Genomic DNA, 86,003 nt, shown 5'->3' with positions numbered 1-86,003 from the left:
TCGAACATACCGAACTGCCCCAATCCGGCTTCGGCGCGAAAGCCCGAGACGATCAGGTTAGGCGGTGTGCCGACCAGTGTGGTCATGCCGCCGAGGATCGTGCCAAAGGCCAGGGGCATCAGCATCTGCCCAGGTGTCAGGTCCAGCCGCCCTGCGAGCCGGATCGCGATCGGCATGAGAAGCGCCAGCGCTCCGACGTTGTTCATGAAGCCAGAAAGAACAGCCGAAAGAGCTACGAGCGCCGTCATGCTGGTCAGACGCTTCGCCTCGGAGGGTAGAATTGCCCCCGCCAGCCAGTCTACCGCCCCGGTATTCTGTAAACCCTGACTTAGTATGAGCACGCAGGCCACCGTAATCACGGCGGGATGACCAAACCCCGCAAACGCCGCATCCGCCGGAACCAATCCGGTCAAGACGCAGGCCATCAGCGAGGCCAAGGCAACCAGGTCGTGGCGAAACCTCCCCCACAAGAACAACGAAAGGGTTCCGCCGAGAATCGCGAACAAGGTGATTTGTGGCGCTGTCATCATGGCCTCCTTGCCTCAAAATTAGCGAAGAAGGCGTCCAAGATACACGGGGTCATTCACGTCTTTAGTGCAATCGCGACACAGCGTTTGCCGCGCATTCGGTCCTCGGCGCAGCGACCATGCGGGATTGATGCCCAATTGCTGAAATAGAACGCAGTTCTGCTCACTCTCGCGAACAGAACTTTCGAGTAAGTATAATAACTGGTCGCGGCGGGTTTCGGGTGTCGTTCCCCATGCTAAATTCGGTCCGAGCTGTGATCTTAGACAGGCTTTAAGACATGTGTCACGTTTTCCAGGAAAGGGCGGCTGAGTGTTTTAGCAAGCGTTCTCCGCACTAAGACCGCGAATGCTTCAGGCTCCTCTGCGGCTGACAAACTGAAGTTCGTCACCTCGGCACAGTGCGAAATTGCTCCGCGGCCACGAAGAGGCGGGGATCACGGGGGGCAGGGCTTGCAAAGATTTCCTCAAAGAGCGCATTCGCACGTCATATTCGCGAGGCTGATCTTCCAACGCGGCAAATCGTAGAGCGAGTTCACGCTCGATGCTTTCGCAAGACAGATGGCCGTAAGTCCGGCTCACCGTCTCCGTGTTCGCGTGGCCGAGTTGACGCGCGACGATGGCAAGCGGCGCGCCGGCCTGCACAAGCTGACTGGCATAGGTGTGTCGCAATCCGTGGAACACGAATGCATGCGGCAGCCCGGCCTTCTCGACAGCTGCTTTGAAGAGATGCTTGTGACGGGTTTTCCAGATCTGGCCTGCGCCAGTGCGAAAGACGATGTCATCGTCTGCTTTCCCGGCGCATTTGGCCAAGAAAAAGCGCATCCCTTCCTCGGGCAGATACACATAGCGTGGTCGCCAGCCCTTGGGGGAGGAGACGTAAATACCAAAGATGTCTTTGCCGACATCGCACACGCGAAGCGCTGAAAGCTCGGACACGCGACAGCCCGTATAAAGGGCCGCGCGCACCAAGTCCGCGAGATCCGGGCGGCATGCGGCGATCAGCTCGCGACACTGTGCGCGGGTAAGGAAGATCTGGCGAGGCACTTCCAAATTCGGGACGCGGTGGATGCAGCGCCAAGACCGTTCCGAGTTGGTATGCCCGTTCTCCCAGGCCATCTGAGTCGCTATTCGCACTATCCCCAGCAGTGTATTCAGTGTTGCTTTCCTGCGGCGCAACGCATCGGGGTCGAGGCTCTCAATCTTTACCCTTACCTGGAGCGCCTGTTTCCCGCGCTTGGGTGGCGTCTCAAGGACGGCACGACAGAAATTGGTGATGGTCTTTCCGGTGAGGTCATCGAGCAGAACTGATCCGAGGCGCGGTAGAATATGGAAGTTGATCAGTGCGACAAGCGTCTCAAAGGTCGTCTTCGTGGCAGCAATGCGCTTCCATTCCACATAGTCGATCAGGGCGTCGCCCACAGTGAAACCAGTGTCACTCTTCGAATATCGCAGATGCTGTGTGGTTCCCACCGGATAGCTCGCGGAGGCGATGCCCCGCAATTCCTGCTCGGCGAACCAGACACGCGCGAGCGTGATGGCTTCCTCATAGGAAAGGCCCTGTGAGTTTTCCGAAACTGCGGGTCCGAGCCGCTGCTGCTTATAGCGGCCATCCTTCTTGCGGATCCGAGCGACCCAATGAAGGGGCTTAGCTGGCTTCTTCTCGAGCCCAACGTGACGGCAATACTCGAGAATGTTCCAATAGGGATGCGCTCTTTCAGGTAGAGCTTTTATCGTCTTGAGGGTGTCGAGCTTCGGCGCGTGATCCATCGGATGCTTCCTCCTGGCCAAGATTGAGGAAGTATCTTCGTGCCCTGTCCGTTAAGCCATATCGCTCGACATAGTCGAGTAGAAGGGTTTCTGCCGTATCAGCTTGGGCCGGGTCTTTCATTGCATTCTCCTATCAACTGCAGGTGTGGGCACGCTAACAAGTTGAAAGTAAATGGGCCGTAAACACAACGAAGCCCCTGCTGTGGCTACTCGACGAATGCCGACTTATCCAAATGACCTGCTCCCCATCGAGCCCGCACACACAGGTTGGCTCTGTTCAGCGTATGGCCGTCTTTCGACCGTAGATGATACTTCTACGGGGTTAGCCCCGTCGAGGCTCCTATGGTTGCGGTGGTGGTTGTAGTCGTCATTCCAAGCCGCAATCAGGCTTCGGGTATGACCGCAGACGTCGCAGCGCTTTTGACCACGAGAGCGTCGATCGCGGCGTTGGCCGTCTTATCGATCAGGGGGACGCCTCAGGTCCTCTATTCCGGATATACAGATCTTGGACTCTGGGAAAGCTGCCATAAATGGGCCACAAGTAGCGACGAGAGTTATCCGATGGGGACAGGAGGCGAAAATTGGATGAGCTGCGCGTAATCGAGGATCGCTTGAAGCGTCTGGATCACGTCTCCGATTGGACGTTTGCGTTAGGCTTGCATATTCGCTTGGCCAATCCGACCCTTAGCTATCTCACCTACCCAAAAGAGTGGGTGGATTACTACACCGAAAAACAGCTTGTTTTTGTAGACCCGGCTGTCCGATGGGCGATCTCCAATCAGGGCATTTGTGATTGGGCGGATATTTCCGACGGTGACGCGAGTGACGTATTCGGCGCCGCCTCGCGCTTCGGATTACGCTTCGGAAAAGTCATTGCGCTCGGAGATCTGGACCGCTCTTTCGGTTTCTTTGCCCATCCCTCGCGTCCGATTACGCAGGAGGAGATCGAGCAGGCTCAAACGCTGATGCAAGAGCTTCACGATCTGACCCGCGATGCGCTGGACATGTCCGAAGAGGAGCTCGAGGCATTGCGCGAGATTCCTGTGAGGTCGTAAAGCGCAGTTGCTGCGGGGCTGGGCCCCAGAACTCCCAAGCCGTCCCCTTTCTCACGGACCCGCCAAAGCTAATCTCGGTGGCCGTGACGGGATTTTCGCCGAACCATAGAAAGCTTGTCGTCGACGAGGTGCGAGAGGGCGCATGGTGCCAACGCTTGCAAGCCTCGTTCTCCTGCGCGGCCTCCTTTGAAAATGCTGCTCTGTCCCAGAAAGCATCGGACGATACATCTTCTCGAGACGGCACGGCCGATGTCGCTGCCTTCACATGAAATTCGCACAGATATCGAGCGAGATGACTGCGTGTCTAAATTTCGCCTTAAGGTTGTGTTAATTTTAGGGTGAGGGAGCAGATTTATGCTTCTCATCGATTTTCGAATTTTTCTTAGGATATTAAAATGGCCTGGAAGTTTTCCAAAAGCATCGCTGAAGAGGCGAGATTTCCTGATGCCTCTCCCCGAGGTCAAAGCGACAGCGTCTCAGCGAACAGGAACTCGCGTTGCGTGGCTGGGCGCCTTCTCCCGAAGCGCTGCATCGTCTACTGTGGTGAACCCGGTGCAATCAGAGATGAACTCGCCCAAATCTGCGAACATGAGGGCGCAAGGCTGCTTTCTTCTTCGGAAGGGGCACTGCCAGGCGCGTGGCTCGCGCTTCACACTGAAGAGATCGACATCCTGATGGTCGATGGTGATTACCTGGGGGAGATCGAAGACACGATCGACTACTGCATGCGCGTGAGGCGTGCATGTCCCTCACTCCCAGTGATACTGGTCTCCAGCGAAATGCGGGCGGATGACCTCACCTGCGAGCGAATGCAAGCCTGCGATGCAACCCTCAAGGCACCCGTCTCTCAGGTTCGGCTTGAAAAAGCGGTCATAGCCGCCCGTCAGAACAATGCGTTTTTCCTGTCACGCCTTCATCCTCGGATCACGCAGTATGTCCACGGGGTCTAGGCAGGACTGTGGAACCGCGCGGCTGCCTCTGCCCGCGATATCTTCAGTTGATCCGAGAGGTTTCGCCGAGTTTGGAGCCCAATAACCATGGGCGGACGTCAGAGTCGGCCGATGGTCATTGTTCTTCCGGGACGCGACGGCTCAGCGCCTTTTCTCGCTTCGCGCGACCTGCGTTGCGATGTCAGAACGAGATATGCATCGACGCTCTCACTTGTTGGCTATGTGCGGAGGCGAGGTCCGAGGTGAACTGATAGCCCAGCTCGAAGTCCATGTTCTGATCGACCGTGCCGCGCAGCGACAGCCCGAGGGTCATGGCATCTTGCGATTGCATGTCCCCGGCGAAGGAGTAATCCATCGTTCCGAGATCGGCGTAACCGAGCGTTTGCGTGAAGCCACCGTTGAACGCATGCCGGTATTCCAGCTGGGCGCCGGGTGTCAGGGTGCCCCAGTCGCGACGCATGTCATATTCGGCCGTGATCCCGATGACGCTCGAAGCTGTCGTGTTTTCGAGCTTTCCGTAGTCTAGCGCCCAAACCGACGAGCCGGTTTCCGAGTAGCTGTCCAGCGACAGTTTCACCACGTCGAGGCGGCCATAGCTCGACGTGCTCCATCGTCCCAATTGCCCGAGTTGCGATAGGCCGAGCGAGCCGAAGAGCATATGGCCGCCGCGCTCGCCCGAAAGCATCACGCCGCCGTCGGTCGAGTAACGGTGTTCCCGGAAGTCCAGCTTGCCATAACCGCCTGTCGCATCGAGGAAGAGATCGGGCTTCATCTGCCATGTGGCGTAGAGCGAGACGGTTTTCGCCCGCGAGCGCGACTTGCTTCCATCCGGCCCGAAGGTCGTCCGGTTATACCCGAACCCAAGCGCGGCCCCCGCGGCCATGTCGCTGCCGAAGACCCGGTCGACCCCGAGCGTGATCCCCTGCGTCGAGAGCTTGTTGGTATAGCCGCCATCGACCTGATCCCTGCCGAAATCGAGCGTGCCTGTCGCCCAGATACGGTAGGGCAGATCAGAGCCGTTCTGAGCGGGCTGCAAAGCGCGGGAAACGAGATCGATGACCTGCTCCGGCTCCGAGGAGGTCTCCGAATTGGTGGCGGCCGGATCGAGCAGGTAGTTCGTGCTCGGCGTGGTCGCCCCTTGGGCTGCCGACGCCTCCGGCGCACCGCCTGTCCCCGCAAAGGCTTGGGATGTCGTTCCCCAACCGGTGCGGCTTCCGCCCGAGCGCAGCATGCCATGAAGCGTGTCGAGACGCCGATGGGTGTTGTCGATCTGGGTTTGCGCGAAGCGGTGCGATGTCGAAACCTGCGAGACGATCATGCTTCTCACGGTCGGATCGAGCTCAGGGGCAGGGCGGCCGTTGACGGCCAAGGACTGTGCCGCCGAGCTCGCGGGCGCATTGGCGGCATCCCCGGAGTAATCCGCGGTGATCGAATGCGAACCCGTCGAGAGCGTGCGCGTGGTATAGCTCGCCGTCGAGCCGGATAGCGCGACCGTCGCAATCGCGGTGCCACCGTCGCGGAAGATGATGTTGCCGGTCGGCGAGGCACCGCTCGTCACACTCGCCGTCATCGTGACCGGAACGCCTTGCAGCGCGCTGCTCGACGAAAGGGTCAGCGATACTCCGGTCGCGGCTTTCGAGACGGTAAAGCCCGCGTAGCTTTGCTGATCGGTATTCCCCGCGCCATCCTTCACCTGCACCGTGAAATCATAGGACCCGGCGGTTGTCGGCGTTCCGCTCAGGACACCACCACTGCTCAGGCTGATATTGGACGGAAGGGTGCCCGAGGCGATCGAGAACGTGTAAGGCGCGTTGCCGCTCGTAGCCGTGATCGTCTGATTGTATGGCGTGCCGACCATTGCGCCGGGCAGGCTCGTGGTGGAGATCACCGGCGAGGCGGCCGTCACGTTGAACGCGTAGTTTTGCGTTCCGGTATAGGGCCCCGTCCCGGTCGAGCTGTCAGTGGCGGTGACGGAGAAATTGAAGCTTCCATAGCCCGTCGGCGTTCCGGAAAGCACGCCGCCTGACGAGAGGGTCATGCCAGTGGGCAAGGTGCCGGAGACGGAATAGGAATAAGAGCCCGTGCCGCCACTCGCGGTGATCGTCTGGCTGTATGCCGTATTCTGCGCCGCATCGGGCAAGGTCGTCGGCGCTACGGAGATCGTCGGTTGGTTTACGGTCAGCGTGTAGGTTTTCGTGGCGCTCGCCGGCGACCCTGTGCCGGTGCTGCTATCGGTTGCCTTCACTGTGAAGGAGAAAGTGCCGCCCGCAGTCGGTGTGCCCTTGAGGGTACCGGAGGTCGTGAGGTTCACCCCTGCAGGTAGGGAGCCCGATTGAACTGTAAACGTGTAGGGTGCGATGCCGCCACCGGCCTTGACCACCTGACTATAGGGGCTCCCCACCGTCGCATTGGTAAGAGAGGCTGGCGAGGCAATGCCTATCGTCGCTGAGGCGATCGTCAGGGTGAAGGACTTCGTCACCTTGAAGGGCCCGTTCCCGGTGCTGGAATCGGTGCCTGCGACAGTTAACTGGAAAGTGCCGCTGACCGTGGGTGTGCCGGAAATCGTGATGGATGTGCTGTTGAAGGCTGTGACGCTAAGACCAGCGGGGATGCCGAGGATCGAATAGCCGATATAGGGGGCCGTGCCACCCGAGAAGGTGAAGGTCTGGCTGTAGCTCTGTCCGACGGTTGCGCTTAACGACCCGCTGGCGGCGATGCTCAGGGTGGGATTGCTCACGGTGATCGAGGCGGTCGCCGCGTTCGAAGTTCCGGTGGAATTGGTGCCGGTATAGGAAAAACTGTCCGCCCCGGCATAGCCGGCGGTGGGCGTGTAGCTGATCGAGGTGCCGCTGACACTGGTCGTCCCGTGGGATGGCTGCGAGGTCACCGCAACCGATGTCGGGGTGCCGCCGCCGGAAAAGTCGAGGGGGATGCTGTTGGCGCTGCTGCCATAGGCAACCGTCTTCGAGACCGCGCCGGCCACCGGGGCTGCGGGCCCCGAGCCGGTGTAGGCCACGGTGATAATGCCGCCGTTATAGGTTGCCGTATCGAGCCCATTGACCGTGACGATCGGGATGATCTCCAAATTCGACGTGTCGCTCGACGTCGTTACATAGCGCGCCGTGCAGGTGACCGTTGCGTTCGTCTGGTTCGTGCCTGCCGGGCAAATTGTCTGAACCGAGCCGGCGGGAAACGCCTGAAAGGTGATCGAAGCGGAATTGTAGGCGTAAGAGTCCGTGTTGAAGGTGACGCTCAGATCGATGGTCTGGCCCGCGCCGGAGAAGGTCGTCGGAGATGCGGTCGGCGTGCCCACGAAGGTGACGGCGGCGGCGGCCTGCCCGAAGAAGATCAACGCCGTTGCGATCCCGAGGGCGCGCAGCCCCGTGCGCATTTTTTGGTCCAAGCGGCTGGCTGGATTGTCGCTCTGAGTGGATTTGGAGGTTGCCGTAGCGGCAGGTTCACGACATGCGACAAGACGCGCGAACAGGCGCGCAAGCTTGTTGAAAGCTTCCATTTGAAATTGTCCCCGTTTGGCCCCCACAGGCCTGAATTTATTGATTTTCGGCGCGTTGACGTAACGTGCGTCTCATCCCTGTTTTCAATCAGGTGGATAAGTTCGTGGCTGTCAAATCACTAACGTTATTATCACCGATACGTGATACGGGCATTTCTCGCCAAGGCGGTATCTTCCCGGTCGGATCGCAGGGTTTCGCTGCGGTTAGCCCGGATGGCCCGATATCCTCTTTCTCGGTGACAAAACTCGCTTCAGTCGCTGGCCTGTTTATGCTCGCGGAAGATCGTGAAAACGCCGCTCGCGATGATGATCGCCGCGCCCACGACCGTTATCGCATCGGGGCTCTCACGCCAGATGAGCCAGCCAAAGAGCGTCGCCCAGAGCAAACCGGTGTAGTCCAGAGGCGCCACGACGACCGCAGGCGCGAAACGGAAGGCCTGCGTGATCATCGTCATCCCGGCGGTGCCGAATATCGCGAGCCCCGCGAAAAGCCAGAGATCCTCGGACCGCACCGGCACCCAGACGAATGGCACGATCAGCGCACTCAGCAGCGCGCCTGCGCCCGTCAGGTAGACAAGCAAAGTCCACACGCTCTCGCGGCTGTCCACCCAACGGGCGCTGAGCATCAGCAGGGCATAGACAAGTGCCGTCGCGACTGGCAGCAGCGACACCAGCTGAAACGTCGCGCCGCCCGGGCGGATGATCACGAGAACCCCGAGAAACCCGACCAGCACGGCGAGCCAGCGCCGCCAACCGACCTCTTCCCCGAGGAAAGAGGCTGAAATCACGGTGATGAAGAAGGGGGCGACGAAGATAAGCGCGGTCGCCTCTGCCAGACCGAGATGGATGAAGCTGGTGAAGAACATCATTGCGGCCCCAACCCAGAGCGCACCGCGCAGCAAATGCGCAAGCGGCCGGTGCGACCGCAAGGCTTTGGGGCCACCGAAGAGCAGCGCGATCACGATGGTGGCCGGCAGGGCGATCACGTTGCGCAGGAATAGGATCTGCAGGGGGGAATAGCCGGCGGTCAGTGCTTTCGCGAAGGCGTCATTGGCGCTCAGACAGGCCACGCCCACGCACATCAGGAAGATGCCCTGCGTGTAAGGTCTCGGCGCGTTGGAAACCGCAGAGCTCATCGTTGCCTCCCTGATTGGACCAGCCCTACGAGGAGGGGTCAAACGAGCCAGACCTACACTGTCGGAGGGAGCGCGGAAAGCGCGACATGGTTCTTTGGAGTTCGCCTGCGAGATTAGTCGCCCCTTTCTCAGAGCTTCAGCTTGTATCCGACATGGGTCGGTTCAAATCCGAGACGGTCATAGAAGCGATGCGCGTCCGGACGGGCCTTGTCCGTGGTGAGCTGAACCAGCGAACACCCGCGCGCCCGGCATTCGCTGATCGCCCGGGCAAACATCGCTTCCCCAAGCTTGCCGCCCCGATAATCGCGCGCGATCCGCACCGCCTCGATCTGTCCGCGCCAGGCGCCCTGTCTGGCGAGGCCGGGCAGGAAGCTGAGCTGCAATGTTCCGCCGACCGCTCCCTTGCGCTCGGCAACGACCAGCAGCTGATTGGGGTCGCTTTCGATTGCGGAAAAGGCCGCGTGGTAGGCCTTTGGCAGCGGGTCGCGCAAATCCTCGCGCGTGGCCCCCAGCGGATCGTCAGCGAGCATTTCGACGATCTCGAACAGATCGGTCTCGCGAGCCGGGCGAATGGTCAGCGGTGTATCGATCATGGTCTTGCCCTCCTTCAAGCGCGGCAGATCCGAGCGCGACCGTCCCCACCCGAACCCTGTCACACCTGTCCGGCCACCGTGACGGTCGCGCCGAGGTAGCTGATCGAGGCGGCCAGTGCGGCCACCCAGCGCAGATGGTTCCAGCGGGTCCAGTCGCGCGTGTAACTGGCCCAATAGGCATGTGCGTCGGGGCTTCGGTGCTCCATGCGGTCAAGGCGCTGATTCATTGGCACGTTCTTGCGGGCGGTGACCGCCACGACACCGACGATGTAGAACCCGGCGGCAGCGGCGAGCCAGAGCGCCACGTCAGGCCCCGTAAGGAATATCCCGACGACGGCGAGCAGGATCGAGACGAAGGCCAGCCCGAGCAGGAGCGTGGCGAATAGCGACCGATAGACCTCACGGTTTATCATCTGCATCGCTTCGATCCCGGCTGCGGGTTCGGCCCGTCCAAGCGCGCGCATCACGAAATCGGAGAAGGAGAGAAACACACCTGCGACGAGGCCTGTGGCAAGCGTTGCGGCGACGAGGCTGATTTCGAAGAGTTGTTGTATCATCGGGGTGTCTCCTTTTGGAGCGTTCGGTTGGAGGTGCCGGCGGCGCTGTGAATGTGGCAGCGAGCGATGAAAATCAGCCTTTTGGATGCCCTGCACGGCAGACTTTCCCGGTCATATCGATCACGCCCGGAAGGGCCCCACCGCCGCGGCAGGTTCAGCGCGCGGGCTGCGCCGCCGAGAGGCCGGGTGCCCGCTGCCAAAGGCGGCGGCGGAACGCGGCGAGGCAGAGCGCGGCGAGGATCAGTTCCACGACGAGGGCACCGATCACGTTGCCCGAGGGCATCCCGTCCGCGACCAGCCCGACCAGCCGTCCGACCGGAAAGGCGATGAAGACCGTCAGGGCCGCCGCGATCGCGATGGGCAGGGCTGCCTGCCGCCAGATGCCGAGCAGCATCAGAAGACCGAACCCCGCGAGCCCGGCGCCGGGCGCGCGCAGTTCGCTCAGCAGGTTGGCGTCGTCGCCCAACGTGATGCCGTAGCTGGCGTAGAAGGCGTGCGGCACGAACAGGATGGACGCGCCGATGGTGAACGCGGTGAGGCCGGAGAGGCCGAGCGCGATCTTCTCGAACAGGGTGGGGCTCATGTCATTTTCCTTTCGTGGGGCGGTATCAGGCAGCGCTTGTCCAGGCGCCGGTTCGGGCGGCGGCCCGGGCGAAATCTGCAAAGTCGCGGGGCGCACGGCCGAGCGCGCGCATAACGCCGTCCGCGGTGTGGGCGTTGCGCCCGTCCAGCGTTTCGCGCGCGATGGCCGTGAAGACGTCGGCGACGAAGGTGCCGCCAGCCTGCGCGACGGCCTCGTGGAATGCCTCGAAGCTGAACGGGATGTGCCGGATCTCGCGCCCGGTGGCCCGCGAAAGCTCGCCCGCCATGTCGGCAAATGTCATCAGCCGCGGTCCCGTCACCTCGTCGAGTTCGCCCTTATGGCCGTCTTCGGTCAGCGCGGCGACGACGACTTCGGCAATGTCGTCGATGTCGATGATGGGCTCGGCGACATTGCCGCCGGGCATCGGAAGAACGCCGGAGAGGACCGGGTCGCGAAGGTAGCCCTCGGAGAAGTTCTGCGCGAACCAGGCGGCCCGGACGATCGTGAAGTCGATGCCGGACTTGCGCACCACCTCTTCGCCCAGCCGGGCGTGGTGTTCGCCGCGACCGGAGAGCAACGCGAGGTGTTCGACGCCAACGTCGCGGGCCGTCTCACAGAGGGACTCGAGCTTTTCCACCGCTCCGGGGAAAGCAAGGTCAGGAAAGTAGGTGACGTAGGCTGCGCGCGCTCCGCGCAGGGCTGGCGCCCAGGTCTCCGGCGCGTCCCAGTCGAAGGGCGTTGCAGAGCTGCGCGAGCCGCGGCGCACGGGAAGGCCCCGCGCTTCGAGGCGGTTGGCGACACGGCGGCCGGTCTTGCCGGTGGCGCCGATGACGAGAATCTCCCGGTCTTGCATGGGCTGTCTCCCTGGCTTCGGTTTCGATAACCAAGGGATATGCGCAGGGAGGCAGCGCGGTCTTGACCGGTGAGGCCATCCTTTTGACCGCCGTCGCCAACGCGCCCGTCAGCGGTGGGTCATATCCTTGCGGTAGCTCGCCGGCGTCGTGCCGACCCAGCGCTTGAACGCGCGGGTAAAGGCGCTCTGCTCGGAGAACCCGGTGAGGAACGCGATTTCAGCCAGGGAATGGCTCTCGTCGCGCAACAGCCCCTCGGCGAGGTCGCGGCGGGTTTCTTCGGTGAGCCTCTGAAAGTTCACCCCGTGCTCGGAGAGGCGCCGGTGAAACGACCGCGCACTCAGCCCGAGACTACCAGCGATCTCGGACATTTTGGGTGCGCCCTCGCTGAGGGCTTGGGCAATTGCGGTTTTCGCCTGCAAGACGAGCGCGGGCTCTTGCGTGATCTCGGCCATTTCCGCGTCGAGATGCTTTGTTAGATATTTCGAAATACCCTCGTCGCCGAGAATATTGGGCCGGGCCAGCGTCTCGTTGTCATAGAGGATCGCGTCGAGATCGGCCCCGAAGCGCACCGGACAGCCGAACCAGTCCTCGTGTGCGGTAATCGAGCGCGGGGCGGGATGCCGGACAAGCACTTCCACGGGCGCGAGGGGCACTGGTGAGACCTGCCTTGCGATGGACACGGCGCTCGCAAGGGTCGCCTCGTTCGACAGCCGCATCCCGAGGCGCCGCTCGCCTTCACGGTGCAGGATGAAGAGGGTGCCCCCGGCCTCCGGCCGCAGCTCGTATTCGACGACGCTGGTCCAGAGGCGCGCATAGCGTTCGACCCGCGCGTAGGACGCCCCGAGCGTCGTTGCGGCCTTGAAGGCCAGTCCAAGCGCACCGTATTCATCAAGCCGCATCGAGGCGCCCGTGCGCAGCGGAAGATCCGTCACGTCGATCTGATCGGCGATTTTCTCGAGCATGTCGTAGTAACGCTCGGCGGAAACCATCCGCCCGGCGTTCCAGGGATCGTCAGGAGCAATCCCGACGCTGCCCAGCATCGCGGCAGCGTCAACGCCACCGCCCGCTGCGGCAACGATCTTGCGTGCGAAGAGAGACGTCACATACCCCATGCCCCGTATCCTACGGTGCGCGTGGTGAGCCGCCAAGCTCACGTTGGCCCCGAGCGCGCGGCGGGCAGGGTGGCCTCTTTTCGCCGGCCCTTCCATCCAACAAGAGCGTGCAAGGTCCCGGCCCAATCCGGACCTTCGTTGCTGAAGCTGATGTCGCGATGCGGCTTCGCCTGAGCCCACATTCTCGCCTTTGGCTTTGAGGCTCGAATTCATGCAGCGTAAGACGACCCACCTTGGAGAGATGTGAGCGTCTTATATCGCTACATCGAGCCGCAGCTGGTCGATGTCCTTCTTGGGAGGATTTCCGAACAGCCGGGAGTATTCCCGGCTGAACTGCGAGGGGCTTTCATAGCCAACCTGGAAGGCCGCGCTGGCTGCATCGAGATGGTCGTTGAGCATCAATTGGCGCGCCTCGTTCAGACGGAGCCATTTCTGGTATTTGAGCGGGCTCATCGTGGTGAGCTCGCGGAAATGCTGGTGAAAGGTCGAACTGCTCATCTGCGCGCGGGCCGCAAGGTCGTCCACCCGGAGGGGCTCGGCATAGTTGAGCTTCATCCAGTTGAGCAGGGCGAGAATGCGTTGGTTCGGGCTGCCGGCGGCGACGAAGGACCACAGACGGTCGCCCTGATCGCTGCGCAGGAGCCGGAAGTGGATTTCCTGCCGGATCAGTGGCGCAAGAACGGGGAGGGCCTCGGGGTCGTCCAGAAGCGCCACGAGCCGCTCCAGCGGGGCGAGAAGGTCAGAGGTCATGGTGCCCACCGCGACACTGCTGCGCTCCTTTGCGTGAGAGGGCGGTGGCGTCACGTTGCGCGCGACCATCTCGGCCAGCATCCGCTGATCGAGCTTCAGGACCAGCCCGAGGCAGGGCCGTTCTTCGCTCGCCTCGATGATCTGCGTCTGCCCGGGGATTTCCAGCGAAGTGATCAGAAAGCCGGACGGGTCGTATCGATGCGGTGCGCCGCCCACGAACATCTGTTTGGCCCCTTGCGCCACGACCAGAAGCGCGGGTTCGACCAGGCAGACATCCGGCTCGGTCGGGCGCGTGCGCCGGAAGAAGCTCAGATCGGGGAGAGGGGTCGAGACATCTTCCGAACCCTCGGCCCATTTCGCGATCATCGCGGCGAGGGCGTCGTGCGAGTGTCCATATCGGATGGTCTGCTCATTCATCGGCATCATGCCCCGTCTGCAGCTCGGAGCCGCCCGCAGGCGGCTCCGAGCATTTTATCACAGGTTCTCGGTGAAGAAGCTGGTGAATTTGTCGAAGGGGATCTTGTCGACCTGATCGTAGAGATCGGTGTGGTTCGCATCTTCGACGATGAACAGCTCTTTCGGTTCGGCCGCGGCGGCGTAAGCCGTCTCGCTAAAATAGAGCGAATGCGCCTTGTCGCCGTGAACGAACAGGCTCGGACGCGGCGAAATCTCGTCGATATAGGTCAGGAGCGGCATGTTCATGAACGACAGGGGCGTCGTCAGCGTCCAGGACGCGTTCGAGTTGACCGACCGGGGGTGGAAGCCGCGCTCTTCGGACTTGTAGTAGCCGGCGTATTCCACGACGAATTGCGGCTCGCCGCCCTGAAGTTCGAGCGAGACCGGGCCATAGGCCGGAGCGCCGTTTTCCGCGTCGACCCAGCGCTGCTGACCGAGCGCCTCGAGAGTTTCCGCGCGCTGCTCGGGCGTGTTGCTGTCGAAGTAGCCTTTGGCCATCATCCGGCTGATGTCATACATCGTGGTGACCGCCACGGCCTTGACCCGCTTGTCCACCGCGGCTGCGTTCAGGCCCATACCGCCGAAGCCGCAAATCCCGAGGATGCCGATGCGCTCGCGATCGACCGACTCCAGCAGACCGAGATAGTCGACGGCGGCGCTGAAATCCTCGGTGTTGATGTCGGGCGAGGCGACATTGCGCGGGCTGCCGCCGCTTTCCCCGGTGAAGGACGGGTCGAATGCCAGGGTCACGAAGCCACGCTCGGCGAGCGTCTGCGCGTGGAAGCCGGAGGATTGCTCTTTCACGGCGCCGAACGGGCCACTGATCGCGATTGCGGCGAAGGGGCCGTCGCCCTTGGGAGCGTAGAGATCGCCCGCCAGCGTGATGCCGTAGCGGTTGGTGAAGGTGACCTTGCTGTGGTCGACCTTGTCGCTTTTCGGGAAGGTTTTGTCCCAGTCTTGCGTGAGTTCCATCATGTGTCCTTTCGAGATCGACGCGCCAATCTGCTTGGCGGCGTTGCACTCGAAATAAGTCCCGAAGGCCGGAGACAGGTATATCATTCCGGGGGTATTCTTGCCTGATCCTCCGAAAACGCACTTTCTTTCGCCTCTCTGGTTGCGAGGTGTCGTTTCAGGATGCCGATCCCATCGGAACGGCGCTATCGCGCTTTCTGCCCAAGGCACTCTCGACCCGAAAACTCCCGCTGCGAATGGTCCAGAGTCCTCAGGCACAGCACGGGTTTCATCGGTCTCAGCTCGTTTCCCGAATTTACAAATCGAAGTTTTCAAGAAACTGCCCTAAATACGCCAAAAGCATCGGCGAAGAGTTGCAAGATGTGGTCAGGAGGCGAGACATGGATAATCTGCGTAAGATCGAGGACCTATTGCAACGTCTGAACCGGGTCTGCGATTGGACATTCGCGTTGGGCCTGCATGTTCGCTTTGCTAGTCCGACCCTTAGCTATCTCACCTACCCAAAAGAGTGGGTCGATTACTACACTGAAAAAGAGCTCGTTTTTGTGGATCCGACCGTCCGCTGGGCGATCTCCAATCAGGGCATTTGTGACTGGGAAGATCTCGCCGACGGTGACCAGAGTGACGTGTTCGGCGCCGCCGCGCGTTTCGGATTGCGCTTCGGAAAAGTCATTGCGCTTGGGGAGTTGGATCGCTCGCTCGGTTTCTTTGCCCATGCGTCTCGTCCGATCACGCAGGAGGAGATCGAGCAGGCTCAAACATTGATGCAGGAGCTTCACGATGTGACCCGCGATGCGCTGGACATGTCCGAGGAGGAGCTTGAGAAAGTGCGTCAAATTATCGTGCCAGCGTAGCTGGTCGTTTGAAGGCCGGGCGCACTACGGTCGGGGCGCGTCGCCCGTCTCGAGCCCGGCGCGGCTATCGTTCTCGTCTCGGTCTGGGCGGGGCAGCGTGCGAACCGTCCGCGCGTTGCCAATAGCTTCCGTGCCCGACCTCTCGTCGGCTTTCACCCCGGCATATCGGCTGACGATCCTCGCAGAGACTGCGTTCCCCCTCAGGTTGCTGCTCCGGCGGCGGTGAGGCTGACGGCGCGCAAGTGCTGGCAGGGTGAAAGATCCGCGAAGGGAAAGCGATACCTCAACCGGAAATGGGGTCGGGCGCGACTGCGTTCTCGACAGGGCCGCTCCCTTCGCTCGCAATTGCTTCACGCAAAGGGGAACGGGCGCGACTTCAATGTCGATGCGGAACACGTATCTTTATAAGTGGTCTGGGGGCAGGCGAGCGACCGTCAAATCGAAGTCACCGGGCCGGGAGCCCGCAAGGAATATCAGGAGGTCCCCAATGACGAGCAGGAAGTTTACTAGCGCACTCTCAGGCACCGTTCTCGCTGTGCTGCTCAGTTCGACCGCGGCATCGGCAGGCTTTTTCTCGAGCTTTTCGCAGCCTCGCCAAATCCCCGCGAACGCTCAATTTCAGGATGGCACTTGGACCGGGTCTCCGGTCCGCCAGTATTACGGCTATGTGCAGGTGCAAGCCCATGTGAAAAATGGGAAAATCGCCTCCATCGACATCCTGAGATCGCCGACGGATCGCAGGACGAGCCGCTATATCAACAGCAAGGCGCTGCCGATGCTCGAGCGCGAGATCGTCATGGCGCAGAATACCAACGTCTCTTACATTTCCGGCGCAACGCTCACCAGCCAGGCGTTCCTGAATTCGGCAAATGATGCGCTGCTGAAATCGCTGAAATAGTCCGGCCATGACCGTCGAGACGCGGATCATCATGGGAATGCCGATCACGCTCGACATCCCGAATTCCGAGGGCGCAGACATTCACGAAAGGGTGTTCGACGTCTTCAATGACGCGGATAAACGCTTCAGCCCCTTCCGCCCTGACAGCGAAGTTTCGCGCTTCAATTCGGGCGAGATCGATGAGCCCGCACTCAGTTCCCAGATGCGCGACGTCCTGAAGATCGCGCATGACATGCAAGAGATCACGGACGGGTATTTCGACATTAGGTGCGAGGATGGAACCATCGATCCCTCCGGTGTCGTGAAAGGATGGGCGATCCTCGGCGCGGCCCGACTGCTCGAGAGAGACGGGTTCGGGAATTTCTGCATCGATGCGGGCGGAGACATTCAAGTCGGCGGGCGCGATGCGCGCGACCGCGAGTGGTCGATCGGTATTCGCAATCCCTTCGATCCGCGCCAGATCGTCAAGGCGATCGCGCCAAGGGGGCAGGGCGTGGCGACGTCGGGCAACTATGTCCGTGGCGATCATATCTATGACCCGCATGACCGAACCAGCCGCATCGAAGGCCCCGTCAGCATCACCGTGATCGGGCATGACGTTCTCGTCGCGGACCTACACGCCACGGCGGCCTTCGCGATGGGCGACAAGGGCATCTACTACATCGAAACCCTCGATGGCGTCGAAGCCTACCAAATCCACCAGGATGGAACGGCCGTGCAAACGACCGGTTTCAAGGAGTTTGTCTTCTCATGATGAAACTGATCAGGCGTTCGCTGAATGGCGTCACGATGTATCGATTGATGGTCTATTACCTCGGGATCCTGTTTCTGGGCGGGATCGCGGTCGGCATGATGGGTGCGGCCTTCCTCGACCCTGTCGGGCTTGTCGTGTCGCTCGTGCTGTCTGTCGCGAGCGCCTGGGTGACAAACCGGCTTTTCAGCTTTTTTCTGAAGCTGCCGACGAACGCGGAATCCGTTCATATCACGGCCTTGATCCTCGCGCTCATCATGCCGCCGGCGGATTTCGCCGATCCGATGACACTGGCTGCGATCGTGCTCGCATCGGTCGCCGCAATCGCGTCGAAATTCATCCTGACGATCGGGCATAAGCATATCTTCAACCCGGTGGCGATCGGTGCGGTCGTCGCGGGGCTAGCGCTCAACACCCCGGCCTTGTGGTGGGTCGGGGGCACGCCGCAGCTGTTGCCTCTGGTGATCCTCGGAGGGCTGCTCGTCGCCTACAAGATCGAACGCCTTGGCATGATCGCGGTCTACATCCTGTCCAACCTTGCCGCCGTTCTGCTGACGACGCCGCCGGACATGATGGGAATGGCGCTGCAACAGACGCTCCTCTACTCGCCGCTGTTCTTCGCGGGTTTCGCGATGCTGACAGAGCCGCTGACGGCTGCGCATGGTCGCTGGTCGCGGCATGTCTACGCCGCCATTGTCGGGGTTCTGTCTTCCTCGAATATCCATATCGGGACGATGTACTTCTCCCCCGAAATGGCCTTCCTCGTGGCGAATATCTACGCATGGGCCGCCAGCCCCAAGGGTCGGTTCAAGATGAAGCTGGTCGGTGTCGAAGAGATCGCCGCGAATTGCTACGAATTCGTCTTTCAGTCGGATCGCGCCCTGAAATTCCGGGCGGGTCAGTATCTCGATTGGACGCTGGGGCTGTCGGGGTCGGACAAGCGCGGCAACCGCCGGCCCTTCACCATCGCCTCCGCGCCCGGGGCCTCGGCCGTGCGGGTTGGCGTCAAGTTCAACCCTCATGGCAGCGCGTTCAAGCGGGGGCTTTTGCGGATGCAGGAAGGCGACACGATTTACGGCTCGCAAATCGCGGGCACATTCGTCCTGCCACGGCAGCGCGAGAAGAAGCTTCTGTTCATCGCAGGCGGGATCGGCATTACCCCGTTTCGCAGCATGATCGCCGACCTCCTCGAACGCGGTGAGAAACGCGATATCGTTCTGGTCTATGCGAACAGGTCAGCCGACGAGATCGCCTATCGAGAGCTGCTGACGCGCGCGCGCAACGAGTTGGGGATGAAGGTGGTCTACGCGGTGTCCGGAGAACCCGGCTCCGCCATATATGACGATGTGACGCTGGTGCAGGGCCGGATGGACGAGACGAACTTGCGCGAATGCGTTCCCGATCTGGACGAACGGCGCGTCTATGTTTCCGGTGCGAGCACCATGGTTTCCGGGTTTCTGAAGATGCTGCGTAAATGTGGGGTCCGTCGCAGATGGATTCACACCGACGCCTTTGCCGGGCTGTGACGGCGGCGGCCTCGTTCTGGAGTGTATGCCGCGCGGTCTTGAAACCCTCGATGAGAGCGGGATGAGCCGGCGGATGCCGGATCTTCTGGTGCAGGCCGGAAGGTCACGGGGACGAGCCTGCGCCCCGGTCCATCAGCCCCATGTCGATGGCTCAAGCTGGAAGAGTATCGACAGCTGTTCATAGACCGCAGGTTCGGCGTGTTTCAGCTCTGCCGGTCGCTCGAAGAAGGCCTCGACCAGAACCGCGAAGAACTCCTCCGGCCCCTCGGCGCCATAGGCGTCGATCACGGTGTGCCGCCCGTGTCTGACGTGCTGAACATGACGCTCGTAGGCCTCGGCGAATGGCATTGCCCAGCCCGCGAAGCTCTGCTCTTTGCTCAGCACCGGAATGCCGTCCGTGTGACCTGAAAGATCGTCGAGTTGGTGGGCGAACTCATGCAGGACGACGTTGTGGCCGTCATGATCGTTGGAGGCGCCCCACCGGGTGTGCTTCCAAGACAGAACGACCGGGCCGCGCGCCCAGCTCTCCCCGGTCCGGATGGTTTCGCGTTCCGTCAGAACATAGCCGCTGCGCTGAGCTTGTCTGGACTTGAAGGCCCCGGGATAGATCAGGATGGTGCGAAGGTGATCGTACCAGCTGTCTGAATTCACGACGAGAAGACAGGCTTGGGCGGCGATGGAGAGCCGCATTTCCTCGGTCACTTCCAAGCCATTGCAGCCAAGGAATTCGACCTGATCCAGAAACAGGCTGATCTTGCCGTCGAGCCGCGCTTGCAGGTCGCCCGGCAGTCTTCGGATCAGCGGAACCTGCTGCTTCACGATGCGACGCTGACGCTCCGGCAGCGCGGTCGTCAGCAGTTGGGCTCGCTTGTGCCGCTTGAGCCAGACGAACGCTCCAAAGGCGCCTGCGACAATGACCATGAGGATCAAGAATATCGGCATTACCGCTGTCCAATCTGGGCTGGTGTATCTGATGGCGTAGATAGTCGCTGAGAACAATGCAACCGGCGCTCTCGTTGCGTCTCTTCATCAGGACGCTGGGCGCCAGAGCTTTCGCGACGGGCAGTGGACGCCCGCTTTTCTGAAACGCCACTGCTTTAATCCGGCAGAGATGTCGCAGCGGACTTGTTGTGCTTGGCGACCGTGCCTAACTGTCCAACAGGTATGAGGCAGAGACCTCATGCGATGGAGATTTTATGCAAGAGCCCCGGGCATAAGCCCGTTCCCGATCAAGTGATACGGGAACGCCAGAACCAAAAGAACACTCACGCGCAACGCTGAGTGCCTCTGTTTCTGCACTCTCATAAAATCGAGACCAATCCCTTGAATATCTCAAAGCACGAACAGCGTGTTTTGCATGAACTCGCCCTTGGCGGAGCAATCCACCATGAAAGAGGCGAGGGCGGCAAGATACGCGCCATCACCTGTTACACGCGCGACGGTTACGTCCTTTCGGACTGCACGCTCGACGTGTTTATGCGCCTGAGAAAACGGCGCTTCATCCGCTCGCAGAACGGCCAGCCTTATCGCGTATCGCGGCAAGGCATCAAAGCCGTGCGCGCACAGCTCAATCAACGATGACAAACCGGAGGAGCATGATCATGCGAACTTCAATCCCCTATGGCGGTCGACGTGCCCATGAAAGGGATCAGGGCGCTCTACGGGCGCATCGGCGACTGGCTCGGCTGATTGTCGGTCGGGCTTGTCGGGCCGTTCGGCTTGGGTGCCGTGATCTTTGGGCGTCGCGCGCGAATCGACTAGGATTTGCATGAAGAGGGGGAGAGACCGATGGGCTTGCGACAGAAGAGAAAAGAACTGGTCGGACTGGTCGGCGCAATCGGCGTGGTGATCGCGATTGCCGGATTTGTCGGCGGCTACCTGAGCCCCGGCGCCACCATCGTCTGGACCTTGGGGGTCTGGATCATCGGCACGATGCTGGTCCGTGTGTTCACCGATCCCCCCGGACCCGGCAAACGAAAGCCATGACCTATCACCGCTACGGCGGGGCCGAGCAGCTGCGGCTTGCGGACCTGCCGGTGCCCGAGCCGGGCAAGGGCCAGCTTCGGCTCCGGGTAAGTGCCTGCGCGGTGAACCTGTCGGATTGGGAATATCTCACGGGTGCGCCGTTCTACGCGCGAATGGTCGGCGGGTATTGGCGGCCGAAGCAACCGGTGCTGGGCTCGGATGTCGTGGGGATCGTCGACAAGCTCGGTCCCGACACCCCCGGCTTCGCGATCGGCGACCGGGTCATGGGGGACGTCGTCATGACCCGAGGCGGCTTCGCCGAATATGTCTGCGTGCCCTCTGAACTGATGGTGAAGGTGCCCGAGAGCCTGTCCGACGCGGTCGCCGCCTGTCTGCCACAGGCGGGCGGCATCGCCGTCGCCGGAACCGAAAATGTCACGGCAGGGGACAGGCTGCTGATCAACGGGGCCGGGGGCGGTTCGGGCACGATGGCGCTGCAACTGGCGAAGCAGGCGGGGGCCTTCGTGAGCGCTGTCGACAATGGCGGCAAGGTCGACTGGCTGCGCGCGCTCGGTGCCGACGAGGTGATCGACTATCGCGCGCAGGACTTCGCCGAGACCGGGGCCACCTGGGATCGCATCCTCGACATGGTGGCGACGCGCGGGCCACGCCGTATCGCGAAGGCGCTCGCGCCGGGCGGCATCTACCGGGCGGTCGGCGGCGAGGTGCGCGTGCTCTTGTCGCTCCTGCTCGGTGGGGCGATCTACCGGTGGCGGCGCAAATCGATCGGAATGCTGATGGTGCCCTCGGGGCGCGAACTGACCGCACGCGTGGCGGCGCTGGCAGAGGCGGGGCGGATCGCGCCGCATCTCGAGGCGGAGCTGCCGCTGGTCGAGCTGCCGGAGGCACTGGCGCGCACCGGTCATGGCGAGGTCAGGGGCAAGATCGTGATCCGCCCATCCTGATCCTAGGGGATGTCGATCCTCACGATCCCGGTCTTCTGCCCGGTCTCGACATAGCGGAAGGCCTCGACGATCTCATCCAGCCGATAGCGCCGGTCGAAGACGCCCCGGAAGCGCCCCTCGGCCATCAGCCCGGCGAGGCGTCGCACGAAGCCGGGGGCATTCTCGGGAAAGGGGAGCCGCACGCGCTTGCTGCCGGTAAGCGCGCACCAGCCGGAGAGGAACAGGTGCGACCAGCCGGGGCCCAGATCGGTCGCCGTAAATATGCCTTCGGGTGTCAGTAGCGGGCGGCAGGCGCGCCACGAGGTCTTGCCCACCGCGTCCATGACGAGGTCGAAGCGCTCGCCGATCGCGGTGAAATCCTCGGTCTCGTAATTCACCACCCTGTCGGCCCCCAGGCTCTGGGCCAATTCGAGGTGACGGGTTCCGACGACCGCCGTGACATGCGCTCCGCGCACCTTGGCAAGTTGAACCGCCGCCGAGCCGATGGCGCCGGAGGCACCGTAGATCAGGCAGCGGGCGCTCTCGGACAGGAGGCTGGTGGTCGCGTCGGCATACCAGGCGCCTTCGCCCACCACTGCCTCGTCGAAGGCGAGATCGCCCGGGATCCGCGCCAGCGGTCCATCGGCGGGCAGGCAGAGATATTGGGCATGGGCGCCGAACCGCTCGGGCGACAGGCCGAAGACCCGCTCCCCGGGCCGGAATGCGCTCACGCCATCGCCCAGGGCCTCGACCACGCCGGCGAAATCCATCCCGAGCGTGGGCATCTTCGGCCGCAAGAGCCCCGTCATCGCCCGCGCGAAGAAGGGATGGCCGCGCAGCGTGGCCGTGTCGGTCCGGCTCACGGTTCCGGCATGCACGCGCACCCGGATTTCACCCGGTGCGGGCGCCGGGATGGGGACCTCGTCCAGCCAAAGCGTGTCAGGCGCCCCATAGCGGTCGCAAAGCACTGCAGTCATCGTTTCCGCTTCGGTCATTTTTCCAGACTATCAGCCGAACGAGGTCCGGCAAGTGACGCTGAACAAGACGGGTTTCGGAACGTGACGGATTTCGGCGCGCGGCTCTTCAGGACGTCGCCGCACTCAGCGGCAGCTGCAAGCTGACCTCGAGGCCGGAGTCGCGACCGCTCGGCGGCGATGTCAGCGAGAGCGGGCTTCCGATCCGCTCCGCGATGACGGCGACGATGGCGAGGCCCAATCCGCTGCCGTCATTCGTGCTGCCGGCGCGCTCGAACCGCGCGGTCAGGCGCGCGAGCGTCTCCTGCGGAATGACCGGTCCGGCATTCGTAACGGTGAAAACGCCTTTCGCAGTCAGGCGCACCGTGACCGGTTCGTCCTGCGCCCCATGCTTCAGCGCGTTCTCGATCAGGTTTCGGCACAGGATACCGAAAGCGTCGGGATCGAGATCCGAGATGACAGGCGTCTCCGGCAGCTCCAGAGCGATACGCCCGGGATCGAAGCCGCGCGCGAGGTCTTCGACGATCAAGCGGGCGGCGACGCGCAGGTCCGAGCTGCGCTCCAGCCGCAAAGGCCCGCCTTCCGCGCGGGCGAGTTGCAGCAGACGTTCCGAGAGCCGCGTGAGCCTTTTCAGCGTCGCCTCGATATCGGTGGCGCGTGTCTTCGCGACCGGGTCGGTGGTTTCCGCGCTCAGCCGCTGTGTCTGCGCGATGGCGCCCGCAAGGGGCGTGCGCAATTCATGCGCGGCGTTGGAGGCGAAGCTTCGCTCGGCCTCGAACCCTTCGCGCAACCGCCCGAGAAGATTGTTGAGCGTGGCGGCGACCGGAGAAATTTCGGTCTGCAGATCGTCGGTCGGAATGGGGGTGAGATCGCGGGCGTTGCGCGCCTCTAGACTGGTGCGGAACCGCCGCATCGGCCCGAGATTGGTCCGCACCGCCAGCACGACCGCCGCAAAGGCGAGCGGGATCACGATCAGCAGAGGCAGACCAAGGCCAAGCTCCACCTCTCGCGCGACCTTCGCACGATGCGCGAGCGGTTCCGCGACGGTGATCCGGATCGTGTCCTGAAGGGCGGCATCGCTATAGAGCCGGTGGGTGGCCGTCTGGCTGAATCCCCGGCCGTCATAGGCGGGGAAGACGGACGGATCGGCCGCATGGGACTGCAGAAGAATGTGCCCCTCCGCGTCCCGCACGATATAGGTGAAGAATTCCTCGTGGTTACGCAGCCTTGCAAGGCGCTGTGTCGTGTTGTTGCCGTCGCGGTTCACGATGTCCATGACCGCGAGGGGCAGGATCCTCTGCGCCGTTTCCTGAAGCGTGGAGTCGAAGACCTCGCTCATCTCCTTGCGCACGATCAGCGCGGTGACGGTCGCCGCAGCAATCCACATCAGCGCCAGAACGACCCCGAGCGAAAGCCCCAGACGGGCCTGAAGGCTTCGCGGCAATCTCATGCCTTGCCCAGCCTGTACCCGAGGCCGCGTTCGGTCTCGATCACATGGGCACCGAGTTTCTTGCGCAGGCGGCTGACATGGACCTCGATCGTGTTGCTCTCCACCTCCGCATCGAAGGCGTAGAGCTTCTCTTCGAGCTGGGCTTTGGACAGCAATTGGCCGGGACGGGAGAGGAACGCCTCGAACAGGGCCCATTCGCGCGCCGTCAGCTGCACGGGCTTGCCGTCGCGCAGGATGCTGCGCGCGGCGAGGTCGATCTCGAGCCCGGCATGGCTCACGATGGGGTTCGGATTGCCGCTGTAGCGCCGCGCGACCGACCCGATGCGGGCAGAGAGTTCGGCGAGGTCGAAGGGCTTCACCAGATAGTCGTCGGCGCCCGCGTTCAGCCCCTCGATCCGGTCCGAGACCTGATCGAGCGCTGTCATGATGATCACAGGGGTCACATCGCCCCGGCTGCGCAGCGACTTCAGAAAGCCGATGCCGCGGCCATCGGGAAGCATGAGATCGAGCAGGACAAGATCATAGCCGGTGCTGCGGACCGACGCGCCCGCCTCGTCGAGACGCGTGACCCAGTCCACCGAGTGGCCATCGCTCGCGATCTGATCGCGCACCGCGGTGCCCAGAATAGTGTCGTCCTCGATCAGCAGGATGCGCATGTTGGTCCCATCTCTTATCCGTTGCCCAGTCTTTACCTGCCCGGCTGACACCAAGCTGACGTTGGGCGCGATGCGGCTTCAGGTTCCCGTCAGATTGATCGCCCATGAAAGGTGCAGAGTTGGCCGCGAACAGGAGTTTGGCCCATGAAGAAGACAGTGACAATTCTCGCCTTTCTCGCGGTACTTCCGGCTGGAATGGCTCTGGCCGATGACGACTGTTTCGTGCCGATGGCGGATTGGCAGCCGCGCGATGCCGTGGCCCAACTCGCCGAAGAGAACGGCTGGACGGTGCGCCGCATCAAGATCGATGACGGCTGCTACGAGATCGACGGCACCGACGCGCAGGGCCGCCAGCTCGAAGTGACGGTTCATCCTTCGACGCTCCAGATTCTTAAGGTCGAATATGAGGGCGACGAACATGGTCGGTCCCGCGAAGATCGTGAAGGAGACACACATGACTGACGCAGCATTTCACGACACGACGAATTCCGGCGGTAGCTCCGGGGGCAGGGTGCGGGTCTGGGATCCGCTGGTGCGGATTTTCCACTGGGGCCTCGTCGCGGCTTTCGCCACGGCTTGGTTCACGGCCGACGAATTGCAGCCGGTGCATGAGATCGCAGGCTATACCGTCGCCGGGCTGGTCGCGTTCCGGCTGGTCTGGGGGCTCGTGGGCGGGCGCTATGCCCGGTTCACCCAGTTCCTCAGAGGGCCCGGGCAGACGCTGTCCTATCTTGGCGACATGCTGCGCGGCAAAGAGCGTCGCTATCTCGGCCACAACCCTGCGGGGGCTTTGATGATCGTGGCGCTGCTGATCTCGCTGTCGGGCACCGCCTTTACCGGCTGGCTGATGGCGGAACCCACGCGCGTGGCGATGCTTCCCGCGCTGCCGCAGATCGTGACACCGGCCTTCGCGGACGAGGATGGCGAATACGGTGAATATGGCGAGGGCGGAGAAGGCGAAGGCAACGAGGCGCTGGAAGAGCTGCACGAGGTTCTCGCTAATCTGGTCCTGCTGCTTGTGGCGCTGCATGTCGCAGGTGTGGTTCTGGCCTCCTTCCGCCATCGCGAAAACCTCGCGCGGTCGATGCTGACCGGCGACAAGCGTGGGCCTGAGCACGGCGATATCGCCTGACCGTTCCCGATCACATCGCCAAGGCCGTTTGTCCCGCGGCCTCACCTGGCCCCGCCCTCACAAGGCGGGGCCTTTTTCCTGACGCGAAGCTGAAGCGGAAACTCTCCGCCCGTCAGGAAGCGCTCAGGTCCGCTGCCCAGATTGTCGCTAGCAGATGAAAAAGGAGACCCTGCCATGCGAAAGATCCTGACCGCACTTCCCCTCATCGCCCTGCTGCCTGCGGGGATGGCTCTGGCCGACGACGACTATGAAAAATCTTCGCGCGGCGAAGGAATGTCCCGCGACGCGGTGATGCAGATCGCGCGCGAGAACGGCTGGACTGTCCACGAAATCGAGATGGAAGACGGCCGATATGAGATCGAGGGCCGCGACCGCGACGGGCGGAAAATCGAAGCCAAGCTCGATCCGGCGACGCTGCGCCTCATCACGTCGGACTATGACGACGATGACGAGGACGACGATGATGACGACTACGGCGCATCGGCGCGCAACCCGGCCCCCGCCGGCACGGTAGCCCCGCCGAAAAACGGCCTCTTCGGTGACGGCGCTCCGCCCAAGGTTCAGGTGAACTGAGCCGCCGCCGCATTCCTCCCCAAAACAAGGATTCCCGAAATGAAGTCTCTACTTGCAACATTGGCGCTGAGCACGGCTCTGACCATTCCCGCGCTCGCATCCGCACAGCCCGTCACGCTCAAGACCACGCTGAACAACTATGGCGGCGACGGCGCTTATCTCGCGCTCTATGTCACCGACCCGTCGGGCGCCTATGCGGGCAGCCTCTGGATGGCGGGCGGCAAGTCCAAATATTACGAGCATCTCAGCGACTGGTATCGCGCGACCGGGGGCGACCCGGCGCAGATCAACGGTATCACCGGCGCAAGCGTCGGCGCGGGCCGGACGCTCGAGATCACGCTCGATCTTGCGGATGCGCTCTTCGATGCCGGCTACACGCTGCATATCGACGCCGCGGTCGAGGACATGCGCGACAGCCCCAACGAGGTCGCCGTGCCGCTGACGACCGAGGGCGCGGGCACGCCGGTTCCGGGGCGTCGCTACGTCGCCGATTTCACCTACGACATGTGAGGTGACAGGCCATGATCCGCGCGTTTCATCGCTGGCCGGGGCTGATCGCCCTGGCGCTTGTCACGGTGCTGGCGCTCAGCGGCGCGGTGCTCGCGGTCTTTCCGGTTGCGGAGCGGATCGCAGCACCGCAGGCGGGGGCGGAGCTCAGCGTCGCGACCCTCGCCGAGCGCATCCAGACGATCTATCCGGGTCTCGAACAGATCCGGCGCGCACCCTCGGGGCAGATCACGGCCTATTGGTTCGAAGCCGGACAGCCCGGCGCGGCGGTGATCGATCCCACCACGGGCCGAGGCGTCGCATCGGCTGATCCGAATGCCTTTCAGCGTTGGCTGACCAACCTTCACCGCTCCCTCTTCCTCGGCGATCCCGGCCGCGTCGCGAGCGCGCTCGGCTCCGTCGCGATGCTGGTGCTCTCGGTCTCCGGCATCCTGCTCGTGGCGCGGCGGGTTGGCGGCTGGCGGAACTGGTTCTCGCGTTTGCGCGGGCCGCTCGCCGGACGGCTCCACGTCGAGATCGCGCGCGTCGCGGTGGTCGGCCTGCTTCTCTCCTCCGCCACGTCTTTGTGGATGACAGCCTCGACCTTCGAGCTGATCCCCGATGGTGGGCCTTCGCTCGGCATCCCCGCCGAGGTGAGCGGTCAAACAGACACGCCACTTGCCGGTCTTGCGATGCTGGGCGACACGCCGGTCACGGAACTGCGGAGCCTGAGCTTCCCCTATGACGGCGATGCCACCGATGTTTTCACCCTGAAGACCGATCGCGGCACCGGCTATCTCGATCAGGGCACCGGCGCGGTGCTCGCCTGGGCGGACCTGACCGCATGGCAACGCATCTCGGAAACCATCTACATGCTGCATACGGGGCAGGGCGCCGCGCTGCTTGGCGCGGTGCTGGGTCTCATGGCGCTGGGCGTGCCGGTGATGGGTCTCACTGGCCTGACGATCTGGCTGGCGGGGCGCCGCGGACGCCCGCGCATCCGGGCCAACCAACCAGCCGCGCGCGCGGAGACGATCCTCCTTGTCGGCAGCGAAAGCGGCAGCACCTGGGGTTTTGCCGCGACCCTGCACGACGCGCTCCGGGCTGCGGGCCAGAGTGTTCACATCGCGCCGATGTCGTCCTTCGCGCCCGAGCGCTACGCCCGGGCCGATCGGATCATCGTGCTCGCGGCCACTTATGGCGACGGGGCGGAGCCCAGTTCCGCGAAAGGCTTCCAGACGAAACTCGACGCCTGCTCCGATGTGCTGGATATCCCGATTGCCGTGCTCGGTTTCGGGGACCGGAGTTTCCCTGCCTATTGCGCCTACGCCCAGACGATTGCCGACACCGTGGACGCGAAGGGGTGGCCGGTTCTTCTGCCCTATGACACGATCGACCGGCAGTCGCCGCAGGCCTTCGCGCGCTGGGGGCAGGCGCTGGGTGCGGTGCTCGGGATCGCGCTCGAACTGCACCACCAACCGACGCCCCCTGCCACGACCGAACTCACGCTCCAGTCGCGGCGCGATTACGGGGCGGACGTGCAGGCGCCGACGTCGATCCTGCGCTTTTCGCTGCCGCGCGCCACGTTTTGGCAGCGGCTGACGGGGGCGGGTTTCACGCGGTTTGCCGCAGGAGACCTGATCGGAATCTTGCCCGAAGGGTCGCCGACGCCGCGCCTCTATTCGCTCGCGTCGTCACGCCGCGACGGGTTTCTGGAGATCGTCGTCAAGAAGCACCCCGGCGGGTTGTGTTCGGGTCAGCTGACGGCGCTCGAACCCGGCGAGAGCGTCCGCGCCTTCGTCCGACGCAACCCCGCCTTCCGGCCGGACCGTTCGCGCGCGCCGCTGATCCTGATCGGCGCGGGCACGGGGATCGGCCCTCTGGTGGGTTTCGTGCGCGAAAACGAGCAACGGCGCCCGATCCACCTCTTCTTCGGGATGCGCGATCCGCAAAGCGATTTCCTCTATGCGCAGGAGATGGGCGACTGGAAGGACGAGGGCCGTCTGTCGCGGCTCGTGACCTCGGTCTCGCGCGGTCAGCGACCGCGCTATGTTCAGGATGCGATGCGCGCCGATGCCCCCGAACTTGTCCGGCTCGTGCAAAGCGGCGCGCGGATCATGGTGTGCGGCGGGCGGGACATGGCGGCGGGTGTCGCCGATGCCCTGCATGACATCCTCGCGGCTTCGGGCCTTAGTGCGACGAAACTGAAAATGGAGGGCCGTTATGTCGAAGACATCTTCTGATCTGCTGCGCCACGCCTTGCACGGTCCAACGATGGGCACCCGCTGGACCGCCCTGTTCTTCGCACCGCCCGAGCGCGATCCCGCGCCGATCCAAGCCGCGCTTCAGGCCGCGGTTGCGGAGGTGGATGCGCAGATGTCCACTTGGAAACCCGACAGCGACCTGATGCGGCTCAATGCGGCTGCGGAAGGCGAATGGTTGAAGGTGCCCGGGCGTTTGGCCGAAGTGCTTCGTCTCGGGCTCGAGATCGGCAAAGCCTCGGGCGGCGCGTTCGATATCGGGCTCGGAGATGCGGTCACGGCTTGGGGCTTCGGTCCCGACGATGCGACACCCGAGGCGATCCGCGCCGCGATGAGCGTGCCGCGGGAGCCCGCATATCAATGGCTCGAGCTCGACCATGACCGGGTACGCAAGAGCGGACCCGTGGTGCTGGACCTGAACGGGATCGCGAAAGGCTACGGCGTGGACCGCCTTGCCGAGACGCTGGCCGCGCAGGGGATCGAGGCCGGTCTCGTCGGGATCGACGGCGAAATGCGGGCCATGGGGCTCAGGCCCGATGGCAGCCCGTGGACGATCGCGGTCGAGAGCCCCGATCCGCTGCGTCGCACCCCGCATTCGATCCTCGCGCTCGAGAATGCGTCCGTCGCGACCTCCGGCGATTATCGGCACTGGATCGACCTCGGCGCGCGCAGGCTCTCGCACACGATGGATCGCGCGCGCGGCGCGCCCTTGCTGGCATCGCCCGCCTCCGTGACGGTGGTCGCGCGCAGTTGCGCCGAGGCGGACGGCTGGGCCACGGCGCTCATGGTGCTTGGCCCGGAGAAGGGATTGGAGGTTGCGAGGAAACGCGGCCTCGACGCCCTGTTCCTGATGCGCGAGGACGACGGGAGCGTGAAGAGCCTTGGAACGGGCGATCTATTTCCCGAGAGCGTCGCGGCGGCGGTCTAGGCCACATCGCTTCGGCGTCGGCGCACCTATTCTCGAATGATCTCCGCGCCAGCGGCCCCGGCCGGATCGATCTGGCTGGCGGCGTTGAAGAACAGTTCGATCAACTCGTTCCGTTCGTCCTTCAGGGCGAACACGACCTCGTCCACCGTCGACCGGATGTCGCGGATCAACAGCCTGCGCACCGTATCGGTGCGGTAAGTCCCGAAGCGCCACATGAAGCCGACGCCGATCCCCAAGGCCACCGCCTCATAGACGGCGTCGCGGGTGTCGGCGATCAGCTGCGGCTCGGGGGACAGGCCGGTCGCACGGAAGGCGCGGTCCACGACCTTCTGGGTCGAGGAGCCTTGCGAGCGGAAGATCAGCGGCAGCCGCGCCAGTTCTTCGAGGCTGACCTCGTCGCGCAAACCGGTCGGGCTGTCGGCGGAGACGATGCCCACCACCTCCTGCGACAGCACGCGCGCGGTGCGGAACCGGCGATCGTTCGGCAGATCGGGCAGCACCGCGACATCCACCTCGCGCCGCAGCAGGGCCGCGAGAATGTCCTGATGCGAGCCGCTTTCCACCGAGACCGTCAGCGAGGGGTGCTGGCGCAGCAGCTGGTGGACGATCGCGATGCCCGGCATCGAATTGCCCAGACCGACGCGTAGCCTGCGCCTGCCGGTCGGGCCCCGGCGCTCGAGGATGCGCAGCGCGTCATGCTCGGCCTCGCGCATCCGGGCGCCGATGTCGCAAAGCTGCTCGCACAGGGGCGTGGCACAAAGGGTCCCGTTGAGCTTGTCGAACAGCCGCACGCCGAAGGCGCTCTCGAGATCGCGAATCTGCTGCGCGACTGCGGAATGCGACACCCCCAATCGGCGCGCTGCGGCCGAAAAAGAGCCCTCCTCGGCGACCGCAGTCACCGAGCGCAGGCGGGAAAGCGACAGGGCGCTCGCCAAAGATCCAACCGAAGCTTTCATCATCCGACGGCTTAGCTTGCAGATGTAACATCCACGTCACAGAAACTCGTCAAACCGTGAGCAGTCCGGGGCGACGCCCCATCACCGCATGAACAGACGCGCATCGCGCGAACGGGGCCGAGGCCCTGAACGGAGAGGATTTGCCCATGACCCAGCCTGTCGGATTGTCCGAGTTCCTGTCAGGGCCGCTCCCCGAACGTGCTGCGGTTCTGGCCGATCTCGATGGCTGTCTGATCGCTGGGGACCGCGTTCTGCCCGGCGTGCCCGAGTTGATCGAGCGCTGCGGCGAGCGGCTTTGGGTCGTCTCGAACAATTCCACCGACACTGCCGAGCACCTCTCGGCCCGGCTCGGCCTAATGGGGATCGCGGTAGCTGCCGAGCGCATGGTGCTGGCGGGGGAGGAAACGCTCCGCAATCTGCAGCGCCGTCGCCCCGGCGCGCGGGTTGCACTTTTCGCCGCGCCGCCGCTTGTCACGCTGGCGCGCAAGCTGGGGCTGGTGCCCGACCGGGCGCAGCCCGAGCTGGTGCTTCTGGCGCGCGACACCGGTTTCAGCTTCGCCGACCTCACGGAACTCACCGCGATGGCCGCGCGGGGCCTGCCCGTGCTGCTGAGCAATCCTGACACGTTCCATCCCGGCCCTGACGGCACGCCCCGACCCGAGACCGGCGCCCTGTGGGCCGCGGCGCGCGCCGCAGTGCCCGCCGCCACCGCGTCGAGCCTCGCCAAGCCCGCCCCCGATCTGGTCCACGCCGCGCTGTCCCGCGCCGGGGTCGCGCCGGGCGCGGCTGTCTTCCTTGGCGACACGCCCGAAACAGATGGCCGCGCCGCCGCCGCCGCCGGGGTCGAGTTCGTCCTGCTCGCCCGGCCGGGTGGCGTGACCCTCGCCCAGGAGATCGTGACATGCTGAGCTACACCCTGCGCACCCTCGTCCGGATGGCGCTGACCTTCTTCGTCATCGTCACTCTGGTGTTCTTCGCCACGCGCCTGTCGGGGAACGCCATCGATTTCCTCGCGGGCGAGGGCATGACCCAAGAGGACCGCGAGATCCTGATCCGCTATTACGAGCTCGACCGATCGCTCTGGGACCAGTATTTCGCCTTCCTGCGCGCCTTCCTCGACGGGAATTTCGGCCTGTCCTTTATCGAGCGCCGACCGGTCATCCAGATCGTGGCGGAGCGGTTGTGGCCCTCGGCGCAGCTCCTCCTGTCGGCGATTGGGCTCACGCTCGTCGTGTCGCTCCCGCTGGGCATGATCGCCGCGATCTGGCGCAAGCACTGGCTGGGCAGCGCGGCGATGGTCGTGGCCTTCCTCGGCTATGCGGTGCCGAACTTCATCCTCGCCGTGGTGATGGTCTTGGTCTTCGCCTACTGGCTGAACTGGCTGCCGGTGGTGGGCAATGGAACGCCGCTGCATTTCATCATGCCGACGCTGGCGATGTCGGGAGTTCTGATCGCGGCGCTCACGCGCTTTACCCGCAACGCCATGCTCGACGTGCTGGGGCAGGACTTCATGCGCACCGCCCGCGCCAAGGGCCTGCCCGAGCGTGCGGTGATCGTGCGCCACGGATTGCGCAACGCCTCGATCACGCTGCTGTCGGTGATCGGTCTTCAGATCGCGGGGCTCGCCGCCTCCGGATCGGTGGTGGTGGAATCGATCTTCGCCTGGCCCGGCATCGGCGACCTGCTCGTCTCCTCGGCGATCCGGCGCGACTACCCGGTGCTCCAGTTCGGGGTCATCACCGTCGCCATCGCCGTCATCCTCATCAACGCCGCCATCGACCTTGCCTACGCATGGGCCGATCCGCGCCTGCGCCATCAACTCAAAGGGTGATCCGATGACCATGGCCCTCAACACTCCCGCGCCTTCGGCCCTGCACCGCCTTTGGACCGGCACCAACGTGATCCAGAAAGTCGCCTTCGCGGTCGGGCTGGCCCTCTTGCTCATGGCTTTCCTCGGCCCGCTGATCGCGCCGCATGATCCCAATGCGCAGAGCCTGCTCTCGCGGCTGCGCCCGCCGATCGGCTTCGACCGGGCGAAGATCGCCTATCCGCTGGGCACGGACGAGCTGGGCCGCGATGTTCTCTCGCGTAGCCTGCACGGATTGCGCCTGACCCTGATGCTGGCGATCCTCGGCGCGCTGCTCGGGCTTCTCGTCGGCGGGCTGCTCGGTCTGCTGGCAGGCGTGGTCGGCGGACGCACCGATGCCGCGATCATGTCGGCGGTCGATACCCAGATCGCGGTGCCCTTCACGCTGATCGCGCTGTTCACGCTGGCGATCTTCGGCAGCTCGCTTCAGGTGATGGTCATCGTCCTCGGCCTCGCCGGCTGGGAGCAATATGCCCGGATCGTGCGCGGCGACGTGCGCCGCCTGATGCATCTGCCCTTCATCGAGGCCGCCCGTGCCGCAGGCGCCAGTCCGCGGCGCATCGCCTTCACCCACCTGCTGCCCAATATCGTCTCGCCGCTGGTGGTCCAGTTCACGCTGTCGCTGTCGAATATCGTGCTGCTCGAAAGCACGCTGTCCTTCCTCGGCCTCGGCGTGCAGCCGCCCACCGCGACGCTTGGTTCGATGGTCGGCATCGGTCGCGACTACATGCCGACCGCCCCCTGGATCGTCATCGTCCCCGCCGCGCTGATCGTGTTGCTGACCTTCGCCGTCCAGGTGGTCGGTGACTGGTTACGCGACAGCGTCGACGTGCGCCTGCGCGCACGCTGACACCCCGCAACAAGAACAGAAGGCCGCAAGTGCCCGTCGTCAAACCCTGCAATGGAGATACCAATGCTCAGACTGCTCGTTTCCACCGCTCTTGCCGCCGGCATCGCTGCCGCTGGCGTCACGGGGGCTCAGGCCCGCGAACTGAAAGTCGGCGCTGCCAACGTCGCCAAATATCTCGATCCCGGCCGCGACCACTCGAATGTCGGCTCGCAGTTCTACTACAACACCTTCGACACGCTGATCGACAAGGATCACGAGAAGATCGGCGGCGAATGGCGCCCCGGTCTGGCGACCGAATGGAACCTCGTTTCGCCCAAGGTCATGGAGTTCAAGCTCCGTCAGGGCGTGACCTTCCAGAACGGCGAAGCGATGACCGCCGATGACGTGGTCTTCTCGCTCAACCGCATGTATCAGGCCACCTTCCCGCCCTACATGGTGCGTTCGAAGGACCGTCTCAACAACTTCGAGAAGGCCGAGAAGGTCGACGATTACACCGTCCGCATCACGGTGAAGCGCGAAGAGCCGCTTTGGGAAACGCTCGTGGACCTGCAGCAGGTCATGATCATCCCCGAAGACTACACCAAGGGCCTGACCGGCGATCCGAACGTGGCCGAAGACAGCGATTACGAAGCCTTTTCGATGGCTCCGGTCGGCACCGGCCCCTATGCGATCAGCGAGTTCAGCCCCGGCGAGCGCGTGGTCTATACCCGCTTCGACAATTTCTGGGGCGACAAGGCGCCGCTGGAAAAGGTCTCCGTGATCCATATCCCGGAAACCGCCTCGCGCATTACCGCGCTCAAGACCGGCGATGTGGATATGATCACCAATGTCGCGCCCGACCAGCTGTCGCTGATCGAGGCCGACCCGAGCATCAAGGCCGCGGGCAGCGTCACGCCGCTGTTCCACGTCATGATCATGAACACCAACCATCCCAAGCTGCGCGATCCGCGCATCCGTCAGGCGCTCAGCCTCGCGATCGACCGCGACGCGCTGAACGAGGCGCTCTGGCTCGGCAAGGCCGTCGTTCCCTCGACCCACACGATGAAGGAATACGGCGATCTCTACATGCCGGAGCTGAAGACCTTCGAATACAATCCCGAGAAGGCCCGCGAACTGCTGAAGGAAGCTGGCTATGACGGGTTCGAGATCACCTATGACACCGACCCGGTCTATTACACCAACGGCCTTCTGGCCGCGCAGGCCATCGTCGAGATGTGGGCGCAGGTCGGCATCAAGGGCAAGGTGAACGTCGCCGAGAAATGGACCGGCAACAGCAAGGACATGATGACCCGAAACTGGTCGAACCCGATGTATTTCGCGGACCCCTTCGGCTCGTTCGGCGTCATGTGGGCCCCGGATGCGGCCTCGGAATCGGAAGGCCGTTTCACCACCGACGAAGCCTATCGCAAGACCTGGGACAAGTTCCGCTTCTCCAAGGATGTCGCGGATCGTCGCGCCGCCTATGCCGAGCTGATGGATCGCATCAAGCAGGACCCGCCGGTGCTGCCGCTCTATCGCCCCTATGAGAGCTGGGCGATGCGCAAGGATATCGCCTGGGCGCCGAAGCCCGGCCACATCCCCTATGTGCTCGACTTCCGCGCCGGGGCGATCTCCTTCGCCTCCAACTAACGCTCCCCGCCCGTCGCCGCTTATGCGCGGCGGCGGGCACCTTCCCCCAACTCTTTGGAAAGTTTCAGCATGTCCACCCGTATCGCCATCGTCACTGATATCCACCATGGCAAGCCCTCGACCGCGAAGCGCGGCGACATGGCGCTGCCCCTGATGGAAGACTTCGCCCGTTACGTTCGCGACGGCGGCGCCGATCTGGTGCTCGATCTCGGGGACCGGATCTCGGATGAGAACCGCGACACCGACCTGCGTCTGGAAGCCGAAGTGGCCGAGGCGTTCCGCGCCGTCGAGGCCCCGATCCTGCATCTCAACGGCAACCATGACCGCGATCATCTGGAGGTCTCGGATAACGAAGGGATCCTCGGCCAGACGCTCGATCACGGGGTCGTCGATATCGGCGGCTGGCGCATCGTCCTGTGGCGCGCCGATACGCGTATCCGCCGGATGCCCGACTATTCCGGCTTCGTGCTGACCGAGCCCGATGTGGTCTGGCTCTCGCGCACCATGCAGGCGAGCGACCGTCCGACGCTCGTGGTCAGCCACGTGCCGATCTCGGGCCATTCGCAGCTGGGCAACTACTATTTCGAGAACAACCCGGCCAGTTCGACCTATCCGATGGCCGAGCGCGCCCGTGCCGCCCTGTCTCGCGCGAAGGTGCCGGTCGTCTGTCTTGCCGGTCACGTGCATTGGAACACCGTCACCACGGTCGACGGCATCACCCATCTGACCCAGCAATCGCTGACCGAGAGCTTCACCACCGAGGGCGAGCCCGCCGGCGCGATGGGGATGATCGAACTGGGCGACAGTTTCCGCTGGGAGGTCGTGGGCGACGATCCCTTCTCCTTCGAGACCACCCCCCGCCATCGCCGCTGGACGCCCCCGCTGCCGTCCTTCGCAGACCACCCCGAGGCACGCGTCCGCCGCGCTGCCGCAGCCGCGAGTTGATCCATGAGCCGCGCACCGCTTCTGTCAGTCCAGAACCTGAGCCTCGCTTTCGGCTCCCACACCGCGCTGTCGGGGCTCAGCTTCGACATCGCACGCGGCGAGACCGTCGCGCTGGTGGGGGAGTCCGGCTCGGGCAAATCCGCCACCGCGCTGGCGCTGATGCGCCTGATCGAACGCGAGGGCGGGCGCCTGACTGGTGGGCGCATCGATCTGGATGGCGACACGCCGGTCGAGATCACGGCGCTCGAGGAACGCGAGATGCAGCAGGTGCGCGGCAACCGGATCTCTATGATCTTTCAGGAGCCGATGACCGCGCTCAACCCGGTTATGCCGCTTGGCGAACAGGTGGCAGAAGTCTTGCGCCTGCATCAGGGGCTGGACCGCAAGGCAGCGCTGGCGGCGGCCCGCGCCGCGTTCGAGCGGGTCAATATCCCCGAACCCGATCGGCGGCTGGTGCAATATCCGCACGAGCTGTCGGGCGGTCTGCGGCAGCGCGTCATGATCGCGATGGCGCTGGCCTGCCAGCCTGATCTGCTGATCGCCGATGAACCGACAACCGCGCTCGATGTGACGACGCAGGCGGAAATCCTGTCGCTGATCAAAGAGTTGCAGGAAGAAAGCGGAATGGCCGTGCTGTTCATCACCCATGACATGGGGGTGGTGGCCGAGATCGCCGACCGCGTCGTCGTGCTGTGTCGCGGCGAACAGGTCGAAACCGGTCCGGTCGGGCAGATCTTCGCCGCTCCGCAGGCCGAATATACCCGCAACCTGATGGCTGCGACGCCGATGCTGGGCGCGGGGGCTCCGAAACGACCGCTCAGCGCCGATGCGCCGCTCCTCGAAGTCGACCGGCTGTCGGTTCGTTTCCCGGTGCGCCGCGCCGCTCCGGGACGGCCTGCGCTCGATTATCACGCGGTCAACGAGGTCTCGCTGACCCTCGGGCGTGGAGAAACGCTCGGGCTGGTGGGGGAATCCGGCTGCGGCAAATCCACCTTGGCGCGGACCTTGCTCGGGCTCGAGGCAGCGTCTGGCGGGCGGGTCCGGCTGAGCGGGCAGACCCTGACCGGCCTGACAGCGCAAGAGCTGCGCCCGCTGCGCGGAAAGATGCAGATGGTCTTTCAGGACCCCTATGCCAGCCTCAACCCGCGGCTCCCGGTCTACGATCTGATCACCGAGCCTGCCCATATCCGCAGCCCGATGACGCGCGCGGAGCGGCGGGCGATGGCGGGCGAGCTGCTGGAGCGGGTCGGGCTGGAAGCCGCCGCGATGGACCGTTACCCGCACCAGTTCTCCGGCGGGCAGCGCCAGCGGCTTTGCATCTGCCGCGCGCTCTCGGTCAAACCGGCGATCATCGTCGCGGATGAGGCGGTTTCGGCCCTCGACGTATCGGTCGCGCGCCAGATCACCGATCTGATCGCCAAGCTGCAGCGGGAGGAGGGCGTCTCGTTCCTCTTCATCTCCCACGATATCGCGGTCGTCGAACGCGTCAGCCACCGCATCGCCGTGATGTGGGCGGGGCAGGTCGTCGAAACCGGGCCGACCGACACCGTGCTGAAGAACCCGCTGCATCCCTATACCCGACGGCTCCTGTCGGCGGTGCCGCATCCGGACCCGCAGCGCAGACCGCTCCAGCGCGAGCGCGCATCCGACCTGAAAACGCCGAAGCTTCTGCTGCCGCGCGCCACAGACCCCGAGCGCATCGCGCTGCGTGAAGTCGGGGAGGGGCATTTCGTGGCCATCCGCGACACGGTCGAGCTGATGGCCTACCAGTCGATGGCAAGCGCCGCGCCAGAAGCGGTTCGCGAAGCGGAGCGCGAAGGCGTCGGGAGCATGGTTTTCTAGCCGTCTCGGAGTCGTCGGCGCTGGGCTACCCAGATCGCCGCTGCTGCAACTGACCCGCCACCGAACTTTCGTCCAGCGCCTTCAGGAAGAGCGAGAAGAGCTGCGCCTGAGACGAGATCGACAGCTTCCGGTAGGCGTTCTTGCGATGGACCTTCACCGTCTCGTCGCTGATCTCGAGATTTGCGCCGATCGCCGTGGTCGAATAGCCACGCAGCACCATCGCAATCACCTCGGTCTCGCGCGGGGTCAGAACGCCACCGGCAATCCGGTCGAGCAGGACCTGCAGAGGGGGCAGGGCGGTCTCCGCCGCATCGTCGCGCGCCTCGCGCGCTGCCGTGACGCCCCAATGGCCGCGCATCAGGGCTTCGATGACTGGGCCCACCTCGGCGAGACGCGCCCGCTCGCGCGCGCTGAAAACCGGCTGGCCGCGTTCCCGGGCGAAGCTGATCACTGCGACCCGCTCCGGTCCAATCGCGGCGAAGATGCCGATCTCGTCGCGAATGCCGGTGCGGCTGTAATGCTTGGCGTAATATTCCGACTGGAAGAACTTGTCCGGCGCCATCTGTCGAAGACCGGCCATCCCCGAGCGCCGCCGTTCGGTCTCGGCGTAGAACGGGTCGAGCAGATACGGACCGGTGCAGTAATCCCAAATCACGATCCGCGCCGCATCCGGCGGCAGGTTGTGGTAGAGCGATTGCGGCGTCGCGTTGCCCTCATAGGCAAAGACCATGCAAATCTTGTAGGGAAACAGCGTCTCCGTCGCCCGGTCGAGCGTTCGGGCGAATTCTTCGGTCCCCATCGCAGTGATCGCATCTGCGACGCGCTCATTCCATCCTGACATCGTTCCCGGTCTCGCTTGTAATCCGCGGCGCCCGTTGCGGGGAACGCGGCATACCCCTCGGGGGGTATTGGTAGGCTCAGCCAAGGCTCTAAGCTGAACCCGATCAGGAAAAAATGGAATGCTGCGGAATGCAAGCTGATACCCCCCATCATGTCGATATGCACGAAATGCTCGATCGGATCGGCGCGCAATATGTGCATATCGGGATTTTCGATCAGGACGGGATGTTCCGCGTCAAACGGGTCGCGCGCGAAAAGGCGGAGAAACTGGCCAAGGGCGGCTACCCGTTCTGCGATGTGCTCTACAATTGGGATAGCGCCGAGGAGACCTACGGGAGCGGCGACTATACCGACGTGCCAGCGCAGCTTTTCCCCGAGACGGTGCGCGCCTGGCCCTTTGAGGGCGATCAGGCGATCTGCATCGCTGATTACGCGATGCCCTTCGGAGAGCGGTCGGGACGAAATCAGTTAATCCGCCAACTCGAGAAGGCTCGCGATATGGGTTTCTCGGTCCATTCGGCTTTCGAGTTCGAGTTCAACCTGCTCGACGAGGACGCGGCGAGCCTGCGCGAAGGCGGGTTTGCCGAGCCCAAACATTACGCACTGGGCAACAAGACCTACTCGCTCGAGACGCTGGCGAATGAGCACGGTCTGCTCGATGGGCTCGTGGCGATGATGGAGAGCCTCGGGATCGGTCTCGACGCTCTGCATACCGAACTTGGCCCCGGCTGTCTCGAAGTGCCGCTGACCCATGCGCCCGGGGTCAAGGCCGCCGACGATGCCGCCTTGTTCAAGAACTTCGCGAAGACATACTTCCGGCGCCACGGGCTCACCGCCTGCTTCATGTCGAAGTTGAATGAGAACCTCTCGGGGCAGTCCGGGCACCTGCATGTCTCGCTGCGCAACCTAACCGACAACAGCCCCGCCTTCGTCGATCCCGGCGATGCGGATGGGCTGAGCCAGACCGCCCGGCATTTCATCGCAGGATTGGTCGCTTTGATGCCGGAGATGCTCGCGCTGTGCAGCCAGACGGTGAATGCCTATCGCCGGATGGTTCCGGGGATGTGGGCGCCCACGGCGGCCTCCTGGGCGATCCAGAACCGCACGGTCGCGGCGCGGGTGATGAATGACAGCCCCGATGCGACCCGCGTGGAGTTCCGTGTGCCATCGGCAGATACGAACCCGCATCTGGCCTTGGCCATGTGCCTCGGAGCCGGGTTGTGGGGGATCGAGAACGAGCTCGATCCGGGCCCGCCTGCCTCCGGTGATCAGTATCTTCTGGACCCGTCGCCCGACACCCGTTTCCCGAGCGATCTCGGCATGGCCGCCGAGCGGCTGAACGAAAGCAAAGTCGCTCGGGCGATTTTCGGCGACGTGTTCATCGACAGTTTCGTGCGTGCGCGGCGCCACGAATACGCTTCTTTCCTTCGCCATGTGAGCACTTGGGAACGGGAAAGATACCTAGAGGTCGTCTGAAACAAGAAAACAAAGCTGGCCTTGATCCAACCAACCGGGAGTAAAGAGAGATGACAAAGTCCAAGGGAATACCGATGTTTTCACCCAACCGCCGCACGTTCCTGCAAGGCATGGGCGCGGCAGGGCTCGCGGGGGCAGGGTTGATGCCGCGAAAGGCACATGCCGCCACCTCCATGAAGTTCATGTGCTGGGAGGGTTATGACAGCCCCGAGATCATCAAGCCCTTCGAGGAGGCGAACGACGTTTCGATTTCGATCGACCTCATCACCGACAGCCCCGGCGGGTTCGCCAAGCTCGCAGCCGGCGCATGGCGCGATTTCGACGTCGTGGCCACCGACAGCCCGTGGGTGCAGCGCATGGGCCCGGCCGATATCGGGGAATTCCTCGACGATGCCGAGTTCGCCGATGTCTACGAGAGCTTCTATCCCCAATTCCGCGCCCCCTTCGCGCCGCTGGATTTCGACGGGAAGACCACCGGCCTGCCGACGCGCTGGGGCTGGGTCGGGCCGACCGTCAACACCAAATATGACAAGCTCGAGAACTGGAGCAGCTACGCGCCTTGTTTCGATCCGGCCTACAAGGACAAGATCTGTGTGCTCGACTGGGGCGACTGGCCGATCATGCCGATGGCGCTCTACGCCGGAATCGATCCCTACAAGGAGCTCGACGACGCCGAGCTCAACGAGATCCGCCTCGTGCTGCGCGCGCTCTTCAAGAACACGCGGGCGATCGTCGGTGACCTCTCGGTCGCACAGAAGGGTTTGATGGACGGCTCGTTCAGAACCCTGATCGGGGGCGGCACCTACTGCACCTCGGCGCTGCGCAAGGACGGTCAGAAAGAGATCATGTCGATCGTGCCCGAGCCCAAGGACGGCTTGAACCAGGGCATCATCTGGATGGAAGCGGGCGGGATCGTGAAAGACCCGGTCGACGACGCCAAGGCCAAGGCGCTCCTGCGCGACCTGACCTCGCCGGAAGTGGCCGTCAAGCTCGCCTGGACCGAAGCGACCTGCAACCTCGTGCCCTCGCAGGAAGCCGAAGCTCTGTTCACCGACGAGCAGAAGGACGTGCTGCAGATGGATTACATGTGGGAGGCCTGGGACAAATCCCACTTCCACAGCGTGGCGCCGAATATCGACCAGATGCTTGAGATCTGGTCTCAGGAACTGGCTGCTGCGCGTTGATCTCCCGATTTGCATGGGCGGTTTCGCCGCCCTTGCTCCCTTTCTGAGACAGGAAGTCCCCCTTGGTTTCTCCCATCATCAAAGCCACCGGAATCGACAAATACTACGGCACCTATCGCGCGCTGACCGATATCTCACTGGAAGTCGCCAATGGGGAGTTTCTGGCCCTCGTCGGGCCTTCGGGCTGCGGCAAGACCACGTTGCTCAAGATCCTGGCCGGTTTCGAGGACCTGTCGGCGGGCAGCCTCGTGATCGACGGGGAGGATATGACAGAGATTCCCGCCTCGGCCCGGCCGACGCGGATGGTGTTCCAGAAGCTCGCGCTCTTCCCGCACAAGACCGTCGCGCAGAATATCGGCTTCCCGCTGCATCTGGCCAAGCGCCCAAAGCCCGAGATCGACGCGGCCGTGCGCCGGATGCTGGAGCTGATGCATCTCAAGGAGAGCTACCTCAACCGCTACCCGCACGAGCTGTCGGGCGGGGAACAACAGCGCGTGGCGCTCGCGCGGTCGATGGTGTCGCAGCCGCCGGTGCTGCTGCTGGACGAACCTATGAGCGCGCTCGATGCGAAGCTGAAGAAATCCCTGCAGGCCGAACTCAAGCACCTGCATCGCCATGTCGGGACGAGCTTCGTCCATGTCACGCATGACCTCGAAGAGGCAATGATGCTCGCCGACCGGATTTGCGTCATGCGCGCGGGGAAGATCGTGCAACTGGGCGAGCCGTCCGAGATTTATTACCGCCCCGCGAATGCCTTCGTGGCCGGGTTCATCGGGGATACCAACCTGCTGCCCGCCAAGGTCACGCGAGAGGGCGATGCGTTCCGGTTCGCCTGCGACGTTCTCGATTGCGCAAACCCGATCATTGCTGCCGATCAGGTCGCGCCCGGTGTCGCGGCGGGGGCCGATGCGGCGCTGATGATCCGTCCGGAAATGCTGCGCCTGCTTGCGCCGGGCGAAAGCGCCGACTGCACCATCACCGGGACGGTGAACGAGTATTTCATCCGGGGCGCATCGATCCAATATCGGATCGCGGCGGCCGGAACCGAGATCGTGATGGATATCCCCGGCACCTCCACCTTGCCGGCGAAGCAGGGCGATCCGGTTAAGCTCGGCCTCGCGCTGGGCGAACTGTTCGCCGTGGAGGCGTAAGCGATGGCCGAGATACAGAAATCCTGGCGGGACGGGGCATTGCGCCTGTCGACCTTGCCGCTCCTGCTGCTGATGGGGCTGTTCTTCGTGATCCCGCTGATCATGACGGCGCTCCTGAGTTTTCAGGGCACGCAATATTACCGGCTCGTCTGGACTTGGGATCTGAAGGTCTGGACCGACGTGTTCAGCCAAGTCCATTACTGGACGATCATGTGGCGCACATTGATGATGGCGCTGGTCTGCACGGTGCTTTGCACCATCCTCGCGATCCCGATCGCCTATGGCATGCTGCATCGCCTGTCGCGCTGGTCCGACCATATCACGCTGCTGATGGTCTTCGCCTTTCTCACCGACGCGGTCCTGAAGACCTTCGGTTGGGTGCTGTTTCTCGACCGCTCCGGCGTGTTGAACGGCACGCTCGAGGCGATCGGGTTCCCGCCGGCCGCGGTGAACGTGCTCTTCACGCCGAACGCGACGATGATCGGCATGGTCTACAACCTGCTGCCCTACACGATCTTCACCATCGCGCTCTCCATGGCGCGGATCGACGGAGATCTGGTGCTCGCGGCACGTGACGCGGGCGCGTCCCGGCTGCGCGCCTTCATCGAGGTGACCTTGCCGCTTGCCAAGCCCGGTATCTGGGCCGGGGCGGTTCTGGTGTTCGTCCTCAGCCTCGGCGTGTTTCTCGAGCCGAAGGTGATGGGGGGCGGGACGTCCCCGCTCGCGGCGGAACTGATCCGCCAGAGCTTCGAGACCCGCGTGAACTGGCCCCTGGGAGCGGCGCTGACGCTCGTGCTGATCGTGATCGGGGCGGCGGCTTTGACGGTGGCTGGAGCGGTCGCGCTCTGGCAGGCGCGGAGGGGGACGAATGACTGATCGCATGGAAAAGCGAATTGCGGATGTCCTGCTTTACGGCTCCGTGTTCGCCGCGCTGATTTTCTTCTACATCCCGATTGCTACGCTGGTGCTGTTCTCCTTCACCAAGAGCCGCTTCCTGTCCTGGCCGATCCCCGAATTCTCGACCCGCTGGTATGGCGAGTTGCTGGCGGATCGCGATTTCTGGTCCGCGCTTGGCAATTCGGCGCTTCTCGCGGTGCTCGCGACGGTCTTCGCGACGCTTCTTGGCATCGGGGGCGCCTTCGCCTGGAGCCGCTACAAGTTCCGCTTCCAATGGGGTTTCCGCATCCTGACCTTCGCGCCGCTCCTGTTCCCGCAGCTTCTGCTGGGCGTTGTGATGCTCTTGTGGTTCTCGGTGCTGGCCGGCTGGCTGAACATGTCGCCCGGGCTTTGGTCTGCGGTGATCGGGCATGTCATCTACATCACGCCGTTCTGCATCGTGATCATCTCGGTGCAGATGCAGGGCTATGACAACACGCTCGACTATGCCGCCGAGGATGCAGGGGCGACCCGCTGGCAGATCCTGCGGGAGATCACGCTTCCCCTGATCTGGCCGGGGATCTTCTCGGCTGCGATCTTCGCCTTCCTGCTGTCTTGGGGGAATTTCTACATAACCTACAGCCTCTCGGGCTCGACACGGACGCTGCCGACCTTCGTCTTCTCGGGGATCGCCGTGGGCTCGTCCCCGATCTACCCGGCCCTCGCCACGCTGACCTTCATCCCCGCCTTGGTATTGATCTTCGCCGTCGACAGGTTGCGCAAACGCGCCGCCCGTCGCCGCCTGAGCGCGATTGCCGAGAGCTGATCACTTCGACAGGACCTTCCCATGAGTGAATTCGATTTTGCGAGCCTCCACGCGCGCTGGAGCTTCCCGACGCAAGTCTGGTTCGGAGCCTGGCGCCTGTCCGATCTTCCCGCAGGCTTGGCAGAGATCGGTGCGAAGGCACCGCTGCTGATCACCGACAGGGGCCTCGCCACCTCTTCGATCGCCGCGCAGGCGCTGGAGATCTTGAAAGCTACCGGCATGGAGCCCGGGTTTTTCCACGATGTGCAGCCGAACCCCACCGTGGAAAATGTCATGGCGGGACGGGAGGTCTTGCGCAAAGGCGGCCATGATTGCGTCATCGCGCTTGGTGGGGGCTCCGCAATGGATGCTGCAAAGGCGGTCGCGATGATGGCGGGGCAGTCGCGCCCCCTGATGGATTTCGAGGATGTCGGCGACAACTTCCGGCGCGTTCAGACCGAGGGAATGGTGCCGGTCATCGCGATCCCGACAACGGCAGGGACGGGCTCCGAATTCGGCAGATCGTCGGTGATCACCGATACCCAGACCCATCGCAAGGTCATCATCTTCCACCCCGAGATGCTGCCGGAGCTGGTGATCCTCGATCCTGAGCTGACCGTTGGCCTGCCGCCCACTCTGACGGCCGCAACCGGTATGGATGCGCTTTCGCATGCGCTGGAGGCACTCTGCGCGCCGGGCTGGCACCCGATGGCCGATGGCTTGGCCCTGACGGCGCTGAAGATGATCGACGGAGCCCTCGCGACGGCCTATTGGGAGCCTGAAAATCTGGAGGCGCGCTCGAACATGATCGTCGCCTCCGCGATGGCCTGCACGGCCCTGCAAAAGGGGCTCGGGGCGGTGCATGCTTTGGCGCATCCGTTGGGCGCGCGTTACGATGCGCATCACGGGATGCTCAATGCGGTGCTGATGCCCCATGTGCTCCGCTTCAACCTGCCTGCCGTGAGAGAGCAGATGGCGACCCTCGCGCATGAATTGCGCCTTGAGGGCGACGATCCCGGCGCGGCGGTTCTTGCGTGGTTGGAGGCGTTGCAGGCGCGCATCGACATGCCCTCGACGCTGAGCGAAATGGGCGTGAAGGTGAATGACAGTGATATTCCCGCTCTGGTCGCCGATGCGTTGCGTGATCCGTGCGCCGGAGGCAATCCGATCCGCTTGGACGCGGAAGGGGTCGAGCAGATCTTGCGGGCCGCCCGCTGACTGCCGGGCTGCGGCGCATGCGATCCTCAAGGCATCGGGGAGCGGCCTGTCGTCGCTCGGCGTCGGCCTTGTCGTGCTGCCCGGCTACAATCGGCCCGAGAACGATCGCGCGCGTGCGGGCCCTGCGCTTCACCTGCGCGGAATATGCATTCCGAAGATATTGAACCGCTTATCGATCACCCGGACTTCGTGGTGGTGCTGAGGGCTCTCGGAGAGCTCCAGTTCGGGAGATCGCACTTCCAAGACGCACGGGGCAGGGCCTAAGGGTCGCATCCCAACTCAATTTGACATCGATGACATTTTTAATTATGACATCGATGTCTTTTGGGAGTCGCGGAGTTTTTTCCGCGTTGGAGGGGCCGTCGTGTCGACGATTTACGATGTAGCAAAGCTGGCTGGCGTTTCGCCGAAAACGGTGTCGCGCGTCGTGAACGGGGATGCGCCGGTCGGCAAAAAGACCCGCGAGAAGGTGGAAACCGCCATTCGCGAGCTGAAATATGTCCCCTCGAGCGCGGCACGCATGATGCGCTCGAACCGGTCGGGTCTGATCGGCGTCGTGACGGGGGCGATTTCGCGCACGGCCGAGCTGTCCGACCCCAAGGGGCTGCCCGATCTGTTCATCCTTCAGGGCATTCAGCAGGTCGTCGCCGAGCGCGATCTGACCTTGATGATCGCGGATACGGCCGGACAGATCGACAAGGTTCCCGCACTCCTGCGCACGTTTCAGGAGCATCGGGTCGAGGGGCTGATCTATGTCGCCGACTATCACAAGCGGGTGGCCTTCGAGACCGCGACACCGGCTTGCCCGCTGGTGCTCGCAAACTGCTACGACGCCCATGGCACCCCGGCGATCGTGCCCGACGACAAGGCCTGTGAGAAACGGCTCGTCGAGCGTCTGACCGCGCATGGCCACAGGCGCATTGCCTATCTGACATTCGATCCCGCAATGGATGCGGTGCCGTTGCGCATCGAGGGGTATCGCGAAGCGCTTGAGGCCGCGGGGATCGCCTACGACCCCGCGCTCGTATCGCCAGGCTACCCGATCAACACCGAATTTCTGCACCAGTGGCTCGACGAGGCGCTTGATCGGATCCTCGCGCTGCTGGAGCCGCCAACCGTGATCTGCTGCGGCAATGACGAGATGGCGATGCAGCTTTACGGATTGCTGCGCACCCGCGGCATCCGTGTCCCGGAGGATATCTCCATCGCCGGTTTCGATAATTACCGCGCGATCGCAGAGACCCTCTACCCGCCGCTGAGCACGGTCGAACTGCCCTATGCCGAGATGGGCAGGCAGGCGGCCGAGCTTTTGCTTTCCATGATCTCGGAGGAGGCATCCCGTCCGCACGACCCTGTGCGGGTGGCGGGACGCGTATTCTGGCGCTCCTCCGTGACCGACCTCGAACTCGAAAGCCAGACATCCAAGGGAGGATGACATGAAACTATTGAATGTGACGGCCGGGGCGGTCATTGCCGCCACCGGGTTCTGCAGTGCTGCCTTCGCGACCACCGATCTGACGATGTGGTATCACGGCGCGGGCAACAAGGTGGAAGGCAAGATCGTCAACCAGATCATCGACGACTTCAACAAGAGCCAGTCGGACTACAAGGTCGCGCTGCAGAGCTTCCCGCAAAACAGCTACAATGACTCGGTGACGGCAGCAGCCCTCGCGGGCAACCTGCCCGACATTCTCGACATGGACGGGCCGATCATGCCGAACTGGGCCTGGTCGGGCTATCTGCAGCCGCTGCCGATCCCGGAAGATCACTTCAAGGATTTCCTGCCCGGCACCAAGGGCGTCTATGACGGCAAGCTCTACTCGATCGGGCTCTGGGACGCGGCGGTCGCGCTTTATGCGCGCAAGTCCACGATGAAAGAGCTGGGGCTGCGCACGCCCACGCTCGACAAACCCTGGACCAAAGACGAGTTCATGAGCGCGCTCGAGGCCGCGAAGAAGAGCGGCAAGTTCGACTACGCGATCGATCTGGGCATGTCGGACAAGGGCGAGTGGTATCCCTACGCCTTCCTGCCCTTCCTGCAGAGCTTCGGCGGCGGGCTGGTCAACCGCGAGACCTATGACACCGCAGAGGGCGTGCTCAACGGCGATGCCGCGATCGCATGGGGCAACTGGTGGCAGTCGCTGTTTGCCGACAAGCTGGCGCCCGGCACGAGCCAGGACCCGGCAGCCCATGAAACCGGCTTCGTCGACGGCAAATACGCGTTCTCGTGGAACGGCAACTGGAATGCGGTCAAGACGATGGACAAGGTCGACGATGTCGAGTTCCTGCCCGCGCCGGACTTCGGCAACGGCTCCAAGATCGGCGGCGCGTCCTGGCAGTTCGGCATCTCGGCCAGCTCCAAGGCTCCCGAGGGTGCGGCGGAGTTCATCAAGTTCGCGACGCAGGACAAGTATCTGGCGGAGTTCTCGGATGCGCTCGGCCTGATCCCGGCCACCAAGTCGGCTGCGCAGATGACCAAGAACTACAAGACGGGCGGTCCGCTCGCAGTGTTCTACGGCCTGTCCGAGGCGCAAGCCGAGAAACGTCCGGTGACGCCCGGCTACGTCGTCGACTCCAAGGTGTTCCAGAAGGCCGCCGCGGATATCGCAGACGGGGCTGACGTGATCGACACGCTCGATTCCGCCACCGACCAGATCAACGCCGATATCAAGCGCAACGACGGCTACAAGAAGAACTGAGTCGCTGTGCCGCGGGGGCGCGCAACTGCCGCGCCCCCACCTCCAACTTCAGACCGGGAGACCGCGCCATGCGCTCGTCACTGACTTCCGCCAATCGGGCGGGATGGGCCTTTGCCCTGCCGGGCATCGTGCTGATCCTCGCCTTCATCATCACGCCTTTCTTTCTGGGCGTCGGCTTCTCGCTGACCAACCAGCGGCTGATCTCGCCTAATGCCACGCGTTTCGTAGGCCTCGAGAACTACCGGGAAATGCTCAACATCGCGGTGGTCGACCTTCAGGCCAAGACCGATAGCGCGGGCAAGACCGTCACCGATGCCGATGGACAGGCCGAATTTCCCCGCCTGCGCTCCATCACACGCAACCCTGACACGCCGCAATATCACGGTATGCAGGAATGGTTCCGCTGGGTCTCGGGCGACACGGCGCATGTGGTGATCGCAAGCGACGTCGTCTTCTGGAAAGCGCTGCTCAACACCTGCATCTTCGTGCTGATGGTCGCACCGATCCAGGCCGCGATCGCGCTGGGTCTCGCGCTGCTGATCAATCAGAAACTGCGCGGGATCACGATCTTCCGCACCATCTATTTCATGCCCGTGGTGGTCTCGATCGTCGTCGTCTCGCTGCTCTGGCGTTTCATCTATTCGGGGCAAAACGGGCTCTTGAACAACATGCTGTCCTTCCTGAGCTTCGGGCATTTCCAGCCCGTCGACTGGCTGGGCAATCCACATACCGCGCTTGGCGCGATCATCACGATGTCGATCTGGCAGGCGGTGGGCTTCCACATGGTGATCTGGCTCTCCGGGCTGCAGACGATCCCGCCCACGCTTTACGAGGCCGCAGCGATCGAAGGCGCGTCGAAATGGCAGACCTTCCGCTATGTCACCTGGCCGGGGCTGCGACACACCGCGGTGCTCGTGCTGATCGTGATCACCATGCAGGCCTTCGCGATCTTCGCCCAGATCGACGTCATGACGAAGGGCGGGCCGCTCGACTCCACCCAGACGCTGGTCTTCCAGGCCGTGCAACGCGGCTACGGGATGCAGAACATCGCGGGTGGCTCGGCGATCTCGGTGATCCTGTTCCTGATCGTTCTGGTGATTTCGATGATCCAACGCTGGCTGACGAGGGAGCGCTGAAATGAGTGTCATTGGTTCCGATAACCGCAATCTGCGGCTGGGTGTGCGCTATCTCGTGCTGATCCTGATCGCGCTGATCTTCGTTCTGCCGCTGCTGTTCATGGTGATGTCCAGCTTCAAGCCCAGCGACGAGCTGCTGCGCGACACGTCGAGCCTGCGCGCCTTCCTGCCGGTGGGCCAGCTCAGCCTCGACAATTACACCGGCGCCTTCGAGCGCGCCCCGGTCGGGCTTTTCGTCTTCAACTCGATCTTCGTGACCGGGACGACGGTGCTGCTGTCGCTGGTGATCTGTTCGCTCGCCGGGTTCTCCTTCGTCTTCCTGCAATGGCGCGGGCGCGACGTGATGCTCTCGATCATTCTCGCGACCTTCATCGTGCCGTTCGAGACGATCGCGATCCCGCTTCTCCTGGAAGTGTCGAAACTGCCCTGGCTGGGGCTGGACGGGCTCAGTTGGGGCTGGCTCGACAGCTACCGCGTGCAGATCATCCCGTGGATCGCGGACGGGCTGACGATCTTCCTCTTCGTGCAGTATTTCAAAGGCCTGCCCGGAGAGCTGATCGAAGCGGCCCGCGTCGAGGGCGCAAGCTGGTTCCAGATCTATCGCCGCGTGGTGATCCCGCTCTCGGGGCCCGTCATCGCGACCGCCGCGATCCTGAAATTCCTGATCATGTACAACCAGTATCTCTGGCCGCTGATCGTGGTCCAGCAAGAGCAGTATCGCCCGGTGATGGTCGGCCTGCAGTATTTCTTCCAACTCAACCCCGCCTGGGGGGAGATCATGGCTTACCTGACGCTGATCACGGTGCCGGTTCTCGCCTTCTATCTCGTGCTTCAAAAGGCGTTCATCGCCTCCATCGCCTCTACCGGCGTGAAAGGATAATCCGACATGGTTCTCGCACTCGACAAGCAATGGGTCTGGGACAGCTGGTATGCCCATGACGGCGAACGCTGGCATGCCTGGTTCCTCAAGGCCGACAAGTCGCTCGGCGATCCGGACCTGCGCCACTTCAACGTCAGCCAGGGCCACGCGGTCTCGGACGACCTGATAAGCTGGCAGCATCTGGGGACGTCGCTGACGCCCGCTCCGGCCCCGGCCTGGGACGATCTGGTCACCTGGACCGGCTCGGTGCTGCGCGACGATGACGGGCTGTGGCACCTGTTCTACACGGGCGGTCGGCAGTCCGAAGACGGGCTCTATCAGCGCATCGGTCACGCGACCTCGCACGACTTGCACAACTGGGACCGCGTCGGCGACGGGCTCTGCCTCGACCTGACCGGGCCCAATGCCGCGCAGTACGAGGCCGAACACATTGTCGGTCACTGGCACGACCGGGCGATGCGCGACCCTTGGGTGATGCGCGACCCCGCAGGCGATGGCTGGCTGATGTATTTCACCGCCCGCGCCCCCGGCATCGAAGAGGCGAACGCGGCCGGGGCCATCGGCTTCGCCACCTCGCCCGACCTGATCCACTGGGACCTCCAGCCGCCGGTCTTCGTCGGCGGGTTCGGCCAACTCGAAGTGCCGCAGGTCTTCGAGGAGAACGGGCGCTGGTATTGCCTGTTCTGCACCGCCGCCGAGCACTGGAGCCGCGCGCGGATCGCGGAAACCGGTATGACCCCGGTGACCGGCAACCACTACCTGATCGCAGACGACCCGCGCGGGCCGTGGCGGATCGCCCCCGGCTTCCTCGATGGCGCGAACCCGTGCCGGCGCTATGCCGCACGCATCCTCAAGACCGCCGAGGGTCTGGTGATCATGGGGTTCGACGACAATGGCCACGACCATTTCGTCGGCCAGATCCGCGATCCGGAACCCGTTCTCGTGGACGCGGAGGGTTATCTTCACATCGATCCGGATGCCGAGCAGGGAGGGAAGTGACATGGCAGACATCAAGCTGCGCGGTCTGCGCAAGAGCTATGGTGCGCATGAGGTTATCCGCGGCGTCGATATCGACATCGCCGATGGCGAGTTCTGCGTTTTCGTCGGCCCCTCGGGTTGCGGGAAATCCACGCTGCTGCGGATGATCGCCGGGCTCGAGGACATATCGGGCGGCACGCTGGAGATCGACGGCGAGCGCGTCAATGACGTGCAGCCCCGCGAACGCGGCGTGGCGATGGTGTTCCAGAGCTACGCGATTTTTCCGCATATGAGCGTGCGCGACAACATGGCCTTCGGCCTCACCATCTCGGGCGCGTCGAAAGCCGAGAAGGCGGAGAAAGTGCAGCGCGCCGCCGAAATTCTGCAGATGGAGCATCTGCTCGACCGTCGCCCCAGCCAGCTCTCGGGCGGCCAGCGCCAGCGCGTCGCGATCGGGCGCGCGATCACCCGCAACCCTTCGGTCTTCCTCTTCGACGAGCCGCTCTCGAACCTCGACGCGGCGCTTCGGATGGACATGCGCATGGAGATCGGCAAGCTCCACAAGCAACTGGGCGCGACGATGATCTACGTCACCCACGATCAGGTCGAGGCGATGACGCTCGCCGACAAGATCGTGGTGCTGCGCGACGGGCTGGTGATGCAGTCGGGCTCGCCTATGGAGCTCTATCACAACCCGGCCAACCGCTTCGTTGCAGGCTTCCTCGGCGCGCCGTCGATGAATTTCCTAGAGGTCGAAGTCCTGGAGGCCGACAGCGAAAACGCCAAGGTCGCGCGCCACTCCATGGACCCGATCGTCGTGCCCGTGCGCGGTCGCAAATTCGCCCCCGGCGACACCGCCCTGCTGGGCCTGCGCCCGCAATACGTCACCCCCAGCACGCCCGATGAGGGCGTCCTGCACGGTCAGGTATCGCTCGTCGAACGGCTGGGCAGTGAAACGGTCGTCGATCTGGCGATGACGGACGGCACGAGCCTGATCGCCGCCTTCAGCGAGGACAAGCAATTCGAACGCGGCGAACGGATCGATCTGGCGTTCGACCCCGCACGGACGCATCTGTTCCACCCCGACGAGTGAGGAGTGCCCTCACCAGCCCCTGAGTCCATCCTCCCGGTGGGCTCGCGGCGGGCCATGCACGAACATTCAAACCGGACCGCTCGGGCGGAGCCGGTAAATGCTTAGCCCGACCATTTCTGGCCGGGCTGAAACGTCGCTTTCGGGAGGTGCGTGGGCTCAGTCGAGCCCGTTCGCGCGTGCTACGAAATCCGCGAGATGCGGCACGTAATCTTCAGAGCCGTCGCCACCGGTTGCCATCGCCATCGCGAAGGCATTCTTGGCGGTGCTGGCGAGCGGGGTCGCGACCGTGGCGGCATTGGCCATCGTCTCGACATAGCGCAGATCCTTGTAGGCATTGGCGAGGGTGAACTTGTGCGCCTCGCGGTTGCCCTCGAGCGCGTAGCCCATGAAGGTCTGGTAGAAGCCGCAATCCATCCGGCCGCCCCGGATCACCTTGTCGAACTGCTCGACCGGAATGCCGACCTTGCGCGACAGCGCGAGGGCTTCGGAATAAAGCGCGGCATAGCCGAGAGAGATGAAGTTGTTGAGCAGCTTCATTCGGTGGCCGTCGCCCAGACTGCCCACGCGCACGATCTTGCCCGCCCAGGTGTCGATGACCGGTTCGATGCGTGCGAACAGCTCTTCATCCGCGCCGACCATGCAATCGAGCGTACCTTCCCAAGCCTCTTTCGGGGTGCGGCTGAGCGGTGCATCGGCATAGGCGACGCCGATTGCCTCCATGTCCTGTGCGAGCTTCATCGTCATGGTCGGTTCGCCGGTCGAGCAATCAATGATCACGCTGCCTTCTTTCAGGCCCGGGGTCAGCTTCGCGACCGCCTCGGCGGCCTCGGGCGCGCCGGTGAGGCACAGGAAGATGATCGACGAACGGGCGGCGAGGTCTTCGTAGGACGATGCCTCGGTCGCCCCGCGCGAGACCAGGTCCTCGATCGGCTTGCGGTTGCGGTGGGCGATCACGGTCAGCGGATAGCCTTTCTCGACGATGTTCTTGGCCATGCCGTGGCCCATCAGGCCGGTGCCGATGAAGCCGATGGTTTCCTGGGTCTTAGTCATTGGGTACTCCGCTTGGGTCGGTAGGTCGTGAAATTCGGGTCAGAGATTGAAGCGCTTGCGCAGGTCCGCGACCTGCGACTGGGTGAGCGGGCGGATCGCGTGCCCTTGCAGCGCGAGGAACAGCTTGGAGGTCTCCTCCAGCTCTTCGGCGGCGTATTGCGCGTTCGAGAGGCTGGTGCCTGCGACGACGGGGCCGTGATTGGCCAGCAGCACCGAATGATGCGCGCTGGCGAGCGAGCGCACGGCCTCGGCCAGTTCGGGATCGCCCGGCGCGTAGTAGGGGACAAGCGGCAGCTTGCCCACGCGCATCACGTGATAGGCGGTCAGCGGCGGCAGCACGTCTTCGGGGTCGATGTCGCGCAGGATCGAGACGGCCGTCGAATGGGTCGAGTGCAGGTGGATCACCGCGCCCGCCTCCTGACGCTCGTCATACATCGCGAAATGCAGGAAGGATTCCTTGGTCGGCTTGTCTCCCGAGACGAAATTTCCGTCCCGGTCGAAGAGCGAGATCCGGGCCGGATCGAGCGTGCCGAGCGAGGCGTTGGTCGGCGTCATCAACCAGCCGCCATCGGGCAGCCGCGCCGAGATATTGCCCGAAGACCCGGCGGTCAGGCCGCGGTCGAAGAGCGAGCGCCCGATGGTGCAGATCTGGTCGCGCAGACGCGTTTCGTCAGACATGTTCGACCTCCGGCTCCAGCAGGTCCCACGCCTTGAGGAAAAAATCCTCGGCGCCGAAATTGCCCGATTTGAGCGCGAGCGCGAGGCGAGGGCCGGACAGGCTCATCGTCCACGGCACGCCGGGGTCGATCTCGGGACCGATGTCGAGCAAGCGCACCCCAAGCGCTGTCGTCACCGCGCCCGACGTCTCGCCGCCTGCGATCAACATCCGGGTGAACCCGGCGTCGCGCAGGCGTTCGGCGACCGCAGCCAGCGTGTCTTCGACCAGCGCGCCGGAGGCGTCACGGCCCAGACGGGACTGGATCTTGCTGAGTTGCGCAGGATCGGCGCTGGAATAGATCAGGGGCGTGCTGTCGGCGGGCTGCGCGATGGCCCAGTCGGCGATCTCGTCCGCGCTCTGTCTGCCTTCGGTCAGCGCCTCCACGTCGAGTGCGAGACTCGGCAGGCCCGCCGCTTGCGCCGCCGCGATCTGGCCACGGGTCGCGACCGAGCAGGAGCCCGCGAGGATCGCGCAGCGGCCCTCCGGGGCTGGCATCCGATCCGGTGCGCTATGCGCGTCGCTCTGGTCGCGAAGCGCTGCGGCCAGACCAAGACCGATGCCCGAGCCGCCGGTGATCAGTGGCATCTCCGCGCAGGCCGCGCCGAGCGTCATCAGATCCGATTCGTCGATCGTGTCGGTGACGACGATGCGGGTGCCAGCGGTGCGCGCCGCGTCGAGCGCTTTGCGCAGCGCGGCCTCTCCCTGCCGGATCGTGGTGATGTCGATGGAGCCCACTTTCAGCGCCGTCTGCCGCCCCAGAACCCGCACCAGATCGGGGTCGCGCATCGGGGTGAGCGGGTGGTCTTTCAGCGGGCTTTCCGACAGCAGGCGGTCGCCCACGAAGAGGTGGCCCTTGTAGACCGTGCGCCCGGTCGCCGGGAAGGCGGGGCAGGCGATGGTCAGGGTCGCGACGGTGAACTCCATCAGGGCCTCGGTGACGGGCCCGATATTGCCTTCGTCGGTGGAGTCGAAGGTCGAGCAATACTTGAACATCAGGCGCTGCGCCCCGGCTGCGCGCAGGGCTTTCGCGGCCTGCAGCGACACCTCGACCGCGTCGGCTGCCGGAATGGTGCGCGACTTCAGCGCGACCACCACCGCATCGGCCCCCGACAGGTCCATTTGCGGCCCCGGCAGGCCGATGACCTGCCGCGTCTTCAACCCGCTGCGTGACAGCATCAGGCACAGGTCAGTGGCGCCGGTAATATCGTCGGCGACCGCTCCGATCAGCATGGAAATTCCTCCCTCGGTCCACAGATCGCCGATCGCCCCGACGGCTCGGGACGGCGATTTCACATAGCCCTTGCCAAGCCGTTGCGGCTCGGGCTAACGATGTAATGACAACGCTATCATTCCAGCAATGCAAGCGCAAGATGGACGCTGGGAGGGGGCGGAGTGAGACTAGAAATCGGCGATTGAGAGGTATTCCGCATGAAGTCACCCCAAGAGACGAAGGTCTGTGTCATCGGTCTGGGATCGATGGGCTTCGGCATGGCCGAGAGCTTGCTGCGAGACGGGTTCGCGGTGACGGGCGTCGATGTGAATGCCGATGCGATGGAGCGCTTCTCCGCCCTTGGCGGCGCGGTTGCGGCTGACCCTGCGACGGGTGCGCAAGATGCGGATCTGGTGATCGCCGTGGTCGTCAATGCCGACCAGACAGAGCAGGTGCTTTTCGGACCGGGCGGCGCCGTTGCGACCATGTCCAAAGGCGGCGTCGTGATGTCCTGCGCCACGATGGCGCCCAATCTGGCGCGCGTCTTCGCCAAGCGCTGCGCCGAGGTGGGCGTGGAGTATCTCGACACGCCGATCAGCGGCGGCGCCGTGCGTGCGGCCAGCGGTGAATTGACGATCATGGGCTCGGGGCCGTCTGCGACCTTTGCGCGCATCCGCCCGGCGCTCGATAGCGTCGCGGCCAAGGTCTACGAGCTGGGCGAGGAGGCGGGCACGGGCGCGGCTTTCAAGGTGGTCAATCAGCTTCTGGCCGGGGTGCATATCGCGGCGGCCTGCGAGGCGATCACCTTCGCCAAGGCGATGGATCTGGATCTGGAGAAGGTCTACGAGGTGATCACCGCCTCGGCAGGCAATTCCTGGATGTTCGAGAACCGGGTGCCGCATGTGCTCGAGGGCGATTACAGCCCGCGCAGTGCGGTGGATATCTTCACCAAGGACCTCGGGATCGTGGCGGATATCGGGCGGGACATGAAATTCCCGACGCCGATTGCAAGCACAGCCATGCAGATGTTCGTCATGACGGCGGCGGCAGGCATGGGGCGCGATGACGATGCCTCGGTGGCGCGGATGCTGGCAGATATCGCAGGTCTCGAACTGCCCACCGCCACCCCCGCGAGTGAGGGCTGAGCGATGCCGAAATTTGCCGCCAACCTGACGATGATGTTCACCGAGCACGATTTTCTCTACCGCTTCGCCGCGGCGAAAAAGGCAGGCTTCGATGCGGTCGAATATCTCTTTCCCTATGACCACCCGCCCGAGGCGATCGCGGAGCGGCTGCATGAGCACGGGCTGACGCAGGCGCTCTTCAATCTGCCGCCCGGCAATTGGGCGGCGGGTGATCGCGGGCTGGCGGCTCTGCCGGAACGCGGAGAGGAATTTCGGGCCTCGATCGACACCGCTTTGCGTTATGCAGAGGCGACCGGGGTCGGGCGGGTCCATGTGATGAGCGGGCTGGCCTCACGCCAAGATACGGCAGCGCGGCAAGCCTATCGCGACTCGCTGCGGCGAGTCTGCGAGGCGGCCGGGGCGCAGGGGCGCGACGTGGTGATCGAGCCGATCAACACGCGCGACATGCCGGGCTATTTTCTGGATGATTTCAGCTTCGCCGCCGATCTGATCGCGGCTTTGGGGCTGCCTAATCTCAAGCTGCAATTCGACATCTATCACCGCCAGATCCTGCACGGAGACGTGCTGATGGGGCTACGAGAGATGGCGCCGATCATCGGGCATGTGCAGATTGCTGCCGTCCCGGAACGGCATGAGCCCGGCACCGGTGAGCTCGACGATACGCGCATCCTTCGTGAGCTGGACGCGCTGGGCTATGACGGGTTCGTGGGGTGCGAATATCGCCCGGCGGGCCGGACCGAGGACGGCCTCGGGTGGATGCGCGCCTTCGCCTGAGACGAAGGCGCGCCGCTGATCAGCTTTCGATGTAATCGCGATGCAGCGCCCAGTCGCCCGGGCTGAACCGGTCCGAGGCGAATTGCTGCTGGTGCCAGTAGGGGTAGATCACGGGCAGCTTGCTGACCTCGTGCAGGCGCTTCAGCTCGTCCTCGCTCAGCTCCAGATCCACGGCGCGGAAATTGTCGCGGAACTGCTGTTCGTTGCGTCCGCCGATGACGAGCGAGCTGACCGCAGGACGCGTCAGCAGCCATGCCAGCGCGACCTGCGCGGCAGAGACCCCATGCGCGTCGCCGATCTCGACCAGCGTGTCGACGATGTTCCACAGCTTCTCTTCGTCGCGGATCGGCGGCTCGGTCCAGCCTGCGAACTGACGCGAGCCTTCCGGAGTGTCCTTGCCGCGGCGATGCTTGCCCGACAGGAGGCCGGCGGCGAGCGGGCTCCAGACCAGCACACCCAGCCCCTGATCGACCGAGATCGGGAGCAGTTCGTATTCCGCCTCGCGGGCCTCGAGCGTGTAGTGAATCTGCTGTGCCACGAAGCGCTCGCGCAGGCTCCGGTCGCTGACGCCGAGCGCCTTCATGATGTGCCAGCCCGAGAAGTTCGAGCAGGCGATGTAGCGGACCTTGCCCTGTTGCACGAGCGTGTCGAGCGCCGAGACCATCTCCTCCATCGGGGTCACGCCGTCCCATTCATGCATGTGGTAGATGTCGATGTGATCGGTGCGCAGACGCTTGAGCGAGCGTTCGCATTCGCGGATCAGGTGATAGCGCGAGAAGCCCTCGTCGTTGGGGCCGTCGGCGATCCGCATCCGCGCCTTGGAGGAGATCAGCACGTCGTCGCGCCGACCGTCGAGCACTTCGCCAAGGATCTCTTCCGAGAGGCCGGTCGAGTACATGTTCGCGGTGTCGTAGAGGTTGATACCGGCGTCGATGCAGGTATCGACCAGCTTGCGCGCTTCGCTGACGCCTTGGGCGCCGACGGCCTTGAAGGCGCCCGCGCCGCCGAAGGTGAACGTGCCCATCGTGAGCACCGAGACCTTGAGCCCCGATCGTCCTAGGGTTCTGTATTTCATGGATATCTCCTCCTCTTGAGTGTCGTTTCCTTAGGCGCGATCAGCGCGCCAGACGTCTTGCTGCATGGGCGATGCCCAGCGTCGGGCTGGTCAGGACCGGCGGGTCATCCGCGCTCGGCTCGAGCCGTTCGAGCGCGCGCGCCATCGAGGCCTGTGCCAGAACGACCACGTCGTTTTCGCGGGCGAGCCGGGCGATGCCTTCAGCCACCCGCGCGTCATGTCCTTCCCGGTCGCCCGATTGCAGCGTCTCGAAGGCGCCTTCGACGACCTCGCTCGTGATGGTGCTGTCCGCCCCGGCCTCGCGGCTGACGCGTTCGACCAGTTCGACGGTGGGTGTCAGGGTCGATTGCAGGGTCGCGAGCACGCCGATGCGGCGGCCTTTTGCGACGGCCTCCTGTGCCATCCCCTCGTCGATACGGATCAGCGGGACCGGGCAGAGCGGTGCGATACGTTCGACCGCGCCGCCGAGGCTGGAGCAGGTCACGAGCACGGCTTCGGCCCCCGCATCGACCGCCGACCAGATCACGCCCGTCAGGCGTCGCGCCGTCATCGGGCTGACCGACCCCTCGCGGATCGTCAGGCGCAGAAGGCTCTCGTCGAGCATGTTGAACACTTTCCAGTCGGGCAGGTGCTCCTGCGCCAGACCTTCGAGTTCCGGGATCAGCCCGGCGACGGTGTGGATCATCGCCAAAGGGCGGGGTGATTCGTGTCTTCCGTCGGTCATCGGCGGGCTCCTTTGTTGCGGTCTGGGTGCTTTCGCCCCGTTGGCTATGACAGCGCTGTCATGTTTTGCGAGTATCACCACGGACCCGGCGCGATGACAAGCCGGAATGTCTCAAGGCCCTTGTTTGAAACGCTTCGGCGGGGGTCGGAACTATGTTCCGCCGGGGAGGGCGCGTCGTTCCGACACCTGTCCTGAGACAAGTTTTTGTTATTTGCTGATTGACAAGTCGTCTTTGCAGTTCGCAATATGACAGCGCTGTCACAGGAGGAATGGCAGCGCTAGCATTTTCGGGCGTATCCCCGTCCGACCCGCCAGCCCCTCACCGACGAGATCGGTTCCGGGATGAGCGAGTGGAACGTCGGGGATGCGGAGAAGGGAGGGGCGTTTTGGCACTGTCGGAAAATTCGGTCACGCCATCGGAAAGGAAATCCATGCGAGTCCTGCATCAATTGCTTCAACTGCGTCACATGCGTGAATTCAACGTTCTGATCGCGTTGATCCTGATGGGGCTGCTGATCAGCCTGTTCACACCGTATTTCCTGACCGTGTCGAACCTGATGGGCGTGTCGCGGGCATTCTCGCTGACGGCGATCATGAGCATCGGCATGGTGATGGTCATCATCACGGGCGGGATCGACCTGTCGGTTGGCTCCGCGATGGGGCTTGCCGGTCTGATCACGGCGCTCTGTTTCGACGCGGGCTATTCGCAATATGCGGCGGTGGCTGCGGGGCTCGGTGTGGGGCTTGCCTTCGGGCTGACCAACGGGCTGCTGATCACTGCGATCGGCCTGCCGCCCTTCATCGCGACGCTCGGCACGCTGAGCATCGGGCGCGGCCTTATGTACATGATCACCCACGGCGTGCCGCTGACCCCGGAGACGCCCGAGAGCTTCAGCTTTCTGGGGCAGGGCTATGTCGGCCCGGTGCCGGTGCCGGTGGTGATCCTGCTCGTGCTGACGCTCATCTTCACGGTCATCATGACCCGGACCCGCTTCGGTCGGCACGTCTATGCAACGGGCGGCAACGAGAACGCGGCGCGTCTGAGCGGGGTGAAGGTCCAGCGCGTCAAGCTCGCGGTCTATGTTCTGTCCTCGACGATTTCCGCGCTGGCCGGCGTCATCGCCTTCTCGCGTTATCTTTCGGCGGAACCGGCGTCCGGCTTTGGCTCGGAACTTGAAGTGATCGCCGCGGCCGCAATCGGCGGGGCGAGCCTCGCGGGCGGTATCGGCTCGGTGCTCGGTGCGGTCATCGGGGCAGCCTTGATCGGTGAGATCGCCAACGGCGTCGTGCTGCTCAACATCAACACCTATGCCCAGCAGGCCATTACCGGCGGCGTGATCCTGATCGCGGTCAGCCTGGACGTGCTGCGCAATCGGATGGGCGGGCGCGGCTGAGCCGCGCCGTCCGGGAAGGAACAAGATCAAGAAGCCGGACCGCGTCTCGAAGAGGAGAGAGCGGCGCGAGATCCGGACGAAGAATGCCCCGGTGCGGGGCGTGAAACCGAAACTGCATCAACAACAGGGGCCCGCCGCGGTTGGTTGGGTCCGGAGGAGGAGACAAGATGCGTATTGCAATGAAAGCCGCCGCTGCGGTTCTGGCCCTGGCAACCGGTATGGGGACCGCAGCGTCCTATGCTCAGGACATCACCGTGGCGCTCGTGCCGAAAGTGGCCGTTCCGTTCTTCGACGACTGCAACACCGGTGGCGCGGAAGCGGCCAATGAACTGGGCGTGAAGTATCAGTGGGTTGTGCCCGCGAACACGCAGGGTTCGACGCAGGTCAAGATCATCGAGGACCTGATGGCACGCCATGTCGACGGGATCGGGATCTCGGTCAACGAGCCGAAATCGGTCGAAGGCATCATCAAGCAGGCCACCGATGCGGGCATCAAGGTCGTCACCTTCGACAGTGACAGCGCCAACAGCTCGCGCAGCATGTATATCGGCACGATCAACAAGCAGGCTGGCGTGACCATGGGCAAATCCATGGCGGAAGCGCTCGGCGGCAAGGGTGAAGTGGCGATCGTCACCGGTCAGCTCGGCGCCTCGAACCTGAACGAGCGGATCGACGGCGTGAAGGAGGCGCTGGCGGACTATCCCGACATCAAGCTGGTCGCGACCGAAGGCACCGAGGATGACCTCGCGCGCGCCGTGTCGGTGACCGAGGCGCTCCTGCGCGCCAACCCGAACCTCTCGGGCATCTTCGGCATCAGCCAGGTCGGTGGCCCGGCCGTGGCGAAGGTTCTCGCGCAGCAGGAATTCGCGGATAAGAAAGGCCAGCTGAAGGTCTTTGCCTTCGACGATCTGCCCGACACGATCAAAGGCGTGAAGGAAGGCTTCATCGACGGCATCATGGTGCAGCGCCCGATCACGATGGGCAAGCTGGCGGTCGAGCATCTCGTGGCCCAGATCAAGGGTGAAGAGACCGACCCGCAGAACATCGACACCGGTGTGACCGTTGTGACTGCCGACAACCTCGACAGCTACACCAAGTAATCTCCGACAAGACCTGGGCGGGGCCAAACGCGGCCCCGCCCGACATTCTTCAGCCAGAGGCCGCGATGAAACCGTTTCTCGAAATGATCGGCATTTCCAAGACCTTTCCCGGGGTGAAGGCGCTGGACCACGTCGACCTGCATCTCAATTCGGGAGAGGTGCATGTGCTGGCGGGTGAGAACGGCGCCGGCAAGAGCACCCTGATGAAGATCATGACCGGCGTGCTGCGCGCCGATCCGGGCGGCGAGATCCGGGTCGAGGGCGAGCCCGTCGTCATTAAGAACCCGGTCCATGCCCGGTCGCTCGGCATCTCGATCATCTACCAGGAACTCGCGGTGGTGAATAACCTCACCGTTGCCGAGAACGTCTTTCTCGCGCGCGAGCCGCTGTTGCCCACCGGCCTGATCGACCGCACCAAGATGAATGCGGACACCCGCGCAGTGCTGCACGAACTTGGCGTGGAAATCGACCCCGAAGCGATGGTCGGCACGCTTTCGATCGGCCAGAGACAGCTGATCGAGATCGCCCGCGCCATCTCCTACAATTCCAAACTCATCATCATGGACGAGCCGACCGCGTCGCTCAGCCACCACGAGGCATCGACGCTGCTGCGCATGTCGCGCAAGCTGGCCGCGCAGGGTGTCGGCATCGTCTTCATCTCGCACAAGCTCGAGGAAATCTTCGAGATTGCCGACCGCGTCACCGTGCTGCGCGACGGGCGCACCGTGGACACCCGGCCCGTTTCCGAGATGACGAGCGACCTGCTGGTGCGCCTGATGGTGGATCGCGAGCTCGATCAGCTCTTCGGCCATCACATCTCCCACGCGACCGACGAGGTTCTGATGTCGGTCCGAAATCTCACCGAGAAACGCGTGAAGGACGAAGGCGTCTTCGTGCGCGACGTCGATTTCGACCTGCGTCGCGGCGAGGTGCTGGGCTTCTTCGGTCTGGTCGGCGCCGGGCGGACCGAAGTGATGGAGATGATCTTCGGCAGCCGCCCCCATAGCGGGGAGATTTCGATCAACGGCAAACCGACGCGGATTTCCTCGCCCTCGGACGCGATCGAGCATGGGCTCGGATTTGTGACCGAGGATCGGCAGTCGCGCGGGCTTGTCCTCGGCATGTCGGTGCGCGAGAATTTCTCGCTAACGCATCTGAGTGACTATTGCAGCCTCGACTTCGTGAACCGTCGCAAGGAAACCGCGGCCTGTGCGGATTACATCCGCGCGCTGGGCATCAAGACGCCGTCGCCCGAGCAGAAAGTGCTCAACCTGTCGGGCGGCAACCAGCAGAAGGTCGTCTTGGCGAAATGGGCCGCGCGGCGCCCGCAGATCCTGATCGTCGACGAGCCGACGCGCGGGATCGACATCGGCGCGAAGGCCGAGGTCCACACGTTGCTGGGCAAGATGGCCGAGGAGGGCATGTCGATCATCGTCGTCTCTTCGGATCTGCCGGAGATTCTCGCGATCAGCGACCGTGTGATCGTGCTGAAGGAGGGGAAGATCAGCGGCGAACTGACCCGAGAGAACGCCACGCAGGAAAGCGTGATGCTGGCGGCGACCGGCTGAGGCCGTCCCGTCGAACCAAATGTGAATGAACGAAACGGAGACTGAAATGACCAAGCGCGTAGTATTTACAGGCGGAACCGGCAAGGCTGGGCGTCATGCGGTGCCGCATCTGCTGAGCAAGGGCTACGATGTGCTCAACGTCGACCTCAAGCCGCTCGACCTACCCGGCGTCAACACGCTGATCACCGATGTGACCGACAGCGGCGCCGTGTTCAACGCGCTGACCACCCACCACGACTTCGGCGGGTTCGAGAAGGGCGCGCCGCCGTCGCCGCCCGATGCGATCGTGCATTTCGCCGCGATCCCGCGCGTGCTGATCGAGCCCGACAACGTGACCTATCAGGCCAATGTCATGAGCACTTACAACGTGCTCGAGGCGGCGATGAAGCTCGGCGTGCGCAAGGTGATCATCGCCTCGTCCGAGACGACCTATGGCGTGTGCTTCGCCGAGGGCGACAAGGATTTCCACTCCTTCCCGCTCGAGGAAGATTACGACAGCGATCCGATGGACAGCTACGGCCTCTCCAAGGTCTGCAACGAAAAGACCGCCCGCGCTTTCGCCGCCCGCTACGGCGCGGATATCTATGCGCTGCGCATCGGTAACGTGATCGAGCCGGATGAATACGGCATGTTCAAGGGCTTCCTTAAGGACCCGATGAGCCGCAAGCGCAACGCGTGGAGCTATATCGACGCCCGCGATCTGGGTGAGATCGTGCATCTGTGCATCGAGAAGGACGGGCTGGGCTATCAGGTGTTCAACGCGGTCAACGACACGATCACCGCCGATATGCCGACCACCGAGTTCTTGAAGAAATACTGCCCGAACACGCCGATCACTCGCGAGATGGGCCCAGACGAGGCGCCGATTTCGAACCGCAAGGCGCGTGAGGTTCTGGGCTTCAAGGAAGCGCATCCGTGGCGCAAATACGTGGAGGTATGATCGCCACGGTCCCCGCGATGTTTTTAGCGCCCATGCACGTATGGCCTATGAAAACGCTGCCGCTAGGTGCATTTCTGGGTCATTAACTCGGGCTTGCCCGAAAGGAATTGGAGGAAAGCGTCATGGGGACCAAGCAGCGATTGCCCGACCGCAAGAGCAAGATCACGGTGCGCGAGGTCGCGCGCCGTGCCAATGTCAGCGAGTCGACGGTATCGCGGATCATGCGCAACAAGGGGCTCGTCGCCGAGTCCACCCGCGAGAAGGTCATGGAGACGGTCCGCGCCATGGGTTACGTCCCCAACCGCATCGCGGGCTCGCTGGCCTCGCTCGACTCCTTCCTCGTGGGCGTTGTCATCCCGTCGCTCTCCAACATCGTGTTTCCGGAGGTTCTGCAGGGCGTCCATGCCGGGCTCGACGGAAGCGACCTGCAGCCGGTGATCTCTACGACGGATTACAATGTCGAGCGCGAAGAGGCCGTCGTGCGCGGCATTCTCAGCTGGAAACCCGCCGCGATCCTGCTCGCCGGGTTCGACCACACCGACGCCACCCGCAAGATGCTCGAGCAGAGCGATATCCGCGTCGTCGAGATGATGGATATCGACAGCACGCCGATCGACATCGCGGTGGGTACCTCGCATCGCCGCGCAGGCCACGCGATCGGTCGCCACCTGATCTCGCGCGGTTACCGCCATTTCGGCTATGTCGGCCATGACTGGAACGCCGACCGCCGGGCGCGGCTGCGCTATGATGGGCTGTGCGAGGCGCTCGCGGAGTCCGGCCTGTCGATCGAAGCGCATGCGATCGACGACGGACCCAGCTCGGTCGGGACGGGTCGGGAGCAGACGGCGCGCCTGCGTGCGTCGGCCCCGCAGATCGACGTCGCCGTCTATTCCAACGACGACATGGCCGTGGGCGGCGTCTTCCACTGCCTTGCCGAAGGCATCAGCCTGCCCGACCAGTTCGCCATATTCGGCTTCAACGGTCTCGATATCGGCAAGGAGCTGCCCCAGCCGCTCTCGACTGTCCGCTCGAACCGTTATCTCATCGGCAAGAAGGCGATCGAGGAGGTTCTGGCCTCGCCCGAACGCCCGTCGACACCCACCATCATCGATACCGATTTCGAGGTCTTCGCCGGCGCAACCGCCTGAGGCGCGTCGATCTCGGACACCGAACGAAAAAAGGAGAAATCCCATGCATCCCGCTCTCGCCAAAGGCAATGTCGCAGTCGTCACCGGAGGGGCTTCTGGTATCGGCCTCGCCGCCGCCCGCCACCTCGCCGGGCTGGGGATGCGTGTCTGCATCGCCGATCTGCCGGGGGCTGCGCTCGAAGCCGCCTACGACGCCCTGATCGCTGCGGGCGCGGCGGCGGCCGACGTGATGACGCAGGCCACCGATGTCTCGGACCGGGCGCAGCTCACGGCGCTCGCCGATGAGGTCTGGGCGCATTTCGGGCCGGTCAATCTGCTGATGAACAATGCGGGCATGCAGCCCGGCAGCTCGATCTTCGATGCGGAGGGCAACTGGGACCGCATCCTCGACGTGAATATGGGTGGCATCATCCGCGGCAGCCAGATCTTCGCGCCGCGTATGATCGCGTCGGGCGCGCCGGGCCTGATCGTCAATACCGGCTCGAAGCAGGGGATCACCACGCCTCCGGGCGATCCGGCCTATAACGTGTCGAAGGCTGGCGTGAAGGCCTTTACTGAGGCGCTGCAGCACGAGCTGCGCAACCGCGAGGACTGCAAGGTCGAAGCGCGGCTGTTCATCCCGGGCTTCGTCTACACGCCCCTCACCGCGGGCGGGCGCACCGAGAAACCTGCCGATGCATGGACGCCCGAGCAGGTCGTGGAGTTCCTCTTCGACTCGATCGAGCGCGGCGATTTCTACATTCTGTGCCCCGACAACGACGTGGATCGCGCAACGGATGTGAAGCGCATCCTCTGGGCGGCGGGCGACATCACCGAGAACCGCCCGCCCTTGTCGCGCTGGCATCCCGATTACGGTGACGCCTTCAAGGCGTGGTTGAAGAAGTGATGCGGCCATGACGACCCGGGTTCATCGTATCGCGGCCATCCCCGGCGACGGGATCGGGCCGGAGGTGGTCGACGCGGCATTGACGGCGCTTGACCACCTGAGCCGCCAGACCAACGCGTTCCGGCTCGAGGTCGACCGCTTCGACTGGGGCTCGAAACGCTTTCAGCGCGAGGGCACATTCATGCCCGCAGATGGGGTCGATGCACTGCGAGCCTATGACTCGATCCTATTCGGCGCGGTCGGCGCTCCGGACGTGCCCGATCACCTGACGCTCTGGGGGCTGCGCCTCGCGATCTGTCAGGGGCTCGATCAATATGCGAACCTGCGGCCCACCCGTATCCTGCCGGGCCTGTCGAGCCCGCTTGCGGGTGTCGGTCCGGAAGATCTGGACTGGCTGATCGTGCGCGAGAACTCCGAGGGCGAATATGCGGGGCAGGGCGGGCGCAGCCATCGCGGCCAGCCGCACGAGGTCGCCACCGAGACCGCTATCTTCACCCGCACCGGCGTCGAGCGCATCATGCGCGTGGCCTTCTCGCAGGCTCAGGCGCGCCCGCGTAAGCGTCTGACGGTGGTGACGAAATCCAACGCGCAGCGCTACGGGTTGGTGCTGTGGGACGAGATCGCCGCCGAGGTCGCGACCGAGTTTCCCGACGTGACATGGGACCGGATGCTGGTCGACGCGATGACCGTGCGCATGACGCTCGATCCGCGTTCGCTCGACACGATCGTCGCCACGAACCTCCACGCCGACATCCTCTCGGATCTCGCGGCGGCGCTCGCGGGGTCCATCGGCATCGCCCCCACGGCCAACCTCAACCCCGAGCGCGCCGCGCCGTCGATGTTCGAGCCGATCCACGGCTCGGCCTTCGATATCACCGGCAAGGGCGTCGCCAATCCCATCGGCACCTTCTGGAGTGCTGCAATGATGCTGGGGCATCTGGGAGAGACCGAGGCCGAGGCGCAAATGATGCGCGCGATCGAGGTCGTGACAGCCGATCCCGAGAGTCGCCCGCGCGACCTCGGCGGCACAGCCAGCACCGAGCAGGTTACGGAACGGCTCTGCCGCGCACTCGATGAGATCGGGACGAAAAGCTGAAAATTACGGACGGGCGTTGGACGCTGTCGTCTCTTGTCGGTCTTGAGAGCCGAGCGCATGGGATGCGGACCTACGCAAGCCGAACTCGCGTCCCGCGCCAAGATCGGTATCCCGACAATGCGCGCCCTGGAGAAAGGGTCAGGCGCGATCCTCACGCTTGACGTTAACCCGATGATGGCGGAGGTCTTCGGGCGTGTCGATGTCACTCGCCTCTTCGGCCGAGAGGGAGATGAGCGACTTACGCGGCAGGGCGCGCAACAGCTCCCGGGCACCTTGATCTCCGTCCTGATCGGGTGCGTGTCTCAAGTCGTGCGCGGTCAGAAGCGCTGGCGGCATCGGGATACCGTTGAAGGTGCAGGCGCGGCCGCCGCCGTCGCTATTTACCAAGGCGCGGAGCGTGTCGGTTGAAACGAAAGGCATGTCGCCCAGCACGAACAGCGCACGTTCTGCCCGGCGGCTCGTTGCGACGCCGCGCGCCGTTCGCCAGCTCTCGGAGAGCGGCAGGCCCGGTGCCACGTGATGCACCTTGAACGACGGCGGAAGAGAAACGGCGACCCTCTCGGAAGAGACGATCGCCACGAGCGCATCGCATCCCGACGCCTCGAGCGCGCGTGCCGCTGCCAGCACCAAAGGGGCGCCGTTCCAATCGGCAAGCAGCTTGTCCCGAGCGCCGAACCGACGCGAGGCGCCGGCGGCAAGGAGGATGCCAAGCGTGCGCATGGTGGCCCGTGCCCGGATCAGTCGAGCGGCGAGAAGGCCGCTGGCTGCAGGAAGATGCTTTCCTGATGCACGAGATAGGGCAAGATCTTGGGCACGAAGGCCTGCCATTCCGGGTCTGCGCCCAGCTTGGCGCGTTGCGCGCTGCGGTGGCCGTAATCCTCATAGGCCCAGAGGAAGGTGACCGCGTTGAGCACGCCGCTGTCGCTGACCCAGCATCCGGCAAGCTTCGCATATTGGGTGATGATGTGCAGACCCTCGGCTTCATAGAGCTTGAGGAACTCGGGCGCCTTCCCGGGGGTGATGCGGTAGGTTCTTTGTTCGTAGATCATGTTGGACTCCGGCGTGAATGGCAGAAAATCGCGGGCGCTGACGTCCCGTCATGCGCCGAAGCTACGACCAAACTTCAGGTTTTCGCAACACATAAGTCGTCAAGTGACGAAAAGATACTTTGCCTTCGCGCGGAATGGGCTAATGTAGGGAGCTGAAGTCGTTGCGTCCGGCGTCGGAATGAACAACAAGGGGTGCCAAGGGGAAAACGTGCAGGCCAAGCCAAAAATGACTGAAGGTTCGTCCAAAACGAACGGCGCCGGAAATAAGCCCGGCTCGCCGCAAGGCGCTGTGCGCATGCCGTTCAATGAGCGTCGTGCCCAGATTTTGGACGTCGCCACCGAGTTCTTTGCGGAGAACGGACTTGCGGGGCAGACGCGGCAGCTGGCGGAGAAATGCGGCATCTCCCAGCGTCTTCTCTATCGCTTCTTTCCGACCAAGGAAGACTTGCTCAAAGAGGTCTATAACCGAGAAATTCTTGGTGCTTTCAAGGCCGTCTGGTTCGTTGAGCTTCAGGATCGTTCGCAGCCCATGGCCGTGCGCCTCGACGCATTCTATCGCGACTATCTTCAGTCTACCTTGACCCGGAAGTGGTTGCGATTGTTCCTTTATGCCTCGCTGGCCGAGGCGAATATGGCGCCTGACTACATCGCAGCGATCGTCATGCAGTTGCTGGAGACCGTGATGCGCGAAGTGGCGCATGAGCGGGGCGTAGAGCTGCCGGAAGATCCCGCATTGCTCCGCGAAATGGCGTGGACGCTGCACGGTGCGATCTCTCACTACGCGATTCGACGCCATATCTATCAAAGCAGCCTGTCGCTCTCCGAAGACCAGGTGGTAACGATGCATGTCCGCGTGTTCCTCGCGGGATTCGAAGACATGGTCGAGGTGTGCAGCGGCCGCTGAGCGCTGCAATCCGCTACATTTTCCCTGATTTCGCCTGCGGAGGCTTCCGCAGGCGCTGAAATTTTGTGCGATTTCCGTTGCGGAAGGGAAATCCTCACTTTTTCGTTTGTCGTCAGTTGACGAATAAATAAATCGCCAATAGCGTCGGTTCCCATAAACAAGATCAACAGGGACGGCTTGCTGCAGGTTGGGCTTTGAACGGGCTCGGGCTGAGGCGGCCATGCAAAAGGAATCGAAAGATGCTCAAGGATAAGACGCGCCGTCTCGGGCGCCGGGATTTCCTCCGCTACTCGGCGGCGGGCGCAGGGGCGCTGATGGCGCCGGGTCTGGTTCGTCCGGCGAAGGCCGAAACGGCCGCGCTGACGATGCACACCTGGTCGGCGGCGGTCGACACCGTGCAGAGCCACCTCAGCGCCTTCACCAAGGAAACCGGGATCCCGGTCAATTACGGCAACTCGCCCTGGGCCCAGTACCGCGAGGGCATGGTCGCGAAATTCGTGGGCGGTGCGCCGCTCGATGCGATGTGGGTGTCGGATTCCTGGCTGCCCGAATGGGCCGAGGCCGGCTGGATCGCTCCGGTCGACGAATTCGACAGCCTGATGAAATACAACGCCGAGGCCGAGGATTTCTGCACCGACTCCATGACCTATGGCGGTCGTCAGTACGGCCTGACCTATTACACCGACTACATGGCCTTCTTCTATGACGAGGCGAAGCTCAAGGAAGCCGGCTTCGACGCGCCGCCGGAAACCTGGGATGAGCTGGTCGAGCAGTCGCTCGTCATGAAAGAGAAAGGCATTGCCGACTATCCGATGATGCTCGCGATGGCGCAGGAAAGCTGGCTGATCGAGTTCATCTCGACGCTGGTCTATTCGCATGGTGGCCGTCTGGTCGATGACAACGGCATGGCCGTGATGCAGGATCCGAAAGAGGGTGCAGTCGAGGCGCTGAGCTGGGTCGTCGATGCGGTCAACAAGCACGAGATCGTCTCGCCCGCCTGTGTCGAGACCGGCGAACTGGCTGGCCTGAAATCCTTCGCGGCGGGCAACCATGCCTTCGCGATGGTCGCGAAATACCGTCTGCGGATGCTCAACGATCCCGAGCAGTCGCAGATCGCAGGCAATGTGAAGCAGGCGATGATGCCGAAAGGCGCCAACGGCTCTCACGCGACGGTCGGTTGGATGCGTTTCCACGGCATGTCGGCGCAGGCTGCACAAGACAAGGCGCGCGCCGAGAATGCCGCGAAGCTGATCGAATGGTTCGGCGGCAAGGCCGATGGCGCCTACACGTTCCAGAAGCTCCTGTTCCTCGATATCGGGGCCGGGTTCGGCGTGAAGCCGCTGTTCGAGGATCCCGAGATCCGCGCCGCCTACGACTCCTATGGCGATGTCGACATGATCCAGGCTCAGCAGGCGCTCGCTCGCAAGAAGGACACGGTCACCCCGTGGTTCGGCGAGTGGAACGACACCAACGGGTCGGCCTGGCAATCGGCCATCCTCGGCAATGTCGATCCCGCCGAAGCGGTCAAGAAATCTGCCGATCTGTGGAACGAGCTGAAGGACAGCTACTGAGCAGGTGCGGCGGGCCTTTCTAAAAGGCCCGCCGTCTGTCGGGCAGGGCAACGGGAGAGCATGACGTGGCGAATGCAATGACACGGGCGACACGCCCGAAATGGCGGGTGGGATACGAGGAGCGCAGCGCCATGCTGTTTCTTGCTCCTGTCATGGCCGTTCTGGGCGCGGTTGCGGTCTTCCCGATCGCCTATTCGCTTTATATCAGCTTCTTCAGCATCAAGCTGACGCGTCCGAACCGGACCCCCTTTGTCGGGCTGAAGAACTATACCGATCTTCTCGGCGATGAGGCGTTCTGGGGCGCGGTCTGGCGCACGGTGAGTTTCTCGCTCGTCTCGGTTACCGCGATTGCTTTCATAGCCTTGCTTGTCTCGCTGCTGCTGAATCAGGAGTTCCGCGGGCGTCGTATCCTGTCGACGATCCTGCTGGTGCCGTGGGCGATCCCCTATGTCGCGAACGCGCTGATGTGGAAATGGATCTACGATTCCAGCTACGGCGCGCTGAACGGCCTGCTCTATCAGCTCGATTTCATCGACAAATACATGGTCTGGCTGGGGGATCAGGACAAAACACTGTTCCTGATCGCCAATGCCTTCGTCTGGAAGGAAGTGCCGCTGGCGACGATCCTTCTGCTGGTCTCGCTCAAGTCGATCCCGTCCGATCTCTATGCGGCGGCGCGCGTCGATGGCGCGACGGTCTGGCAGCGCTTCGTGCATGTCACCCTGCCGGCGATGAAGCCCGGTTTCATGCTGGTGATGATCTACGAGACGATGATGGCGATCCGCCATTTCGACCTGTTCTTCATCCTGACCGAGGGCGGGCCCGGCAGCGCGTCGCATGTGCTCTCGTGGCACATCTATGTCGAGACCTTCCGCAACCTGTCCTTCGGGAGCGGTGCTGCGATGTCCTACCTCCTCGCAATCGCGACTTTCGCACTCTCCTACCTCTTCATCCGAACGCTGGGGCGCAAGATCTGACATGAGCGATATGCCTATCACCCCGCCTGTCGACACGATCGACTACCGCCGCCGCCAGAAAATCGGGCGCATCGTGCAGCGTCTGGTGATCGTGGTCTCCGCGATCGTCCTTGCGGCCTACATTCTCGCCCCGGTGTCCTGGCTCGTCTCTTCGGCGTTCCAGACCGAGACCGAGATCGTCTCGATCCCGCCGCACTGGATTCCCGAAGAGCCGACCCTGCGCAATTTCGAGGCTATCTTCACCGCCGGGAACGACGAGCCCGTCACCTACGAGACGCGCTCGGGCGCCGATCCTGCTGCCGGCGACTTCATCCCCTCCACCGCAGAAAACCTCCTGCCGTCGATGGCCAACAGCCTGATCGTCTCTATCCTGGTGGTGATCCTGAACCTGCTCGTCGGGGTGCCGGCCGCCTATGCGATCGCGAAGATCCGGTTCTGGGGGCGCAACGCGTCCGTCTATTTCATCCTGATCACGCGGGTGATCCCCGATATCGCGCTGGTCGTGCCGTTCTTCCTAGTGATCCGCAAACTCGGGATGCTCGATACGCTCGGATCGCTGGTGATCACCTATCTCGCGATCACAGTGCCCTTCACGGTCTTCATCCTGATCCAGTATTTCGAGGGCCTCCCGGACGAGCTGGACAAGGCCGCGCGGGTCGATGGCTGTTCGCGGCTCCAGGCGCTGATCAAGGTGTTCCTGCCGCTCTCGCTGCCCTCGCTCGTCGCCGTGGTCCTCTTCACCTTCCTTACCAGCTCGAACGAATTCCTGCTCGCGCTGATGTTTACGCAGACCTCCGCGTCGCAGACCCTGCCGATCCTGCTGGCCTCGTTCACCTCCGATTTCACGGTGAGCTTCTCCTTCCTCAACGCCGCTGGCGTCCTGGCGGTCGTGCCGCCGGTGATCGTCGCCATCGTCTTCGAACGCTACATCGTTTCCGGTCTGACCGCCGGGGCTGTCAAAGGTTAGAAAGGACAAAGTCTTGGCCCGGATCCGCTTCACCAACGTCAACAAGAAATACGCCAACGGCTTCCATGCCGTGCGCAATCTCAACCTCGATATCGAGGATCGCGAGTTCATCGTCCTGCTCGGCCCCTCGGGCTGCGGCAAATCCACGACCCTCAACATGATTGCAGGGCTCGAGGAGGTCTCGGACGGCGATCTGATCTTCGACGAGCAGGTCGTGAACTACGTCCCCCCGCACAAGCGCGACGTCGCGATGGTGTTCCAGAGCTACGCGCTCTACCCGCATAAGACCGTCTACGACAATATCGGTTTCGGGCTGAAGATGCGCAACGCGTCGAAGGAAGAGATCGACGAGCGCGTGCAAGACGCCGCGAAGAAGCTCGAGATTTCGCACCTGCTCGACCGCCGTCCGTCGCAGCTGTCGGGCGGCCAGCGTCAGCGTGTGGCGCTGGGGCGCGCGATGGTTCGTGACCCGTCGGTCTTCCTGATGGATGAGCCGCTGTCGAACCTCGACGCGGCGCTGCGGATCTCGATGCGCGCGGAGATCAAGGAACTCCACCGCGCGATGGAGACCACCTTCGTCTACGTGACTCACGATCAGGCCGAGGCGCTGACGCTCGCGGATCGTATCGTGGTGATGAATGACGGGGTCGTGCAGCAGATAGGCACGCCCGACGACATCTACGAGCGCCCGGCGAACACCTTCGTGGCGTCGTTCCTCGGCAGCCCGCCGATCAACTATTTCGACGGCGTGCTCGAGGCCGGGCCGGATGACGAGATGGCCTTCGTCCGCGATGGGTTGCGTCTCGTGCTGCCGGCAGATCACGCGGCACGCCTGAAAGGGCAGGAGGGCCGCGCGGTGCGGCTTGGCATCCGGGCCGAGGATGTCGCGGAAGGCACTGCCGAGCCGGGATATAATGCGCTCAGCGGCACCGTGAACTCGGTGCTTCCGGTTGGCTCGGATCAGTATCTCGGCATGGATTTCGGCGGCGAGGAGCTGTTCTTCCGCGTCGGCAAGGATCTGCGCCATGCGTTCGGCGAGAGCATCACACTCGCGGTGGATCTCAACCGCCTGCATGTCTTCGACCGCGAAACCGGTCAGTCGCTGATCTGGAACGCGGCCTGACACGATGAAACCCGCCCCTTTCACCTACCACCGGCCTGCGAGCCTTGCCGAGGCACTGGCGCTGTTGCGCACACATGGGCCGGCGGCAAAGCCGATCGCCGGAGGGCAAAGCCTCGGGCCGATGCTGAACATGCGGCTGGCGCGCCCGGGCCATCTGATCGATCTCAACGACCTGATCGAGCTGGACCGCGTGCGGGTGAAGGACGACATGCTGGAGATCGGCGCGCTGACGCGCCATCACCGCCTTGCCAATGCGCCGGAAGTGCAGCGGAGCCTGCCGCTTCTCGGTGCCGCTGCCGCCTCGATCGGGCATTACGCGATCCGTCAGCGTGGCACGATCGGCGGCAGCCTCGCCCATGCGGACCCCGCTGCCCAGTTGCCGCTGATCGCGGTCACGCTGGGTGCGACGCTGGTGATTTCGGGACCGGCAGGCACGCGCGAAGTTGCCGCCGCCGATTTCCTGCAATCGATCATGACGGTAGATCTGCGCGATGGCGAACTCATCACCGCGCTGCGCTTTCCGCTCCCCGTCGGCGATCGGTGGGCCTTCAAGGCTTTCTCGCGCCGTCACGGCGATTTCGCGCTGGTCAGCGTCGCGCTCAGTTTCGCGCGCGACGCGGAGGGCAAGATCGATGCGCTGCGGCTCGGGCTCGGCGGCGTCGACACCGTCCCGCTGCGCCTGCCCGAGATCGAGGCGCGCGCGCAGGGCAGGCTGGCCGACGAAGACACCATTCGCGACCTCGCAGCCGCGACTGCTGCGGCGATCGCGCCCGAAGACAGCGAACAGGTGCCCGGGGTCTATCGCCGGGAACTTGCCGAAACGCTTGTCATTCGCGCGTTCCAGTCCGCTCTGACCCGGGAGGAGGGCGCATGACCGCTCCGACACACGACCCCCTGACGCTTTCGCTGAGCGTGAATGGCGAAACCCACGACGTTCGGGTGCCCGCGCGCAAGCTGCTCTCGGATGTGCTGCGCGATGATCTTGGTCTGACCGGCACCCATGTCGGCTGCGAACACGGCGTCTGCGGCGCCTGCACCGTGCTGATCGACGGACGCCCCGCGCGCGCCTGCCTGACCTTCGCCGCCCAGATGGAGGGCCACGAGGTCACGACCATCGAGGCCATGGGACGGCCCGATGCACTCTCGGCGCTTCAGCAGGCGCTGCACGAGGAACATGGGCTGCAATGCGGTTTCTGCACGCCCGGCATCGTGGTGACCTTCGAGCATTACCTGCGCGAGAACCCGGACCCCACCGCAGAAGAGGTGCGCGATGTCCTGTCGGGCAACCTGTGCCGCTGCACGGGCTATCAGAATATCGTCGCCGCCGTGCTGAAAGCGGCGGCCCGGATGCGTGGAGAGGCGGCATGAGCGGCGATTTCACCGAGATCGGTCGCGCCCTGCCGCGCAAGGAAGATCGGCGCCTCGTTTCGGGGCGCGGGCGCTATCTCGACGACCTCGCCTTTCCCGGCGCGCTGCATGTGAGCTTCGTGCGTTCGCCCCACGCCCATGCGCGCATTCTCGGGATCGACAGCGCCGAAGCCGCTGAAATGCCGGGGGTCGTGGGGATTTTCACCGGGCGCGATCTCGATCAGATGACAACGCGGCTGCGCCTCGCACCGCCGATCGAAGGGTTGCAGCCGACCGAGCTGACGACGCTTCCGATCGACAAGGTCCGCTTTCACGGCGATCCGGTGGTCTGCGTCGTCGCGACCGATCGCTACCTTGCAGAGGATGCCGCCGAATGTGTCACCGTCGAATATGACCAGCTTCCGGCGGTGACCTCGATCACCGAGGCCTTCGCGTCCGATGCCGCTCTGGTCGATGACAGCCTGACCAGCAACATGGTCTCGCATCAAAGCCTGTGCGTCGGCGATCCTGCCGCGCGCCGGGCCGAGGCGCATCGCGTCGTCGAGGCCCGTTTCTCGCTCCATCGCCACACCCATGTGCCGCTGGAGACGCGCGGCTGCGTCGCCGATTGGGATGACGGGCGCGCGCATCTGAACATGCATATCGGCAATCAGGTCCCGCACCCGTTGCGCAGCCAGCTTGCCGCGCGGCTGGGTCTGTCGGAAAGCCAGGTCACGGTGATGAGCCCCGATGTGGGCGGCGCCTTCGGTCAGAAGATCGCGCTCTATCGCGAGGAACTCACGGTCGCGGCTCTGTCTCGCCACCTGCGCCGCCCGGTTCGGTGGCGCGAGGATCGGATGGAAAACCTGATGTCCGCCGCCCATGCGCGGGAATACGAGTGCCGCACGCGCACCTCGGTCAGCGAAACCGGACGGATTCTCGGTCTCGAGCTCGAGATCGACGAGGATTTCGGCGGCTACTGCTTCTACCCGGCCAACTATATGGCCCGCGTCATCGCCCTCATCATGACCGGTCCCTACCGGATTCAGGACTACGCCTATGAGGTCCGCGTCGCGCTGACCAATAAATGCGGCGCAGGCCCGATGCGCGCGCCGATGGCGATCACGAGCTGGGTGATGGAGGGCACGATCGACGCCATCGCCCGCGACCTCGGCCTCGACCCGGTCGAGGTGCGCCGTATCAACGCGCTCGGCCCGGAGGATCTGCCCTACAAGATGCCCACGGGCGAACTTCTCGAAGATGTCAGCCCACGGGAGACGCTCGAGATCGCCGTGGACGCGATCGACGTCGCGGATTTCCGCACGCGGCAGGAAAAGGCGCGCGCTGAGGGGCGCTATCTGGGGCTCGGGCTGTGCACGGTGATCGAGAGCACGACCTATGGCTCGGAATTTTACAAATCCGCCGGTATCCCCGGATCGGGCCATGAATCGGCCTGGGTGCGGATCGAACCGAGCGGGGCGGTCAACGCCTCCGTCGGGCTGATGGGCACCGGGCAGGGCTACGAGAGCCCGCTTTCGCAGGCGGTGGCCGAAGGGCTCGGCGTGCGCTCGGAAGATGTCACGGTCCATATGGGCAATACCGATATCGCGCCCTACGGCATGGGCAGCCGCGGTGGACGCGGCGCGACTGCCGGGGGCGGGACGCTCTATCTCTGTGCGCTCAAGGCGCGCGAGCGGGTGCTCGCGATTGCGGCTTCGATGCTCGATCTCAACGACGCTGGCGGGCTACGACTGCGCGCAGGCCAGATCGAACGGATGATCGGCGACGACTGGCAGGAGACGGGCCTTGCGCTGACCGATATCGCGCGGCGTGCCTATCTCGACCCGCTGGCTCTGCCCGAGGGGATCGCGCCGGGGCTCGACTTCTCGCATAGCTACGACCCGCCCGCGATGACCTATTCCAACTCGACCCATGCCTGCGAGGTCGAGGTCGACCCGCAGACCGGTGCGATCACCATCGACCGCTATCTCGTTGCCGAGGATTCCGGCACCGTTCTCAACCCGATCGTCGTGCGCGGCCAGCAGCAGGGCGCGATCGCGATGGGGCTGAGCGGCGCGCTGCTCGAACAGGTGATCTACGACGGCACGGGGCAGAACCTCTCCGCGACGCTCGCCGATTACCTCGTGGCCTCCCCGAACGAACTCCCGGAATTCGAAATCCTGCATCACAACACGCCGAACCGCCGCACCCCCGCGGGGATCAAGGGCATGGCCGAAGGCGGCGTGATGGGCGCGATCGGCGTGCTCGCCAACGCGGTGAGCGATGCGCTCGCGCCGCGCGGCGTGACGATCGAGCGTCTTCCGCTGACCCCCCAATCCATTCGCGCGCTCCTGCGGGAGGCCGCGCCCAGCTCAACGAAAAGGACCCAGCCGTGACAGAAGAGAAACTCAGCGTCGGCTTCATCGGACTCGGAATCATGGGCCAGCACATGGCGGGGCATATCCTCGCCGCGGGGCATCCGCTCAACATCTACAACCGCACCCGCGCCAAGGGCGATGCCCTCGTCGCAAAGGGGGCGACGTGGTGCGACAGCCCGGGCGCCGTGGCCGAGGCCAGCGATATCACGATCACCATCGTGGGCTACCCCGCCGATGTCGAACAGGTCTACCTCGGTGAGGAGGGGATCATCGGCAAGGCGCGCCCGGGCTCGGTGCTGATCGACATGACCACCTCGAGCCCCGCCCTGGCCGGGAAAATCGCGCAGGCGGCTCTCGCGCGCGGCCTCTCTGCGCTCGACGCCCCGGTCTCCGGCGGCGATGTCGGCGCGAAGGCGGGCAAGCTCGCGATCATGCTGGGGGGCGATGCGCGGGCGTTCGAGCGGGTCCTGCCGGTGCTGGAGCTGATGGGCGGGAATATCGCGCTGATGGGCAAGGCGGGCGCTGGGCAGCACACCAAGATGGCCAACCAGATCGCCATCGCCTCGACCATGCTCGCGGTCGCGGAAAGCATCAGCTACGCACGCGCCGCCGGTCTGGATCCGATGCAGGTTCTCAAAGTCATCGGAACCGGAGCCGCGTCGAGCTTCCTGCTCAACGGGCTTGGACCGAAGATGGTGGACGAGGATTTCGCGCCCGGCTTCTTCGTCCACCACTTCGTCAAGGACATGTCGATCGCGCTGAGCGATGCCGAAAGACTGGGCCTCGATCTGCCGGGCCTGTCGCTGGCGCGCAGCCTCTATGGCAAGCTGGTGGATGACGGCTTCGGCGAAGAGGGCACGCAGGCGCTCTACCGTGCCTATAACGCGATCCATGCGGAGGCCGGGTGATGCGGTTCGAAGGCGATCACCTGATCCCGGCCGATCCCGAGACGGTCTGGCGCGGGCTCAACGACCCCGAGGTGCTGCGCCGCGCGATCCCGGGCTGCGAGGCGATGGAGCAGACGGGCGAGGCTGAATATACCGCCACGGTCGTGGCGCGGGTCGGCCCCGTCTCGGCCAGCTTTCGCGGCAAGGTGGAGCTGAGCGATCTGGTGCCGCCCGTGTCCTACCGGATCACCGGGCGCGGGCAGGGCGGCCCTGCGGGCTTCGCCAAGGGCGGCGCGGAGATCAAGCTCGCGCCCGAAGGCGAGGGCACGCGTTTGTCCTATGTCGCCGATGTCGAGGTTGGCGGTAAACTGGCCGCAGTCGGCGGGCGATTGATTCAGGGCGTGGCCCGCAAGAATGCCGAGGACTTCTTCAATGCCTTCTCGCGGGTCGTGACCGGCGAGGCGGAGGAGACAGCCCCGTCACGCGAAGGCGCCGCCCCGACGGGCGCGGTGGCCACGGCGGCGGCGGGACATATTCCGCTGATCGACCGCGTGGCGTGGCTTCTGGTCGGTCTGGGCCTCGGGCTCGGGATCTGCTGGCTCTTTGGTTGAAAGGACGCGCGATGAATATCACCCCGGCGATCAAGGCGATGGAAGACCAGTTGGTTGAATGGCGGCATGCGCTGCATCGCCGCCCCGAACTGGCCTTCGAAGAACACGAGACCGCCGCCTTCATCGCGGCTGAGTTGCGCGCGTTCGGACTTGAGGTCCACGAGGGGCTGGCCGGGACCGGGGTGATCGGCGTTCTGCGAAATGGCGAGGGGCCGACGGTCGGCCTGCGCGCCGATATCGACGCGCTGCCGATCTCCGAACTGACCGGGGCGGATTATGCCTCCGAGATCCCCGGCAAGATGCATGCCTGCGGCCATGACGGTCACACCACGATGCTTCTGGGCGCCGCGCAGGCGATGGCGGCCGATCCGCTGGGACCGGGCACGGTGGTGTTCATCTTCCAGCCCGCCGAGGAAAACGAAGGCGGCGCGCGGGTGATGGTCGAGGATGGGTTGCTTGACCAGTTCCCGCTCGACAGCACCTTTGCGCTGCATAACTGGCCGGGCCTCGAGGCGGGCAAGATAGCGATGCGCGCAGGCCCCGTCATGGCCGCGTTCGACACGTTCGAGCTGAGGGTGATGGGCAAGGGCTCGCATGGCGCGATGCCGCATGAGGGGATCGACCCGATCACGCTGGCGGCCCAGTTGCAGATGGCCTGGCAGACCATCGTCAGCCGCGCGGTGGATCCGACCGATGCGACGGTGATCTCGGTCACGCAGATCCATGCGGGCCACACGCTCAATGTGATCCCAGACGAAGTGACCCTGCACGGCACCGTGCGCACCCTGCGCCCCGCGACGCGCGATTTCGTGCAGGCCGAGATGACGCGCCGCGCCGAAATGATCGCCGAGGCGTTTCATGCCAAGGCCGAGCTGATCTATCAGCGCCGCTACCCGGCCACGATCAACGACCCTGAGGCCGCCGAAACCGCGCGCCGCGCCGCCGAGGCCATCGTGGGCCGCGACGCGGTGCAGGTCGACTACGCGCCCAGCATGGCGAGCGAGGATTTCGCCTCCCTGCTGGAGAAGGTGCCCGGCGCTTACGGCTGGATCGGCAACGGATCGGCCGAGGGCGGGCGCAACCTGCATAGCCCACATTACGATTTCAACGATGCGATCCTGCCGCTGGGCGTGCAGTTCTTCGTCGAGGTCGCGCATCGCGCGCTGGCCGGGTCGAACGATTGAGGGGCCAGCCGTGACCCATCCCGCCGCGCAAGATCCGTGGTTCGAACTGGCAAGGTCCGACGCACCCGGCGCGATCGCGGTGATCTCTGCCATCGAAGGCCCGGCCTATCGCAATGTCGGGACCGCGATGGCGATCTTGCCGGACGGTCGGCGCTTCGGAGCGCTCAGCTCAGGCTGTATCGAGGAAGATTTGGCCGAACATGCGCGCGCGGCGCTGGCCGACGGGCAGGTGCGCAAGCTGCGCTATGGGGCCGGTTCGCCCTTTTTCGATCTGAAGCTGCCCTGCGGCGGCGCGCTCGAGGTTACGGTGATCCCCGCGCCGGACCGTTCCTTGCTTAGCGAGCTAGCGGCAAGGCGGGCGCGCCGCGCGGAGGCGGCCTTGGGACTGAGCGCCTCGGGGGGCTTGCGTTTGACGCAGGAAGACGAGACCCCCGACGAGCCGGGAGAGCTGCGTATCGCCTTTCGCCCCGAGCCGCGCTTCGTGATCTTCGGTGCTGGCGCCGAGGCGGTGTTCTTCGCCGATCTGGTGCGGGCCACCGGCGCGCCGCATCTTTTGCTCACGCCCGAAGATGCCACTTTCGCCAATGCTGAAGGTGCAGGCTGCACGGTGCGCAGGTTGGGCCGAAGCGCGATCCCTTCGGACGTTGCAATCGACGCGCGCACGGCGGTGATCCTTCTGTTTCACGACCACGATTGGGAGCTGGATATTCTCGAGGCGGCGCTCGCAACCCCTGCGTTCTACATCGGGGCACAAGGCAGCGTGCGCACGCAAAACCGGCGGCAGGAAGGTTTGCAGGCTCGCGGTATCGACGCGGCGACGCGCGCGCGGGTTCATGGGCCGATCGGGCTGATCCAATCTGCGCGCGATCCTCGGTTGCTGGCCGTGTCGGTGCTGGCCGAGGTGCTTGAAGACGTGCAGCGCGACGTTTGAACTTCGCGCGTGCTGGCCCGAACAAGCCGCCGCGAATTGCATCTACGTTAAAATGCCCCGAGCGACCAAAGCTTCGACCGAGTTCGTCCGTTCGGGCGCATGGCTTTGGCGAAAGGCGTAGGTCCTCTAGGCTCCAGACCCGGCTACCTGAACAGAGAGATTTTCTTTGCGCCTGTCACAAAGCGGGGGGCTGTCTCGTCTTCTGGTATATAACCCAAGGAGATGCCGATGACGCCCCGAATGAACTACTACGAAGCAGCCCCCGAGACGATGAAGGCCATGAGGGCAGCCGAGGAGGCGACGAAGGAGCTTTCGATCTCGCTCATGCTGCGGGAGCTTATCAAGATGCGCGTGTCGCAAATCAACGGATGTGCTTATTGCCTCGATATGCATGCGCCTGCCGCGCGGGAGGCGGGTGTGTCGCAGCAAAAGCTCGATGTGCTGGCGGCCTGGCGTGAAAGCCCTGCGTTTGACGAACGCGAATGCGCCGCACTCGATTGGGCCGAAGCCCTGACAAGGATCGAGCAACAGGGCGCCTCGGAGGAGGTCTTCCAGCGTCTCCGAAATGTTTTTTCGGAGCGCGAATGCGTGGACCTGACTTTCGCTGTTACGTTGATTAACGCGTGGAACCGTTTCGCGATTGGGTTCCGGTCGACCCACAAGATCAGAGAGCGCGATCATGCCGCTGCCTGAGACACAGCAGGTTTTCGAAAGGGAGCGCCGCCGCTTGGCGGGGCTCGCCTATCGAATGACCGGGTCAGTCTCGGAGACGGAGGACATCCTTCAGGACGCGGCGCTGAAACTGCAAAGCGTTGGCCTTGCCGGGATCGAACGTCCGGCGCAATGGCTTTCGACCATCGTCACGCGCCTTTGCCTCGACCATCTGCGATCGGCACAAAAGAGGCGTGAGACCTATGTGGGGGCATGGCTGCCCGAGCCGATTGTCACCGACCATGCGGCGGATGCCGAAAGCGATTGGATCCTGACCGAGGATGTGGGGATCGCACTCCTGCTCACGCTCGATCGACTATCGCCCGAGATGCGCGCGGCGTTCATTCTTCGCGACGGGTTCGATTACAGTTTCGAAGAAATCTCGGCGGTCGTCGGCCAGTCTTCCGCAAATTGTCGGCAGCTGGTCTCGCGGGCAAGACGCAAGCTTGTCGGCGCCGATCAGAGCACGCTTGAGCGAGCAGAGGAGACCCACCCGCTTGTCGCGGCATTCTGGGCCGCAAGCCGCGAGGGCGATATGGATCGGCTGCTGGAAATCTTCGCTGAAGATATCGAGGTGCATACGGATGGCGGCGGCAAAGTTCCCGCAGCAATCAACGTGCTGAGAGGGAGCTGGAACGCCGCGCGCTTCTTCGAAGGCTTGGCCCGGAAGGGTAAGCTGACGAATGGGCCTGTGCCGAGACAGCAGTTGATCAACGGAGCAACAGGATATGTGGTGCGGGAAAATGGCGTCCTGCAAACCACGGCCTTCGCGGTTCATTCCGGAAAGATCAAAGCAATATGGATTGTCCGAAACCCCGAGAAGCTGCGGCATGTTCGTCCTGCAGAGGAAGGATTTCCATCCTAAGGGTCGCGCGCTCCATGCTGTTCGGCCGATTGATGAGGACTAAGCCACATCGTGTGTTTCGTCTGGCATGGCCGCGGACATCAAGAAGCCGGACGCGAGGCCCGGCTTCCTGCCTCGTGTGTGATCAGGTCAGGTGGCCTTCGAAGACGCTCTGCAGCTTGCCGACGGGAATGATGTCCGTCTGGTCGTAGAGGTCGACGTGATCGGCGCCGTCGATGATCATCAGCTCCTTCCGCCCGCCCGCCCCCCGCCGCGCCGAGGGCATTGGCGAGTTTGAAGGCCGCCATCTTCATCGCGCCAAAGCGGTAGCGACGGGCCGCGCGCCCGCCGATCAAAGTGCCGGCACAGATGCCGAGGCCCTACACCATCTGTGCGCGAGGGCGTTACTGCTGTATCGAGGCCAGATAATAGATGAGAGACAGGATGCGCCCCCGGGCCACCATGTCCGCCGTTTCTCCGCGCTCGCTGGTCGCCGAGGCCGCGTAACGGTCCCCCCAGACCGGCATCTTGCTGCCATGCGCCCGCGTCTCGTTTCGGCCATCTATCATCCGAAGCGTGTAGTCGAACGGGAATTCGCCGTTGCCCTTCTTCGCCGCGAGGCTCGTGAGGTCGGGTGTCTGAATATCCAGCAGCCCTGCCAGCGGGCCATTCCCCTTCGCGGTCTCGCCATGACATCCAGCGCAGGCGACCATGTATTCCTCGCGACCGGCATCCTCCTGCGCCAGAGCGTTTGTTGTCAGCAGCAGGAGCGCTGCCACGCTTGAAATCACCACACCGTTCATTGCTTTCTCCTCCTCCCAGGATTTCGAACACTTCCCAGCAAAGCAGGTGGCCGATTTCGCGCACTGACCGGCGTCAATGACATGTCGCTATGCCTGCTGGCGGATCAAACGCATGGGGAGCGGATCGGAGGGGGGCGGACGACCGGAGAGGTTGCCAAGCTGGTCCCGATCCTCAAGGATCGCGCTGGAAAAGAGACGCGGCCCGAAGCGGGGCCCACGCCACAGCGAAAAGAGGATGCGATGAAACTGAATGTCTATCTGGCCGGCGAAATTCACACCGATTGGCGCGAGGCGGTGAAATCGGCCTGCGAAGGGCTCGAGATCGAATGGTCGGGGCCAGTGACGGATCACGGGGCCTCGGATGATTGCGGGGTCGAGATCTTCGGCGCGGAAGAGGACAAGTTCTGGCATGACCGCAAGGGCGCGTCGCTCAACGCGATCCGCATCCGCACCGGGATTGAGCGCTGCGACGTGCTCGTCGTGTGTTTCGGTGAAAAATACAAGCAGTGGAACGCGGCGTTTGATGCGGGTTATGCGGCGGCGCTCGGTAAGCCGATCATCGTGCTTCAGCCGCCCGAGCACGATCACGCGCTCAAGGAGGTCGATGCCGCGGCCAATGCGGTCGCGCGCACGCCCGAACAGGTGGCCCGCGCGCTGCGCTACGTGACGACGGCGGCGCTGTAAGGCGGAACGGTGCCCATATCCTTTTCGGCTATCCGCCTGCGATGAGGGCGGGGCCCGACCTCGGGCGGGCGCAGGCACGAGATAGGTGGTCTGTACTTTATCGTACCACATCCGACCGACAGGTGTGCTCGCGTCGAGGGGGCAAAAGCGCCCTCCCCGGGGGGAGGTCGGGCGCTGCCCGGGGCTGGTCGCCCCGGGCGTCGGTCTGAGCCGGGACCGGAATCTCGCTGATCCCCAAACGAAAACGCCCCCCGCAGGTCATCCTGCGAGGGGCGCGGTTTTCTGTAAGACAGACGATCAGGCCAGATCGAAGCGATCGGCGTTCATCACCTTGGTCCAGGCGGCTACGAAGTCCTCCACGAACTTCTCGTTCGCATCGTCCTGGGCATAGACCTCGGCATAGGCGCGCAGGATCGCGTTCGAGCCGAAGACCAGATCGACGCGGCTCGCGGTCCACTTCACCGCGCCGGTCTTGCGATCGCGGATCTCGTAAGACCCGTCGCCCACCGGATGCCAGCTGTAGCCCATATCGGTCAAGTTGACGAAGAAGTCGGTCGTCAGCTGGCCTTCGCGGTCGGTGAAGACGCCGTGCTTGGTCCCGCCATAGTTTGTGCCGATCGCCCGCATGCCGCCGATCAGGACGGTCATTTCATGCGCGGTCAGCCCCATCAGCTGGGCGCGATCCAGAAGCATCTCCTCGGGCGAAACGACGTAGTCCTTCTTGAGCCAGTTGCGGAAGCCGTCGGCGAGCGGTTCGAGCACGTCGAAGCTGTCGGCATCGGTCATCTCGTCGCTCGCGTCGCCACGACCCGGCGCGAAGGGCACCGTCGCGTCATGACCGGCGGCCTTGATCGCCTTCTCGACGCCGACATTGCCGGCCAGCACGATCACGTCGGCGACCGACGCGCCGGCTTCTGCCGCGATCGGCTCGAGTACCGAGAGCACCTTTTGCAGACGGGCGGGCTCGTTGCCCTCCCAGTCCTTCTGCGGGGCCAGACGGATACGCGCGCCATTGGCGCCGCCTCGCATGTCCGAGCCGCGATAGGTGCGCGCGCTGTCCCAGGCGGTCGAGACCAGCTCGGCCACCGACAGATCCGAGGCGGCGATCTTCGCCTTCACAGCGTCCACGTCCCAATCGGTCGACCCAGCGGGCACCGGGTCTTGCCAGACCAGATCTTCCGACGGCACCCACGGCCCCTTGTAGCGGACCTTCGGACCCATGTCGCGGTGGGTCAGCTTGAACCAGGCGCGGGCGAAGGTCTCCTTGAAATACTCCGGATCGGACATGAATTTCTGGCAAATCTCGTTGTAGATCGGGTCGACCTTCATCGCCATGTCGGCATCGGTCATCATCGGCATCCGGCGCTGGCTCGGGTCCGAGGTGTCGAGCGGCATGTCCTTTTCGGCGATGTCCACCGGCTTCCACTGTTTCGCGCCAGCGGGGCTCTGGGTGACTTCCCATTCATGACCGAAGAGCATCTCGAAATACCCCATGTCGAATTCGAGCGGGTTCGTCGTCCAGGCACCTTCCGGCCCGCCGGTGATCGAGTTGCTC

Annotated in this window: 83 protein-coding genes and 1 pseudogene (1 of these 84 only partly in view); 57 read left to right on the top strand and 27 right to left on the bottom strand. The window is 63.9% G+C overall.

From position 1 onward, the window contains the following. From BMI87_RS04735 to BMI87_RS23000, 3 genes and pseudogenes are all read right to left on the bottom strand, one after another. Positions 1 to 527 (bottom strand): SLC13 family permease (locus BMI87_RS04735; RefSeq protein WP_210402453.1); only part of this gene is annotated, 527 nt, incomplete at its 3' end. A gap of 351 nt (positions 528 to 878) precedes the next feature. Further along, positions 879 to 2,294, bottom strand: coding sequence for a site-specific integrase (locus BMI87_RS04730; RefSeq protein WP_078519976.1), 1,416 nt, complete (start codon positions 2,292 to 2,294; stop codon positions 879 to 881). A 206-nt stretch (positions 2,295 to 2,500) separates the two neighbouring features. Further along, positions 2,501 to 2,693: pseudogene (locus BMI87_RS23000) on the bottom strand (hypothetical protein); the annotation flags it as partial. A 182-nt stretch (positions 2,694 to 2,875) separates the two neighbouring features. Here BMI87_RS23000 and BMI87_RS04725 point away from each other — a divergent pair. Together BMI87_RS04725 and BMI87_RS04720 are read left to right on the top strand one after the other, a co-directional pair. Beyond that, the gene (locus BMI87_RS04725; RefSeq protein WP_078519975.1) at positions 2,876 to 3,349 is read left to right on the top strand and encodes an autoinducer binding domain-containing protein; all 474 of its coding nucleotides are present in this window, start codon (positions 2,876 to 2,878) and stop codon (positions 3,347 to 3,349) included. A gap of 395 nt (positions 3,350 to 3,744) precedes the next feature. Next, complete coding sequence (locus BMI87_RS04720) at positions 3,745 to 4,299, top strand: response regulator (RefSeq protein WP_078519974.1); 555 nt, start codon at positions 3,745 to 3,747, stop codon at positions 4,297 to 4,299. 181 nt (positions 4,300 to 4,480) lie between these two features. Here the strand turns inward: BMI87_RS04720 and BMI87_RS04715 are convergent, their stop codons facing one another. The 9 genes from BMI87_RS04715 to BMI87_RS04675 all read right to left on the bottom strand — a co-directional run bounded on the left by BMI87_RS04715 (position 4,481) and on the right by BMI87_RS04675 (position 14,913). Then, the gene (locus BMI87_RS04715; RefSeq protein ID WP_168175160.1) at positions 4,481 to 7,690 is read right to left on the bottom strand and encodes an autotransporter domain-containing protein; all 3,210 of its coding nucleotides are present in this window, start codon (positions 7,688 to 7,690) and stop codon (positions 4,481 to 4,483) included. 374 nt (positions 7,691 to 8,064) lie between these two features. Next, positions 8,065 to 8,949 carry a DMT family transporter gene (locus tag BMI87_RS04710; protein ID WP_078519972.1) on the bottom strand — a complete coding sequence of 295 codons (885 nt, stop codon included), beginning with the start codon at positions 8,947 to 8,949 and terminating at the stop codon, positions 8,065 to 8,067. A 128-nt stretch (positions 8,950 to 9,077) separates the two neighbouring features. Next, entirely contained in the window at positions 9,078 to 9,542 is a 465-nt protein-coding gene (locus tag BMI87_RS04705; RefSeq protein WP_078519971.1) for a GNAT family N-acetyltransferase, read from the bottom strand. Between the two features lie 59 nt (positions 9,543 to 9,601). After that, positions 9,602 to 10,099, bottom strand: coding sequence for a DUF1772 domain-containing protein (locus BMI87_RS04700; RefSeq protein WP_078519970.1), 498 nt, complete (start codon positions 10,097 to 10,099; stop codon positions 9,602 to 9,604). Between the two features lie 154 nt (positions 10,100 to 10,253). Further along, positions 10,254 to 10,682: a DUF4345 domain-containing protein gene (locus tag BMI87_RS04695; protein WP_078519969.1), complete on the bottom strand. Its 429-nt coding sequence runs from the start codon at positions 10,680 to 10,682 to the stop codon at positions 10,254 to 10,256. Positions 10,683 to 10,707: 25 nt separating this feature from the next. After that, complete coding sequence (locus BMI87_RS04690; RefSeq protein WP_078519968.1) at positions 10,708 to 11,535, bottom strand: NAD(P)H-binding protein; 828 nt, start codon at positions 11,533 to 11,535, stop codon at positions 10,708 to 10,710. Positions 11,536 to 11,643: 108 nt separating this feature from the next. After that, positions 11,644 to 12,648 (bottom strand): AraC family transcriptional regulator, encoded by a 1,005-nt coding sequence (locus BMI87_RS04685; protein ID WP_078519967.1) that lies wholly within the window; start codon positions 12,646 to 12,648, stop codon positions 11,644 to 11,646. Positions 12,649 to 12,900: 252 nt separating this feature from the next. Continuing rightward, the gene (locus BMI87_RS04680) at positions 12,901 to 13,815 is read right to left on the bottom strand and encodes an AraC family transcriptional regulator (RefSeq protein WP_146681500.1); all 915 of its coding nucleotides are present in this window, start codon (positions 13,813 to 13,815) and stop codon (positions 12,901 to 12,903) included. Between the two features lie 57 nt (positions 13,816 to 13,872). Then, complete coding sequence (locus BMI87_RS04675; RefSeq protein WP_210402452.1) at positions 13,873 to 14,913, bottom strand: alpha/beta hydrolase; 1,041 nt, start codon at positions 14,911 to 14,913, stop codon at positions 13,873 to 13,875. 293 nt (positions 14,914 to 15,206) lie between these two features. On the opposite strand from BMI87_RS04675, the gene BMI87_RS04670 reads away from it, so the two are divergent. The 4 genes from BMI87_RS04670 to BMI87_RS04655 all read left to right on the top strand — a co-directional run bounded on the left by BMI87_RS04670 (position 15,207) and on the right by BMI87_RS04655 (position 18,855). Further along, a complete protein-coding gene (locus tag BMI87_RS04670; RefSeq protein WP_168175159.1) occupies positions 15,207 to 15,680 on the top strand; it encodes an autoinducer binding domain-containing protein in 474 nt (157 codons plus the stop codon). A gap of 487 nt (positions 15,681 to 16,167) precedes the next feature. After that, complete coding sequence (locus tag BMI87_RS04665) at positions 16,168 to 16,578, top strand: FMN-binding protein (RefSeq protein WP_158522096.1); 411 nt, start codon at positions 16,168 to 16,170, stop codon at positions 16,576 to 16,578. 7 nt (positions 16,579 to 16,585) lie between these two features. Continuing rightward, entirely contained in the window at positions 16,586 to 17,332 is a 747-nt protein-coding gene (locus tag BMI87_RS04660; protein ID WP_078519964.1) for an FAD:protein FMN transferase, read from the top strand. Then, on the top strand, positions 17,329 to 18,855 hold the full coding sequence (locus BMI87_RS04655; protein WP_078519963.1) for a ferredoxin--NADP reductase: 1,527 nt from the start codon (positions 17,329 to 17,331) through the stop codon (positions 18,853 to 18,855). Before BMI87_RS04660 ends, BMI87_RS04655 begins: the two co-directional genes overlap by 4 nt. Positions 18,856 to 18,987: 132 nt before the next feature. Here BMI87_RS04655 and BMI87_RS04650 read toward each other — a convergent pair whose 3' ends face one another. Further along, the gene (locus BMI87_RS04650) at positions 18,988 to 19,797 is read right to left on the bottom strand and encodes a zinc-dependent peptidase (protein WP_078519962.1); all 810 of its coding nucleotides are present in this window, start codon (positions 19,795 to 19,797) and stop codon (positions 18,988 to 18,990) included. 381 nt (positions 19,798 to 20,178) lie between these two features. On the opposite strand from BMI87_RS04650, the gene BMI87_RS04645 reads away from it, so the two are divergent. The 3 genes from BMI87_RS04645 to BMI87_RS04635 all read left to right on the top strand — a co-directional run bounded on the left by BMI87_RS04645 (position 20,179) and on the right by BMI87_RS04635 (position 21,785). Next, entirely contained in the window at positions 20,179 to 20,436 is a 258-nt protein-coding gene (locus tag BMI87_RS04645) for a YjhX family toxin (RefSeq protein ID WP_078519961.1), read from the top strand. A gap of 207 nt (positions 20,437 to 20,643) precedes the next feature. Continuing rightward, positions 20,644 to 20,841: a hypothetical protein gene (locus BMI87_RS04640; RefSeq protein ID WP_078519960.1), complete on the top strand. Its 198-nt coding sequence runs from the start codon at positions 20,644 to 20,646 to the stop codon at positions 20,839 to 20,841. Continuing rightward, positions 20,838 to 21,785, top strand: coding sequence for an NAD(P)-dependent alcohol dehydrogenase (locus BMI87_RS04635; protein ID WP_078519959.1), 948 nt, complete (start codon positions 20,838 to 20,840; stop codon positions 21,783 to 21,785). Before BMI87_RS04640 ends, BMI87_RS04635 begins: the two co-directional genes overlap by 4 nt. A 2-nt stretch (positions 21,786 to 21,787) precedes the next feature. On the opposite strand, the gene BMI87_RS04630 is transcribed toward BMI87_RS04635, so the two are convergent. From BMI87_RS04630 to BMI87_RS04620, 3 genes are all read right to left on the bottom strand, one after another. Further along, complete coding sequence (locus BMI87_RS04630; RefSeq protein ID WP_078520044.1) at positions 21,788 to 22,741, bottom strand: NAD(P)-dependent alcohol dehydrogenase; 954 nt, start codon at positions 22,739 to 22,741, stop codon at positions 21,788 to 21,790. 106 nt (positions 22,742 to 22,847) lie between these two features. Beyond that, a complete protein-coding gene (locus tag BMI87_RS04625; protein ID WP_078519958.1) occupies positions 22,848 to 24,188 on the bottom strand; it encodes an ATP-binding protein in 1,341 nt (446 codons plus the stop codon). Next, complete coding sequence (locus BMI87_RS04620; RefSeq protein ID WP_078519957.1) at positions 24,185 to 24,844, bottom strand: response regulator transcription factor; 660 nt, start codon at positions 24,842 to 24,844, stop codon at positions 24,185 to 24,187. Before BMI87_RS04620 ends, BMI87_RS04625 begins: the two co-directional genes overlap by 4 nt. Before the next feature lie 144 nt (positions 24,845 to 24,988). Here BMI87_RS04620 and BMI87_RS04615 point away from each other — a divergent pair, with 144 nt between their 5' ends. The 6 genes from BMI87_RS04615 (at position 24,989) to BMI87_RS04590 (ending at position 30,224) form a co-directional block, all read left to right on the top strand. Next, positions 24,989 to 25,306, top strand: a complete 318-nt coding sequence (locus BMI87_RS04615; protein WP_078519956.1) for a PepSY domain-containing protein — start codon at positions 24,989 to 24,991, stop codon at positions 25,304 to 25,306. Then, positions 25,299 to 25,976 carry a cytochrome b/b6 domain-containing protein gene (locus BMI87_RS04610; protein ID WP_078519955.1) on the top strand — a complete coding sequence of 226 codons (678 nt, stop codon included), beginning with the start codon at positions 25,299 to 25,301 and terminating at the stop codon, positions 25,974 to 25,976. The genes BMI87_RS04615 and BMI87_RS04610 overlap by 8 nt, the downstream gene beginning before the upstream one ends. A gap of 174 nt (positions 25,977 to 26,150) precedes the next feature. Continuing rightward, complete coding sequence (locus tag BMI87_RS04605; protein WP_078519954.1) at positions 26,151 to 26,549, top strand: PepSY domain-containing protein; 399 nt, start codon at positions 26,151 to 26,153, stop codon at positions 26,547 to 26,549. Between the two features lie 39 nt (positions 26,550 to 26,588). Continuing rightward, positions 26,589 to 27,059, top strand: coding sequence for a DUF2271 domain-containing protein (locus BMI87_RS04600; RefSeq protein ID WP_078519953.1), 471 nt, complete (start codon positions 26,589 to 26,591; stop codon positions 27,057 to 27,059). Between the two features lie 11 nt (positions 27,060 to 27,070). After that, on the top strand, positions 27,071 to 29,278 hold the full coding sequence (locus tag BMI87_RS04595; RefSeq protein WP_078519952.1) for a PepSY domain-containing protein: 2,208 nt from the start codon (positions 27,071 to 27,073) through the stop codon (positions 29,276 to 29,278). After that, on the top strand, positions 29,259 to 30,224 hold the full coding sequence (locus BMI87_RS04590; protein WP_078519951.1) for an FAD:protein FMN transferase: 966 nt from the start codon (positions 29,259 to 29,261) through the stop codon (positions 30,222 to 30,224). Before BMI87_RS04595 ends, BMI87_RS04590 begins: the two co-directional genes overlap by 20 nt. A gap of 26 nt (positions 30,225 to 30,250) precedes the next feature. Here the strand turns inward: BMI87_RS04590 and BMI87_RS04585 are convergent, their stop codons facing one another. After that, positions 30,251 to 31,159 (bottom strand): LysR family transcriptional regulator, encoded by a 909-nt coding sequence (locus BMI87_RS04585; protein ID WP_246832642.1) that lies wholly within the window; start codon positions 31,157 to 31,159, stop codon positions 30,251 to 30,253. A gap of 167 nt (positions 31,160 to 31,326) precedes the next feature. Here BMI87_RS04585 and BMI87_RS04580 point away from each other — a divergent pair, with 167 nt between their 5' ends. From BMI87_RS04580 to BMI87_RS04560, 6 genes are all read left to right on the top strand, one after another. Then, positions 31,327 to 32,088 carry an HAD-IIA family hydrolase gene (locus BMI87_RS04580; RefSeq protein WP_078519950.1) on the top strand — a complete coding sequence of 254 codons (762 nt, stop codon included), beginning with the start codon at positions 31,327 to 31,329 and terminating at the stop codon, positions 32,086 to 32,088. Further along, the gene (locus BMI87_RS04575) at positions 32,082 to 33,011 is read left to right on the top strand and encodes an ABC transporter permease (protein WP_078519949.1); all 930 of its coding nucleotides are present in this window, start codon (positions 32,082 to 32,084) and stop codon (positions 33,009 to 33,011) included. Before BMI87_RS04580 ends, BMI87_RS04575 begins: the two co-directional genes overlap by 7 nt. A 4-nt stretch (positions 33,012 to 33,015) precedes the next feature. Further along, a complete protein-coding gene (locus tag BMI87_RS04570) occupies positions 33,016 to 33,897 on the top strand; it encodes an ABC transporter permease (RefSeq protein ID WP_078519948.1) in 882 nt (293 codons plus the stop codon). 63 nt (positions 33,898 to 33,960) lie between these two features. Beyond that, a complete protein-coding gene (locus BMI87_RS04565) occupies positions 33,961 to 35,526 on the top strand; it encodes an ABC transporter substrate-binding protein (RefSeq protein WP_078519947.1) in 1,566 nt (521 codons plus the stop codon). A 69-nt stretch (positions 35,527 to 35,595) separates the two neighbouring features. After that, positions 35,596 to 36,471, top strand: a complete 876-nt coding sequence (locus tag BMI87_RS21965; RefSeq protein ID WP_083078686.1) for a metallophosphoesterase — start codon at positions 35,596 to 35,598, stop codon at positions 36,469 to 36,471. 3 nt (positions 36,472 to 36,474) lie between these two features. Continuing rightward, positions 36,475 to 38,313 carry an ABC transporter ATP-binding protein gene (locus BMI87_RS04560; protein WP_146681498.1) on the top strand — a complete coding sequence of 613 codons (1,839 nt, stop codon included), beginning with the start codon at positions 36,475 to 36,477 and terminating at the stop codon, positions 38,311 to 38,313. Between the two features lie 25 nt (positions 38,314 to 38,338). Here BMI87_RS04560 and BMI87_RS04555 read toward each other — a convergent pair whose 3' ends face one another. After that, entirely contained in the window at positions 38,339 to 39,154 is an 816-nt protein-coding gene (locus BMI87_RS04555) for a helix-turn-helix transcriptional regulator (protein WP_078519946.1), read from the bottom strand. 128 nt (positions 39,155 to 39,282) lie between these two features. Between BMI87_RS04555 and BMI87_RS04550 the strand changes: the two genes are divergently transcribed. From BMI87_RS04550 to BMI87_RS04495, 12 genes are all read left to right on the top strand, one after another. Further along, positions 39,283 to 40,629, top strand: coding sequence for a glutamine synthetase family protein (locus BMI87_RS04550; protein WP_078519945.1), 1,347 nt, complete (start codon positions 39,283 to 39,285; stop codon positions 40,627 to 40,629). A 74-nt stretch (positions 40,630 to 40,703) separates the two neighbouring features. Next, the gene (locus BMI87_RS04545) at positions 40,704 to 41,813 is read left to right on the top strand and encodes a PotD/PotF family extracellular solute-binding protein (protein ID WP_168175158.1); all 1,110 of its coding nucleotides are present in this window, start codon (positions 40,704 to 40,706) and stop codon (positions 41,811 to 41,813) included. A 62-nt stretch (positions 41,814 to 41,875) separates the two neighbouring features. After that, the gene (locus BMI87_RS04540) at positions 41,876 to 42,964 is read left to right on the top strand and encodes an ABC transporter ATP-binding protein (protein WP_078519943.1); all 1,089 of its coding nucleotides are present in this window, start codon (positions 41,876 to 41,878) and stop codon (positions 42,962 to 42,964) included. A 3-nt stretch (positions 42,965 to 42,967) separates the two neighbouring features. Further along, positions 42,968 to 43,840, top strand: coding sequence for an ABC transporter permease (locus tag BMI87_RS04535; RefSeq protein ID WP_078519942.1), 873 nt, complete (start codon positions 42,968 to 42,970; stop codon positions 43,838 to 43,840). Then, a complete protein-coding gene (locus tag BMI87_RS04530; protein ID WP_078519941.1) occupies positions 43,833 to 44,666 on the top strand; it encodes an ABC transporter permease in 834 nt (277 codons plus the stop codon). Before BMI87_RS04535 ends, BMI87_RS04530 begins: the two co-directional genes overlap by 8 nt. Before the next feature lie 21 nt (positions 44,667 to 44,687). Next, positions 44,688 to 45,863, top strand: coding sequence for an iron-containing alcohol dehydrogenase (locus BMI87_RS04525; RefSeq protein ID WP_078519940.1), 1,176 nt, complete (start codon positions 44,688 to 44,690; stop codon positions 45,861 to 45,863). 364 nt (positions 45,864 to 46,227) lie between these two features. Further along, on the top strand, positions 46,228 to 47,298 hold the full coding sequence (locus BMI87_RS04520; RefSeq protein ID WP_078519939.1) for a LacI family DNA-binding transcriptional regulator: 1,071 nt from the start codon (positions 46,228 to 46,230) through the stop codon (positions 47,296 to 47,298). A gap of 1 nt (position 47,299) precedes the next feature. Continuing rightward, on the top strand, positions 47,300 to 48,562 hold the full coding sequence (locus BMI87_RS04515) for an ABC transporter substrate-binding protein (protein ID WP_078519938.1): 1,263 nt from the start codon (positions 47,300 to 47,302) through the stop codon (positions 48,560 to 48,562). 68 nt (positions 48,563 to 48,630) lie between these two features. Continuing rightward, positions 48,631 to 49,698: a carbohydrate ABC transporter permease gene (locus BMI87_RS04510; protein WP_078519937.1), complete on the top strand. Its 1,068-nt coding sequence runs from the start codon at positions 48,631 to 48,633 to the stop codon at positions 49,696 to 49,698. Between the two features lies 1 nt (position 49,699). Continuing rightward, entirely contained in the window at positions 49,700 to 50,578 is an 879-nt protein-coding gene (locus tag BMI87_RS04505; protein WP_078519936.1) for a carbohydrate ABC transporter permease, read from the top strand. Positions 50,579 to 50,584: 6 nt separating this feature from the next. Beyond that, positions 50,585 to 51,577 (top strand): levansucrase, encoded by a 993-nt coding sequence (locus BMI87_RS04500; RefSeq protein WP_078519935.1) that lies wholly within the window; start codon positions 50,585 to 50,587, stop codon positions 51,575 to 51,577. Position 51,578: 1 nt separating this feature from the next. Next, positions 51,579 to 52,649, top strand: coding sequence for an ABC transporter ATP-binding protein (locus tag BMI87_RS04495; RefSeq protein WP_078519934.1), 1,071 nt, complete (start codon positions 51,579 to 51,581; stop codon positions 52,647 to 52,649). A gap of 156 nt (positions 52,650 to 52,805) precedes the next feature. Here the strand turns inward: BMI87_RS04495 and BMI87_RS04490 are convergent, their stop codons facing one another. The 3 genes from BMI87_RS04490 to otnK are packed head-to-tail and all read right to left on the bottom strand — an operon-like array spanning position 52,806 to position 55,647. Then, positions 52,806 to 53,699, bottom strand: a complete 894-nt coding sequence (locus BMI87_RS04490; RefSeq protein WP_078519933.1) for an NAD(P)-dependent oxidoreductase — start codon at positions 53,697 to 53,699, stop codon at positions 52,806 to 52,808. 39 nt (positions 53,700 to 53,738) lie between these two features. Further along, positions 53,739 to 54,377 carry a 3-oxo-tetronate 4-phosphate decarboxylase gene (gene otnC / locus BMI87_RS04485; RefSeq protein WP_078519932.1) on the bottom strand — a complete coding sequence of 213 codons (639 nt, stop codon included), beginning with the start codon at positions 54,375 to 54,377 and terminating at the stop codon, positions 53,739 to 53,741. After that, positions 54,370 to 55,647 (bottom strand): 3-oxo-tetronate kinase, encoded by a 1,278-nt coding sequence (otnK, locus tag BMI87_RS04480; protein ID WP_078519931.1) that lies wholly within the window; start codon positions 55,645 to 55,647, stop codon positions 54,370 to 54,372. The genes otnC and otnK overlap by 8 nt, the downstream gene beginning before the upstream one ends. Before the next feature lie 198 nt (positions 55,648 to 55,845). Here otnK and ltnD point away from each other — a divergent pair, with 198 nt between their 5' ends. Together ltnD and otnI are read left to right on the top strand one after the other, a co-directional pair. Then, a complete protein-coding gene (gene ltnD, locus BMI87_RS04475) occupies positions 55,846 to 56,772 on the top strand; it encodes an L-threonate dehydrogenase (protein WP_078519930.1) in 927 nt (308 codons plus the stop codon). Between the two features lie 3 nt (positions 56,773 to 56,775). Further along, on the top strand, positions 56,776 to 57,546 hold the full coding sequence (gene otnI, locus BMI87_RS04470) for a 2-oxo-tetronate isomerase (protein ID WP_078519929.1): 771 nt from the start codon (positions 56,776 to 56,778) through the stop codon (positions 57,544 to 57,546). Positions 57,547 to 57,565: 19 nt separating this feature from the next. Here the strand turns inward: otnI and BMI87_RS04465 are convergent, their stop codons facing one another. Beyond that, positions 57,566 to 58,621 (bottom strand): aldo/keto reductase, encoded by a 1,056-nt coding sequence (locus tag BMI87_RS04465; protein ID WP_078519928.1) that lies wholly within the window; start codon positions 58,619 to 58,621, stop codon positions 57,566 to 57,568. A 40-nt stretch (positions 58,622 to 58,661) separates the two neighbouring features. Beyond that, complete coding sequence (locus tag BMI87_RS04460) at positions 58,662 to 59,345, bottom strand: aspartate/glutamate racemase family protein (protein WP_078519927.1); 684 nt, start codon at positions 59,343 to 59,345, stop codon at positions 58,662 to 58,664. Between the two features lie 431 nt (positions 59,346 to 59,776). Between BMI87_RS04460 and BMI87_RS04455 the strand changes: the two genes are divergently transcribed. From BMI87_RS04455 to BMI87_RS04425, 7 genes are all read left to right on the top strand, one after another. Beyond that, on the top strand, positions 59,777 to 60,739 hold the full coding sequence (locus BMI87_RS04455; protein WP_075776414.1) for an ABC transporter permease: 963 nt from the start codon (positions 59,777 to 59,779) through the stop codon (positions 60,737 to 60,739). A gap of 167 nt (positions 60,740 to 60,906) precedes the next feature. Then, entirely contained in the window at positions 60,907 to 61,839 is a 933-nt protein-coding gene (locus BMI87_RS04450) for a sugar-binding protein (RefSeq protein ID WP_078519926.1), read from the top strand. Between the two features lie 65 nt (positions 61,840 to 61,904). Continuing rightward, positions 61,905 to 63,407, top strand: a complete 1,503-nt coding sequence (locus BMI87_RS04445) for a sugar ABC transporter ATP-binding protein (RefSeq protein ID WP_078519925.1) — start codon at positions 61,905 to 61,907, stop codon at positions 63,405 to 63,407. Positions 63,408 to 63,453: 46 nt separating this feature from the next. Beyond that, positions 63,454 to 64,347, top strand: a complete 894-nt coding sequence (locus BMI87_RS04440; protein WP_078519924.1) for an NAD(P)-dependent oxidoreductase — start codon at positions 63,454 to 63,456, stop codon at positions 64,345 to 64,347. 122 nt (positions 64,348 to 64,469) lie between these two features. After that, positions 64,470 to 65,495 carry a LacI family DNA-binding transcriptional regulator gene (locus BMI87_RS04435; RefSeq protein ID WP_078519923.1) on the top strand — a complete coding sequence of 342 codons (1,026 nt, stop codon included), beginning with the start codon at positions 64,470 to 64,472 and terminating at the stop codon, positions 65,493 to 65,495. A gap of 43 nt (positions 65,496 to 65,538) precedes the next feature. Further along, on the top strand, positions 65,539 to 66,381 hold the full coding sequence (locus BMI87_RS04430; RefSeq protein WP_078519922.1) for an SDR family oxidoreductase: 843 nt from the start codon (positions 65,539 to 65,541) through the stop codon (positions 66,379 to 66,381). A gap of 7 nt (positions 66,382 to 66,388) precedes the next feature. Next, complete coding sequence (locus BMI87_RS04425; RefSeq protein WP_078519921.1) at positions 66,389 to 67,477, top strand: tartrate dehydrogenase; 1,089 nt, start codon at positions 66,389 to 66,391, stop codon at positions 67,475 to 67,477. A gap of 138 nt (positions 67,478 to 67,615) precedes the next feature. Here BMI87_RS04425 and BMI87_RS04420 read toward each other — a convergent pair whose 3' ends face one another. Further along, positions 67,616 to 68,197 carry an NTP transferase domain-containing protein gene (locus BMI87_RS04420; protein WP_168175157.1) on the bottom strand — a complete coding sequence of 194 codons (582 nt, stop codon included), beginning with the start codon at positions 68,195 to 68,197 and terminating at the stop codon, positions 67,616 to 67,618. 17 nt (positions 68,198 to 68,214) lie between these two features. Next, entirely contained in the window at positions 68,215 to 68,526 is a 312-nt protein-coding gene (locus BMI87_RS04415; protein WP_078519919.1) for an NIPSNAP family protein, read from the bottom strand. A gap of 178 nt (positions 68,527 to 68,704) precedes the next feature. Between BMI87_RS04415 and BMI87_RS04410 the strand changes: the two genes are divergently transcribed. From BMI87_RS04410 to sigJ, 14 genes are all read left to right on the top strand, one after another. After that, positions 68,705 to 69,430: a TetR/AcrR family transcriptional regulator gene (locus tag BMI87_RS04410; protein ID WP_198453251.1), complete on the top strand. Its 726-nt coding sequence runs from the start codon at positions 68,705 to 68,707 to the stop codon at positions 69,428 to 69,430. A gap of 239 nt (positions 69,431 to 69,669) precedes the next feature. Then, positions 69,670 to 71,001 (top strand): extracellular solute-binding protein, encoded by a 1,332-nt coding sequence (locus BMI87_RS04405; protein WP_078519918.1) that lies wholly within the window; start codon positions 69,670 to 69,672, stop codon positions 70,999 to 71,001. Between the two features lie 131 nt (positions 71,002 to 71,132). After that, complete coding sequence (locus BMI87_RS04400) at positions 71,133 to 71,978, top strand: carbohydrate ABC transporter permease (RefSeq protein WP_208607942.1); 846 nt, start codon at positions 71,133 to 71,135, stop codon at positions 71,976 to 71,978. A gap of 1 nt (position 71,979) precedes the next feature. After that, complete coding sequence (locus tag BMI87_RS04395) at positions 71,980 to 72,945, top strand: carbohydrate ABC transporter permease (protein ID WP_210402451.1); 966 nt, start codon at positions 71,980 to 71,982, stop codon at positions 72,943 to 72,945. Between the two features lie 13 nt (positions 72,946 to 72,958). Then, complete coding sequence (locus BMI87_RS04390) at positions 72,959 to 74,068, top strand: ABC transporter ATP-binding protein (RefSeq protein WP_078519916.1); 1,110 nt, start codon at positions 72,959 to 72,961, stop codon at positions 74,066 to 74,068. Positions 74,069 to 74,072: 4 nt separating this feature from the next. Beyond that, positions 74,073 to 74,942: a xanthine dehydrogenase family protein subunit M gene (locus tag BMI87_RS04385; RefSeq protein ID WP_078519915.1), complete on the top strand. Its 870-nt coding sequence runs from the start codon at positions 74,073 to 74,075 to the stop codon at positions 74,940 to 74,942. Next, positions 74,939 to 75,436: a (2Fe-2S)-binding protein gene (locus BMI87_RS04380; protein ID WP_078519914.1), complete on the top strand. Its 498-nt coding sequence runs from the start codon at positions 74,939 to 74,941 to the stop codon at positions 75,434 to 75,436. Before BMI87_RS04385 ends, BMI87_RS04380 begins: the two co-directional genes overlap by 4 nt. Then, positions 75,433 to 77,811: a xanthine dehydrogenase family protein molybdopterin-binding subunit gene (locus BMI87_RS04375; protein ID WP_078519913.1), complete on the top strand. Its 2,379-nt coding sequence runs from the start codon at positions 75,433 to 75,435 to the stop codon at positions 77,809 to 77,811. Before BMI87_RS04380 ends, BMI87_RS04375 begins: the two co-directional genes overlap by 4 nt. Continuing rightward, positions 77,808 to 78,701 carry an NAD(P)-dependent oxidoreductase gene (locus tag BMI87_RS04370; protein WP_078519912.1) on the top strand — a complete coding sequence of 298 codons (894 nt, stop codon included), beginning with the start codon at positions 77,808 to 77,810 and terminating at the stop codon, positions 78,699 to 78,701. Before BMI87_RS04375 ends, BMI87_RS04370 begins: the two co-directional genes overlap by 4 nt. After that, a complete protein-coding gene (locus tag BMI87_RS04365; protein WP_078519911.1) occupies positions 78,701 to 79,291 on the top strand; it encodes a carbon monoxide dehydrogenase subunit G in 591 nt (196 codons plus the stop codon). The genes BMI87_RS04370 and BMI87_RS04365 overlap by 1 nt, the downstream gene beginning before the upstream one ends. An 11-nt stretch (positions 79,292 to 79,302) precedes the next feature. Next, on the top strand, positions 79,303 to 80,475 hold the full coding sequence (locus BMI87_RS04360) for a M20 aminoacylase family protein (protein ID WP_078519910.1): 1,173 nt from the start codon (positions 79,303 to 79,305) through the stop codon (positions 80,473 to 80,475). A 10-nt stretch (positions 80,476 to 80,485) separates the two neighbouring features. Continuing rightward, a complete protein-coding gene (locus tag BMI87_RS04355) occupies positions 80,486 to 81,406 on the top strand; it encodes an XdhC family protein (RefSeq protein WP_246832641.1) in 921 nt (306 codons plus the stop codon). A gap of 240 nt (positions 81,407 to 81,646) precedes the next feature. After that, positions 81,647 to 82,099 carry a carboxymuconolactone decarboxylase family protein gene (locus BMI87_RS04350; protein WP_210402450.1) on the top strand — a complete coding sequence of 151 codons (453 nt, stop codon included), beginning with the start codon at positions 81,647 to 81,649 and terminating at the stop codon, positions 82,097 to 82,099. Next, on the top strand, positions 82,086 to 82,982 hold the full coding sequence (sigJ, locus tag BMI87_RS04345) for an RNA polymerase sigma factor SigJ (protein ID WP_078519907.1): 897 nt from the start codon (positions 82,086 to 82,088) through the stop codon (positions 82,980 to 82,982). The genes BMI87_RS04350 and sigJ overlap by 14 nt, the downstream gene beginning before the upstream one ends. A 383-nt stretch (positions 82,983 to 83,365) precedes the next feature. Here the strand turns inward: sigJ and BMI87_RS04340 are convergent, their stop codons facing one another. Beyond that, entirely contained in the window at positions 83,366 to 83,764 is a 399-nt protein-coding gene (locus BMI87_RS04340) for a c-type cytochrome (protein WP_078519906.1), read from the bottom strand. Positions 83,765 to 84,004: 240 nt separating this feature from the next. On the opposite strand from BMI87_RS04340, the gene BMI87_RS04335 reads away from it, so the two are divergent. Further along, positions 84,005 to 84,448 (top strand): YtoQ family protein, encoded by a 444-nt coding sequence (locus BMI87_RS04335; protein WP_078519905.1) that lies wholly within the window; start codon positions 84,005 to 84,007, stop codon positions 84,446 to 84,448. A gap of 297 nt (positions 84,449 to 84,745) precedes the next feature. Here the strand turns inward: BMI87_RS04335 and katG are convergent, their stop codons facing one another. Beyond that, positions 84,746 to 86,003 carry the 3' portion of a catalase/peroxidase HPI gene (katG, locus tag BMI87_RS04330; RefSeq protein WP_078519904.1) on the bottom strand. 917 nt of this gene lie beyond the right edge of the window, so 1,258 of the gene's 2,175 nt are visible here — the last part of the coding sequence; its start codon lies off the right edge, out of view; its stop codon occupies positions 84,746 to 84,748.

Source organism: Thioclava sp. F28-4 (assembly GCF_002020045.1).
Lineage (GTDB): Bacteria > Pseudomonadota > Alphaproteobacteria > Rhodobacterales > Rhodobacteraceae > Thioclava > Thioclava sediminum.
This window is presented reverse-complemented; position numbering and strand designations above follow the sequence as displayed.

Coding starts and splice junctions, on each gene's coding strand:
- BMI87_RS04730 (WP_078519976.1), bottom strand. CDS start 2,294: ATGGATCACGCGCCGAAGCTCGACACCCTCAAGACGATAAAAGCTCTA.
- BMI87_RS04720 (WP_078519974.1), top strand. CDS start 3,745: ATGGCCTGGAAGTTTTCCAAAAGCATCGCTGAAGAGGCGAGATTTCCT.
- BMI87_RS04715 (WP_168175160.1), bottom strand. CDS start 7,690: ATGCGCACGGGGCTGCGCGCCCTCGGGATCGCAACGGCGTTGATCTTC.
- BMI87_RS04710 (WP_078519972.1), bottom strand. CDS start 8,949: ATGAGCTCTGCGGTTTCCAACGCGCCGAGACCTTACACGCAGGGCATC.
- BMI87_RS04705 (WP_078519971.1), bottom strand. CDS start 9,542: ATGATCGATACACCGCTGACCATTCGCCCGGCTCGCGAGACCGATCTG.
- BMI87_RS04700 (WP_078519970.1), bottom strand. CDS start 10,099: ATGATACAACAACTCTTCGAAATCAGCCTCGTCGCCGCAACGCTTGCC.
- BMI87_RS04695 (WP_078519969.1), bottom strand. CDS start 10,682: ATGAGCCCCACCCTGTTCGAGAAGATCGCGCTCGGCCTCTCCGGCCTC.
- BMI87_RS04690 (WP_078519968.1), bottom strand. CDS start 11,535: ATGCAAGACCGGGAGATTCTCGTCATCGGCGCCACCGGCAAGACCGGC.
- BMI87_RS04685 (WP_078519967.1), bottom strand. CDS start 12,648: ATGGGGTATGTGACGTCTCTCTTCGCACGCAAGATCGTTGCCGCAGCG.
- BMI87_RS04680 (WP_146681500.1), bottom strand. CDS start 13,815: ATGAATGAGCAGACCATCCGATATGGACACTCGCACGACGCCCTCGCC.
- BMI87_RS04675 (WP_210402452.1), bottom strand. CDS start 14,913: ATGATATACCTGTCTCCGGCCTTCGGGACTTATTTCGAGTGCAACGCC.
- BMI87_RS04670 (WP_168175159.1), top strand. CDS start 15,207: ATGGATAATCTGCGTAAGATCGAGGACCTATTGCAACGTCTGAACCGG.
- BMI87_RS04665 (WP_158522096.1), top strand. CDS start 16,168: ATGACGAGCAGGAAGTTTACTAGCGCACTCTCAGGCACCGTTCTCGCT.
- BMI87_RS04660 (WP_078519964.1), top strand. CDS start 16,586: ATGACCGTCGAGACGCGGATCATCATGGGAATGCCGATCACGCTCGAC.
- BMI87_RS04655 (WP_078519963.1), top strand. CDS start 17,329: ATGATGAAACTGATCAGGCGTTCGCTGAATGGCGTCACGATGTATCGA.
- BMI87_RS04650 (WP_078519962.1), bottom strand. CDS start 19,797: ATGCCGATATTCTTGATCCTCATGGTCATTGTCGCAGGCGCCTTTGGA.
- BMI87_RS04640 (WP_078519960.1), top strand. CDS start 20,644: ATGGGCTTGCGACAGAAGAGAAAAGAACTGGTCGGACTGGTCGGCGCA.
- BMI87_RS04635 (WP_078519959.1), top strand. CDS start 20,838: ATGACCTATCACCGCTACGGCGGGGCCGAGCAGCTGCGGCTTGCGGAC.
- BMI87_RS04630 (WP_078520044.1), bottom strand. CDS start 22,741: ATGACTGCAGTGCTTTGCGACCGCTATGGGGCGCCTGACACGCTTTGG.
- BMI87_RS04625 (WP_078519958.1), bottom strand. CDS start 24,188: ATGAGATTGCCGCGAAGCCTTCAGGCCCGTCTGGGGCTTTCGCTCGGG.
- BMI87_RS04620 (WP_078519957.1), bottom strand. CDS start 24,844: ATGCGCATCCTGCTGATCGAGGACGACACTATTCTGGGCACCGCGGTG.
- BMI87_RS04615 (WP_078519956.1), top strand. CDS start 24,989: ATGAAGAAGACAGTGACAATTCTCGCCTTTCTCGCGGTACTTCCGGCT.
- BMI87_RS04610 (WP_078519955.1), top strand. CDS start 25,299: ATGACTGACGCAGCATTTCACGACACGACGAATTCCGGCGGTAGCTCC.
- BMI87_RS04605 (WP_078519954.1), top strand. CDS start 26,151: ATGCGAAAGATCCTGACCGCACTTCCCCTCATCGCCCTGCTGCCTGCG.
- BMI87_RS04600 (WP_078519953.1), top strand. CDS start 26,589: ATGAAGTCTCTACTTGCAACATTGGCGCTGAGCACGGCTCTGACCATT.
- BMI87_RS04595 (WP_078519952.1), top strand. CDS start 27,071: ATGATCCGCGCGTTTCATCGCTGGCCGGGGCTGATCGCCCTGGCGCTT.
- BMI87_RS04590 (WP_078519951.1), top strand. CDS start 29,259: ATGTCGAAGACATCTTCTGATCTGCTGCGCCACGCCTTGCACGGTCCA.
- BMI87_RS04580 (WP_078519950.1), top strand. CDS start 31,327: ATGACCCAGCCTGTCGGATTGTCCGAGTTCCTGTCAGGGCCGCTCCCC.
- BMI87_RS04575 (WP_078519949.1), top strand. CDS start 32,082: ATGCTGAGCTACACCCTGCGCACCCTCGTCCGGATGGCGCTGACCTTC.
- BMI87_RS04570 (WP_078519948.1), top strand. CDS start 33,016: ATGACCATGGCCCTCAACACTCCCGCGCCTTCGGCCCTGCACCGCCTT.
- BMI87_RS04565 (WP_078519947.1), top strand. CDS start 33,961: ATGCTCAGACTGCTCGTTTCCACCGCTCTTGCCGCCGGCATCGCTGCC.
- BMI87_RS21965 (WP_083078686.1), top strand. CDS start 35,596: ATGTCCACCCGTATCGCCATCGTCACTGATATCCACCATGGCAAGCCC.
- BMI87_RS04560 (WP_146681498.1), top strand. CDS start 36,475: ATGAGCCGCGCACCGCTTCTGTCAGTCCAGAACCTGAGCCTCGCTTTC.
- BMI87_RS04555 (WP_078519946.1), bottom strand. CDS start 39,154: ATGTCAGGATGGAATGAGCGCGTCGCAGATGCGATCACTGCGATGGGG.
- BMI87_RS04550 (WP_078519945.1), top strand. CDS start 39,283: ATGCAAGCTGATACCCCCCATCATGTCGATATGCACGAAATGCTCGAT.
- BMI87_RS04545 (WP_168175158.1), top strand. CDS start 40,704: ATGTTTTCACCCAACCGCCGCACGTTCCTGCAAGGCATGGGCGCGGCA.
- BMI87_RS04535 (WP_078519942.1), top strand. CDS start 42,968: ATGGCCGAGATACAGAAATCCTGGCGGGACGGGGCATTGCGCCTGTCG.
- BMI87_RS04530 (WP_078519941.1), top strand. CDS start 43,833: ATGACTGATCGCATGGAAAAGCGAATTGCGGATGTCCTGCTTTACGGC.
- BMI87_RS04525 (WP_078519940.1), top strand. CDS start 44,688: ATGAGTGAATTCGATTTTGCGAGCCTCCACGCGCGCTGGAGCTTCCCG.
- BMI87_RS04515 (WP_078519938.1), top strand. CDS start 47,300: ATGAAACTATTGAATGTGACGGCCGGGGCGGTCATTGCCGCCACCGGG.
- BMI87_RS04510 (WP_078519937.1), top strand. CDS start 48,631: ATGCGCTCGTCACTGACTTCCGCCAATCGGGCGGGATGGGCCTTTGCC.
- BMI87_RS04505 (WP_078519936.1), top strand. CDS start 49,700: ATGAGTGTCATTGGTTCCGATAACCGCAATCTGCGGCTGGGTGTGCGC.
- BMI87_RS04500 (WP_078519935.1), top strand. CDS start 50,585: ATGGTTCTCGCACTCGACAAGCAATGGGTCTGGGACAGCTGGTATGCC.
- BMI87_RS04495 (WP_078519934.1), top strand. CDS start 51,579: ATGGCAGACATCAAGCTGCGCGGTCTGCGCAAGAGCTATGGTGCGCAT.
- BMI87_RS04490 (WP_078519933.1), bottom strand. CDS start 53,699: ATGACTAAGACCCAGGAAACCATCGGCTTCATCGGCACCGGCCTGATG.
- otnC (WP_078519932.1), bottom strand. CDS start 54,377: ATGTCTGACGAAACGCGTCTGCGCGACCAGATCTGCACCATCGGGCGC.
- otnK (WP_078519931.1), bottom strand. CDS start 55,647: ATGCTGATCGGAGCGGTCGCCGACGATATTACCGGCGCCACTGACCTG.
- ltnD (WP_078519930.1), top strand. CDS start 55,846: ATGAAGTCACCCCAAGAGACGAAGGTCTGTGTCATCGGTCTGGGATCG.
- otnI (WP_078519929.1), top strand. CDS start 56,776: ATGCCGAAATTTGCCGCCAACCTGACGATGATGTTCACCGAGCACGAT.
- BMI87_RS04465 (WP_078519928.1), bottom strand. CDS start 58,621: ATGAAATACAGAACCCTAGGACGATCGGGGCTCAAGGTCTCGGTGCTC.
- BMI87_RS04460 (WP_078519927.1), bottom strand. CDS start 59,345: ATGACCGACGGAAGACACGAATCACCCCGCCCTTTGGCGATGATCCAC.
- BMI87_RS04455 (WP_075776414.1), top strand. CDS start 59,777: ATGCGAGTCCTGCATCAATTGCTTCAACTGCGTCACATGCGTGAATTC.
- BMI87_RS04450 (WP_078519926.1), top strand. CDS start 60,907: ATGCGTATTGCAATGAAAGCCGCCGCTGCGGTTCTGGCCCTGGCAACC.
- BMI87_RS04445 (WP_078519925.1), top strand. CDS start 61,905: ATGAAACCGTTTCTCGAAATGATCGGCATTTCCAAGACCTTTCCCGGG.
- BMI87_RS04440 (WP_078519924.1), top strand. CDS start 63,454: ATGACCAAGCGCGTAGTATTTACAGGCGGAACCGGCAAGGCTGGGCGT.
- BMI87_RS04435 (WP_078519923.1), top strand. CDS start 64,470: ATGGGGACCAAGCAGCGATTGCCCGACCGCAAGAGCAAGATCACGGTG.
- BMI87_RS04430 (WP_078519922.1), top strand. CDS start 65,539: ATGCATCCCGCTCTCGCCAAAGGCAATGTCGCAGTCGTCACCGGAGGG.
- BMI87_RS04425 (WP_078519921.1), top strand. CDS start 66,389: ATGACGACCCGGGTTCATCGTATCGCGGCCATCCCCGGCGACGGGATC.
- BMI87_RS04420 (WP_168175157.1), bottom strand. CDS start 68,197: ATGCGCACGCTTGGCATCCTCCTTGCCGCCGGCGCCTCGCGTCGGTTC.
- BMI87_RS04415 (WP_078519919.1), bottom strand. CDS start 68,526: ATGATCTACGAACAAAGAACCTACCGCATCACCCCCGGGAAGGCGCCC.
- BMI87_RS04410 (WP_198453251.1), top strand. CDS start 68,705: ATGAACAACAAGGGGTGCCAAGGGGAAAACGTGCAGGCCAAGCCAAAA.
- BMI87_RS04405 (WP_078519918.1), top strand. CDS start 69,670: ATGCTCAAGGATAAGACGCGCCGTCTCGGGCGCCGGGATTTCCTCCGC.
- BMI87_RS04400 (WP_208607942.1), top strand. CDS start 71,133: ATGCTGTTTCTTGCTCCTGTCATGGCCGTTCTGGGCGCGGTTGCGGTC.
- BMI87_RS04395 (WP_210402451.1), top strand. CDS start 71,980: ATGAGCGATATGCCTATCACCCCGCCTGTCGACACGATCGACTACCGC.
- BMI87_RS04385 (WP_078519915.1), top strand. CDS start 74,073: ATGAAACCCGCCCCTTTCACCTACCACCGGCCTGCGAGCCTTGCCGAG.
- BMI87_RS04380 (WP_078519914.1), top strand. CDS start 74,939: ATGACCGCTCCGACACACGACCCCCTGACGCTTTCGCTGAGCGTGAAT.
- BMI87_RS04375 (WP_078519913.1), top strand. CDS start 75,433: ATGAGCGGCGATTTCACCGAGATCGGTCGCGCCCTGCCGCGCAAGGAA.
- BMI87_RS04365 (WP_078519911.1), top strand. CDS start 78,701: ATGCGGTTCGAAGGCGATCACCTGATCCCGGCCGATCCCGAGACGGTC.
- BMI87_RS04360 (WP_078519910.1), top strand. CDS start 79,303: ATGAATATCACCCCGGCGATCAAGGCGATGGAAGACCAGTTGGTTGAA.
- BMI87_RS04350 (WP_210402450.1), top strand. CDS start 81,647: ATGAACTACTACGAAGCAGCCCCCGAGACGATGAAGGCCATGAGGGCA.
- sigJ (WP_078519907.1), top strand. CDS start 82,086: ATGCCGCTGCCTGAGACACAGCAGGTTTTCGAAAGGGAGCGCCGCCGC.
- BMI87_RS04340 (WP_078519906.1), bottom strand. CDS start 83,764: ATGAACGGTGTGGTGATTTCAAGCGTGGCAGCGCTCCTGCTGCTGACA.
- BMI87_RS04335 (WP_078519905.1), top strand. CDS start 84,005: ATGAAACTGAATGTCTATCTGGCCGGCGAAATTCACACCGATTGGCGC.